This is a genomic window from Mesorhizobium sp. B264B1B, from assembly GCF_020165765.1.
GTDB lineage: Bacteria > Pseudomonadota > Alphaproteobacteria > Rhizobiales > Rhizobiaceae > Mesorhizobium.
This window is the reverse complement of record NZ_JAIUIS010000015.1, coordinates 1-115,343: the sequence shown is the minus strand read 5'-3', so window position 1 is coordinate 115,343 and position 115,343 is coordinate 1. Positions and strand designations below refer to the sequence as shown.

Sequence of the window (115,343 nt, the reverse complement as noted above, 5' to 3'; positions counted from 1 at the left end):
GCCGAGGCTATCGCGAGGCCGCAAATTAGCTCTGAAGATTCCGCCCCGACATTCTTCTGCGTCAGGATCACCTCGCCTGGCGGTGACGATCGCCTCGTCGGACAGCTGCTGCCCGCCGGAGAAATCCTCGACCGCACTCGTCGTACCGGCAACCAGGCCTTCGACTGCTGCGTCGCCGCCCCGGGCCGAGAATCTAACCGCCCTGCTCCGATAGCACGAACAGGATGCGCTGGCGTTCTTTGATGATACGGTCTGCTTCGGGCGGCGTTCAGCTTTGCATCCATCTCGCACGCTACCCTTGCGGACTTGGCATTGGACGCCGACGGGCCTTGCCGACCTTATGGATCATTCGAGCACGCCTTTGTGGACCCATCCCTCTGGAAACTGGACGAAGGGACCGATCGATTTCACCTCGACCACTTGATGCCACCCGGCGCCGTACAGGGCCGGGATGTTGGACGTTCGATCGACGTACAGCTGACGCATTAGACCAGGGGCAGCTTCCGGTTCTGGGACATCGCAACGGAACCATCGATGGCTGGCTCGCCACGGGTGTAGCGCCCTGGGGCTGGAGACTACGGTCAAGGCGATCCGCGACGGGTCGCAAAAGACAGCTGTGCTCTCGTTGGCCTCGGCAGGCGCAGAGGTGGTCAGCAGAATCCAGAGTAGCGGCGCGGACGCCGAGCGAAAACGGAAATCAATATGCGTCGGTCCTACCTCAAGCGGCGGTTGAATTGGGAAAGCGCGGCAGGTTCTCGGTCAGTAACCGCCAGTCGTCGCGCTCGGGTTCGCCTTCCCTGCGCGTCCCGAAAAACTGGATGATCATATTGCCGTCGGCGCCATAGGCTTCGAGTGACGTGACGTGGCCGTCCCTGGTCGGCTTGCGCACGGCCCAAACCTCGCGGATGTGCTGGGTCCTGAGATGCAGGTGGAAAGTGGCGTCGAGAACGTTGATGCAAGGCCCGATCTGCCTGACCAACTTGATCGGGCCGGAATGGATCTGGATGCAGCCAGGATTGCCGACAAAGCACATGATCGGCATCTCGTCCTCGGCGACACGATGGAACATGCCGCCAATGGCAGCATTGTCAAGCAGCCAGGCGTAGTCCTGGCCGACCATGCGGACCGCCCGGCGGCGCCTGAGGTTCAGCGTCTTCAGCATGCCGAAGAACTGGTGTACGTCGGTCAGCTGGCTCCAGTGCTCCCGCAGGTCGTCGATGGTAGCGGCTTGGTCCGGAATGTTTGCCTCGTTTTCGGCTGACCTCGTCTTAACCGATACAATCGGCTCCTGGTTCGAGGATTGGAGTTCGTCTGTCAGTCTTTGATAGGCATAGAGGTTTGAGGACGGCCTCAGATGCACCTTGTGCACTGCCTCGCCTGCGGCGTCGAAAAATTGCAGGCTGCGGCGGATCTCCCCGCCTTCGCGTGTCTCGACGGCAAAGCCATGCGCCCACACCTTCGGGAAGATGCGCAGATCAATGTCATTGCCGAGCACCATGGCGTGATGGCTGCCGGTGAGCACCTTGTCGTAGATGCCTATCTTCTCATGCACGGCACTATCATTGCTGGTCAGCGCCATTACCTCGCCGACCGCCTTGAGAGCGGTTAGAACAACATTGACGCGTGGCTCGATGCGCACCGTGCCAAAACCGCAATGTGCCGCGGAGAGCTCCGCTTCCGAGATGCCCAATTGGCCAGCGAGATCGCGGTCGCGGATTTTGGGGCTGTCTTCGCGTGCCCGCCGGATTCTCTCTGGCGAAGGTTTCTCGCGCTGGTGCATGTCTTACCTCTGCTTGCCCATACTGTCGGTCAGGAGCGTTAGTCCTCGCCAAAAGGGAGCCTCAAAACTCGTGCCAATTTGCCGAAGCATCTCGGAAACTGGCTTACGTGCCAGCTCAGCGGGAACTCGGGCCCAGCCCCTGTGGCGGACGCGACAAATCCGACAATACGTGTCGATTGCCGGACGCCTTCGCAGCAATTCCGAACCGGAATCGCGGCAGTGTTAGCGATGTCGCACTGTTCCAGCGCCGCTTTTCCCATTGGCACGGACCATGCATGGTGATCCGCAAAATCGTCACGCACGAGGATAAGCGAGCCATGATTACGCTCACCGACAAGGCCGTTGCCGCGGTCAAGACCGCTCTTTCCGCCGCTACTGACCCCGCGGAAGGCTTTCGCATCATGGTTCAGCCCGGCGGCTGCTCCGGCTTCAAATACTCAATCGGCTTGGAGAGCGTCCCGCGCGAGGGCGACGCGATCCTCGAGACAGATGGGATCAAGGTGTTCTTAGACGCCGGCTCCCAACCGCATGTCGCCGGCATGACCGTCGACTTCGTCACGGGGCTCGAATCCTCCGGCTTTGTCTTCGATAACCCAAACGCGCGAGCGAAGTGCTCATGCGGCAAGTCCTTCAGCTGATCGTCGAAGCAGGAGAGAGGGCCCGGGAGGTGAGCTCGTCGATCGCGACGGCGGCGCCTGTCTAAATCAATTTGTGGGTGCTGCACCGGCTCTGGATCGTCTCGGCTATCAACGGCGGGTGCAAGCGCGATGAATCCTTGCGCTTAACGTCATTCCGCTCGATTGGAGACCACACCCATGACAGTTCTCTATCTCGACAACAACGCAACGACACGGGTCGATCCCGAGGTCGTTCAAGCGATGTTGCCCTTCCTTACGGATCAATTCGGCAACCCTTCGTCGGCGCACGGTCTTGGCACCCTTGCCGGCGCCGCGTTGAGAAACGCGCGGCGGCAGCTGCAGGCGCTGATCGGCGCGGCGTTTGATGACGAGATCACCTTCACCTCGGGTGGGACGGAAAGCGACAACGCGGCCATTCTTTCGGCGCTCGAGGTGATGCCTGACCGGACAGAGATCGTGACGTCCGCCGTTGAACATCCCGCAGTGCTGGCGCTCTGCGCACATCTTGAGCAGACGCGCCGGGTCAAGGTGCACAGGATCCCGGTGGATCACCATGGCCGGCTCGACATTGACGCTTACCGGGCAGCCCTCAGCTCAAACGTGGCAATCGTCTCGATCATGTGGGCCAACAACGAAACTGGTACGATCTTCCCCGTCGCAAAGCTCGCCGAATTGGCGAAGGAAGTCGGCGCCCTTTTCCACACCGATGCCGTGCAGGCGGTCGGCAAGCTCCCCATGGACCTGAAATCGACCGCTATCGACATGCTATCGCTCTCCAGCCATAAATTGCATGGACCGAAAGGCGTCGGCGCACTTTTCCTCAAGCGCGGTGTGCGCTTCCACTCGCTGATCAAAGGCGGTCACCAAGAGAGAGACCGGCGTGCGGGAACCGAAAACACGCCCGGCATAGTTGGGCTCGGCATGGCAGCCGAACTCGCCCTGAAATTCATGGATGATGAGACCACACGGATAAAGTGGCTACGCGACCGGCTGGAGAACGGGATTCTTCAGCGTGTACCAAACACCTTCGTCAACGGCGATCCCTTCGAGCGCTTGCCGAACACCGCAAACATCGCCTTCGAACGTATCGAAGGTGATGGAATCCTGCATCTCCTCAACCGCGTGGGTATCGCCTGTTCCTCAGGCTCCGCCTGCACCTCTGGCTGTGCACAGCCGAGCCATGTGCTGAGGGCGATGAACATCCCACATGGGGCGGTCCGTTTCTCGTTCTCGCGTGACAACGACCAAGACGACGTGGACCGGGTGCTCGAGGTCTTGCCTGCCATCGTGGAGAAGCTGCGCGAGTCCCTCAGTTCTGCGCCGGAAGGGCGGAGTGCCGAAGACCTTCAATGCGGTCCCTGTCTCAGCGCCGGAAGCTCGGGCGACCATTCATGAGAAGTCAGGTCTTTCTCAAGGAGACGACTCTGCGCGAGGGCGAGCAGGCACCCGGCGTTGCCTTCACCGTGGCGGAAAAACTTGAGATCGCTGAGTCGCTTGCAGCAGCCGGCGTCGCTGAGATCAAGATCGGCACGCCGGCAATGGGCGCCGACGAGATCGACGCAATTCGCGCCGTGGTCGCGCGGAGCCTCTCGGTGCGGCTCACGGCCTGGTGCCGGATGACCTCACCGGATCTCGAAGCAGCGATCGAGGGCGCGGTCCGGGCCGTCAATCTGTCGTTTCCTGCATCGAACATCCAACTTGCCACCAAGCTCGGCCTCGATCAGGCGGGAGCGCTCCAGCTTATCGAGCATATGGTCGGGCGCGCAGCCGCCAGCGGCTCCTCCGTCGCCGTTGGCTGCGAGGATGCTTCACGGGCCGACCGGGATCATCTCGGGCGCGTTATCATGATGGCGGCGCGCGCCGGCGCAAGGCGCGTGAGGCTGGCTGGCACAGCCGGCGTTCTCGACCCCTTTTCGACCTTCGAGCTTGTCGCCCAGCTGGCGGCGATCCGCGCCGGCGCGCGCCATGCCTCGGCCACCGTCCTTGGACTCAGCGAGCGCGCGGGCAATGCCGCGCTGGAAGAGGTGGCCGCCGCGTTAGCTGTCCTCCAGCACGCAGATGCTGGCATCGACCTGACCGCATTGCCTGCCCTGGCAGCCAAGGTCGCGCAGGCGTCACGCCGACCGACAGCCGCCACCAAGCCGATCGTCGGGGCTGTGACCTCCAAAACCCTCCGGAGATCAAGGCGCATGATCCGGCCGCGTCTGGCCGATCTCCTCATAGATGCCAGCAACAAGACCTCGGTCCCATTCAGGTCGGAGCCCGGGCAGATCGAGAGCCAATGCGGCAATAATCGAGCCCATCTCGCACTGCTCGGCGCTGCGCATGGCGCCTGTTCGCCACGCCCGGGCACCGGGGTGCCCAGCCTTGCGACCAACCGATTGCCTCGCTGGCTCAGCCCACCTCGTGCATCAAACTGCGGATTTTCGCGGCTGTAGATCAGAGTTTTTCGTATTTGACCCAACAGTTTTCCGACAAGGGAGAATGTAATGACCTGTTCCGCTGACGGCCGTCCCATCGATGTCACCGATATCGTTACGCGACTGAAAGGAGTGTCGGCCGCGGAGGAGTTCTTCTCTGTCCTTGGCGTCTCCTATGATCCGAAGGTGCTCGACGTTTCACGGCTCCATATCATGAAGCGTGTGGGACAATATCTTGCTGAGGAAGATTTCTCCGGTCTGCCCGACCAGGTGATCGCCGCGCGCGTGCGCGCCCTGCTGGAACGGGCTTACGGGGACTTCGCGGTTTCCTCGCCGCTCACGCACCGGGTCTTCAAGGTGCTCAAAGATCACGATCCGGATAAAGCTTGCACGACACGCCGCGCCTTCGTTCCTTTCGATCCCGTCCTGAAGCCGTTCGGCAGGGAATGATCGCGACATAGACGCGACGCGACAATGTCAAGAAGTCGACAAGTTCGGGATCGCAACGGCGCCATCCGTAGTGAGCAGCCCGAAGGGGAACAGGGCCGCAAAGCACTTGGCACGAATGATGCAGCCAAGAACTCGCACCGCCAGCCCGCCGGATAACAGCGTAGAGAAACGCCAATGCACATCGTCGTCAGCATTAAGCAGGTGCCGGACTCGGCACAGATACGGGTCCATCCGGTGACGAACACCATCATGCGCCAGGGTGTGCCGACCATCATCAACCCCTATGACCTATTCGCCCTCGAAGAAGCTCTCAGGCTACGCGACGCTTATGGCGGCGAGGTCACCGTGCTCACCATGGGTCCGCCCATGGCAGAGGACTCCCTGCGCAAAGCGCTTGGCTACGGCGCCGATCGCGCGGTGCTTTTGACCGACCGCTATTTTGCCGGTTCCGACACACTGGCGACATCACTTGCTCTCTCCCAGGCAATCGCGAAGATCGGCGAAACCTTCGGCACGCCGGACGTGGTCTTCACGGGCAAGCAGACGATCGACGGCGACACCGCGCAAGTCGGGCCCGGCATCGCCAAGCGTCTCGATCTCAGCCAACTCACCTATGTCGCGAGAATCGCTACCATCGATCTTGCTGCGCGCGAGATCACGGTGGAGCGTCGTTGCGAGGGCGGGACGCAGACGCTGAAGAGCAAGCTGCCTTGCCTCATCACCATGCTGGAAGGCACCAACGAGATGCGTCGGGGCTCGATCGAAGACGCATTGAGCGCTGCGCGGAGGCAGGTTGTGAAATGGAGTGCGGCCGAGGCGGGCATTGAGGACCTCACCAAGTGCGGCTTGCGTGGCTCGCCGACGGTCGTCAGACGCGTTTTCGCCCCTACGGCGCGGTCGGAAAAGGCAGCGCAAATTGACACGGCCGAGAAGACGCTGCGCGACCTCGCCGACGAACTGATTGTTGCAATTTTCACCCGCCAGCCGGCACTGGAACCGGAACTCGCCTTCGACGGCGCCTGACGGCAAGGAGCAGACCATATGTCGAGCGCGAACCCAGACACTCCCCGCCCGCCCGCCGGCCGTGCCGGGATGACGAAGGAACTGCCCGAGCGTTTCAGGGCCTATCGGCACGTTTGGGTTTTCATCGAGCTTGAACGCGGCCAGGTCCACTCCGTGTCCTTCGAATTGCTTGGTGAGGGCCGCAAGCTGGCAGACAAACTTGGCGTCCAGCTCTGTGGCGTTGTGCTCGGACCGCCGGAAGAAGCCACCCAGAACGCGGTCGCCGAAGCCTTCGCCTATGGCGCCGACCTTGTCTACTTCGTCGAGTCGCCGCTGCTCGCCGACTATCGGAATGAGCCTTTCACCAAGGCGATGACCGATCTGGTTGATACTTACAAACCCGAGATTCTGCTTCTCGGAGCGACCACGCTCGGCAGGGATCTCGCCGGGTCCGTCGCGACGACCTTGCTAACAGGGCTCACGGCCGACTGCACCGAACTCGATGTGGATGCCGACGGTTCGCTTGCCGCGACCCGTCCGACTTTCGGGGGTTCGTTGCTATGCACGATATACACGCTGAACTACAGGCCGCAGATGGCGACGGTGCGACCGAGGGTCATGCCCATGCCGCAGCGGGCGGACAGAGCGATCGGGCGCGTCATCGCGCACAAGCTTTCACTGGCCGAGGATGAGATCGTCACCAAAATCCTCGGCTTCCTGCCGGATAGCCAGTCAGGCACAGCCAATCTCGCCTATGCCGATGTGGTGGTTGCGGGAGGGCTCGGCCTCGGCGGGGCGGAGAACCTGCAGCTTGTGAAGAGTCTCGCGCGAGCGATTGGCGCCGAATTTGGCTGTTCGCGGCCGCTGGTCCAAAAGGGCTGGATGCCGGCGGATCGGCAGATCGGCCAGACTGGCAAGACAATCCGGCCGAAGCTTTACATAGCGGCTGGTATTTCTGGCGCGATCCAGCACCGCGTTGGGGTTGAGGCAGCCGATCTCATCGTGGCCATCAACACCGACCCGAACGCTCCGATTTTCGATTTCGCTCACCTCGGGATCGTCACCGATGCGGTCCGCTTCCTCCCCGCGCTCACCGAGGCCTTCACCCGGCGGCTGTCACCGCACAGCCGCGACAAGCTTGCGAGCTAAGGGAGATCGAGATGATCAACGAAGAATTCGACGCGATTGTCATCGGAGCCGGCATGTCCGGGAACGCAGCTGCTTACACGATGGCAAGCGACGGCTTGAAGGTACTCCAGTTGGAGCGAGGTGAATATCCGGGCTCCAAGAATGTTCAGGGCGCCATCATGTACGCGAACATGCTGGAGAAGATCATCCCGGATTTCCGCGATGATGCACCTCTGGAGCGGCATCTGGTCGAACAGCGGCTATGGGTCATGGACGAGACCTCCCACACCGGGATTCACTATCGGTCGGAGGACTTCAACGAGGTGAGCCCCAATCGCTATACCATCATCCGTGCCCAGTTCGACAAGTGGTTTTCGCGCAGGGTGCGCCAGGCCGGCGCGACGCTTCTGTGCGAGACGACCGTGACGGAACTCGTGCGTGACAACAAGGGCAAGGTGATCGGGGTGCGGACAGATCGGGCTGGCGGAGCGATCTACGCGGACGTCGTTGTTCTTGCAGAAGGTGTCTGCGGGCTGCTTGGCACGCGAGGCGGCCTGCGCAAGATGCTGACGCCCGAAGCCGTGGCGCTGGCCGTCAAGGAAATGCATTTCTTGCCCGAAGAGGTCATTGAGCAGCGGTTCGGCGTCAAAGGGAGTGAAGGCTGCGTGATCGAGGCAGTCGGCACGATATCCCACGACATGGCCGGGCTCGGGTTCCTCTACACCAACAAGGAATCGATCTCACTGGGCATCGGCTGCCTCGTCTCGGATTTCACCGCGAAGATGGAGAGCCCTTACGCCCTCCTGGAGGCGCTAAAAAACCATCCTTCGATCCGGCCGCTGATCGCCGGCTCGGAGGTGAAGGAATACGCGGCGCATCTCATTCCTGAAGGTGGCTACAAGGCAATTCCGCAGCTCTTTGGCGACGGTTGGGTCGTTGTTGGCGATGCTGCGCAATTGAACAACGCCATTCACCGCGAGGGTTCGAACCTCGCCATGACCTCCGGTCGCATTGCGGCTGAAGCTATCATCCAAGTCAAGAGACGCAACGATCCTATGACCAAACGGAACCTCGCCCTTTACAAGACGATGCTGGACGAATCCTTCGTGGTGAAGGACCTGCGGAAATACAAAGACATGCCAGCCTTACTCCATAATAACGCCGCTAATTTCTTCACGACCTACCCGCGGCTAATGTCGAAAGCCGCGCAGAACTTCATGCGGGTCGACGGCACGCCAAAGATCGAGAAGGAAAGGGCTACTACCGCAGCCTTCATCAAGGCGCGATCGCGGTTGGGTCTGGTCAGGGACGCTATCCGCCTGGCATTGGCGTGGCGGTGAGGCACTGACCACATGACAAACCCAGTGACGAACTTGCGTGTAGAGGACAAGCTTTACCAGAACCGCTATCTGGTGGACTCCGGCCGTCCGCATATAAAGGTGCGACCGCACGAGCAACCAAGCGCGAATCTGGTCGCGCTGACCCACGTCTGTCCAGCGAAATGCTATGAGTCGAACGACAAAGGTCAGGTTGAAATCACCGCTGATGGCTGCATGGAGTGCGGCACCTGCCGCATCTTGTGCGAGGCCAGCGGCGAGATCGAATGGAACTATCCGCGCGGTGGCTTCGGTGTCCTCTTCAAGTTCGGATGATCCGCGTTTGCATAGGGCACGTGTGTACTCCTGAAGTTACCACAAGCGCCAACCGCTTCTGGCGCCATCCTCGCAAAGGGGGCGGGTGAACAGTGTGCTTCCAGAATTGAATGAATGCTACTTGGGAGGAGCATTGGACCACAACTCCTGAGTGTTTCCAGGGCTCACATACCGCCGGACCGGGTTAACGAACGCGGCAGGTCAGATACGCTTTGCGCCGACATGACATCGAGATGAAGAAATTCCAGCGTTCTCACGATGTCGAGAACAAGACCATACCCCTGCGCCAGGTGCGCGGGAACTGTCCGTGCCAAGGCCAAGCTGCTCGGGTCTCTGACGATGATCACGCTTTTGATCGCGATCATGAGGAGCCCAGGCGGGCGTCTGGACGAGAGTAAAGGGGAGGCACGCATCTCCCAGCTGGAACCATGCCGACACAGTATGCGGCGACACCTTCACCGCCGATGAGTTCACAGTCGCCGAGATCGACATCTTCGCCGGAGACCGGTCGAGAACGTTGTGCCGAGGCGCTCACGGGTGAAGGGATCGACACGCGATTTCTGTCTCTCAATGATGTCCGGCCGTAGTCGCCTTCCTCACCTTATGCGGCTGCCGCTGTCCGAGGTCCGACAAATTTATGTCGGAGCAGCCTCATGATATCCGACGCGAAAGCCAATTGCCGATCATAGTGCCGCCTTTTGAGTTGGCATTGCGCTTGCGCTTTGAACTGCGACGTTAACCCGCAACGGAGCCGTTCGATGTCCGCACCGGCAATTTCGGTTGAGAGCCTGACCGAGACGAAGCTCTCCGACCAGTTGCTGGCGAGCGCGAATTCGGGTGGCTGCGTATCTACCTCCTGCGGGTCGTCGACAAGACCGGACGATCTGGATCCGGCTGTCTGGGACAAGATCAAGGATCATCCGTGCTTTTCTGAAGAGGCGCATCACTATTTCGCGCGCATGCACGTCGCTGTCGCGCCTGCGTGCAATGTCCAATGCAACTATTGCAATCGCAAATATGACTGCTCCAACGAAAGCCGGCCTGGGGTTGTCTCGGAAAAGCTGACGCCCGACCAGGCGGTACGCAAGGTTATCGCGGTCGCCAACGAAGTGCCGCAGCTTTCCGTGCTGGGCATCGCCGGACCGGGCGATGCCTGCTACGACTGGGAGAAGACAAAGGCGACGTTCGAACGCGTCGTCAGGGAAATCCCCGACATCAAGCTTTGCATCTCTACCAATGGGCTCGCGCTGCCGGACCATGTCGCCGAGCTTGCCGACATGAATGTCGATCACGTGACGATCACCATCAACATGGTCGATCCGGAAGTCGGAGCAAAGATCTATCCCTGGATCTTTTACGACCACCGCCGCTACGTCGGCATCGAAGCCGCCAGGATCCTGCACGAGCGACAGATGCTGAGCTTGGAGATGCTGAGCGCGCGCGGCATCCTCACCAAAATCAATTCAGTGATGATCCCCGGGGTGAACGACCAGCACCTGGTTGAGGTGAACAAGCAGGTCAAGCAGCGCGGCGCGTTCCTGCACAACGTCATGCCCCTGATTTCAGACCCGGCTCACGGCACGTACTACGGACTGACCGGGCAGCGCGGCCCAAATGCAATGGAGATGACGGCTCTTCAGGATCTTCTTCAAGGCGGCGCCAAGCTGATGCGCCACTGCCGGCAGTGCCGGGCAGATGCCGTCGGCCTGCTCGGCGAGGATCGTGGCCAGGAATTCACGATCGACCAGATTCCTGGCGAGCTCACCTATGATGCCGGCAAGCGCGAAGCCTATCGGGAGCTGGTCGCGGACGAGCGCCGTGATCACCTGGCGGCCAGGAGCGAAGCGATTGGAATGGTCAAGGCAGCCGGCTCCGGCAAGTCCCTGGTCGTCGCGGTGGCGACTAGGGGCGGCGGCCGCGTCAACGAACACTTCGGCCATGCCAAGGAATTCCAGGTGTATGAAGCCTCGCCGATAGGTATCAACTTTGTCGGGCACCGCAAGGTTGAGCAGTATTGCCTCGGCGGGTGGGGCGAGAACGACACTCTCGAGTGCGTCATCGCCGCGCTGGAAGGCGTAGACATCGTGCTTTGCGCCAAGATTGGAAACTGCCCCAAGGATAAGTTGGCGGACGCCGGTATCCGAGCAACCGACGCTTATGGCCATGACTATATCGAAACGGCAATCGGCGCGATTTACGCCGCCGAGTCCGGCGTCCCGGCACTCGCGGCGAACGCCTGAGCCGTCTCATTCCACTCGAACAGGAGTCAAAATGGCTTTCAAGATCATCGCATCCCAATGCACGCAATGCGGCGCCTGCGAATTCGAATGCCCGTCCGGTGCGATCAAGTTCAAAGGCGAGAGCTACGTGGTCGAGCCGCAGAAGTGCACAGAATGCCAGGGAGAATTCGACACGCAACAATGTGCCTCGGTATGCCCGGTGCCGAAGACCTGCGTTCCCGCCTGACCCGGCATAGGGCTGCTTCCGGGAAAGCCTGCGCGCCCCATCAACAACTCTGGCCTCAAACAAACAAGGAACCGCCATGCGGCTCGCACGCGAACAGGAGGTCGAAATCCGCAGGCCTCCCCAATTCAGGCCGGGAGAGCGGGTCCGCGCCACTCGTCACATAAAGAATGACGGCACCTATCCTGGCAGGGAGATCGGCGAAAATCTCGTGCGCAAGGGTGAAGAGGGTTATGTGCGCGACATCGGCACCTTTCTACAGCAGTTCTTCATCTATGCCGTCGAATGGATCGACCGTGGCACGGTCGTTGGCATGCGAGCGCGCGAATTGATGAGCCTCGACAGGGCCGACCTTGCCGGTAGGGCCGAAGAAAACGCGAAGCAAGGGACGGCCTGATGAAAGTTATGATCCGCAGGACCGATGCCGGATTGTCCGCGTACGTCCCCAAAAAAGATCTCGAAGAGGCGATTATCAAGTTCGAGAACCAAGATTTGTGGGGTGGGGTCGTAACGCTCAGGAACGGCTGGCGCCTTCTCCTACCCGATCTTCCCCCGAATACGCGTCTGCCGATCACCGTCGAGGCAAGAAAGCTTTCGGACGACGACTGACGTTTCGCCTCAATCAGGAGGCGTGGAGAGGAAACGAGCATGAACACGATCCCGACCTCGGGCCACCTCTTCGTCGTCCGCGACAGTTTTGCCCGAAAGCTGCTTGAGCTGGCCAGACAAGCGCTCATTTCCGATCACGTGATCCCGTATCTCGGTCCGGGTCTGCTGCGGCTAAGCTCAGCGGAGCCGCCTGTACCGTGCACCCCGGAGGCCGTCGCCGCCGCACTCAACACCCGGGCCACAGCTCCCTCGAAGATCCGCACCAACATGTGGTCGGTCGCGCAATTCATCGAGCAGCGCCGGCATCGCCGCACACTTCAAGCCTGGATGGCAGATATATTCGCGGGGCCGACGGCGCCGACGCTCCTCCACAACTGGCTCGCAAAGCTCCCGCTCTCCCTCATCGTCGACAGCTGGTACGAAGGCGCCATGAGGGCGGCGCTGGCTGAGGCCGGCCGAACCGACGTCGCCGAGATACAAGGCGTCACCCGGGCGAACGAAACTCGCGACATTTGGACCAGAACCTACGACTTGTTCGGGACGGAGCTCGAGCCCGGAGCAGCGACAAGGACGGTTCTCTACGCGCCTCATGGCAGTATCAGGCCGGCCGCAAATTTCCTCATAGCCGATTCCGACTATGTCGAAGCCCTGACCGAGATCGACATCCAGACCCCTATCCCTGACGTGGTCAAGGAACGGCGCACCGACCGGGGCTTTTTATTCCTCGGCTGCCGCTTCAACGATCAGATGCTGCGCACTTACGCCAGGCAGATCATGAAGCGCTCAGAAGGCCCACGTTACGCGATAATGGACGGGAAAACGCTGACCAGAAACGAAGCGCGTTTCCTTGGGGCAAGCGGGATCACGGTGATTGACATGCCAGACAGCGATGCCGTGGCGCAACTCGCCGGGTCAACGACTTGAGCCAATGCCCTGGTCAACTTGAGGACTTCGTTGGTGTGAGTCGATGGCTTGTTTTTGAAGGCGCTAAGTTAAGTTAGGGACACACCGTGAGCAGTGATGCTGTTGGCACGACCTCTCTCAAATCGTCCGCGCATGTGAAAGCGGCCGGGTGGGGCCGGGGCTTGAGCACGCTGCTGCGCATCACGCGCATGAATCTGAGGCATCCGGGCCAAGCCGCGCTTGCGATCGGGTCGACTATCGCAGCCGTAATCCTGCAGGTGCTCATTCCCCAGCTTCTCGGCGACGCTATCGACCAGACCAAGGTAGTCCTCGGGGGCGGTGCCACGGGGGCGGCTGCAGAACAAGCGCTGTGGGTTCCGGCTCTCCTGCTGCTCGCCGCGAGTACGCTACGCGGCCTTTTCACGATGGCGCAAAACTATTTTGCCGAGGCCGTCGGACATCACGTCGCGTACGAACTGCGGCTGGCTTTTTACGACAAGGTCCAGCGCCTCAGCTTTTCCTTTCACGACCGGGTGCATTCAGGCGACCTGATCACCCTCGGCATCCTCGATCTCGATGGTGTGCGGATGTATTTTTCCACCGCCCTGGTTCGCTTGCTTCTGCTCACCATGCTGATCGGGATCGGCGGCTACAGGATGATCTCAACCGACACGCTGCTCGGTTTCATCGCGCTGAGCTTCGTGCCTTTCGTAGCCTGGCGATCGTCGATCACGCAGGTCAAGCTACGCGCCATCTGGCTCAACCTGCAGGAGCGGCTTTCCGTCCTCGGCCGTGTGATGGAGGAAAATCTGGCGGGTATCCGCGTTGTCCGGGCCTTTTCGGCACAGGCCTACGAGATGGCAAAGTTCGACCGCGCGTCGAAAAACGCGCTCGAAGTCGCTCACCAGCAGGTTGACGTGTACGTGCCAAATACGTCGGCGATGACCCTGGCCTTCTTTCTCGCCATGGGGTTGGTCCTCTGGATCGGTTGCAACAAGGTCATCGTCGGCCAGATCAGCGTTGGGACGCTCACCATGTTCCTGGCCTTCATGACGATCCTGCAAATGCCCGTCCGGCAGATTGGCCTGATGGTCAACGGCTTCGCCCGCGCTTATACTTGCGGTTCGCGCCTCTTCGGTCTGCTCGATCAGGACAATACGATCAGGGATGTTCCCACCGCCCGACCACTTGAGATCGGTGAAGGCACTCTGCGCTTCGACAATGTCTCGTTTGCATATCCCGGCACCGGAAACCGGGCCGTTCTTGAGAATGTCACTTTTTGTGCCCGTAGGGGCGAGACGATCGCGATCGTGGGTCCGCCGGGTTCGGGCAAATCGACAATCGCTCACCTGATCCCCCGCTTTTACGACGTCACTGGGGGCGCCATCATGCTTGACGGGCAGGACATCCGTGGGGTCACCCTCGCCACGCTTCGCAAGGCGGTCGCTGTCGTACAGCAGGATGCATTCCTGTTCACTACCACGATCGAGAACAACATCGCTTATGGCGACCCTTGGGCAAAGGAACAGCGGATCGAGCGCGCTAGCGAATCCGCCCAGTTGCACAACTACATCCTGGGCCTCCCCGCAGGTTACAAGACGGTCGTCGGCGAACGGGGCACTTCTCTGTCAGGGGGTCAGCGGCAGCGCCTCACCATAGCTCGCACCATGATGTTGCGTCCATCAGTCGTCATTTTCGACGACTCAACGGCCGCGATCGACGCCGCCACCGAACAGCGCATTCGCGTGGCGATACGGCGTTTCGCCAAGGATAGGGTGACGATCATCATCGCCCACCGGCTAAGTTCGCTCAAGCACGCCGACCGGATCCTGTTTGTCGACAACGGCAAGATCGTGGAACGTGGTACCCATCAAGAGCTTTTGGCCAAGCAAGGACGCTACAAGGCCCTTCATGATCTGCAGTTGCGCCCGGGAGATGACATTGTGACGAAGTATAGGGGCGCGCCCTGATGGCCCAGGAGCACGCCAGCGAAATCGAAATCGAACCCAATGACGGCGGCAGACGTCCCCCGCGCGCGGTCGTCGGTTCCCATCGCGCCGAGGAGGAGATGTTCGGCCGGGCCTTTGACCAAAAGATCGTTCGGCGCATCTGGGCCTTCGTTCGTCCCTACCAGGCCACGGCAGCCGTCTCCGTCGCCGCATTACTGATTTTCACTGGCACGCAGCTTCTCATCCCGCTGATCATCCGCTACGCGATCAACGAGGCCATAACCCCGGCAGGCGTTGATCGCTCCGCACTGCTTGAGGCCGCCGGCGCGTTTGCGCTCGCCATTCTGGTTAATTTCGGCGCCGCTTACGCACAGGAAGCCGTGATCGGGAAAATGGCCGGAAACGTCCTCTTCGACATCCGCCGCGCCATGTTTGCGCATCTGCAGATGGTATCGCTCTCCTTCATGGACAAGACCGAGATCGGACGCCTGATGTCCCGCCTCCAAGGCGACGTCAACTCTATCCAGGAATTCCTCGAAAGCTCAATCTACTCTGTAGGCGACATAACGCTTCTCTTCGGCATCATTGTCGTTATGCTGTGCGTCAACTTCAGGCTCGGCCTTCTGACGCTCTCTGTCTTGCCGGTCCTGTTGGTTATCCGCATCGTCTGGCTGCCGCGTGCTCGCGACGCCTTCACTGCTGCACAAGACACCAATTCAGTTGTTAACGGCGCGTTGGCCGAAGCCATTCACGGCGTGCGCACCGTTCAGTCCATGGACCGCCAGCAGGTAAACTTCGCATTGTATGACGACAAGGCACATGCTGACCTCACAACCCACCTGATCGCTGCCAGGTATACACAGATAATGGTGCCGATCGTGGATGGCCTCACAGGCCTCGCCATGGCTGTCGTAATTGTGGTCGGCGGCTCCATGAATGGTCCCATCGAAGTAGGAGCGTTGGTTGCCTACATATTCTATATCCAACGCTTCTTTGACCCAATTCGTTCACTTACCCTGCAATATTCGGTCATGCAGAGAGCGATGGCCTCCGGCAAGCGCCTGACCGAGGTGCTGGACGTCCAGATCGAGGTGCAGGACAAACGCGACGCGCGGGTACTTTCGGCGGAAATGGACTGCTCGGTTGAGTTCAGGAACGTTACGTTCGGCTACGATCCCAACCATCCGGTGCTGAGCAACGTATCTTTCGAGGTCAATCCCGGCGAGACCGTCGCCTTGGTCGGGCCGACCGGCTCTGGTAAATCGAGCGCAATGGCCCTCGTCCACCGCTTCTATGATGTTCAGCAAGGCCAGGTGCTGGTCGGCGGACGCGATGTGCGCGACCTCACCCAGGAATCCCTCGGCCTCCAGATCGCCATGGTACTGCAGGAACCGTTCCTGTTCACCGGGACAGTCTTCGAGAACATCCGCTATCACAAGACCGAGGCCACGCGCGACAGGGTGATCGAGGCCGCTAAGGTGGTCGGAGCCCACGACTTCATCACGAGCCTTCCCAACGGGTATGAAACCCAGCTCGGCGAACGCGGCGGCAACCTTTCTCTCGGCCAGCGTCAGCTTGTCAGTTTCGCCCGCGCTCTTGTTGCCGACGCCAAGATCCTGGTTCTTGACGAGGCCACCGCCAACATAGACAGCTACACGGAAATGTTGATCCAGAAGGCTCTGAGAAAACTCCTGGAAGGCCGCACTGGCCTCGTCATCGCTCACCGGCTCGCCACAATCCGCTATGCCGATCGGATCATCGTACTTCAGAACGGCCAGGTTATCGAGACCGGCAACCACGACAAACTGATGGCTATGGGCGGGCTCTATTCCAAACTGTACGATCTGAACTACTCATCCTTCGACGACATTCCCAAAGAGGAAGCTGATGCGACCGTAAAAGCCGCCTCTCGTACCTGATGCAAGCATCGCCGGCAGTATCCGCTTTAGGCGCGTCGGCGAACGCCGCGGATGAAGCGGGCAGAGAAAACCACTCGCACTCAAGGAAGCCAACCGCGTGACGGCCGTATGATGAGCGGGATAACCCTAATCCGTTTCCAATCAGACGAACGCTGCCTCGCCTCCAGCAAGCCCTGGACAAGAAGCCGTGCGAACGAGACCGATCCAGAAAACGGCGGCAACCATCTGCCTCCAAGCGTTGAAGAAACGCTGTAGACCTGACGCAGGGCCATAAGCCCCGACGGGTGGGCAACTGTCCAGCGGATGATGTTTGATCTGCGGTCACTTCAGGTTTTTCCTCGGTAGCATACTGTCCCGCAACAGCGTGTGGCTCTGGTCGAGGCAAACCGGCTGCCGCGCGCCGAGCGTGTGGCATCGACGGTCCACGCTTCCAAGATCCCACCTCTTCCTGCTCCACACCAAGGCTCGCAAAAATCGTATCAACTCACCCATCGACCCGACATTCGTTTCCAGCGGTTAGCCTAAGCCCTAGACAAGAAAGTGCCTGAACGAAGAGGTTTGTCGCGGACCCGACAATCCGACACTCCGTGTCGGATGGCGATCATAGACCGCTATCGTACTCGGATACCGGAAAAGTGGGGCAGCGAGTGGGACGCGATTGAGCACGAGACCGCTGGAGGCCATTCGGCCTAGAGTCGGTTCGGCAGCCATTGATCCCGCGGACCCGGCGCCCAGCCGTCTGGTGCAAGGCACCTCCCCGCTGTTTGTGGGAGCGTAATCGACGAACCCGCGACCAGTCTACGTTCGCCCCAGTCGCGTTCCAGTAGCCGCGTCGCTCAACCATCATTGCCGAAGCTGGCCGTCTTCGCCGTGTTCATCGCCAGTTTCTAGGTTCTGCCTGCTGGACACTCGACACAGCCGTCAGCCAATATCGAGGCCAGCCCGCCTTTTCCAAGTTCGGCGACGGCAGGCTACGTCTCACCGGGATGAGGCCGGCAAGTCTGCGGGCGTCAGCGTGAGAACTCATTTTCGGGCATAGTTCGAGCACTCCTTCGCAAGATCGCGTCAATCCAGCAGACGGCACGTGTTGTGCAGCATCGGCGAATGCGGTCCGACTACCGGCCTTTCGTTAAGGGCGGGGCGTTCCCGACCATGGCAGGAGCACCAATTGCGCTATCCGCTCGCCTTTTTCCTCTCGAGTGCCGCAGATGCGATCGCTCCGTCTCGCCGGCGTCTCCATCTAAATGCTGGGCGCGAGCTGACGATCTCGCGCAAGCAGGCGCTCGCTTTTCTGGCCGATCCCGACGCCTATCTCACCGGAAACCGCTGTGAGCTCGATGATACCTCAGCGCTACGAATACGAGACCTTCGGGGCACGGCACATCCCCTCGCGCAACGTGGCCACGGCGCTCTGGCCTCCGCCAGCAAGGGCCAACTCAGATAGCACCCCAGAGACGAAAACCACGTGAACCTGCACACGCGCCAGCCGGCGACGACTGCGCAATCGACAAGTGACCTGCACGCCCGGCATTTTGCTGTTGTCGGCGCTCTCCTTGGCACGAGGATTGCGTGACCGTTACCGAAATAGCAAGGAATTCGAAACCGTTAGCAGGAGTAAAGATGGATACCGCACAATTGGACCGGGAGATCCACAAGATCGCCAACCAATGCGTGACCGAGGCCAGGGCAGTCGTCAAGAATCGAGGGCTCCAGCCCCAGGAACTAACCGCGAAAACGGTCGCTGCCGGCGTCGACACTGTCGAGATCGTACGCTCGGCCGACGCGGCCATGAGCAAGGTTGACGAGGGGACGTGGCTGTGACGACGATCGCCTACAAACACGGCGTAATGGCCGCCGACAGCCGTGCCTACGGCGCCGGCCTGGGGTCAATCGGCTCCAAGCTCAAAATCCGCCGTCTTCCGGATGGACGCCTGATTGGCGCAACGACTCCCCAGGTTGGCGCCGGTGAGGCCATTCTGGACTGGTACGCCGCTGGCGCTGACGTTCACAACACGCCAGAGGGTGTAAAAGGCTCCAACGTCGGTCTGCTGGTCGTTCATCCCGACGGGCGCGCTCAAGTGGCGTCTGGCGCCTGGACACTGACCGGCATGCTCGAAAGCCCCTATTTTGTTGTCGGCAGCGGCTCCCATTACGCGGAGGCCATTCTCGAATCCGGCGGGACCTCACAGCAGGCTGTAGAGATCGCCTGCAAGTTCGATTCGCACTCCGGGCTCCCGGTCGTGTCCCTGATGCACGGAGCGCCCTGCCCTTCCCCGCGCCACCCCAGGCGGGCCAAGTGGCTGTCGTGGGTCGGCAGGAGGTTCAAGATTTCGGGCTAGTTATCGTCGCAGCTGCCGGCCGTGACAATAGGATGAAGGGAGTCTGATGGGGTACAAACCAACGCGGCACAAGCCGCGCGAGGCAGCCCTGATCCGCTTGATCATCAACGGGTTCGGCGGCCCAGCGCCGGCGCCGCTAGTAGCGATCGCGCTGCTGGCGACGTCGGCCATCCAGTTCGCCGGCGTACCGGTCTCAGTCGTGGCGCTATTGTTCTTGCGCCGCCAGCTGGAGGAATCTTTCAGTTAAGGCCCCGAGGCGTTGCTTCAATCACTCTGTAGACAGTGGTCGGGTCTTCGCCTGGATCAGGAGTTCGCGTGACTCGTCGGACATCGCAGCTGTGAGGGTCACCCTTCGTGCGTACCCTGTGTTTGGCATTGACGAGACCTTTCCCTTGCCGGCGCAAGCAACGTCGTCAGATGAATGACCAACATCAGGCGTGAATCAGCAAGAGCGGGCAAACCACACCAGCGGCTTCTGAGGACCGCGGACACCTTGCGCTTGTCGGACATGACCTGGACGAAAGCGGACACACACGGAGCATTGTCGATCCAGACATGGACGAATCCCGCCGATGCCGAGGAGGCGATTGACTACGCCCGTTTGCCGCCGGTGATGCGATGTCCGACGAGGCCAAGGCCGGCCCAGCTCTTGATGTCGAGATGAACTACTTCGCCGGGATGCTCCCGCTACCGGGCGCCTGGGACCCGGCTCCGACGCACCGAACCTGTTCAGGCCCAAACCGCCAGTCGGCCGCTGCAACGATCCATTGCTCTGCGATCACCGATCCATCGTACAAGTCCTCGTCAATAAGGTGTGCGGCCTGCCAAGGGTTCTCTTCGATCTTGGTCGGCACGCCCTTCCAGATTTTCCTTTCAAAAGACATCGTGGGCTCCTGCGAAAAGGCGGGCCCGCAATTTAAAGGCGGGCCCGCAATTTACAGGAGTCTTTAGCATGGACGTGTTCTACACCAAAAAGGATAGCGAGCGCACAGAGCTCATATCGGGTGGTAGCACCGGTCACCGGTTCCTCGTTCTATTTTGCTTTACATAACGGCCACCTGTCGTTGGGGCCAACCAGGTCGAAACAGCTTGAAATTGGCCTCCTGCCCGCCAATCTCATTGCTAGGTAGCAAAGCGTCATGGCCCCATGTTCTTGCCTGGGTCGATCGAATCGAAATGGCGACGCGGGGACCCCACATCGCTCGTCTCAAGGCGCCAAAGCACCAAGGCTTCATCTGGTTCGGTTGATTCTTCACAGACGTTTGATCTCAATGCCGTATTTCCTCAGCGTGTAGCCAATCTGGCGCGGCGTCAGTCCAAGCAGGCGTGCCGCCTTTGCCTGGACCCAGCCACATCTTTCCATGGCCGCGATGACAGCTTCAGCACCGGTCGTTCTCGTACCGTTCAAGTGAGCTATCCTGCTGAGTGGCGGCTCCCCTGTAGTCTCAGGCGGGACTGCGACGGAGGGAGACGTACCGGCAGCAGCCGGCGTTATGGCCGCACCCCCTGGCGCCGGCAACATCGGACGCGATTGCAGCGCCAGGCTGACGGATCTGACCTTATGCAGCGCCGCTGCGAAGCATTGGCCTTGGCAGCATGCAAAGTCGCCTCTCCCTATCGATGCCCCCATCGCCAGAACGGCTGTCCGATACACGCAGTTCTGGAGCTCGCGAATGTTGCCGGGAAAATCACAGTTCATCAGCACTTCAACCGCACCGGGATCGAGGGTCATCGTAACGCCGTTCTCATCATTGAAATTTTTGAGAAACTCGGCTGCGAGGAGCGGAATATCACTGCGCCTTTCGCGCAGCGCCGGCACCCGCACCGTAAACACATTGATGCGGTAATAGAGGTCCTCCCGGAACTCATTTCTGGCAACTGCCTCTTCCAGGTTCTTGTTCGTGGCAGCGATGATCCGAACATCGACTTTGACGGTCTGGTTGCCGCCGACGCGCTCGAACTCCTGCTCCTGCAGCACACGCAAGAGCTTTGCCTGGAACGATGGCGAGATCTCGCCGATCTCGTCCAGGAACAGCGTCCCTTTGTCGGCGAGCTCAAAGCGCCCCTTGCGCGAGTTGAACGCGCTTGTGAATGCGCCCTTCTCGTGACCGAACAATTCGGATTCCAGGACTGTCTCGGATAGCGCAGCGCAATTGACCTTGATGAAGGGGCGTTTGGCGCGCGGCGACAAATCATGGAGGGCCTTGGCGACCTTCTCCTTCCCGGTACCCGACTCGCCTCGCAACAGAACCGCAATCTTGAGCTTGGCTACGACCTGGATATTCTCAATCAGATCGCGAAACGGCAAACTGTCGCCAATCATCCCCTCGATGTGAATCTTGTTACGCTGCCGCGCCGGTTGGTTCTGCTTTGGCTGCAAGTCGTGCTGGGCCATGGGTTGCTGGCGACCGCCCCCTAGGGAGCGACGAAACTTGACTGTCTGACCTACCAAATTAGCGATTTGGTTGAGCAGATAGAGGTTGTGATCGAGCCAAGCTCTTGGGTCTTCGCCCAGTACGTGGTCGATGGTCAGTGTGCCCACGACATCCGCATCGACGCGAATGGGAACGCCGATGAAGGACACTGCTGCGTTGTTGGAGACCCCGAGCACGTCCGTGTCGGCGGCGGTGAAAGCCGAATGAAAGGCGATGTTCTCGGTGACCAGGGGCGTGCCCGCCCTCATAATGTGGTCGATCGCGTTCCGCGGCACACGGCGGCTCTCGCTCGAGCCGGCGCCGAAGATTTCCAGTTCGCCATGACTGTTTAAGAGAGAGATGATGCCGTGCCGCATCGGCAGAAACGATCGCAGAATATCTACGACCTTTGTCAACGTGACATCGAGCGCGGAGGGGGCGGCAAGTGCTGTAGTAAATATTTCCACTACGCCGGCAAGCTCGCTCTCACGTGACGGCAGAGTAGCGGATTCCATTTTGGCGTCGTGAAGCGATGGGCAGCATGACGGCGTCTGCTCAGCACTTTCTTCAGATTGGCGATTGTTGTCATGATTTAGCATGTCATCCTCCATTCCGGGCCGCGACAGCAACGCCGCGCCATGTGGGCCTGCGACGTCGCCGGGCGTAGAGGCCCTGGTCAAATGGCATCGGCGCCCCAGCCACCGTTGGCCGGGACCGGCATGAGTTTCTTCGCCCCGTAGGCCGCCGCAGATTGGCGCACTTGCTCGCGCGTCGGAGCCACGAGTGCTTGGGACGTCGATAGAAACAATCGTGACGCGGGGTTGGCGGCAGCACGCCGGAGTTCCGCAGGAGGCATAAGACGAAAAGTAGGTCTCGGTTTTTGGCTTCGGTCAGGGTCCGATGAAAGGCAGGCACGAAAAATGCGGGAGGCGATGCTCGATGCATAGCTGGACTATCCTTAGTGAATCGGGGCGCTCTACAGGCTCTTCCGGTGGCCACCACTGCTGCTCGGAACGAGATGGGCAGTCAACAGCTGCTCGGAACGATGTGGCCAATCAACCGAACTTCCTTGCATTTCTGAAAGGATGAGAGAGGCTATGATAGAATCCATCATTCAGATTCTAGGAGATCGATGGGAACGGCAAAGATGTTTGCCCCGGCGTCTCGAGGGTGCCTGGCGCGCTGAGCGAGCCGACGCATTTGCGCGCTTCTATCGCCGGCAATCGCTGCCGACGTCCTCCTGGTTCCGGCTCGCTGAGTGACCGCGACAATCGTTCATTCCTCGCTATTTGATGCCATTCCCACGAGAGCAGGCTGGCGCGTGCCATGGCGCGAAGTTGTCGTCGTGCGGGCTTCAGTGTTCGTGCTGCAAAGCATCTCCTCAATCACACGGTTGCGCCAGGACCCGCGGGATCAATCGGTCTGTCGACGGCCCCTTCGAGACGCTCTGCTTCGGCGGGAGCGCGGCCAGAGCACGCTCGTGTAGGTGATCCTCCACTCCGGTGGCGGTCGGTCGCAAATACGACAAGGAAGCGGGGACATCGGGGCGCCAGAGACACAACCGGCGGCCGCTCTGCCAGGCAAAGCAATTACTGCACGGCGCCCTGTCAATCCTCTTTCTTCTACCGGACCGTATTGCTTCGACGCGGCACAATGCCGAGCCTAAGTGCGGGATTTCGCCCAGGATCAGGCAGCCAGTGCGGAAACCCGCACAAACCTCGGGGACACCGGGTGACCGAGCGTCTGAACATGCACGATTGGGCGCGGGATTTCCACTTGGCACGACGCTTGCAGCCGAAACGACAGCAGCGCTCGACCGGAGCGCCGCGATGGAGAAGCGCGGGAAGGGAGGAGGCCCACCCCGATCCGGTCAGGGAGAGAAAAGCTGTTGGCTCCACCGATTCGAAGCGCCGGTCCCCCAGCCCGCAAGGCCTTCTACGCCCAACTGTACGTGCAGGTGCTTACCGCCATCGCCCTCGGTGTCGCAGTCGGCTATTTGTATCCGGGCACCGGAGAGGCTCTGAAGCCGCTGGGCGATGCTTTCATCAAGCTCGTGAAGATGATTATCGCACCTGTGATCTTTCTAACCGTAACGACCGGCATTGCGGGCATGAACGATCTCAAGAAGGTCGGCCGGGTCGCCGGCAAGGCGATGATCTATTTCCTCACCTTCTCGAGCCTCGCATTGATCGTCGGTCTCATTGTCGCCAATGTCGTTCAACCCGGCTCTGGCCTCGATATCGATCCGGCCTCGCTCGATGGCCAGGCCGTGCAGGGCTATGTGGCCAAGGTCCACGATCAGTCGGTGACCGGCTTCCTCATGAACATCATCCCGTCAACTATCGTTGGTGCCTTCGCCGAAGGCAACATCCTGCAGGTCCTGTTCTTCTCGATTCTGTTCGGCAGCGCTCTGGCGATGGCCGGAGACACCGGCAAGCCTGTGCTTTCCTTGCTTCAAGCGCTACTCGCGCCGGTGTTCAAGCTGGTCGGCATCCTGATGCAGGCCGCGCCCGTCGGCGCTTTCGGCGCCATGGCCTTCACAATCGGCAAATATGGCATCGGTTCAGTGGCCAACCTCGCCATGCTGGTCGCGACGTTCTATTTCACCGCATTCGTCTTCGTGTTCGGGATTCTTGGCGCGGTGTGCCGATACAACGGTTTCTCAATCTTTTCTCTCGTGCGATACATCAAGGAAGAGCTGCTGCTGGTCCTGGCAACGTCCTCCTCGGAGGCTGCGCTGCCCTCGCTCATGGAGAAAATGGAGAAGGCAGGCGCCAAGCGTTCCGTCGTGGGTCTCGTCATCCCGACGGGATATTCCTTCAATCTGGACGGTACCAATATCTATATGACGCTTGCCGCCCTCTTCATCGCCCAGGCAACGAACACGCATTTGTCGGTTGCCGATCAGATTCTCCTGTTGGTCGTCGCGATGCTTTCCTCGAAGGGTGCCGCAGGTATTACGGGGGCTGGCTTCGTCACGTTGGCCGCCACGCTTTCCGTAATACCAACTGTTCCCGTTGCTGGGATGGCTCTGATCCTTGGTGTGGACCGCTTCATGTCCGAATGCCGAGCGCTGACGAATGTAGTGGGTAACGCGGTGGCTGCGCTCGTCGTCGCCCGCTGGGAAGGCGAATTGGACGAAGCGCGCATGAAAGCCGCCTTCTGCGGGAGCTTGCCGAGAGACTAAACCGGCCACCCCGCCCCAGCAAGATTGCTGCAGCGCGACCAATCAAGTCGCCGCGCTGTCATCAGCACGAAACAATCGGCTCGCGGCTCTAAACAGCGCGTCGCGAGACACAAGATCAGAAGCGCCAATGCGGTGAATCAAGAAACATGGATGCCTTACGCAAACGAAACCGAGAGCGACGAATGCTCGGTTGCTCCTTGAGCGCTGTTCATTGGATAGGTTGCCGATCGTGGAGCATGTCGAAATCTTCACGTTGCCGCCCGGAACCGTCGCCGGGACCGGGCCGATGACACAGGGACAGCCGATCAGAATTGGCGCGACGGCCAAGCGCCCCACAATTGCCGATCTCGCCCGCGAAGCCGGAGTGAGCGTAGCAACGGTCGATCGCGTCCTGAACGATCGTCTTCCGGTGCGGGAGCGGACCGCGCGGCTGGTCAATGAAGCCGCCCACGCGATCGGCTATCATGCGGCGGGTCTCATCAAACAGCGCTTGCAACGGGACCTGCCGCAGTACCGGCTAGGCTTCATCCTGAGAAAGCCGGCCCAGCATTTCTACCAAGATTTCGCGCGCGAGGTCGAAGCAGCGGTTACTTCGGCCGAGACCTTCCATGGCACTCCGGTTATCGAATTCGCGCCTTCGCATTCGCCCGGGGAGCTGGCGGCTAGCCTCAGGAATCTTGGTAGGCGCTGTCACGCGATCGGCATGGTGGCGCCAGACCACCCTAAGATCACGGCGGCAGTCGAGGAGCTCAAGGCAAAAGGCATCCCGGTTTTCTCGCTGCTTTCTGACTTCGCCGCTGGCGCGCGCGAGGGCTACGTAGGTCTCAACAACCACAGGGTCGGGCGCACGGCAGCTTGGATGTTCTCCAAAGCCGCTAAACGGCCTGGCAAAGTGGCGGTGTTTGTCGGCAGCCACCGTTTCCAGAGTCATGAGCTGCGGGAAAGCGGCTTCCGCTCCTATTTCCGTGAGAACGAGCCAGCATTCGAGGTGCTCGATACGCTCTTGAACTTTGAGAAACGACAGATCACTTACGAGGCGCTACTGCATCTTATGCAGCGGGAACCTGAGCTCGTCGGGTTCTACGTGGCCGGCGGTGGCATGGAGGGTGCCATCTCCGCGCTCCGGGACGAGTGCAACGGTCAGGATCTCGTCGTGATCGTGAATGAAATCACGCCGGAGTCACGGGCGGCTCTCGCGGATGACATCGTCACGATGGCGCTCGCCACGCCACTGCGCCGACTTTGCCAGGAGCTGATGCTGCTGATGGACCGCGCCCTCAAGAACGGCACGGCGGAGACATCGGGCCAGACATTTCTGCCGTTCGATATCTATGTGCCGGAGAATATCTGAATGATGTGATTCTATCAGTGCGTGCCAATTTTCTATCATAAATGCAAGAATCGCTCGATTGACTAGCCTGCTCCAATCAGCTTTGTGCATCCGCCTGCGGTGGGGCGCGCGGAGAAGCCAGACAAGACTGGCGCCGCACTTTTTGAAGGAAAAGCCAAGCCCATGCGCCAGGTATCTCCCCGCTTTGCGCTGGAAGACATGGCGGCGCCTTCTGTCGACGTCAGTGCAATTTTCGCAATTGCGCGTGATCAGGGCCTGACCGATGTTCAAATCCGTGACCATCGTTTCAGCAATCCTGTTGCACGCGCCATTCCGGCTGCTGAGGTCCGCTCGGCCGCTACCGAAGCCGGCGTCACGATAATTTCGATGAACGCTTTGCAGCGCTTCGACGACTGGACTGCCATCCGCCGGGCGGAGGCGAGCAAGCTGGCCGACTACGCTGCGGCGTGCGGGGCCAAGACGGTCGTGCTGGTGCCAGTCAACCACGGCTCGCGCGCCAGCGCTGGCGAGCGCCATGACTGTCTCCGCCTCGCTCTAAACGCGCTCAAGCCGGTCCTCCAATCGCGCGGCCTTGTCGGCCTGATTGAGCCGCTGGGCTTTCGAACCTGCTCGCTCCGATCAAAGAAGGAAGCGGTCGAGGCGATTGCCGCGGTTGACGGCCAGACCGTGTTTCGCCTGATGCACGATACGTTCCACCACACGCTCGCCGGCGAGGCCTCCTTGTTTGGCGAGCTTACCGGACTGGCGCACATTTCAGGCGTGAACGACCCGATGTTCTGGATTTGCCCGGATCGCCTTCTTGGAGGTTCTGACAATGCCAGTCAGATCCAGGCGCTGCTTGACCATGGCTATGCGGGACCCTTCTCGTTCGAACTGGTAGAGGAAGTGTGCACGATTGACGAGCTCGCTGGCGCGCTTGCCGCCAGTATTGATTTCATCCAGCGCGTGCTGTCGACGCGAAAGCAGTTGGTCGAAGAGGTAGAAAGCGAAATGGACGTGTAAAGCCTCGCGTGTTGTCACAGCGGAACAGCCATGCGAGCTGCCTCCTGCATCATTACCTCGCGCATCCAGACGCTTGCCGGATCGGTATTATGGAGTGCTGGCCATTGGACCGCTTCGGTGAAAGCAGGAAGCGGCAGCGGAAGTTCCACAATCTGAAGGGGGAAGGTTTTTTCGAAGTGCTTAACCAGCCGGAAGGGCATGGTCGCAATACGAGCCGTGCCGGACACCATGGGTGGGATCATGCTGAAGCCCTGCACGGCCACCTCGACACGTCTTTTAAGACCATGCTCGAGTAAGAACCATTCCTCGACGGACGGCATCAGCGAACGTCCGAACCTGACCGAGACGTGCCTCATCGACAGGTATCTCTCGAATGTAAGTTGCCGTCTCAGCTGCCTGTTCGTGGGACAGCCGACGCATACGAGCCTCTCGTCGAACAAGGCCACGCTCGAATGCGCGCTCGACGTGAACAAATCTGGAAGAACTACAAAATCGACGTCGCCGCGCCCGAGGAGCTCATCGGGGCTATCGTTGACAGGCAGCAATTCGAAACTGACGGCGGGGGCTTCCCGGGCAACACGCTCCACGACTTTCTCAAAAAAAACGAGCGTGGCGAAATCGGAAATAGTGATCCTGAAGCGACGATCGGATCGAGCCGGGTCAAACGGATCGGAAGAAATAATCGTACGCTGGATGTGCAGCAGAGCGTCGCGAACTGCGGGGCCAAGTGCTGCCGCACGTGACGTCAGAATACGTTCGCGGCCGTTCATGCTGAACAGTTCATCGCCGAAAAAATCGCGCAGTCGGGCGACGGCCGCACTCATCGCCGGCTGACTGAGATTGATCCGGCGTGCCGCCGCCGAGAGATTGCGCTCGGCCAGCAATGCGTCCAGCACGACGAGAAGATTGAGATCAAGCCCCCTGAAACGCATTTCTGCGGCTATCCATAGAGTGGATACCTTCCATCGAAACAAAGGATTTTATCATTGTGCTGAAATCTCGCATGGACAAACACCTGACGCACCGATCACCGCTGCCTCTATGCCGTGATGAGCGTCTTAAGGACAACCCGAAAGGAGAAATTCTTCCATGCGCTCTGCCGTGCAGTGGAGGTTATGCTGGGAAAATAGCTTGCAAGTGGCCGACCATGTCGAGCTCTCCGATTTCTTCCGAAAGATCTATGGACGAAACGGGGTCTTCGGCGCAAAGCCATTCGAAGGTGGCCGCAGTTGGGCCGGCGCAAGACCCGAACTCCGCCTTATTGCCAGCGACCCTGAGGGCGTAGCGGCACACATCGGAATACTGCGCCGCTTCATCAAGGTTGGCGACGTCGATGTTCTTGTGGCTGAGTTGGGCCTGTATGGCGTTCGTCAGGATCTTGAGAAGCTCGGAATCAGCTTTTCTATGCGCGCCGTATATCCCGTCCTGCAGCAGATGGGGGTTCCCTTCGCTTTCGGCACGGTTCGGCACGCCATGCGTAACCATGTTGAGAGGTACTGCAGAGAGGGCATAGCCACCATTGTGCCAGGCGTCCGGGTCCGTTCGAGCCGCGCAAATGTGCATCACGACCTGCCGTCCACGCGCCTGGATGACGTACTCGTGTTGGTATCGCCAATTGGACGCTCCATGGACGAATGGCCCTCCGGCACGCTGATCGACCGCAACGGTCCGGAGCTGTGAAGCTTCGGGGCTGCATATCCGTCCCGAGTGGCTACGGCCTCCCAGCAAGATTCTTCGCCATCGCGGCCTGCGCCGCAGGCCAGCCGGACTTATCCGGCTCCATGGGCGTTAAGCTTCTTCAGTTGCAGAAGTTTGATGGCTGGTTCCCCGATGCGCGCGGCTCAAGGAGTTATGTCGCGCCACGTAAAAACAAGCTGAAATGGAAAGAGACAAATGTCTGATCAACTTATAACGGAAGTCATTGAGATAATCAGGAAGCGCATCGAATCGGAGAACGCCGAGGGAACGACTGCAGCATCCGTCGGCGAAATAACCACTGCGAACGAAGTGACTGCGCTCGGGATCGATTCACTGGGGTTGGCGGACGTGCTCTGGGATCTCGAGCAGGCGTACGGCATCAAGATCGAGATGAACTCGGCCGATGCGTGGTCTGATCTCCAAACTGTCGGGGACATGGTGGAAGCCATCCGCGGCTTGCTCAACAAGGCGGCTTGAATGGATCGCCGGGTCGTCATCACTGGACTGGGCGGGCTGTGCGGGCTGGGCACCGATGTCGGGTCCATCTGGAAAGGCATGCGCGAGGGCCGATCGGCCATCGGTCCCATTGTCAATGCACAGCTTCACGGACTGGAGGGCGCGATCGGCGCCGAGATCAAGACGCTGCCTGAGCACGACATTGAGCCTCGGCAGCTGCTCTCCATGGGACGTTTCAGCCTGCTTGCCGTGCTTGCAGCACGCGAAGCCATGCGACAGTCCGGACTCTCCTGCGATGAAGGCAATGCCCATCGCTTTGGCGCAATAGTGGGTGCCGGCTTCGGCGGCTTCGATGCGACCGAGAAAGGCTACCGCGACGTCCTTTTGGGGGGAGCGTCCCGCGTTGAACTGTTCTCGGGAGTAAAGGCGATGCCGAGCGCGGCTGCGTGCCAGGTCAGCATGAGCCTCGGCCTTCGCGGGCCGGTCTTCGCCGTCACCACCGCCTGTGCATCGGGCAATCATGCGATTGCCTCGGCCGTAGACCAGATCAAGTATGGCCGGGCCGACGTGATGCTTGCGGGAGGCAGCGACGCGGCGTTCGTGTACATGATGATGAAGGCATGGGAAGCCATGCGCGTGCTCGCTCCGGACACTTGCCGGCCCTTCTCCGCGGACCGGAAGGGAGTGGTGCTGGGCGAAGGTGCGGGCATGGCCGTACTGGAAAGCTATGAGCATGCTACCGCCCGGGGTGCAAAGATTCTTGCCGAGGTCGCGGGCATCGGTCTGTCTGCCGATGCCTCCCACATCGCCGCGCCGGCAGTTCACGGGCCGGAAGGCGCGATGCGCGCCTGCCTTGCCGATGCGAAACTGAATCCAGAGGACGTCGAGTACCTGAACGCGCACGGCACCGGCACCAAGGCCAACGATCAAATCGAAACGGCGGCGATCAAGCGAGTCTTCGGTGAGCATGCTCATTCGATGTCCGTCTCTTCCACCAAATCCACCCACGGTCACTGCCTAGGTGCAGCCAGCGCGATTGAAATGATCGCCTGTGTGATGGCGATTCAGGAGGGCGTGGTACCTCCGACCGCCAACTATCGCGAGCCAGACCCCGATTGCGATCTCGATGTCACGCCCAACGTGCCGCGCGAGCGTAAGGTGCGTGTGGCCATGAGCAACGCGTTTGCCATGGGGGGCACGAACGCAGTTCTAGCGTTCAAGCACGTATAGTGAGCGTCCATGTCGCCGCAAAGTCCTTCCGCGAGCCTTGCTAGACAGTCTGAACGCTCTCCCAGTGTCCACCAGTCAGCTCCAGGTGGTCAGATCGGTCGAGCCGCGTCTGGTCGTGCGGCCGATGCCGCCGCAACCCAATTGGTGCGTGAACTCACCAAGGCCGTTTGGCTGGATAAAATATTACGTCGCCGCGGATCGGGAGCGCCCAGGAAGCCATCCATCGAGCCGAGACTTCCGGCAGGCGAAACCGAATTCGCCGGCCTGAAGAGAAGAGGACAAGATATGTTCGAATTGAAGGGCCGCAAGGCGCTCGTCACCGGGGCATCGGGAGGCATCGGCGAGGCGATAGCCAGGATACTGCATGCGCAGGGCGCCATTGTCGGCCTGCATGGTACGCGCATCGAAAAGCTGGAGACGCTGGCCAACGAACTGGGCGACCGGGTCAAGCTGTTTCCGGCCAACCTGTCGAACCGCGACGAGGTCAAGGCGCTTGGCCAGAAGACGGAGGCCGATCTCGAAGGGGTTGACATCCTGGTCAACAATGCCGGCATCACCAAGGACGGCCTGTTCGTGCGCATGTCGGACGCCGATTGGGACTCAGTGCTCGAGGTCAACCTGACCGCCGTTTTCCGGCTGACCCGGGAACTGACCCACCCGATGATGCGCCGCCGCCACGGCCGCATCATCAACATCACTTCAGTTTCGGGTATCACCGGTAATTCGGGCCAGACCAACTACTCAGCTTCCAAGGCCGGCATGATCGGTTTCTCCAAGTCTCTGGCGCAGGAGATCGCCACCCGCAACATCACCGTCAACTGCGTCGCCCCGGGCTTCATCGAATCGGCCATGACCGACAAGCTCAACGACAAGCAGAAAGAGGCGATTATGGCGGCGATCCCGACCCGGCGGATGGGCACCAGCGCTGAAGTCGCGTCCGCGGTTGCCTACCTCGCCTCCGATGAAGCAGCCTACGTCAGCGGCCAGACCGTCCACGTCAATGGCGGCATGGCCATGATCTGAGCACGGGTAACCGGAGCCTACCTTGTCGTAGGCATCGCGCGACAGGTCTCACCGCCGGGGTTTGCAGGGCATGTGCTGCTGCATGCGGATCAAACGTCCGCGGCGCTTGTCGTAAACGGTTCATCCCGCAGCCCGGCCACGGCTGCACCCATGGCCGTGCGATGAGTTTGATACGCGTGCCGCGGAAGCGCAACAGGGGTCTCAAAGCCAGGCGCAGGCCTTTCCAGGGTCGTCATGGCGACCAAGATCCTTGCGCTCACCGATCCGCTCGGCACTTGTGTGCTTCGTCCCCCGTCAGGAGGCCGCTTCGATACGGGGTTTCGCCCGCGCATCGAGGGCGTCGCCTTCGGCGATCCGATCGCCGACACGGGGTTCAACATCAACACCATCATTGCCGATCTGAACGAGCGCGGCGCCAGGATCGCAATCCAGCACGATCCGAGGCGCGCCTTGCCGCCGCCTCTCGATCTGGAAGCGTCATCTGATCGAGAACTTCTTCTGCACCCAAGCGTATGGCAGGACAACTCCAACCAGAGCTTCGAAGCGAGCATCGACCGCAACCCTGGCATAACCCACGATGGGCCTCAGACCAAGGCCAGCCAAGATGCGAACCGGATGAGGTACCGACCAGAGACATGCACTTCGAGCTCCGCTCCTCGCTCCGGGCGTCTCACAGTCTGCAAGCGCAACACCTGCCGATCAGCTGACGATCTGTCGCCTCAGGCAACATGAGTGTGGGCGGTAACGGCCGACACAAATCCAGGAGCGCTGGGGGCCTCGCGTGGATTCGCAGGAGTAGCAAGTCGGGATGCTTCCTGCACCATTATCTCCCGCATCCAGATGCTGGCTGGATCACCGTTGTGGTTGGCCAGCCATTGGACGGCTTCGGTGAAAACGGGAAGCGGCAGTGGAAGTTCGACGACCTTAAGGGGGAACGTTCTTTCGAAGTGCTTAACCAGCCGGAAGGGCACGGACGAAATACGAGCTGTGCCGGACACCATTGGCGGCACCATGCTGAAGCCCTGCACCTCGACTTCGACACGTCTTTTTAGGCCGTGCTCGAGCAAGAACAGTTCCTCGATAGAGGGCTTGCGCCAACGTCCGAACCTGACGCAGACGTGCCTCATCGACAGGTATCTCTCAAATGTAAGCTGCCGTGGCAGCTGCTTGTTGGCGGCACAGCCCACGCATACCAGCTTCTCATCGAAAAGCGCCACGCTTGGAAACGCGCCCGACATGAACATATTCGGAAGAATTACAAAGTCGATGTCGCCGCGCCGGAGGAGCTCGTCTGGGTAGTCATCGAGTGGCAGCAATTCGAACGTGACGGCGGGGGCTTCACGAGCGACACGCTCCACGACTTTTTCAAAAAAAACGAGCGTGGCGAAATCGGAAATAATGATCCTAAAGCGTCGATCGGATCGAGCCGGGTCAAACGGATCCGAAGAAATAATCGAGGACTGGATACGCAGGAGAGCGTCGCGGACTGCGGGGGCAAGTGCAATCGCTCGTGCGGTCAGGATGCGCTCTCGACCGTTCATACTGAACAGTTCATCACCGAAAAAGTCGCGCAGCCGGGCGACAGCCGCACTCATGGCCGGCTGGCTTAGGTTTATGCGGCGTGCCGCCGCCGAGAGAGTGCGCTCGGCCAGCAATGCGTCCAGCACAACGAGAAGGTTGAGATCAAGCCCCTTGAAACGCATGCGTGCGGCTATCCATAGAGTGGATACCTTTCATCGAAACAAACGATTTTACCAGTTTTGCTGAACGTCGCATAGGGACCTCACAAGAGATGTAAGCAAGCCCTAAAGGAACTTGATGCTTGCGTGGGTGCCGGACAGCATTTCTGGCGTACGCCTTCCGGTGTCGACCGGATCGCATGTCCAGTGCGGCTAAAGTTCACCGGTGACCTGCGAAAGCCATATCGCGCCGGCTCGACGCGACAAGCTCCCCGTCATTAGGCGCTTACCTCAGGAAAACAGGAACGGACAGAGGTCTTTCCATGCGCTCTGAAGTGCAGTGGAGGTTGTGTTGGGAAAACGAGTTGCAACTGCATGAGCATGTCGAGCTGTCAGACTTCTTGCACAAAACCTATGGAGGGACTGGCACCTTCTCCGCAATGCGATTCGAAGGCGGCCGCAGTTGGTTCGGCGCGAGGCCAGAGTTCCGCGCAATTGGTAGGGACACGCACGGTGTAGCGGCACATCTCGGTCTACTGCGCCGGTTCATCAAAGTTGGCGAAATCGACGTGCTGGTGGCCGAACTCGGATTGTACGGGGTGCGTAGGGATCTTGAGGGCCTCGGCATCAGCTTGTCCCTGCGCAGTCTGTATCCGGCGCTGCAGCAGATGGGCGTTCCATTCGCTTTCGGCCAGGTTCGGCACGAAATGCGAAATCACATCCAGAGGCTCTGCAAGGTGGGGCTTGGGAAGATTGTGCCGGACGTTCGCATCCGCTCGACCCTGGCAGACATGCATCCCGACCTGCCGCCCACGCGCTTGGAGGACGATCTCCTCTTTGTCTCGCCGATTGGGCGGTCGATTGACGAGTGGCCGTCCGGCACCTTCATCGAGCGGAACGGTCCGGAGCTATGAAACATCTGGACCGCATATGTGAAATGTCCAGTCACTGCGCAGACGGCACCCAAGAGCGCAGCGTCTATCTCACGTTTGACGACGGTCCCGATCCCGTTTGGACACCGGAGGTCCTCGACGTGCTGGCGCAACACCGGACACCGGCGACATTCTTCCTGATCGGTGACGCGGCTGTAGACCGGCCGGAGCTTGTCCGGCGAATTATTGCGGATGGGCATGAAGTGGCCAATCACACGATGACTCATCGCGACCTGTCCAGATGCGAACCCGGCGAAGTTGAACGTGAAATAGTTGAGGCGAACAGCGCCATCAGGATGGCGTGCCCCCAAGCTGCGCTGCGGTACTTTCGTGCGCCCTATGGGAGCTGGACCGAAGAAGCTCTCAAAGTCTCGGCGAGCACTGGATTGGCACCCCTGCATTGGTCAGTCGATCCGCGAGACTGGTCTCGCCCCGGCGCGGACTTGATTGTCGATGCAGTTCTCGCCGGGGTCCGCCCGGGCGCGATTGTGCTCCTTCACGACGGGTGTGACTGCTCTCGAAGGAATCCACGCGACCAGACCGTTATGGCGCTGTCCCGCCTGATCCCAGCGCTGCACGACCGCGGATTCACAGTCCGACCCCTTCCTCAACATCATTGAACAAACGAGATCCTATGGACCCGCTTACCACAGCCAGTACCGTCGCCGTTTCGTGTTACGCGCTGCTCTCGACCGTTTATAAAGGCATGCAAGCGGTTTATGCGCAGCCGGGACACGTTGCCTCAAGCTCGGACGACTTGCTCGCCTTCGACCTTTGGCCGAGCGTGGATGTCATTATCCCCTGCTACAACGAGGAGCCGCGCACACTTTCGGCCTGTCTGGCTTCGGTTGCAAACCAGGAATACGCCGGAAAGCTGCACGTCTATGTGGTTGATGACGGTTCTGGAAATCGCAACGCCCTCATGCCGGTGCATCACGCCTACGTAGACGACCCCAGATTCACCTTTATTCAGCTCCCCCACAACGTCGGCAAACGTAAAGCACAGATCGCCGCGATCCGTGGTTCGTCTGGAGATTTCGTGCTCAGCGTCGACTCTGACACGACTCTCGAGCCCGACGTGATCGCGAAACTTACCGCAAGGATGCGGGATCCAGCGATCGGCGCCGCCATGGGCCAGCTGACGGCATCCAACCGGAGCGACACTTGGTTGACCCGGTTAATTGACATGGAGTACTGGCTCGCTTGCAACGAGGAACGGGCAGCGCAGGCCCGCTTTGGTGCGGTCATGTGCTGTTGCGGCCCCTGTGCAATGTACCGCCGCTCTTGTCTGATGTCGCTGCTGGATCAATACGAAACTCAGCTGTTTAGGGGCAAACCTAGCGACTTCGGCGAGGACCGCCATCTTACCATCCTGATGCTGAAAGCAGGCTTTCGGACCGAGTACGTTCCGGACGCCATCGCGGCGACAGTCGTTCCGGACAAGATGGGACCCTATCTGCGCCAACAACTACGCTGGGCACGAAGCACTTTCCGCGACACGCTGCTGGCACTGCGCCTGTTGCCGGGCCTCGATCGCTACCTCACGTTGGACGTGATTGGACAGAATCTCGGTCCATTGTTGCTCGCGGTCGCTGTACTCGCCGGGCTCGCAGAGCTCGCATTGGCAAATACGGTGCCTTGGCCAACGGCAATCATCATTGCCGGCATGACGATCATTCGATGCACCGTGATAGCTTTGCGTGCACGCCAAGTCCGGTTCTTCGGCTTTTCTCTGCACACGTTCATCAACATCTTTCTCCTACTTCCCTTGAAAGCTTATGCGTTGTGCACCTTGAGCAACAGTGATTGGCTGTCGCGCAAAAATGCCATCCAGCCCCATGGGAGCAAGAAGCCGATCATCGTCGCAAACCCGATCACCAGGGCAAATGGTACAGGCAGTCCGGGAATTGCCGGCTCGAATCGTACTGATCGTTCGCGCGATTCTGCACAGCTGGTTGAGCCTGGCGTTCTTCACAGCTCCGACTGAGCACTTGGGTAGAGAATACGTCGTGAGCTTAGGCATACATCAACGATCAGACCGAGAACCAGCCGAAAGCGACTGTAGCCTTCGACCCTTTTTTGCGCGGCTGCTACAATCGCTTTCTCTCATTCCTCAAGGACCAGCACAGGTACCAGCTGCTCTGGACCAGAACCTCGAAAGTAAGCTGCCGGCCGGCCGATTGGCCTGTTTTCAGCCTGAGATAGACGTATGTCCAATGTAGCAATCGACCTTGACCAGGTAACCAAGTCATTTGGCAGCAAACTCGTTGTGAAAGGGTTGTCCTTCACTGTGGGGACGGGAGAGTGCTTCGGCCTGCTGGGGCCGAACGGTGCAGGCAAGAGCACCATTGCCCGCATGCTCCTCGGCATGACCCGGCCTGACTCCGGTAAGATCACGGTGCTCGGGGTGCCGGTGCCGGCTCGAAGTCGCTTGGCCCGCAAGGGCATAGGTGTCGTTCCGCAGTTCGACAACCTGGACCTGGAATTCACGGTCCGCGAGAACCTGGTGGTGTTCGGGCGATACTTCGGCATGAGCACACGGAAGATTCAAGAGGTCGTTCCATCTCTCCTCGAGTTTGCCCGCCTTGAGAGCAAGGCGGACTCACGTGTCGGCCAGCTGTCAGGCGGCATGAAGCGGCGTCTAACGTTGGCACGCGCGCTGATCAACGACCCACAACTTCTTATAATGGACGAGCCAACTACCGGCCTCGACCCGCACGCCCGCCACCTGATCTGGGAGCGGCTCCGTTTTCTGCTGGCGAGCGGAAAGACAATCATTTTGACCACCCACTTCATGGAAGAGGCTGAGCGGCTATGCGATCGGCTGTGTGTACTGGAGCGGGGACGCAAGATTGCCGAGGGCAGCCCTCATGCGTTGATAGACGAACATATTGGATGCAATGTGATCGAGATCTTTGGCGGCAATCCGCAGGAGCTGACTTCGCTAATCAAGCCGTACGTTCAGCGCATTGAGGTAAGCGGCGAGACACTCTTTTGCTATGCGCCCGATCCAGAGCAGGTGCGTGGCCAGCTTCGCGGGCGCGCAGGTCTGCGGATTCTGGAGCGCCCACCAAGTCTGGAGGACGTCTTCTTGCGGCTAACCGGACGCGAGATGGAGAAGTGAATGATGCGTGAAGATCTTGCGGCGGCACTGCCCGCCAACGCGTGGAACTGGATTGCGGTGTGGCGCCGCAACTATCTGGCGTGGAAGAAGGTCGCATTTGCGTCTCTTCTCGGTACTCTCGCCGATCCTTTAATTTACCTTTTCGGGCTCGGTACTGGTCTTGGCCTAATGGTGGGTCAGGTTGAAGGCGCCTCGTATATTGCCTTCTTGGCAGCCGGGATGGTCGCGACAGGCGCGATGACCGCATCGACCTTCGAAACAATATACGCGGTTTTCAGTCGCATGCGCGACCTGGGCACCTGGGAAGCAATCCTGCATACACAACTCACGCTGGGCGACATCGTTCTCGGTGAATTGGCGTGGGCAGCCACCAAGGCCTTTCTCGCAGGCACGGCAATTACCATTGTTGCTGCTACGCTGGGCTATGCGGCGTGGACGTCCGTGCCCTATGTGCTGCCGGTGGTCGCTCTCACCGGCTTTGCCTTTGCCAGCCTCGCAATGGTCGTCATCGCGCTCGCGCCCAGCTACCACTATTTTATATTCTATCAGACGCTCGTCATCACACCCATGCTGTTCCTGTCTGGTGCGGTCTTTCCAGTCGGCCAACTGCCAGGCGCCTTTCAGCGCGTCGCGGCCTTCTCCCCGCTGGCGAACTCTATCGACCTGATCCGTCCGGTAATGCTCGGCCATTTGGCAGACAACGTCGGGCTGCATATCGGCGCACTTTGTATGTACGCCGTATTGCCGTTTTTCCTCTCTGCTGCGCTGTTTCGTCGACGTCTGATGCGTTGATGCTGCTGCGACCGGCACGAGAGGATTGAGTCCAGTTCAAGACATAGCAGCCGAGCTTGTTGTGCCCTGGTCTGCCCTAAACCCTCGCGACCGCTACTAGCTGGAAACACATAGCAATGACTCACCCCACGCCTACGCCTCAGCCTTTTGTGATCCTTGCGATGCCAAGGACTGGCACACACTATCTCGAGGAATTGCTAAACGAGCATCCGACGGTACTAAGCAACGGTGAGCTGCTCAATGAGTATGATGCCAATTGGCCCGGGAAGGATCGCCTGCTACGCACCGATCGTGAGCTCCTCGAACAAGCCTACTTGCGCTATCCCACGCCAGACTACAAGAAAGTGACGCATGTCGGCTGCAAGATCAATGAACCCCAATTTCGCGAACGCCCAGCTTTTTTTGCCGAACTGACTCGTTGGCCAGCCCTCAAAGTCATTCTCGTAACTCGAAATATATTAGAATCGCTACGGTCCTTTGCACAGGCAAGACAAAGCGGGCAATGGCTGAAATTCAGTTCGGACGCCGCTCGGCCACCGCGCGTCCGATTGTCAATCGCTGACTGTGAGGCTTACTTCAAAGCCGCGGACGATTTCCACGCGCGCATTGAGCACTCCTTCACGTCGAGCCAGCTGCTCGTAGTGGAATACGAGAGCCTCCTTCACGAGCCCGCTGCTTGCTTAGGAAAGGTTTGGGATTTCCTGGGCGCGCCGACCATCGAGCTATCTGATCCAGCCAACCTTCAGCGCCAGGAAACGCGAGCGCTAGACCAGACCGTGCAGAATTTTGATGAGTTGCAGCTCCACTTCGCGGATGGACCTTACGCCCGGTTCTTTGAAGCGGGGACTCTCTGACTGGCGCCGTTCTCGGTTCACGGTCGCAGCCTAGCTTCTGTGCCATCTGATCGTGGTCGCTTCCCTGGGTTGGCTTCTCCGGCATCAACGAGGACCGCTTGCCTCATACAGAGGTGAACCCGCGGTGGAAAAATGACGATGCCCAACATCAGGTTTCACAAGCTTGCAGCCATTGTTGTGCTCATTGGTTTCGCGGCGTGGATGGCGACAGGCGAGTTTTCGTCGGTCGGCAGCGTAGCCGCCAACAAAGCCAAGGCAGCCGAAGCCGAACAGGCCAAGGCGCCGGACGCGGCCAAGCCGAAGACGGCTGAAGCCGAGCCGAAGGCACCGCTGCGCACCGTTGCGGTGGTGACGCCGCCACGCAAGACCTATGCACGCGCCATCCGCATTTCCGGGCTGACCGAAGCCGACAAGCGGGCGGTGCTGGCGACGCGCGTCGCCGGTGTCATCGACAAGCTGCCTGTCAAGCAAGGCGATCACGTCAAGACGGGGGATCTGGTGCTGATGCTTGCGGCGGAAGAAAAGATCTCGATGGTCGACAATGCAAAGCAGTTGGTGGTGCAGCGCCAGGCCGAGTTGGACGCAGCCTTGCGGCTGATGAAGACCGGCAATCTGCCGAAGCTGCAGCTCGACACCGCGCGCTCGAACCTGACCTCGGCGCAGTCGCAACTGGAAACGGCACAGGCCGAACTTGACCGCAACGAGGTGAAGGCGCCCTTCGACGGCGTTATCGACCGGGTGCCGGTGGAACTTGGCAGTTCCATCATGCAGGGCGGCGAGGTGGCAACCATCCTCAAGCTCGATCCGGTGATTGCCCGCGGCGAAGTCAGCGAGCGCGATCTCGGCTACCTGAAACTCGGGGACAAGGCCACCATACGGCTGGTCAGCGGCCAGACCGTCGAAGGCACCGTGCGCTACATCAGCCGCGACGCCTCTTCGGCGACCCGCACCTTCCGCGTCGAGGTTGCCGTCCCCAATGCCGACGGCTCCGTGCCGGCCGGCATGACGGCGGAAATCGCACTCAGCGCGCTGCCGACCGATGCGGTGCTGCTGCCGCGCTCGGTGGTGACGCTCGGCGACAAGGGCGACCTCGGCATCCGTGCCGTCGGCAAGGACAACAAGGTTGCGTTCTTCCCCATCGACCTCGTCGACGACACGCCGACCGGCTTGGTGCTTGGCGGCATCCCTGCCGATGCGCGCATCATCGTTGCCGGCCAGGAACTGGTGAAGGAAGGCGATGAGGTCAAGCCGGTCGAAGCCGACCAGGCAACCATCCAGAAACTGCTGGGCGAAGCGACCGCCGGCACGCAGTAGCATGGGGTACGGCGGACAGACCCCGGGCGGGGACACTTGGCTGCGACGCAGCTCGTGAAATTCAAGAACAGGCGTTAGCCATGGATATCGTCAGACTCGCAATCAACAATGCCCGCCTGACCATTTCGGTCCTCGTCTTCCTTCTGCTCGCCGGCTGGGTCGCCTATCAGTCGACGCCGAAGGAAGCCGAGCCCGACGTTCCGATTCCGATGATGTATATCAGCCTGATCTATCAGGGCATTTCGCCGGAGGATTCGGAGCGCCTTCTGCTGCGGCCGATGGAAAGCAAGCTGAAGAGCCTGAAAGGCCTCAAGGAAATGCGCTCGGCCGCCTTCCAGGGCGGCGGCTATGTGCTGGTCGAGTTCCAGCCGCAGACAAATCTGGCGACGGCCTTGCAGGACACGCGCTCCAAGGTCCAGGACGGCAAGGCCGACCTGCCGCAGGCGGCCGAAGAGCCGGTCGTTACCGAAGTCAACATCTCCGAATTCCCCGTCCTCGTCGTCACCCTGTCGGGCGAATTGCCCGAACGCGTGCTAGCCGCCGCGGCGCGCGAGTTGCGCGACCGCATCGAGGAAGTGCCAGGCGTCCTGGAGGGCTCGTTGCAGGGTTCGCGCGACGATCTTGTCGAAGTCGTCATCGATCCGATGAAACTGTCGTCCTACGGGTTGCAACTCGATCAGCTGATCGGCGCTGTCGGTGCCTCCAACAGTCTGGTCGCCGCCGGCAATATCGAAGGCTCGGAAGGCAAATACGCCGTCAAGGTGCCGTCACTGATCGAGACGCCCGAGGACGTGGCGGCCTTGCCCGTGGTCGCCGGCCCCAATGCCGTGGTGCAGGCCAAGGACATCGCGACGATCCGCTCGACCTTCGCCGATGCCACGACGATCACGCGCCTCAATGGCAAGCCGGCCATCGCCATCGAAGTCAAGAAGCGCATCGGCGCCAATCTGATCGACACGCTCGCCAAGGTCAGGGAGGTGTCCGACGCCTACGTCAAGACGATGCCGCAAGGCATGAACGTCACCTACACGCAGGACAAGTCGGTCTTCGTCAACCAGTTGCTCGGCGATCTGCAGAACCACGTCATGATCGCCGTCATCCTGGTGTTCATCGTCATCCTCTACGCGCTGTCGGGTCGTGCCTCGCTGCTGATCGGATTGGCCATCCCCTCATCCTTCCTGATCGGCATCCTGTTGCTGGCGATGATGGGCTACACGATCAACATGATCGTGCTGTTCAGCCTCATCCTGGCTGTCGGCATGCTGGTCGACGATGCCATCATCGTCACCGAGTTCGCCGAGCGACGCATGAGCGAGGGCATGCCGAAGGAGCAAGCGTTCGCGCTTGCCGCCAAGCGCATGGCTGGCCCGGTCATCGCGGCGACGATGACGCGCATTGCCGCCTTCTCACCGCTGTTGTTCTGGCCGGGCATCATCGGCGACTTCATGAAATATATGCCGATCACGCTGATCGTGACGCTCTCGGCCTCGATGCTCTATGCGCTGGTCTTCGCACCGACGCTGGGCGCCATATTCGCCAAGGCGCCCGCCCATCACCCCGACGACAATCGCGACGGCTGGTACATGGCCGTGGTCAAGCAGGCGGTGCATTATCCCATCACCGTGCTTGTCCTCACCGTGGCGCTGTTGTTTGGCGTGGGCTACGCCTATTCGAAATTCGGCGCCGGCGTCGAATTCTTCCCGAATGTCGAGCCTGACTACGGCCTGCTCTATGTCCACGCCCGCGGCAATCTTTCGCTTGCCGAAATGGACGCGGCCACCAAGACGGCGGAAAACCGGCTGCTCGGCTGGCCGGGCGTGAAGTCTGTCTATACCCGTGTCGGCAAGACGCAGGGCGGCGGCCAGGATGTGTCCGAGGACGTCGTCGGCGTCATCCAGTATGAATTCATCGACTGGCGCGAGCGCAAATCGGCCAACGATATCCTGAACGATTTGCGTGGCGTCATGGCCGGCATTCCAGGCGTCGACGTCGAGGTTCGCGTTCCGGAAGCCGGCCCGCAGACGGGCAAGCCGATCCAGATCAGGCTTTCGGCCGTCGACCCCAAGGGGCTCGACGACAAAGCGCGCGCGGTTGCGGCACGCATCGGCAAGGTGCCTGGCGTCATCGACATTTCCGACGGCCTCCCGCCGCCCGGCGTCGACTGGGCGCTCGAGGTCGACCGTGCCAAGGCAGCGCAATATGGCATCAGCCCAACCGCTGTCGGCACAGTGGTGCAACTGGTGACCAACGGGCTGAAGCTTTCGGAATACCGGCCTGCCGGCGCCGACGACGCCGTCGACATCAGGCTGCGTCTGCCGGAAGACCGGCGCACGCTGTCGACGCTCGACGAGCTCAGGGTGCAGACCTCGCAAGGCTCGGTGCCGATCTCGAATTTCGTCGTGCGCAAGCCGGAGCCGACGGTCGGTATCCTCAACCGTATCGACGGCGCGCGCACGGTGGTCGTCCAGGCAAACGTTGCCGCAGGCGCCCAGGTCGCGGCCGTGCAGGCGGAGGTCACCAAGGCCGTCTCCGGGATGGATCTCGGCAGCGGCATACGTTGGAAGCTGGCCGGCTCGAACGAAGACAGCGCCGAGGCCAGCGCCTTCCTTGGCAAGGCCTTCGGGGCGGCGATCTTCCTGATCTTCCTGGTGCTGCTGATGCAGTTCAACAAATTCACCAGCGTCTGGCTGGTGCTGTCCTGCGTGGTCATGGCGACGATCGGCGTGTTCCTCGGACTGCTGATAACAGGCGAGACGTTCGGCATCGTCATGTCGGGCATCGGCGTCATCGCTCTGGCCGGCGTGGTGGTGAACAACAACATCGTGCTGATCGACACCTATGACCGGCTGCGCGAAGAGGGCTGGGACAAGATGGAGGCCGTGCTGCAGACCTGCCGCGAGCGCGCGCGCCCGGTGGTGCTGACGGCGGTATCGGCCATTCTCGGCGTGCTGCCGATCGCCTTTGGCCTTGGGCTGGAAATCTTCCACCACGAGACGACGATCAACGCGCCGTCGACGCAATGGTGGATTTCGCTGTCCTCGGCGATCGTCTTCGGCCTGTCCTTCGCGACGGTGCTGACGCTGGTGGTGACACCCTCGATGCTGATGGTGTTCACCCGCGCCAAGATCAAGCCGGGCGCACGGCGCGGCTTGTTCAGCCGGCTGTACCGGCGCGGCAAGGGTGAGATCTCGTCGGATGCGCAAAAAGCGGATGCCGGTCCGGAACCAGCGATCGCCTTCCCGAAAGCCGCCGAATAGGCACGCTGCATGATTTGAATGGCAAAGGCCGCCCGGAACAACGGGCGGCCTTTTGCTTGTTTGCCCCGCAATACGGTGGGCAGTGCCTGACGCAAATGCTCTTCGACTTGCGTTCAGGTCCTTGGGAAGCGCAGACGCGTAAACTACGACCTCTCGGATAGCGGGCGTCGGACAAGAATTCTGGCGCTCCGATCCGCGATTCAGGATTACTAAAGCCCGAGCTTCCTCTTCAGTTCCGCGTTCTCCTTGCGCAGGCGTTCCGCGAGCAGGCTCTTCAGTCGCTTGTTTTCTTCCTCAAGCGCGACGAGGTCCTTCAGATCGTCACCAACCGGCGCCGGCGGCGTAGCTTTCTTCCATTGATAGTAGGTCTGTTCCGAGATGCCGGCCTGCTTTACGGCGCTCTTGTGGGTGGCGCCGCCACTGATAGACTTTTGTATGAGGGCGAGCATCTCGGCGCGCTCCTTTTCAGAGTAGGTCTTACGTCCGGTCGTCGCTGCTGGTGCTTCCTCCGCCTTAGACGCCGCGCTGGCATTCTTCCGAGCAGCTGGCCTAGGCTCAGCCTTCGCCTTCGGCGACCGTTTGGCCTTCTTCTTTTCAGGCATCTCCACTTTGGCTGCCGGTTGGGTTGTAGTTGTTACTGGTTCAGCGTCCAGGGAATTTGCCATGAGATGCTCCGCTCGCGGTTTGTGCCTGTGTTCAGCATCAAGCGCTACGACGCTTGAGTCAACAAGTCGATGATTTGGCAGATCCATCTCCTCGAGTTCTCTTCTTGTCTCGGCCGTTGCTGCGGTAAGATCGACACCGCTCCAGATGGAACCACTTCGCTTTTGAGAACTGCGCTTCTGTCTTATCTCGACCGTGAATGCCGGGGGCTGCCGCCTCATAGGTAGTTCCTTGTTGAAAACGAATTGCGCTGGAAGTCGCGGCAGGCGACGGGTGAAGGTCCGGCCGATTCTTCTGCAGTCGAGCTATATGCATCCGACCGCCCGAGCAAGACCTGTTGGTGACGTACACCGCGGACCATAACGATTCCTGCGAGTACCTAGAAGCAAGTAGGCACTATGCCATCTCTCGATATCGACCAGGTGGCGGAGTCCGCAGCATGCAAAAACTATCTATCGTGTCTTTGATTGTGCATCGACGGCAGGGGTACGAACTGAAAGGAACTGCTCAAGAGCCGATCCAATCTGTCTGTCAGTTCTGCGGGTCACGTGCCGGGACGGTGTAACTCGACGGGAGAAGCCGCTCGCGAGCGCGCGCTCAACAGCGCGGCAGTGAGCGAGCGGCGTAGGGGGGGGTTGGCGTGAAAGGGATTGAAGCGTCGGGCTCGAGGCCTTTATCGAGCGGGGGTTACATTCGCTTCGGCAGCGTGGAACGACACACGATCGATGTCTTTGAGCTGAACCCCGGACGTTGCGAGGCAGTGCTGAAGAAACCCCAAATCGGCTGGGCGCAAGCTCGCTTGACTTAGATCGGGCTACGCTAATGTTCGCCCCTCAATCAGACATGGTCTAACACAAAAGTTTCGATAGCCCGCCCCCTCAGCACCAGATCCAAGGTTTCGCCTTGCCGACCCATCTACTTGGCAGGGCCGCCCAAGGCGGTCCATGGCCAGTCTTGAAACAATGGCGACCCGCAAAGCACCTGCATGATCAGGGCACAGGAGCGATCTCCAATGACTTCTCCGCTCAATTGCCTCCGCGCCTCAAACCGGAACTCGCCTGAGAAGCCCGCGTCGGATGAGATCGATGCTGGCGGCAAATGCGCCTGCAAAGTCATTTAACGCATGGACCTCCTCCACAAGCTCAAAGGAGAAGGGGCCCGAATAGCCGCCATCGAGTAGCGTCCGGATTTGGCTGCAATTGTCCGAGCCGCCCAGGATGCGATCCGGGCGAATCCAGAAGGTTGGATCGTTTATGCTCGAAATGTGCACGAGACCGGTCAAGTCGCAGAAGAAGGACGTCTCGCTGGCAAGCGTGTGGTGGAATGTATCGTGGACAAGCCGGAAGGCGGACTGGCCATCAACCGAGGCAATGGCGCTAGCCGCTTCTTTTTTCGACCGAAGTGAGGAGGTCTGGAACCCAAGCGGCTCGATATACCCAACGAGACCCCGCGACTGAAGTATTGGCTTTAGCGCCTTTAAGGCGACGCGGAGATTGCCTTGGCGCTCGGCATTGGCGGACCGCGAACCGTCGTTCACCGGCACCAGCATGAGCGCCTGGGCGCCGCAGGCGGCCGCATAATCGGCGAGCTTGCTGGCCTCGGCTTTGCGGGCGGGAGTCCACTCGTCGAATCGCTGCAAGGCGTTGACTGAGATAATCGTGACTCCCGCTTCGGCAGCGGCAGCCCGGATATCCGCCGACGGCTTGCCGCGCACAACAGCCTTGCTGCAAGGATTAGTCCGGACTTGCACGTCGGTCAGACCGAGATCGCGGGCGAGTGCGAGGAACGTCATGACGTCAAGCCCAGGTGTCGCCATATGGTCGAGCGCAAACCGAAGCGGCGCCAGGCGCACGGAGTGGCGTTCTTTCATCAAGGCGGCCGCCATTCGCGGCTCACTGGCCGTTTCTCGATTTTCAAGGCCGAAATGTTCGGCATAGGGAGGCGAGCCGGTCGAAGTCACCCGCTCTCTATTCATAGGATTGTCTATCATTGTGAGCCGACTTTCACGCAACGGGTACCACCGCGCCTCTTGAGACATTCATCTGCTAAGCGAAATGACCGAAGATGGATCCAGCCTACCCAGCCGCTTCTGCAGAGTGAGTACCAGGCCGCAAGGATGCTGAACCGCTCCGGAGCCAAACTGATGTGGCCGGCTGCTCCGCCGTAGCGAGGTGGACGGCCAGTGCAATCATAGGGCCTCCCCGACCTCTCCCTCAGGCTCTGATTCAATCCAGGACGCGCTGCTGTGCGGCCTTTAATGGCTCTGGGCACAAGGCCAACGCGTCGGCGAGCGTATTGAACGCAATCGGGGCGACCGCCGGCGAGACTGCGGGCGACAACATAGAGTCGCCGAGCACCAGGCGTTATCGCCAGCACAAAAGCCGCGGCAAGGCGTGGGGCGAGTTGCGTCAAATTTGTCATGGTGGTCGATACCAACGAAGTTTATGTTGCTAAGGGATGAAGGAGGCGACCTCACGGTCAGATGCCCGCTCGCTCGCTGCGAGGCCCGCAGCCACTCCGGCACGGTCGGCCGCGTTCCGATTCTGGCTCATCTTGCGCTTGCCCTCGATCCTCGTGATCGACATGCGCAGACCCACAATTCCGCGGAGTTGGGCCTGCACGAAATCCGACGGCGCATCCGACACCGCCCAGGGCGAGACGCGCTCACCCTCTTGGTGGTCGGTCAGGCGATTCACGGCCTCCAGCAGCCTCCCGGTGTCCTCGAAGAACTCGACCGGGCCATAGGCGTGGACGGTGACGTAATTCCAGGTAGGCACAACCTTCCCGGTTTCCTGTTTGGTCGCATACCACGCCGGGGTCACGTAAGCTTCCGGCCCCATGAAGATGGCCAGACCGTCGCCCAGCGGGGGAACACGGCACTGTGGATTGGCCTTGGCGAGATGGCCGTAGATCACGCCGTGCTCGCCCTCGCTTTCATCAAGCAAGAGGGGCAGCGGCGAGGCGAAGAGTCCCTCGGCCGTCGCGGTGACGAAGTTCGCCAGAGGAGATGCGCGGACGCTCGCCCGCAGGAAATCCATATCATCATCGCGGAAGGCGGGAGGGGTGTACATCGGGGGAACTCCGTGTGTGCGCTGCAGGTCGGGATACCGGCAATCTGACCCTCAGGAAACAGCCAGTTAATTACAAATGAAGTCGTCCAGTTGGTGAAGTGACCTGGCGAGCCCAGATCATCGGGCCAACTATCTTAGTGGCCCAACAGTCGTAGAGGGCCGTGTGTCCAGCTTGCGTAGCCCAGCAGGACCTGTGTGACGCCGAGCTGGCGCCGTCCTCCCGGGTTGGCAAAATTAATTAGGACACAGCATGTGCCGCCGAGCCGCTGGCGGTGTCGGCGGCAAGCTCGCGACCCGCAGATATGGCTGCGTACCGATCTGCTCGGGAAGTTAGCCTTCGAAGGAGGCGGAGAGCTCCCCCGACGGGTGAGCATACGCCTCTCGATCGACATCTCTGATAGGCTTCCGTGCTGCCGGCCTGCCTATCAGGCCGCGCATGCAGGCCAGCTCAGCCGCGATGACAGGGATGGCACGTTCCTCAACCGACCCGCCTGGCGGAACTGGCGACCGAGGCTTTTGCGGTGGTGATTTCCTGTTCGTAAACCTTACACCCTGGTGCAAGCTCTCTCAGACCGCTCACGAGCATCTTAGCTGCGTCCTCGAGCGCTCCCTCCGGCATCGCTGCTAAGCTTTCCAAAATAAACCACATGCGGCCGCCCACCGTCTCCAACCGGGTGCGCGTGCCCTGCCGCCAGTTCCAGCGGCGACATGTAACTGCCAGATCGTCGCGCCAGATGACCTCCCCCTTGGAAGGCTGTTCGACGACCGCTTCGCCATTCAAAACAGTGTGGAAGCACTCCGTTCCTTCCGCAATTGTCAGCCGTGGTTTACCGACGTATGCATCGAAATTTTCGCCGCCGACGGGTATTGCGAAACGCAGGCTCACTGCATTGTAGAGGTCAACGACAGGATTTATCGATGGGATGCGGCCGTCCCTCTCCACCCGTTTTTTCAATGCGTGCGCCGAGCACGGCGTCCGGTTTGGTTTTGCTCCGAATCGGACGTATGCCTCCGCCCAATTGGCTAAGTGCGCTTCTCCCCAGGCGGGTCCTCCCGCTCGGACGAAATCGCAAGCCTCTCCCAACACGTCTCGAGCCATGACGCCTCGCGCACTGTCCTGTGCATCAACAAGAATGCTGATAGCGCGAAAGTCAGGTGCGATCTCTGCCATTTCCTCGTCGATCAGCGGAAAATCCATCAACGCTTTCTCCTTTAAGCCGGCCGCACGGCGCCTTGCTTCCACTGGATGTAGGAGTCTCGTCGAGAACTCTCTTCGCCAGGTCGCAGGGTCAGAGTACTGCCCTGGACCCTGACTGGGCGACAGGGCCAGTCATGGCAAGTCTTGCTGATCCAGTCTGCGATCGCTGCCGGCGTGACTCTGGGGTCACGAGCCAGGCCTGTGCACCGTCAGGCCGGTTATTGAGGATGTTGCCGAGTGCTCGCAAGGCTTTTTACCCGTTGAACAGCGCCAGTAAGGAGCCGAACGCCATTCTCGATCTGCCGAATGGTCAGGGCGGAATAGCCCATCACCAGTCCAATCCGGTCAGCACGGCCTTCATCTCGAATGTATAGTGATGAAATCGGATGGATGCCCACCCCGACCCGCCGCGCCTCTTCAACCAGGATGTCCTCCAGCGAGCGAGAAAGATCCTTGAACCAGACGACGACATGCAGCCCTGCATCAGCACCCTCGATGACAATACTGTCTGCGAACGCGCGTTGAAGGACGGCAAGCAGCGCCTCTCGACGCTCGCCGTTGAGACGGCGGACGCGTCGCACATGGCTTTCATAACCACCGCTCTCGATAAGTGAGGCCAGGGCCTCCTGTTCGGCAACCGGAGAATGCCTGTCGAGAAGCTGCTTGGCCGTCGCAAAGACATCTTGCAACTCGGCCGGAACCACCAGGTAGCCGATGCGCAGCATCGGCGACAGTGTCTTGGAGATCGTCCCAACATAGATCACGGAACTGCGGTCTTCCAGCTTGTGCAACGGGGGCACCGGACGAATGTCGTACCGGTACTCGCCATCGTAATCGTCCTCGATGATATAGGCGTCGTTGCGCCGAGCCCATTCGAGAAGCTGATAGCGCCGCGAAATCGACAAGACGCCGCCGAGCGGGAACTGGTGCGACGGGGTGACATAGGCCAGCCGCGCCGGAATTTCCTGCAGCAGCTCCGTCTTCATGCCCTCGCTATCGACGGCGACGGCCACTGGAGTGGCTCCTGTGCTGGCAAAGACCAGGCGCGCCATTCTATAGCAGGGATCCTCGATCACGAAGCTGTCAGCAGGATCCAGCAGCAGACGCGCGCAAAGGTCCAGGCACTGTTGTGATCCACTCACGACGAGGATCTGCTCGACCCGGCAGCTAAGCGTTCGGGCGCGCCACAAATATCCCTGCAACGCCTGGCGCAAGCGATGCGAGCCGCGTGGATCGTGATAGGCCAGCCTTCCGGTACTTTGTGACATCGCCGCGTTCATCGCGCGCTTCCACGTCAGTGCAGGGAAATCAGATGGTGCGAGGTCGCCGTAGCGGAAATCGACCTTGAGACGGTTGGGGAGGTAGTCGGACCGTGGCGGACTGGCGCGCAGTCGCTCGCCGTAACTGGAAAGGTGAATCGGGCCAGTCCGTTTCGGCACCGCGCTGGTCGCTTTACTCCCGACTAGCGAAGCTGCAACGCGAGGTCTTGCGCCTTGGATGACCTCAATGAAACCCTCGGCGACCAGCTGGTCATATGCCACCGTCACCGTGGTTCGCGACACACCGAGTTCATTTGCGAGGCCCCGGGACGACGGCAGTTGGCTGCCCGTTTCATAGATGCCGCCCAGGATCTGCTCGCGAAGAGCTTCGCAGATCTGGCGCGCGCCCAGACCTTGAGGGCGAGCTGTCGAAGCGGCAGGAGAAGGCTGGACCATTTCTTTCATCGCCAACTGAACGTTCCATCTGAGTTAGTGTGACGGCATTGTCCCCGAAATCAAGAGGGCTAAAGCCGATGGCCAGCGCCGAAGATCCGCTTGAAAACGAGGCAATATCAATGCCATTCCGGAACGAGGTCGACCTCGCATTTGCCACCCGGGTCATCCATCACGGCTACGATCCGGCCGGCTTTTCCAATTCCGTTCAGACGCCTGTGTTTCTTACATCGACCTAGATTTGAAGGCGTGGCAGCAAACGAAGCCGCCGCAGCCCTTGGCGGAAGACTTCTACGCACGCGAATACAACCCGACGACTGGGGTCCTCGAAAAGCGGCTCGCCAATCTCGAAGGAGCCGATGCTGGGCTGGTACTCGCCTCGGGGATGGCGGCCTTCGGCACGCTGATCCTTTCGCTGCTTTCGCAAGGTGACGAACTCATCGTCCACAACACCGTTTATGCCAATGCACTCGCCATGGTCGAACAGGGCCTGCCGCATTTTGACTAAGGTCGTTGCCCTCGACCTGTCAAATCCCAGTAATCTCAAGGGGGCCATCACCGAAAAGGACTCGGCTCGTTTTCTTCGAGACGCCGATCAACCCGTTGAGCCGTATCCTCGACATCGCTGCCATTGCCAAACACGCCCACTCTCGCGGCGTGAAGGTCGCGGTCGACAGCACCTTCGCCTCGCCCGCCCTCCAGCGTCCGCTGGAACTCGGAGCTGACATCGTGATCCATTCGCTGACCAAGTACATCAACGGACATGGCGATGCGCGGGGCGGTGTCATACTCGGCGATGCGAAGACATTGCACCTGTTGCGCGAAACTGGCCTGCGCTATCCGACCCGGGCAGCGCTCTCGCCCATGTCCGCGTTCCTGATCTTGCGCGGGCTGAAGACACTCACGCTGCGTATGGAGCGTCACAGTGCCTCTGGGCTCGCGGTCGCCCAGGCGCTCGACGCACCGGGCTGTGGCTTGGGTTAGCTATCCGTTTCTCCGCTCTCATCCCGACCATGAGATCGCGCGCAGACAGATGTCGAACGGCTCAGGCATGTTGGCTCTCCAAACGGGGTTCGAGGGCGCGCGCCGTATGATGGACGGTCTCACGTTGATCACCAGGGCAGTCAGCCTTGGCGATGCTGACCGTCTCATTTATCATCCGGCAAGCCTGACCCGCTCGCGCAAGTTAATCTGCAAGGACGCGCATTTGCCTGAAGCAGTCGGCGACGACCTCATGCGCCTGTGGGTAGGACTTGAAGACGCCGTCGCTGCCGTCACTATCGCTTGGCGTAAACCGCGAGCGGGACTCGTCCACCCGTTTCGTCCAGCGCCTCGGAAAAGCCCGACGGCGTTCCTCGCGTGACAGATACATGTAAGTGCCGGTGCTGCCGAGCAGGCCGATGGAATCCACCTTTGCTGCACAGGGCGCCGATTTGATCACCGATCTCAAGCAGGCGAACGTGGGCGCTTTGCGCACCGATGAAGCGGTAAAATATGCAAGTGATGCGAAGGCCCTCGGCGCAGCCGCGGGATTTTCGCCGCTTTGTCCTACAGTCCGCTCACTGAGGACGAGGTTTTCGAGCATTTTTACGACAGTGGCGCGCGAAAGTGGCCTTCCGATCGTGATCTACGACGATCCTGCAAACACGCATTTTCGCTTCACGCCAGCACTCATCCGCGTCTGGGACAGCTGCCTGAGATCCTCGCTATGAAAAACTCAGCGGACCGGGGCGATGCTATCGAAGGCCAACTTGCGTACCAGAAAGAAATATTGCCGAAAGAATTCTCAATCGGCTACAGCGGCGACTGGAACGTCACGGCGGCCCTGATCGCGGGCGCCGATGCATGGTACAGCGTCCTCGGTGGCATCTTGCCGGAGCCCTGCCTGGGGATCGTCAGAGCGGCTCGGCACGGCGACCACACAGAAGTACACGGGTTAGACGCTACGCTGGCCCGGTGTGGGAGCTTTTTAAAACGTTCTCGAGCCTTCGCATTGTCTACGCTATCGCAGAGCTCCTCGAAATCTGTTCCGCCCAGCCCCCACGGCCAATCAAGCCGGTTTCCGCTGCCGCGAAGTACCAGGTCGCCGAAGTCCCGGCCCGTTTAGGATCAGGTGCCCCAATCGTAAGCCCCGCTTTCGAGTGGTGTGCTGACCACCGACGGATTACAGCTCTCGACCCCTACCCAGCGAGCTCACCGTGTGTGCCGAGGGAGCGCAGCACCTCCCGTCCCTCGGGACCACATCCTTGCTCAGCGGCTTGCGAGGCCAGCTCTCACTGCGGCACAGTTCTGGCAAAATGTCATCGTCCGAGCATGCTACTCCTCCTGATTGTGTCAAGTTTAAATCAAATTGTCCTATGTATGTTCACCGTTGCGCGACACTGACCTCGTAGAGGGCTGACGCGGCGGCTACTGAGAGGTTAAATGAAGAGCGATTTTTCCGCGGCCCGGGTGCATTTAGATCGGGCGTACCACTATCTTGGTGGTGATGACCCGATGAGCCAGACGGGGCGTGAAGCCTTGGACGCTATAATTGAGGCGGTCGCCTTCGAAGAATTCAAACAGCCCCGCCAACAGGCGGAGGTGCTACCATTTCCGGATGTGCGTCGCTTCTGAGACGATCGCCCTAGCTATTGACCTGTGGAGCAAATCCTCCCTGCTCCCCAGGCATAACCGGATGGGTAATAGCCATGAAGGCCTGGGGCGCGCATCCACGATGCCGGGCAGGTAGCGAACCCCATGGCCGGGGACCACGCGGTCGATTGGGCCAAGGTCCTGTCCGAAGCGCTGAGGAGAGTTTCCTTTCGGGCGAGACCGTGACGTCTGTCGCCAGACGAGGGGGCGTGCGCCGGCGAGCCTCGGCGTGGCGCGCCGAAGCGGTGCCGTACGCCGTTCGGCGGCCTTGTTTGTTGAGAATGCCGGCGATGACGGCGTCGGGTATGCGGTGCAAGCCCCCGCAGCAGCACCAGCGTGTGCTCGTCCGTACGACGAGGAGCGGGCCAGCGGGCCGACGCACATATCTACTTTGAACGCTCCGGCTGGCCCCCGTCTGGAAAAATTCCCGAAAATTGGCGCGATCGAAGCTTTTGAGCGGTGTTCGCTATAACCTTCACATCAATCACCGCGCCAATCCGTCAGGCGCGAGGCTCGCGCGGGCAAGTCGATGTTGCATTAGTTAATCCTCCGGGGAATCCGCAAAAGCGCCGGCAGCAACAGCAGCAAAAGTGAGCCAGAGCCACATCTCAGTGGAAACCGCCGGTCAGCTCTCGTCGAAATTCGACTGCAATGTCTTCAACCAGCTCTCTTTCGTATCCCCGGCACGAAGATTACCCTCCAGCACAAGCTCGGGGACGGTTTCAATTGTCGCACTGAATTGCCGACCAATATTTGCGATCGCCCCATTTTTGTCTTGCTTGTCAAGAAGCTCTACAAGCTGTCTCATATCAGTTATAATACATGATAGACGCTCCGGCCGTTGCAAATCCAAAAGACGTACATATCTCGTTCGGATGTTGAACTCATGAACGAGATCCAGCATTTTTCCATTGTTTCCACCCTCTGCGATCTTCTCATAAAATACCTCGAGGAACTCCCCAAACAAAATACAGTCGTTAGAGCTGGGGATCGTAGGAAGCGTCGACCACGGCTTGGAATGCTCATCTGGGCCTTCCCTGAAAACACCCTGAAGTATTGCGTTGGCAACACCATACTCATCTGATAATTGCTTTGTATCCAGCTTTCTTGTGTAGTAGCCATTGCGAGGAGATCCGACGATGTACTTTTCGGTTTCGATCTGAATCAATGCCTCGCGTAACGGGGTAACGCTCGTTTTCAGGGTAACGCTGATTAGACGTGGGTCGAGTCGCGTATCGGGGGGCACCTTAAAATCGACGATAAGTTTCTTCAATGCTTTATAGAGTCGATTGGCCTTGGACCGATCCCATCCTGGTGTATCTTCGTGCTGCCTATACATGCCTTCTCCTGGGAGAATGGTTTCTGCTATTCAAAGAAGCTTGGGCTGCAGCCCCACTCCTGGTGTCCCTCGCCCGCCCGATCTGCCCTTACAACCCGGGGGAGCCGGTTAGATGGGGCTGATCCTCGTGCGCGCAAGTGACATTTTTGCCCCACGGGGACATTTGAACCTCGCCGCCACATCAAACGGTGAGCCAAAGCGGCCGCTTTGAAGCTGGCCTCAGCGAGCTTCGCCATGCCATCGGTATCGTTCTTGTTTCGTTAAGTTTCGCTTAAGGCGCACCAGAACCTGGTCGTCGCCGGCCAGACCGGGATCGAAAGTCATGGCTGGCCTGCGCCTTCGACCGTCAGGCGGCACGGCTCGATCATTCCGTGCTCTACCTGCGCGTTTTACGGCTCTCCGAGGGATTTGCGTTCGCCCGCATTGATGGCCGCTGCCGCCGCCTCATCTACAAGCTCACGCGCGTGCGGCTCCTCATCCTCGACGACTTCGGAACGCACTCCCTCATTGAGGAGCAGCACTTCCATCTGTTCGAAATCGTCGAGAAACGCTATCGACGCAAACCACCCTGATCACCGCCTGTTGCCAGATGGCATCATCGCCGAGCTAAATATCAGGGGCCGCCGCCATTCTCGACAGGCTCGCTCACCGCAGCGCTCCAGTGCGAAAGCAAAGCCGCTGCGTCTCCTATGAAGTCAGTGCGTGTCGCAGCCTCACTTTGCCAGAGCGCCGCCTCTATTCACTTCCCATGGTATATTAGTGAACAAATGTCCGCGTACTTAGCATCACGTCGTTCGCTGCCTGCAGTGCCTGCCCCCGTCACCTTCCGCCCTTCCATTGTGGAGAATCTGATCCAAGTGGCCAGCCGAGGTGTTCATGGGGCGCGCGATTGCGGGTAATCCTCTACGCTCCACTCGTCATTATTGCACGTCCGATAGCCAAGGCAATTCTGGGCAGCGCTGACATTTCCGCAAACACGCGCCGCACGATTTCCTCGGCGATCCGCTCCGGGGTCGACGTGGGCTCGTCTTCGGCCGGGACGAACGATGCCATGCCGGCGAGGCATTCGCGCAGCATGCGCCACGACCTTCGCCGCAGCGGGAACTGGCTTCATGTACATGCGCAAATTAGTCCTAAAGAAGATCGAGTGCGCGATCAAAATCATCGTCGACACCAGACGCGGGCACCAAGCGCTAGATTCCTTCCACCGTCATGATTGCTGACAACGGCCTTTGGCGTAGAAATTGGCCCGCCACTCGATCGGCGATCGAGGCACTTGGACTGCGGATATCAGGTGCAAGAGGCGGACTTGACGCCCTGACGGGCCGCATTTTTGCCTGGACGCGCCGGCGCGTCTGGAACGACCCGATCGCGAACGACGTGTGGCAGCGCTTCGATCGGGTCGACCTTGCGCCGGCCGATGCGGTCTGATCCTGTAAGCTCAGGCGCCCTCGACCAGCGCGCGCCGGGCATGGGTGTTGCCGGCCGTTGCGATGCGGCCCGCGCCAGACGGTCTCGCCACTCGATTGCTCGCCGGGACCAGGCCGAAGTAGGCCATGAGCCGGCGTGGATTGAAGAAGCGGGTGAAGTCGCCGACTTCCGCAACCAGCACCACGGCATTGGCTGACGCGATACCGCGTATTGCCTGCAGGCATCACCCACCGAGCGCCGGTTCATTCCGGGATCGGCTGAGTATCTGTTACTGGACCTGCTGCAGGCGCCGTTCCGCATCATGACGGCATCGACGTAGTCCTGAATCCGACCTGCTGAGCGGGATGTTCGAAGGCCAATGTCAAAAGCAATCGGCAGCAAGCCATTCGCCAGGCCGCCCCACGCTCTTGCTTATGCCCGTGACGCAGCAGAAATCGCGAAGACGTTCATGCGCTCGCGTCAATATCTGTCGCACGACGGGGCTACACAGGCGATCAGGTCGCGAATGGCTTCGTGATCGTTATGGGCACCCAGACGGGGGTCAACTCTCCGGCCCGATTGCGGCGGGCGAGCATGGTGGCATCCCGACGGTTTATCTTCACCCGATCGCCGGCCGCCTCGGAATCAGCGATGACGCCACCACGTCGCAGCGATGACTCAGGCTTGTGAGTTGGCGATAACGGCCATAACCGCACGCGCCGGTCTCCTAGCCAAACGCTAGCGGCTTGCCGGAATGCCCAGACGGTTGCAGAGCTTTTTGATGGCATCAGTGTCATTGGGAATCTCGCCGAAATATTCCAGCGATCCGCCGCGTCAGCTCGCTGCCACCGCGATCGAAATCCGCTCCTTGTGAATATCCACATATGGCCCGCCTCTTGTGCATGAGGCACTGCGCCGGCCAGCTGGCTTAACCCTCGGCCGTTGCTTATCGGATGACGGGCCACCCTCAGGCCCAGCAGTCATAAGGGGTACGTGGAGTCGCCGCGGCTCCTGACGCTATCACATCAATCCAGAAGTTGAACAATAAGTCAGACTATCTTATCAATAGGCTCTTATGCCTCTTCAACTGTAGGCGACATGCCCGATTGCATCGTTTCGCGCAAAAATAGTCGGATATATTTAGAAATATACTTATATTCTCTTGCCTTCTAACTGGCACAAACCTATCTGCTGCAAATGCCGGTTCTACTGATCCAGGCATTCCACTCGACCAACATTCAAAGGAATATGTTCATGCCCCAAACTGAACCCTCTGCGTGGCAGAAACTTCGTCAACATTTCTCCCGCACTCCGAAGTCGAAGAACTGGGGCAAGCGCATCGCAATCGGCGGCATTGCGGTCGTCACGCTTGCCAGCGTCGGCGTCTCTGGCGCGCTCAGCCAGGGTTACGGAGGCGTGCAGCGCTTCGACGTCGGCGGCGGCCACGGCGGACCCGACATGCACATGCAGACCGGCCTCCGCCATGGGACGGGCTACTGCGCGCATGACTTAGGGTCCAAGCTCGTTGATCTTGACATCACGCCCGAGCAGGAAGAAGAGTTGGCGGCGATCACCGACCAGGTCCATAACCATATTCGCCTCATCAAGCAGGGCTTAATCCAGGCGCACAATGATCTCGCCGAGCTGCTCAGCGCGTCAACCCTCGATCCCGACGCAGTGGAGGAGGTGCGCGCCGAGATTGTCGAGTGGGCCGGCGAGGCTTTGCGCGCGCTGACGACCGATCTGCTGGATGCCACCGAGGTGTTGACGGCCGAGCAGCTTGAGCAGTTGCTCGACGATTTCGGGGATCTCGAAGATCGCGGATAAGCTCTGTACGAGCACAGGTTCGAACGGAGCGGACAAACGAGCATGGCGGACCAGGTCCTCATCGTCGATGAAGACAGGCGGCTGTCCGCCATGCTCGCGGAATATCTGACGGGTTACGGGTTTCGTGTGCTAACGGCGGACACGGGGGGGGGCATTGCCGACATCGCGCGGCAGTACCCCCCAAGCCGTAATTCTCGATGTCAGACTGGTCAGTCTACAGCGGGCCGAATGTGGGCCGTGGCAAGATTCCCCCCGGTTGGCAATCTGCTGCTTTCAGTCTGAAAGATCTTGCCCGTTTGCTCGCCGACAACAAGCCTGTGGTGTTCCTTGCAGGCCGCGCAGAGCTTGGTCCGCGTGCCTTGGGAGGCAGAAGCATTCTGGCGGCTGCGACTTCGCCGGAAATGAAGGACCATCTCAACAAGATCAAAGTGCGAGAGCACTTCCGGCCGGTAGCGCCAATATGCTTGGAGGATCGTGCACCTGACATGTTTGACCCCGGCACGCCGGATCCTTACATGCTGTTCGACCACCGAACCCGTTCAGAGTGGAAAGAAATAATCCCGGCGGTCGTCCATCTCGACGGAACTGCGCGACTTCAGACGGTTTCAAGAGCTTCCGAACACCCAATTTGCAGAACTTCTCATAGAGTACGAGAAACTCACGGGCATTTCGCTGCTCTGCAACACGAGTGCAAATCTCAATGGACGTGGTTTTTTTCCGGATGCTGCTGCCGCCTGTGAGTGGGGCTGCGTAGACCACGTTTGGTGCGATGGGTTGCTTTTGACCAAGACAAGTCAATTCGAGGGCTGACCGAGCCGCAGCCAAGGTTCCTGCATCGCCGGCGTTGAGCGCGGCTGCGACAATCATCGGGTCGCACATCCATGGAGCTGTTCCTTGGCTGGCGTCGATCACCACATAAGGTCACGTGGGCACACAGGCTAGCGTGCCGTCTCCTTCCTGAGCCGCCGGGGTGACATGCGACCGATCATTTCAACGTCGTAGTTGGCGTCATCGCAAGAGTATCCGGCGGCCTGAATGGTCTAGATCACAGCCTCATCGAGGAACGGTTCGTTGCACGAAATCGCTCGTAGGAAAATGGCGACAGGTCCAGTGTCTGAAACCCGCCGCGGATGCATCAATAACGTTCAATGGAAGAACTGACCGGTCAGGTTCGTTGCCCGCCATACCTCAGGGGTGAGCATCCGACGCCTCCCGATGCGCCGAAGGCCGACGTAAGCCACTTTAGCAACGTTGGACGGATGAACGAGGTTCGATATCCCGAAGCTTGCGCTTCCTCTTGGTTTCCGCAATCCTGACAGGATGCGACTTTCGCGTATTGCTTTGCGCTGGCAACAGTTCGGTTGGGCCAAAAGCCCGCCGCTGCGGTTGACTGAAAGCCGCCATTGACTGTCGCTGCGCCGCGACCGTCCTCGAGATGCGTGAGAACACTAGGCGCGCGATAGACACGCTACACCCTTCATCGCCGCTGAGTTGGAGAGAGCAAAACTGCGCAGAGAACGGCTCCAAACCCGACAGTGACGCGCAAATCCTTTGCTGAAGAGCTAGAAAGCGCCTCGCAACTGAGGATGCGCTCATCAGCATTGCTGCAGAGATGAAAGTGGGCGGTCGGAGGTCATTCAAATCGTGTTGCGCAAGTGGGAGCTCAAGCGGCTTGTAGAAGCGAACACCCGGCTAAGGACACTGCACGATAACAGGCGTTTCGTGCTCCGCGATGCCAAACAGTTTCAATTCGACAATCCCCAATTCGAATGCGACCGGGACGCCCTTTCCGGCACCAAGTGCTCGGTAGAAACCGGTGGCGAACGCGATCGCCGCCTCGTCACTGATTGTCGTGCGCATGCCGATGACGAAGGGGACATGCCGGGCAATCGCAAGAGCCTGGTTTTCAGAAAAGCAAGCGTTGAGCAGGACACACCGGACTTTCTCGCCCGCCGCCGCGAACAGCGCGGCCAACGCGTCGGGGTCGATTTCGTGGCTCGTGCCATCGGATGCTTCCACACAGATTGCACCATCAGCAGTACCGTGGCCGGAGAAGTGCACATAGGCCGGTTCGAGCTCAAGCAGTGCCCGCACCATGTCCTTGGCACGGACTGCTCCGCGTGCTTGGAGGTCAAACCGCTCGCGGTATCCTGCCGTTGCCAGCTCTTCTCGAATGTCCCGCAATTCCCTGTCGAGCCGCAACCGAGTTCTGTCCGAGGGATTGGCCGCTAGAAAGAGTATCCGGAGCTTCGTAGCCGTCTCGACAGCTAGTGCGCTCAGATAGGTCACATAGTCCATTGTACTGTCGGCCCAGAGCGCGATACCATCGAAGAAATCGGCTTCTGCGCGTTCGTAGCGACGCTGCGCTTCCTCCGTCCCGAAATGTTCACGCGAGACAGTTGGGTTGCGCGAATCTCTGATCGCCTGCGCGAACTCACGGCACCCCTTCCACTGCTGGCTGGAATCCCCTCCGGTCACCCGTCTGGCCTTCTCCCGCACAAGGCTTTCAATCAGCTCGACCTCCGCGTCCCTGGGCCATTCTTCGGGCGTGATACCCGTGTCTTCCTTACGGTAGTGTCCAGCGGTACGCTTCGCCCTGGCCTTGAGCGAGCCAATAAGGCTTTTTAGCCCACTTCCGTTCGCGTCGATTTCCGTCTTAGCCACGCTAATCCCCAATGCAGCGCATGCCGAGCAATGTACCCGTCGTGAGGCGCGAGCTTAACCTTAAAGCGAGCTGTGTTCGCCTGAACCGATTCGAGCCGACGTCTCTTGCGATCCGCTGCCGCCACCACCTGCCGATGGGATCGCTGGGATCTTCTCGGCGGAGCTGCGCTTCCTAGCGCCAATGCCGCGGCCCGCTCGAACGCTGTTCGGTCGCCACGAACTTTCAGCAGAATACCCCGTCGCCTTGATCGACCATACGTCGCCTCGTGGGTCGACAATTGGTAGGCAAGTTCATACGGTTTAGCTTCCAGTTCAAGAGCAGTGATGGAGAATTGCATGAACCAGCCAACTCTGCCGCCTTCTGAGCGGAATTACTTGAACTTTGTCCTCAGAAACGCGAGCCAGGGAAGCGAGGAGGCCTAGGTCCGATGTTTCAGGCGCCACGGTTTGATTGCCCCCGGCCAGCCCTTGCTCTTGGCTCGACCGCACCCATTCTGATTTCGGAGTAGACAATGTCGCGCATCGATAGCCTGCGCAGCGAACTCGCTCGGCTTAAGCAATCGGAAGGGCGGCTTCGGAAGGAACTCGCCGGGCACGAGGCAACAGTTGCTTTGGCGCGGAAAGATGCCGGTTCGAAGCGTCAGTCGGCGGCGCGGTCCCGCAATGCGTCGTCGATCAATTCCTATCTCCGCTCGGCTGTGTCACTCGACCACAAGGCCACCGAAACCGGTAAGAAGGCTGCCGCGGTCGCCGAGAAAATCGGTCGCAACGCCAAGGACCAAGCGAGGAAGCAGGCAGCGATCGCTAGCGCGGAAGAAGACCTGCGCAAGGAACGCGAGCGCGCCGACAAGAAGCGCCGACGTGAGGAACTCACTCACGCGCGTCAGGTTCACGGGCTCCTGCAGTCGGCCCCGCATCTCGCGCGTATCCCCGAGCCCAAACCCGAACGGCTCCGAGTCCTCTACGTCACAGCCAATCCCGAAGCGACCGAACGCATCTACCAGCGCGACGACGGGTCAGTCGTCGAGGAGGGCCGCTGGCTCCAGACCGACCGTGAGGTGCGGGACGTTCTCAAGGCACTCAAGAGTGCGCTGCATCGCGATCTCATCGATCTCGAGCATCTTCCGGCAGCGACGTTCGCCGATCTGATCGATGGGACAAACGAACGACGTCCGCATGTTATCCATTTTTCGGGTCATGCCGCCGAGGGCGCCTTGCTATTTGACGACGGGCTTGTCCACAGTACTCAAGCACGACCGATACCGCTGCAGTGGATTGCCGATCTGCTGGCGGCAACGACAACGCCACCGATTCTCGTTGTCCTCAATGCGTGCGACAGTCTCGTCGGCGCCGAAGCGCTGCTCGAAACGGTCCCTGTTATTATCGGAATGCGTGGTGAAGTCGGGGATATTGGCGCCAGGGTATTCGCAGTGCGTTTTTATGCAGCGATCGCTGAGGGACAGCCGGCGGGGATGGCTTTGCAGCAGGCCAGACTTGGCCTCAAGGACGCCTTGCTGCTGGACGACGCCTCCTTGCTCGAGTCGTTGTCACGATCGGGGATAGACCTTGATCAGGTTGTGTTGGTGAAGGGGCAAACGCCAGCCGCCTGAGACTGATAGTTCGTGCCGGCGCGTCCGGACCAAAATGGAACTGGGGGACTGATGAGTAGCGACGACAACGCTGAACGCGACAAGGGTCTCGTCTTTGTGGATACCGCTTTCGACCGACGGCCCGCGACCCATGTGATGATCATTGGCGTCGGCGCGTTTCAGAGCAAGAAGCTGAAGCCGGTTACTTCACCGCCGATCTCGGCACGCGCTATCGCCGACTGGTTTCTCGATCAGAAGGCCGGATTCACCAACCCGGAGCGGCCGCTCGGGAGCCTTGCACTGGCCCTCTCTGAAACGCCCCCTGGGCAGGCTGGCGCCCAATATGCAAGCGTAACCGTGCCACGAGCGACGTTTGCCGAGGTGAAGGCTGCAGTGAAGGACTGGGTCAAGCGGGCCAATACGCACAAGGACAACGTGATGGTGCTGTTCCTTTCAAGCCACGGCGAGAGCTTCGGTCGGAGGACAGCCTTCTTACTTGAAGACTACGACACAGACCCGCTTGAGCAGACCGCCGGAATGACCGAGATCGAGCAGTTCATTACAGCGCTCGAGAACGCTGTGCCGACGTCGCAGCTGTTATTGTTCGATTGCTGCCGTTTGAAGACCTCGTTGGGGCTGCCTGCCGAAGAGGAGTTCGGCACCAAGCTGATCTCGCTTTCACGAGCGCGGGACGACCACGGTGGAACGCGCCACCAATGGGCGCTCTGCTCAACTAGCCTCTATGAGGAGGCCGACGGTCGGCGCGATAAGACAACTGTCTTCACCGACAGTTTGCTCCGAGCGCTCAACGGTGCCGCGGCCGACGTGTCGGGGGCACGCTGGCCGGTTCGACCCGGCATTCTCGTTGACCGGCTCACTCAGTTTCTAAGGCTCTTTGCTCGACCAGACGGGTCGTTGCAGACGCCGGCGGGCCGAGCCGCTGGAAGCTTTGCGATCACCTATCCTGGCGGCCTTGATCGGGTGAAAACCTATGTCAGTCTTTCCGATCGAGCCCGATGGCCACGCTGTCGCACCGTCATCTCAGACCATCGGGAGGTCGTGTCTACGAAAACTGCGGGCGAGGCCGCGCCCTTCTTCGCGGAGTTTGACCTCGAAGAACTGAAGACAGTGACGATTTCAATTGATCGGGACGGCAAGGCTCTTGGGTCAGAGATACTTACCCCTCGCGCTCCCGTGGCATTCGTCGAAATCGGAGCGGTACCGACCGTCGAAACCGCCTCGCCAGTCCCGCGTCGCGGCCCCGGCGCCGAATTGGTTTTTGAGTTTACTGCCGCAGCGGAGGTAGGGGCCGGCTTCGTCGTCGCATTGTCGCGGCGCGACGGCAACAACCCCGGTCCACTGAAACCAGTAGTCGGCGGCACTCGCGAAAAGCTGCGCCTTGACGTCGAGCCGGGTGCCTACAGCGCCGTCATTACGCTTCCCGACGGGACGAGCGTCAGCAGGGAACTCCAAGCCGAGCAAGGCGCGAGTGTCCATAGCCTGATTGTCAGCGGCCCTTCCCTGCATGAATGGCTGGGGTATGCGACCTTAGCCGGCGCGCTTCTTGCCAGCACCTCAATATCCCAGGGGCCAGACGCGGTCAGCGCACCTCGATTTCCACAGCAGCCTCTCAACCCTAGGGGACCGACGGTCACCAGTGTCGCCCGTTCAATGCCGGCCCCCTCGTTCTCCGAACTCGTCGGGGTAATGGCCAAGCCGCGCGACGCAGCCCGCCTAGGTGCGGCAGGCCCGCGAACACCCGCCTTGCGGGAGGCAGCGGGCGATCGGGACTTTCTTCGCTTTGATGTGCCCGAGCACAATCCTCTGGTCTTCGAGGACGCCTACACGCAGCGCAGCGGGCCGCTCTGGGCCGTCCTTGGATTCGGTACCCGCATCGAAGCGGCCTTTCTGCCGCAGTTGGGCCGGCCGAGCGACCCAAACGAATGGTCCGCTCACCTAATCGTCGCCGCCGCTCCAGCAGAAGGGCGAGCCGCGACGTCGGGCATCGTCGAGTCATACCGATGGTCCGGCCTGCTGGCGTTCCTCGCTTCGCGCGACTTCGAGCGTGGCTCCGAGGTTCTCAAGGTCATGCAAGGAGAGGTCCGCGAGGCCGTCCGCAGCAAGATGACCAACCCGCTTGCGGCCGTGGCGGGTGCTCTAATCGCAGTGGGAGCCGGAGCATCGGAGCTTGTGCCACGGCAATGGCTCGAGAACATCACCAACCGGTTTCCGCAAATCCCCGACGGGCCTATTATCCTGGCGCGTCGCCTGATGACCGAGAGGTCGCCCGACTTCGATCGTATCTCCGAATTGCTCGAACAAGGGTTCAGCCGCGGCGTGCCATTTTTCTCGCTCACCTGCGACTGGCTGGCCCGCGGTCTTGAATCGGTTCCTGGGTCGCAGGAGGAGTCTTCAGAGGAGCGAGGGCTGGTCCGGCGGGTCGCGGCTCGCGTCGATCCGCAACAGGCCTTCACAGTGGTCAAGCTTACTCCATGAGGTAGCTCAATGTTCACACTCACCATGAATCCGGCGTCTGAGGGCGATGCGCTTGTCCTCGCCTGGGGCGATGAGGACCATTCGTATCACGCCCTGGTCGATCTCGGCCGCACAAAGGACTACGGCACTGCCCGGCCTGCGCTAAAGGAGATGAGCAACTGCGAACTCTTCGTAATCAGCCACATCGATGCCGATCACATCGAAGGAGCCATGCCTTTGGTGCGCGAGGCGGCGGCGCCGTTCAATCCCAAAGAGGTGTGGTTCAATGCCTACCATCAGCTTGTCGAAGCGCGTGACCGCATTACAGCGGGTCTCGAAACCGAGCCACTCAACGCCGAGCAGGGCGAAAAGCTTTCGTCCGGCATCGATAAGTTCAATTGGAAATGGAACTCCCGCTTCGCCAGCCGCATAGCCTCACGTGGGAGCCCGGAGGCAAGTGGCGAAATTAGCTTCGCCGGGCTCGCGATTCGCCTACTCTCGCCCAACGATGCAGATCTTGCCGCGCTGATCCCGCGTTGGATGGACGAACTTGAAGCCAATGGACTCCGCCCATTCGACCCTGACCACGGAATGGGCGAACCTGGCTCAGGCCGCGAGCCCTTGTCCGGGCTGGACGTCGAGCAACTCGCCTCCAAACGCTTCAAGGAAGACACCGCCGCGCCTAATCGCAGCAGCATCGCCTTCATTGCCGAGTTCGGCGGTCGCCGCGTCCTTTTGGGCGCCGATGCCCATCCGGGCATCATGGAGCGCGCTTTGCGGGAGCTCGGAGCGAGCGAGGCCGAACCCTATCCCCTCGCTTGCTTCAAAGTCTCCCATCACGGCAGCAAGGCCAATACCTCGCCAGAGATTCTTAGGATTCTCGATTGCACGGCATTCGCCTTTTCGACGGATGGCTCGCGCCACAACCACCCCGATCCCGAAACTATCGCAAGAATCCTTGTGAATGACCCGGTGCGTCAAAAGGTTCTCTATTTCAATTATGCGCAAGAGAACACCACGATCTGGAACGACCCCGAGACAATGCGCCGCTTCAATTACCACTGCGTGTTTCCTGCCCAAGGCGAGCAGGGCTTGGTCATTTCTATCTGAGGGGAGTGGTCGCGTTCTCTTCCTCAGGGCAAAATCTGGGCACGGTCATCGGTCTTGTGATGATCATTACATGCCATGTTGCCGCATCGCGATCTGTTGGCCAAATGAGGTTGGAGCGGGCGTGAAAAAGCCATCGCAACCCCTGCCTTCCTATCGACCGCAGCCATACGAAGGCTGTTCAGGACCCAGTGATAGCAAGTTCCTCGTGCAATGCGGCGTACAACATATTCCCTCTCGCGTTCAACAAGGATACGAGTTCGGCTTCGGTTGCATGTTCGACTTGCTCTCGACTTCCATATCCGTTTTTCCACAACTCGAGGATTTCGCCGCGCGCTAAGACGATAGGTAATTCAGTCAAGGAGAAGGCTGCGCCGGGTATTCCAAGGTCAAGGCGTTTAAGCAAAGTACTCACCTCATCGGGATCATCAGCTCGACCAAGAACGATCGCAGCTATTCGGAGCACCGAGTCCAACAGGAAGCGGGTACCGTCAGCAAAACCCCTTATGTCGCCATGACGAATGGGCGAAAACGGATTGGTGGTGTAGCCAGTCTCAATATCCGTGATTGTAACGCCTTCGATCCAGTCCGAAACGATGAGCGCACGTTTGCAGCGACCGTAATATTTCACATCGCTTTCCGCACGATGCCATAGGGCACGCGCCACATGTTGGCCAAAGCGTTGCGAAACTTGTTGCTGCCGTTGCGGCTCACCGCGTCTTGTTTGAGGCGTGTAGTCTTCATCGCGTTCGGGCAGCGCTTCCAATAAAACGAGAACCGTCTCTAGTCCTATCGAATCCGGCGGCAATTGGCGTAGCAGCTCAACAGCCTGCATACTGGATTCCAAGCTGAGGGGTGACTCGCCGCAGGCGCGCCCTAGAGGCGTTAGCCTCAGCCTTCCATCGCGCTCATCAATCAACCCATCGTGCTGCATCCTCGTCATCAAATTGAGGAGCCGGGTTGACATGCTGCCGCGCCAGGCGGGATCTCTCAGCGAGGCAAGAAATCCTCCATAGGTGTTTGCCACCAGATCGACAACTGCATTGCTTGGAATATCCTTTACCTGCGCCAGAAGTCTAACGACCCACGTGCCCGGGCTTCTTTCGTCGAAGGAAGACTGGATGCGTTCGGGACGTCCCTGAACGTAGCGCCGGAAGAGATTCTCTCGCTCCATGCCGGTGTCGGCGAGAACTATGGCTTTGCCTTCTGTCTCGTAGCCCAGGCGACCTGCACGGCCCGCCATGTTCTTATACTGAGCGACAGTGTAAGGCTGCGGCTCCACTCCGCGAAATTCCGTTTCCGCCACGATGACGGTCGAAGCCGGCGTGTTTACGCCGGCAGCTACGGTGCTTGTCGCCACCAAAACCTGAATCCCACCGTTTGGGTCGCGAAAGCCTCTCTCCACGATCATGCGTTCTTCGCGATTAAGATCACCGTTGTGAAAGGCAACGCCGCCGTTGAGCGCGCGGCGAAGGCGTTCGGACATATCCGAACGATCCATTCCCGGCAGCATGTCCGCGATTGTTTGTGCTGGCGGCAAACCCAACTCGGCCGCGAGATATTCCGCGCAACCGGCGGATGGTCCTCTCGCGTTACGAAAGACGATGACCTTTTCGCCCTGACCGGCGAGATGCCGAACCAGCGGTACGAGAACGTCTTGGGAAGATGGCTTATCCCGGCGCTGCCGTATCTCGCAGCGTGCGAACAACTGCGCGACCTCCACCTCACCATTAGGACGCTGCAACTTCCACACGCCGCTCCGATCAATGACACCTTCTGTCAAGGGAACCGGACGCTCGGTCGTAAGGAGAAGTTCACAATCAAGCCAGCGCTCAAAGTTGTTTGTGTCGCCGATTACCGCACTCAGGGTCACCAACTGAGGTGCAATCCCCCGCTCGCGTGCGCTCAAAAGATTGGTGAGGATTAGCTCCACAACCATCCCACGACCCGGCTCTGTGATAAACTGTCCTTCGTCAATCACCACCAGACCGATTTGGTGAAGGATGTGCGGAGAGGAAACTGACAGAGCCAAAAACTTCTCATAAGTGAAGAAGGCTATGTCGTACTTGCCCCTTAGAACGTCGCCAACCTGATCTTGCCAATCGCCGCTGCATCGGGCGATGCGCAGATTCAAAAGGTCGCCATAGAGCGCAGAGAAATCTTCGAATTTTTCATTGACCAGCGCTTTGTAAGGGAGGAGGAAAACCGCCTTCTTTCCCTCGCCGATTGCTTTCAGTGCTGCCATCTCGCCGACAAACGTTTTGCCGGCACTTGTCGGCGCTACGACGAGAAGAGATTTTCCATCGAGCACGCCATGGCTATTCACAGTGGCGATCTGCAATGAATTCAGACCGGCGGGGAAACGATCGCTCCAAGCGTTCAGCGCATTCTGAGGAATTCCGTAGGCCGAAAGCTCCCCAATTGGACCTGAAACAGTGACCGTGCCCCTTTCGGGATAGAGCGCGCGGTAGCATTTACCGCGCATACCTTTCGGCAGGGTTAGCTCTCCTTCGACATGACCGAACATCACCGGAGTCTGTTCGTAACCGAATCGGGCTGCGTTGGCGCGGACCATTTGCACAACGCGGTCCACCATCGCAACCACGCTCACCGGCCCATCACTCTCCAGTATGCAATCCAAAATCGCCTTCGTAAAAAGACCGTGGCGTGTTTGGGGGTCTTCGAGGGCCTCCTCGTTTGGATTGCATGCAGCGAAAAGAATACGGCCCTGTCCACCAACTTCGGCGAGCGGCATCCCCGCTGCGCGCGGAATGTATCCGACATCCAGAACGCGTGCCGGCGCGCCACCGCTAAAGCAGCAATCTAGCAAAAGCAGGACAGCGCGCGCTCGCGAAGTCCGAAACTTCGCGGCAATCTCCGTCATGTCTATTGTCGTTCCCGGAACGTCGTCAGAGCGCGTATCCGTTAAAACTAATCGGTGGTCTTGCGTGCCGTGGCCGGCAAAAAACAGGATGACGACGTCATCTTCTGATGCACCGTCGAGCACATCGTCAAAGATGGCCGAAACCCTCGCATAAGTCGCGTCGTGGTCAGTGATAAGCGTTGGCTGAAACCGGTCAATAGAATCCGACAGCACCGCGCACATAGTCGAAGCATCACCCACAGCGCCGCTCAGTTCCCGCGCAAGCGGATCAAGATGTTTGTTGATTCCGATAAACGCTGCGCGGATCATGGTTAGGCTCTGTGCACCGCAATCGATCCGGTGGCGGGGCGTTCGTATTTTTTCAGCGCCACGGGCGGAAAAGTTTCTCTTTGAACGACTTGCTTGTTTCCGATTTTTTCAAACCACACGCACCACACGCCGTCCTCGTCCGTCATGCTCGTCTTGCCTACTTGCTCAACAGTCATTTGAGGACCCCCGGATTTCAGTTGAACAACATCACCCGCTGCAAATTCAGACATTTTCATCTCCTTGTTCGTGATTTGTCCCATCGTAACATTTTTTTGCGGTAGGCACTCCAGCGACTCGTTTTTGGAGCAATTATCAACAGGTGATGCACCAAGGCTTTACGGATTGAGTGTATTCGGTCGCGAGGGCGAACTTGCATAGACAGCGGTGCCGCCCATCAAACAAGCGGCAATCATATGCGTCAGCGAGTGCAGTCCACAAATAGGTCTGCAACATAGACGTTTCCGCCGTTCCGTCGAGACGCCAACCAAATCAGTCAAACGAACGGAATATGCTTCCGCAAACCGATCAGCGCTTCGATCGCCGCCAGCCCGCTGTCATGGCCTCCGCTTCTGAACAGAACCATCTTTCGCCTTTGGCTTCGGTGATTTTGGTGACGTTGTAGTACTTCTGTCCAGGCACGTGATAGATGCGCCGCCGTTTGCTGATATGTTGCCTTTGATATTGCAGCCGGAGTTGCCGTTGCCAATCGCAAAAGCGGTGCCGGCGGCGCTTGCGCATCGTCGCCATGCTGCGCCCGCCAGTCCCATGGCGGCAGAAGCGTTCCGACCCAAAGACCGGTCTTCGACGCCTTCGCTTTGGTCTGTTGTTTTGCATAGGCGCCATCGCTGTATTTTGGCCAATCGAGCGCTTGGCCGTGCTCGAGCATCCAGGCGGCGACGCTCGACCGTCGGCGCGCCTGCAGTCACCAACAAACCGGCCGTAGCGACCAAGTCCCGAACGTACACTTGACCGGCCTCGAGGCTGCTAGGAAGCCGTCCAGCGCTTCGGCGGAACGGCGCCCGCATGGATATTCGAATCCCTTGGCGTCGTCGCAGTATTGCCGGCTCTCGGGCGCGTCGATGCCATTGAAGCGGACACGCTGCCCATGGATCTCGATCGTGTCGCCATCGATGATGGAGGCGACACCGGCAATCGGCGCTGGAGCCGGCTTGGTCAGATTCAGTAGGTGACCTCGGGCAATGAGCCGCTGTGTTGCATGAAGAACTGCGCCACCAAAGCCGAAGCCGCGGCTACCGTCACGTAGATCACTCGCAAAGGCATGCCAGCCCACCGGCGCGGGCGATATTGCTTGGCTCCGGTGCGTTTCAGCCACTTGTCGGACCGATTGTCGTAGCGAGATCGTTCCACCGTCCTGGCCGCTTTCACTCGCACCCGATGCCGTCGCGATCGCGATCTAGTCCGTTAGGATCACCGTTGGTGATTTTCACCCCATGGGGTGCGACCGGATTGTTTCCCTTGCCGCCTGCGCAGTCCAAATCAGCACCGCCAGATGGCACAGCTGCGGCAGTTGCGGCCACGCCTCGATACCTGTTGACGATTGCTGCGGCGCGTACGCCGTCGCCCTCGATATGGGTGTTGTTGCTGTTGGGATTGAATGGATCGACCGTCTGCAAAAGCATGTTGGCGTGGTACGCATCGCCAGCGGCGAGCGTCACCGAAATCGTAATTGTTCAAATAGTCGGCTGCGCAGCCCGAGATAAGTACCACGGACAACACGCACGAAAATTCGTGCACATGCATGAATGAATTCCCCAACCCAAGAAGGATCATGCGCTATTTGTCTCTTGCTGTCGAATCCAGAAGAGGTTTCGGCCTTCCGTGAAGGCACCATTGTCGTCATTGCCGTGTCGTCTCAGCGATGTTGGCTCTGGGGAGGAATACATGCGTGGCGCGCTCGTCTTTGGTTCCGTTCTTTCATTGATCCTATCATCGGCTCCCGCCTTGGCCTGGTGGGACGGCGGCCCCATGCAGATCGCCGCCGTGGCCTAATCAAAGCTGAGCGCACAGGCGAAGGCCAAGGCCGGTGCCCCGATCAAACTGAACCCCGACTATCAGAGCTGGGTCGCCGGCGTGCCGGACGACAAGAAGGCGCAGTATGCTTTCGTTCATGCGGCGGTTTGGGCTGATGACATCAAAGACCCTGCCCACGGCTACACCAAGGACGACGACACGCCAACGGGGCAGAACATCGGCTATGCCGACAAGAACATGCATCGCTACTGGCACTTCAAGGACATCAGCTTTTCGACCGACGGGACGCAATTCTCCGACGCCGATCCGATCAACGCGGTCTCGCAGATGAAACTCTTCGTCGCCGCGCTGCCGGCGTCAGCCGCTACCGACGACGTGCGCCCTTTTCTTTTGCTTTCAGCGCTTTAAGGGCGGCGTCCGTCAGCAGCCCAATGGTCTCCTGAAAAAGTACCGTCAGTACAATTTCAAGGCTCGGCAGCAGGAAATCCCTTTTTCCAGTGCCTTAAAGGGCAAAAAAGTACCGTCACGAGCCTCTTTGGTTGTGACTGTACTCAGAAAAATCCTGGCTCAGCCAATACGCCATCGGCGAGCCGACTACCGCGCCACCAATGATCACGATATCATAGGCATTGCGCGAAGGGGCTGTGTAAGGAGGGATTGCCACGACTGCTCTCCGTTTTCGAGGTTGAAGACGGCGATCAGACCGTCCGGGGCCCGCGCCAGCAGGCTGACATCAGGATCCATCCGAAGAAGGCGCACGAAGGCGCGTGACGCTCCGTCGGTGGCCACGCGTGTCCAGCGTTCGACTTCCTAGCAGCAGTCTGGCCGTCTACTTATCTGGGGTGGCGGTGGATCACCCTGCCCTGGATCAGTTCGCGACCCGCCTTGCCCGTCTATCGTTCGCCGCTTAAGCAGGGACGGTACTTTCTTCCACAGATAGCCAGTGACATGACAGTGGCTCAGGAAGAGAAATTCAAGGCCGCTCAGCTCCCGTCATTCGCTTCGAGGATGGGGAGCAGGTCGTGCGTCACGCCAAATTGCACGATTTACGGGGTTGCCGCCCAAGAACCGTATCTGTCCTGTGGCGGAAGCTTTGGAACAAGGGAAGTTGGGATCAACACCGAGCGAATGCTTCAAAGCAACTCCGTTGGTGGTATGAAGCAGGCGGTGTCGGGCGCGAGGGTGTCCACCATGCGTCCAGGTGATCCTCAAATGAACCCTCTGCACCGCTCGAGGCGCCCTTCGGGAGTTCCAGGCGGCATTTCTGTTCAATAGCTGAGCCAAGTCTGCGGGCGTTGGAAGCTGTTAAACCTAGATCACCGGAGGCATGCTCCGCGCCACCCTGCTTGGTCGCGCCATGATCACGCAGAGGGACTTCCCATTCTATGCTTCGATCGGGAGGAGGATTGAACCTGAATGGATATCCGGCCGACCTTCGCGCTGGTCTAATCGCCGCGTAGAATCTTCGCCTCGAGCGCGGCCGCAACGAATGCCCGCCTTGCAGTTGGCGGATGAGCCTCACCACGCAACACGTGCAGACAGGCATCCATCGCTGCATTCCGCTTCTTGGTCTGAGAACGAAGATCCCGCATCAAAATAGTTGCCGCGTCATTCACCTCAAGCACGATGCGTTCAGAGCTGTTACGGTTGACCTGAACGACGACTGGTCTCTCAAATCTGCTTAAGCCCATCGCCACGCTCCCCTCCACCCGGCGACGACAGGCCGCACTGTTTTCCTCAACCGAAATCCGCCTGAATCACCGCAGCTAATTTTCGGTCCCAGGCGACCCCCTGCCTGGCCGTAAAGTCTCGAGAATGGTCGGTTCGCGCTGAATAAAATAGAGTGGGATAACCAAGCCGAATGCAGCGACACTATTGAGAAACAGGTATATGGTCATATAGCCCCCCGGCCATTTTCATAAACCATACAGCCATGCAAGTTCGCTAAAAGCAAGCGACCCCGGCGCGCGCACCTGCGTATACACGGCAATGTCATGTCGCCTCGTTCACAGCCGGGCGCGGCATGCTAGCCAGTGCCTACAGCACTCGTGATCTCGGACCGTGCCCATGCGTCGCGGACGCCCGATAACCACGGAAGTGCGGTGCGGCACATTGAGGCCGAGCCTGCACAACAGTCTCGCGGCAGCGCGAATGTAGATTGGCCGGGAGAATTCGCCAAAGTACCTCATGCTCCGTCATCAGCGGAACCTGAGCTCGAACAAAGGCAAGTCCGAACGGCCGCCCATCCTGCAGGATGTGGTGACGGCCAGTCACCACAACATGATCATCGACGAGTTGGGAATCGGCGCTATCCGCGCGACATTGGACCAGACGGCCCCGGGCTGACATCAGTCGATCCTCAAACGTGTCCCCGTACAGAATAAATCCGACAGCCGCCACTAGGGCATTTCGATCGGACACGCTGAGTGTTGCTGACGTCCCGCCGACGCAACTTTCCGAGCAATCGTAGATCCGAGCGATCGGCGAAGGACAACAAAAATCCTCCGCCCCCCACCGCGGCCGACCGGACGCGCTGCGGCATTGGGGAGCGGTTACATCTAGCGGCATCCCCGAGCGCGAGGTGTCGTTCTCAGTGAACAGTTACGATTTGAAAGCGCGCCGGCTCTAAATCAGGAGTTCGTGCGATTCTCACGAAGCTCAAGGGAATCGGCGCGCTAGGACGACAGGTAACGGGAAAGAGCTGGGACCTCAGAATGTCGGTTTCGTACAAAGCTGAGTTTGGTACGTTTCCCACTCTGACATACTTTTCGCGTCTTTTGTAATCACGCGGCGGGGGCTCGCCGTGCATCGATTCGCATTCCGCTGTCATTGTCGTACCAAGGGGCGTATTGTCACGAGATCGTCTGCACGTTTTTACGGGCGCGGACGGCAAGGAGATTGGAATGCTCTTGCCCCAAGTGGGATTGAGCCATGACCAATCCAGTGAATGCTTCCTACAAAAATGAATTGCTGCGACGGCTTAGCGCGGATGACCTCGCGCGTTTGGAGCCGCATTTTGAGCGACGTGCCCTTGATCTGAGAATGCCGTTGGAGACTGCCGGTTCAAGGATAGAGGCCGTTTACTTCCTTGAGGAAGGCATCGGCTCTGTTGTCGCGATGACTCCGGACGGCAAGGATGCCGAAGTTGGCCTCATTGGCTTAGAGGGAATGACTGGTCCCGCGCTGGTGATGGGTGCCGACTATGCCGCGCACGATTGTTACGTGCAATTGGCAGGCAATGCAGTGCGAATCGGAGTTCAGCCATTCAAGGCGGCTCTAGTGGACAGCCCTACGTTGCATCCCTTCCTTTTGCGCTATGTCCACTATCTCCACATTCAGGCTACGTATACGGCCCTAATGAACGCACGAGCGAGCCTTGAAGAGCGTCTGGCGCGATGGCTGTTGATGTGTGACGACCGGATGCACGACAAACGCATTACGATCACTCACGAGTTTTTGTCTGTTATGCTCGGCGTAAGGCGGCCGGGGGTCACCGTTGGGCTCCAAGTGCTCGAGGGCCGTGGCCTCATCCGTTCGCGACGAGGTGAAATCGTCATTCGAGACCGCCAAGGCCTCGTTGCCCAAGCAGCTGGTATCTATGGGCAACCAGAAGGCGAATATGTTCGGCTGATTGGGGAAATCGCCCGACGCTGACCATGGGGTCTGTGGGGTCCGCAAGCTCGGTCCTCGCTAGCAGCTAAGCAGAATCTTGCTTCGCGCGCGGTCAGATGGTGTAGAGATCCCTGGCTTGGACGAGCGGGCGACGGTTTTTGCAAATCCCAAGAATGGCTTGCATACAGGAGAGCAGCCCTCCATCATAGCCGGATTCGCAGTTCCATTTTTTGCCAGCGCACCTTGCGATTGGCAGCACGAATCGGGACGCCGCCCCCTAGGAGGGGGAGAAACCATGCCTTCCGTATCTACTGGACGGGCCAACTTATTGGACGCAGAAACGGGCGCCCGTTTCATTCACGCGCTACTCGATGAACTCTCTGGCGGGAAAGCGCCCACGCCCGACTTCGTCAAACAAAGCGCGGCGACAGTGCTTGCCAACGAAATGAATGTGGCGAGCCGGCCGGCATAGTCGTACTGAATGAGTGCACGGCGATCTATGCAGGAGGCAAGTCCGGCCAGATTTCGGAGCTGTATGTTCGACCCGAGATGCGCTCCAATGATTGCCCCTTGTCTGCTCGAGGTCGCTGTGCGGGAAAGCCGCGCTCGTGGTTGGAAGCGACTTGAGGTTGGAGCACCCGCGCAACCAAAATGGAAACGCACGTCGATTTCTACTCGGACGGGTTCGAGGAAGTCGGCCCTCGGCCCCGCAGGACTATTTAGACAATCTGTCCCCAACCTATGCCAAGCTACACAGGTGTAATGCAGGGTCACTTCGCCAGCAACGGTTATTCTCGCTTCGACGAACTTCAAAGCCGGCATGTGGCAGATCAAGTTCGGCTGCGAGCATCTTCACCCTTGGAGGAGGCGCGCTGCCTCGCGTACGGATGTCACTCGCGACCCACTCCCAGACCTGTTCCTGGCGCCCCTGATTGGTTGGAGTTTAGAGGCGCCCCTGATTGGTTGGAGTTTAGAAAAGTCAGCCACCGTCTGGTCTGACCGACGGAGCCGATCCTACCGGGGCGGCTCTGGTGTGGATCAAACGCGCCATAGTCCATTGTGAGACGGGGGGTGCCGCGGCGGATTGAGCGCACCTGATGAGCTTGGCAGCAACAAAACCACTTGCCGACTACCAGCACTCCGAGTGGGTTTGTTCCCGAATGAACTTCCTCGCGAGGCGCACCCGTGTGCAGGTGCGGTGATGCGGCGACAGCCGTAGCGGGCTGGCCGACAAAATGTAAGTAAGCGGCAGCAACCCCTGCGTCCTGGGTTTGAGCAAACCACAAGCGAGATACGGCCTTCAATCCGAATGCCTCCTGGCACAAGAAGTTCGCAAGTCTCGCTGCCTGATCAGCACTCCCCGCAGCGCGCAGGCGTTGCAACGGATCTTCAAAGAAATTCACAGGCTCTTAGCACTCCAAAGCCGCTGGGAATGGTAGGCGAACATAAATTGTCGAAACGCGCTGCCGAGAATGCCAAATGACGAAGTCAGCAGGAGTGTTCAAAGTGGTCGCCTTGCCTGAGAGCTTTGGATCAAGATTTTGCTCATGCGCCTGCCCTTTCGTCTTGACTATCTCCGGCTTACCCCTTAATCCTCCCGTTGTTAGCACTCGCTCGCGGTGAGTGCTAACAACGGTCCGGCAAAGCCGGGCTTTGCAGTTTGTCCGGCGTGGCCGGACGGTGTTTCTCACCGCTCTCACCGAGGAAGAAAAAATGGCAAAGTCGAAGTTCCGCCCGCTTCATGACCGCGTGGTCGTTCGGCGGGTCGAATCCGAATCCAAGACCGCGGGCGGGATCATCATCCCGGATACGGCAAAGGAAAAGCCGCAGGAAGGCGAGATCATCGCTGTCGGCTCCGGTGCTCGTGACGAAACCGGCAAGCTGGTCCCGCTGGACGTCAAGGCTGGCGACCGCATCCTGTTCGGCAAGTGGTCGGGCACCGAAGTCAAGCTCAATGGCGAAGACCTTCTGATCATGAAGGAATCCGACGTGATGGGCATCATCGGCTGACCGCCGTCGCCTTTCATCACATCCAATCTGAATTTAGGCCGAATTGCCCAGGAGCAAAAAAATGGCTGTGAAGCTCGTCAAATTCTCCCGTGATGCCCGCGAACGCATGCTGCGCGGCGTCAACATCCTCGCCGACGCGGTGAAGGTCACGCTCGGCCCGAAGGGCCGCAACGTCGTCATCGACAAGTCGTTCGGCGCCCCGCGCATCACCAAGGACGGCGTCACCGTCGCCAAGGAAATCGAGCTTGAAGACAAGTTCGAGAACATGGGCGCGCAGATGGTCCGCGAAGTCGCTTCGAAGACCAACGACATCGCCGGCGACGGCACCACGACCGCGACGGTTCTGGCGCAGTCGATCGTCCAGGAAGGCCACAAGGCCGTTGCCGCCGGCATGAACCCGATGGACCTGAAGCGCGGCATCGATCTGGCTGTGACCGAAGTCGTCGCGACGCTGATCAAGAACGCCAAGAAGATCAAGACCTCCGAGGAAGTTGCTCAGGTCGGCACGATCGCCGGTAATGGCGACGAGTCGGTCGGCAAGATGATCGCGGAAGCGATGCAGAAGGTCGGCAACGAAGGCGTCATCACGGTTGAAGAAGCCAAGACCGCCGAGACCGAACTCGAAGTCGTCGAAGGCATGCAGTTCGACCGCGGCTATCTCTCGCCCTACTTCGTCACCAACGCCGACAAGATGGTTGCCGAGCTCGAGGACGTCTACATCCTGCTCCACGAGAAGAAGCTCTCCAACCTGCAGGCCATGCTGCCGGTTCTCGAAGCCGTCGTGCAGACCTCCAAGCCGCTGCTCATCATCTCGGAAGACGTCGAAGGCGAGGCCCTGGCCACGCTGGTCGTCAACAAGCTGCGTGGCGGCCTGAAGATCGCTGCCGTCAAGGCGCCGGGCTTTGGTGATCGCCGCAAGGCCATGCTGGAAGACATCGCCATCCTCACCGGTGGCCAGGTCATCTCGGAAGACCTCGGCATCAAGCTCGAGAACGTCGGCCTCAACATGCTCGGCCGCGCCAAGAAGGTGTCGATCTCCAAGGAGAACACCACCATCGTCGACGGCGCCGGCAAGAAGGCCGAGATCCAGGGCCGCGTTGCCCAGATCAAGCAGCAGATCGAAGAGACCACTTCGGACTACGACAAGGAGAAGCTGCAGGAACGTCTGGCGAAGCTCGCCGGCGGCGTTGCGGTGATCCGCGTCGGCGGTGCGACGGAAGTCGAAGTCAAGGAAAAGAAGGACCGCGTCGATGACGCCCTCAACGCGACCCGCGCGGCCGTCGAAGAAGGCATCGTTGCTGGTGGTGGCGTCGCGCTGCTGCGCGCTTCGCTGAGCATCAACGCTGTCGGCGTCAACTCCGACCAGGCCGCCGGCATCAACATCGTTCGTCGCGCGCTGCAGGCTCCGGCCCGCCAGATCGCGGCCAACGCCGGTGCGGAAGCCTCGATCGTTGCCGGCAAGATCCTTGAGAACAAGGGCGCGACCTTCGGCTACAACGCCCAGACGGGCGAATATGGCGACATGATCGCCATGGGTATCGTCGATCCGGTCAAGGTTGTCCGTACGGCTCTTCAGGACGCGGCCTCGGTCGCCGGCCTGCTGGTCACCACCGAAGCCATGATCGCGGAGGCTCCCAAGAAGGAGTCGGCTGGCGGCGGCATGCCTGGCGGCATGGGCGGCGGCGGCATGGGCGGCATGGGCGGCATGGGCGGCATGGATTTCTAATCCACGCTACCTGCGCAATACGGAAAGGGCGGCAGCGATGCCGCCCTTTTTTTGCACAACTTCGCGGAACCACAGCTACATCGTCGTACTGGCCGCTTGATACCGCCTATTACCTCATGTCCATTTCCAGCACCCATCTCGTCCTTTGACGCTCTTCTTGATGCAGTCAGCAACAGCTGGTACCGGTCACAACTCTTTCGCGTACTCTTTTACTGCAAATTCAAGTGATTGGGGCATAGGGACAGGAAGCCCTGAGCGGTTCTGCAGCCAAGCTGTGCAGAATTTGTCGGTCTGCCTCTGTCTCCACGCCCTCGGCCATGACCTCGATCCCAAGCACAAGCAGCCTGTCATCTCGAGACCTTGCCAGACCGCGAACGAAGCCCTGCTGCCGCATCACTGCTGTGAAGGGCGGGCCATTGGGCGGTCAACGAATCTCCTGTGTCATCTAGGACCAGATCGACTCGGCCAGAGGCTTCTGACGACTTTATGCATGCGATTCCCACTTTTGTTAGCATTCGGCGCGAACCCGCCCCCTGCACCAAACCTGCGAAAGGACCTGATCGTTGTCGCCTAAAGCTTGTTGTCATCGACTTGAGCGTTCTCTGCTTCTCATGGAAGATGCTAAATCCGCTCGTGCGTTATTGCCGGCCAGCAAAGGCTGCGGGTCGGCGGTGAGGGTGTCGAGAGGCGGCAGTTCACCTTGACTCATTGGTGCCGCCGGCGCCTGGATGGTTTCCACGACTGTGCCGGAAGCACCGGAGACATGTGACATCTCGGCAGCGGGCGTCAGGGCGGCTTCTCTCTCCCTGCTGCACAGAAAATCGTGGAGCGCCTCCACGCAAATGCCGGCGTTCTTCTTGTCTTTTCTAAAGGTCGGGACCACCTTGATATCGGCCTGTTGGTAGTCTGGCCCGCGCTTTTCTAACATGTTTTCGAGCTGCTGCTTGATGTCGGGGCCTTGCAGCAGCGGCCGGCCGGTGTCGCCCGTGGAGCGCTGCTGCAGGTGGAGGCGCCTGCCGATCTCATCCAGGTCGGTGTTGAGCCAGATTGACACCGCCTTCTCGCGGATCAGGTCTCGATTGGGCTGCTTGACAAAGCCGCCGCCGCCGGTTGCGATGACCATGGGGCCTTTCTTCAACTGCTCGGCGAGCTCTCTAGTCTCCAGCTCCCTGAAGTAGGGCTCGCCACGGCGCTCGAATATATCCTTAATATCGCCGTGCCCTTTGATGATAAGTTTATCGATGTCGACAAACTCCACCCCCAGCTCCCTGGCAAGGCGGGGGCCGATGCTCGACTTGCCGCTCGCCGGCATGCCGACGAGCACGACCGGCCTCGTACCGAGGGCCGCGACGATCTTGCCGGCATGCGGCGAGAGAATGACCGCACTCTGTTGTCTTGCGACGGTGGGCGACCTGGAGGTCCCTGCCGCCCTCGACCTGCTTTCTCCTGACGAGCCCCAGTGTAATATGTCCCAGGCACCACGGGGAATGGGGACCAGCTCGCATTCGCTCTGCGCGCGCTGCGCGAGCTCGGCCCGGTAACTGGCCGGCGTATGGAACTCGACCTCGAAGCGATAGTTCTGTGCGGTTCTGAACGCCGTGTGAACGCCGCGTAACCCCTGCGTGTCCATCCTGATGAACCAGTTGGTGGTCTCGACCTCGCTGCAGTCACGCTCCTCGAAGGCCAGTGCCGCCTTCCTGAAGGCGCGCGTAAAAGCCTCGTCCGGGATCTCAAAGACATGGCGCACTGCACTGGTGACCAGTTGGGCATCCGGCGCCGCGCTCACGCCCTGGCCGGTCAACTCGTTGGCTGTCCCGATCTGCCCACGCGACCGTTGATCAAGATGCGGCACCTGCACCTCGATGCCGTCCTGCCGCAAAAGCTCGGCAACCGCATGCACAGTTTCGGTAATCGCGCTTTCTTGCGCTTGGGCGAGGGCGGCTTCGAGCCTGGCGCGCTCCAGGGCCTGTTCGCTGTTCGGCGCTATCCTGCTGGCGGGGTCGTCGTAGGCCGGAATTGCTAAGGCGCTGGGCAGTATTCGGTTTTCGACGGCGAGTCTGATCGAGGCCTCCATGACCGACGCCGCCAGCGTGGGGTTGTCCTTCAGATCCGCCAGGCTGCCATCGACGTCGAACCGGCCCTGTTGGAGCTTTGCCGCCTGCGACTTGACATAGGGCGCCGACTTGAAGCCCGGCCTCTGCTCTATGAGCCGCTGCAATTCGGTGGTTTTTTGCATGAACACTCGCGCACCGGTTTCGGACTTGTAGGCGTCCGTGCCGACCTTGATGCCGACGCTCAACAGATTGATCGCGCTTTCATGCAGATCGACCGGGTTGTAGCCGTCGGGCCGCGGATCAATGCGCGCCTGATAGCGGTTGAGCAGGAAGTCGACGCGTTTCCTGGCATCAGCGGTTGCCGGATAGGATTCGCTGAGTTTCGGGAAGAGCGCGGCGGCCTCGGCGCTGACGGCAGGCTTCGCGCCGGTTGAGGCCACGGATCGCGCAAACTTCTGCTTGACGTCCGACTGCTCATGAGCCGGCTCGCTATTGAGCTGCAGGTTCCAGTCCTGGAGCTCGGCCACTAGCAACGCGGCCAGTTCGCAGGCCACCGGATGCCGGGCGGTCTTGCTGTCTTCCCCCGCCCTGGCGATCAGCTCATGGAGGGTCTGGCCATTCGGCCGATCTTCCTGCAACAATGCACGGATGTCGGCCTTGAGCTCTTGATGAATGCCCTCGTAGGTGCCGAAGATGGCACGCTCAGCAAACCAGCGTTGCGCCTCCAGCGGCTGCGCCAGCACGTTGCGCTGCAGGCAGCTGTAGGTCTCCAGCACCAGCCCGGTGGCCGACAGGATCTGCTTGGACCGGCTGAACTGGTAGCCGCCTTTCTCAATGGCCGGCGTGTGCGACTTCGGCGGCTTCATCGAGGCGATGCCGCGCGCCTGCAGCTGCGCGTCGAACTGGCGCACATGCTCGTAAAGGCGAGGCTGGTCGCCGATGATGATGACGGCATCGCCATCAAAATCGCCGTCGAGCATTTTTTGTTGGACGGTCGGAACCGCAACCAAAGAGCCGGGCGCGAACACCTCCGTCGCCTGCAGGATGCCGACGCACTCGAGCGCGGTGTCGGTCTTAACCCGGTCCTTTTCCTCCAGCCAGCGCGAATGGCACTTTACGTCCTCGGCAGACATCACCATCCCGCGGTCGGCGAAGTCCGCCGGCCACATTTCGTCGGGCACAACGATCAAGACGCCTTTGGCAAAGAAGGTCGGATCGTCGGCGGCAAGCCTAGCCCCCGATCTGTGCGCGACGTTGAAGCTGTATTGGAAGGCCACGCACCGATCCAGGAACGCCGCGGTGCGGTCGCCATCGCGCGCCGACCTGACCCGGTCGGCGGCGAACGGGCGCAGGTTGGGCTTGTCATAGGGGGAGCGTCCGACAAGTACGCCAGCGTCACGGGTCAAGGTCTTGCTCTTGCCCGTCGGCACATACAGGCATTCGTCACTGGACGGCACGGCGATAGCGTTCGAACCCTCGATATGCCCGCCCGTGACCGTCCGAAACAGCTCCTCGGTGGTGAGGCTTTGATGGGTTTCGAGCCACGCCAGAGCCTTCTCGCGGGTCTCCTGTGCCACCTCGACGCTGCGCGGATAATGTTGCAGCGCCGTGGGCGGTACCGCCGATTGCCTTTTATCGGCAAAGGCAGGCATCCGCTCGGGAGCGTCGTGGCGAGCCCGGGCAACGGACGGCATGCGCTCGGCCAGCGACGCCCTGATGAAGCCGCAGCCGTCATGCGGCCGCAAGGCGATCTCGCCGTCTCGCCCCTCGAACCGGAAGGGATGCACCGCGCCTGCGGGGCGGTCGGGCAGAAGGGACAGCTTGAAGCACCCTTCCAGCGCATAATCATGCGGGCCAACGTCGGGGATGCCCGGCGGCGCGGCAAATCCGCGGCGCTGGGTATAGTAATAGGCTTCCTTGAACGGCGCCCAGGCCCGCGACAGCTGCTCAAAGGCCGTACCCGGAGCCGTCTCGGCATAGGGGATCGCCAAAAGCTTGCCGCTTGGGGCCTCTGCGGCCGTGAAGGGCAGGTCAGAGGCAAGCTGGTTAAGGCTCCTTTGCGGCGGCTTCAGTTTGCTGCCGCCGAACAGGTCCATGCGGTAGGGCACGCCCTCCACGGCCACCGTGCGTGTCAACATGGCGCCAGTCGGAGTTCCCTTTAGCTGCACCGCCACCACGTTCACCGCGCCCGAGGTCAAGCGATGGAAAATGGAATAGCGCAACTCGGCTTCGCTGGCCAGCGGCTGGCCTTGCATGTCGACCACCGGCAGCCGCATTAGTCCGGCATCGCCTTGCGGCGGTCTCGGCTCTTGGTCCATGGCCTGAAGCACCCGATGAACATCGAAGCTGGCGGCTGCATGCTGGGCCTGGATCATCGATGCGTTCTGCGCCATGAAGGTGTCGAGCGCTTCGAGCGGTTCCTTCGCCTCGATAGAGGCGATCACGTTCCAGCTCTTGTAGGAAAGGTCGGCGTCGATGAGGGTGCGGGCGCTCTTCAGTATCTGCCTAGTCTTGCCATGCAGCTCTTCCTGCCTGGCCCGCAAGGCGAGCTCGTCGCCGTCGACATAGGGCCGCCGGTAGAGCGTCTCCAGCACCGCCCGGGTCTTGAGCACCTGATGGATCGAAAGCGCCGGGCGGCGGCTTGCATTGGCGCCGCTGGTACGCTCGGCCTGGCCTGCTGCGAGATAGGCATCTATCTTGTGTTCCACCACCGGCTGGATGGCGTTGAGCAGGTTCAGCGTCGACTTGCGGTGCCAGCGCAACGCCGGCTTCGGGCTGCGAGCTAGTGGCAGCAGGGAGCTGCAAAGATTGCCCATCGTCTCGAGGTTGTTGTCGAGCTTAAACCCGGGAGCGGCACGTAACACCTCGAGCCTGTCCAGCCCCGGCTGTGCCAGCATACCCAGATCATCCAACAACTGCGCCTTGCCCAACGCCTTGAATATACCCGCGACGGCATGGACATCGGCCTGCTGGAGCCGATCCTCGGCATATTGCAGGTAGTGCGCCAGCTGATGCAGCCGGTCCTTCAGCAAGGCCGGTTCGGCGACCTCGCCGGCGGTCTCTCCCGCCTCGATACCCCGCGACAGGCCATTGGCGATCCTGACTAGTGCGGGCGTGCCGAAAGCACTGAAGCGACGGCCCTTGGAACCGAGCTCGCTGGCGATGGCAACGATCGCCTTGCGTGCTTTTTCTTCTTCCGGCCACTTGCCGAAACCGTTCACCAGATTGGCCAATTCTGAATCAGAGAATCCGTCGAGATTGCCGTCGCGGGCAACCACCGCGCCGGCGATGGCAAGCGTCGCTTCGCGCGTCTCCTGCTGGTCCGGCCATCTGCTGAAGCCGTTCACCAGATTGGCCAACTCTGGATCAGAGAATCCGTCGAGATTGCCGTCGCGGGCAACCACCGCGCCTGCGATGGCAAGCGTCGCTTCGCGCGTCTCCTGCTGGTCCGGCCATCTGCTGAAGCCGTTCACCAAATTGGCCAACTCTGAATCCGAAAATCCGTCGAGATTGCCGTCGCGGGCAACCACCGCGCCGGCGCTGGCAAGCGTCTCTTCGCGCGTCTTCTGCTGGTCCGACATTGCGTCGGAGACGCGGTGCGGGCCTTCTTCGCTATCAGGACGCCCTGCTTGTCCGACCAACTCTCCGGTACTGCCCATATTCCCTCTCCGATCCAGCAAGACGCATCGCCTAAGCCTGTCAACAACAGGGCGTCATTGGTTGAGTGCGGTCACGCGAACCTGCAACGGCATGCGTGAAAGCTGCGGCATTCACGCAACGGCAACTGCCTCGACAACGCCCCAGTGAAAAGCTTCCTCGCCACTCGTTCGTTCCGGCATAAAGCGGAAGCACAAAGGGCTGAGCCCTGTACAAATGCCAATAAATCACTATGAACCCACGGGGCGGATCTACGGTTTCTTCATTTGAGCGACCTCGATCAGGCAGCGTTCGAAATCCAGTTCAAAAGAGCTGTCTTCGGTTTGGCGCCGACCGAGAAATCGGCCACTTCGCCGCCTTTGAAGATCGCAAGCGTCGGAATGGAGCGCACGCCCAATTGGGCGGCGAGTTCCGGGTTTTCATCGATGTTAAGCTTGGCGATCTTGATCTTGCCTTCCATCTCGACGGAGATTTCCTCGAGGCTCGGAGCAATCATCTTGCAGGGATCGCACCATTCGGCCCAGAAATCGACGACGACGGGTGCTGCGGATTCCAGAACTTCCGACTGGAAGTTATCGATATCGACTTTCACGGTAGCCATGGCTGCTCCTTTGACCGAAGAATTGTTGAATCAAATGTGACGGTTTCCGGCTTAGCCGAACGCTGTTTCCACTTTGACTGAGCCCGAGTTAGATGATGTAAGTTTTGCCAGCGGCAAATGGACCTTCGTTCAACATCGAATGCGCCGATTGGAGCGTGTCCTGCAATGAAGATCCAAAGTTCTGAAGGGTCAACGTCGAAACGGGTTACATTCGTAATGTGGATAGATCGGACATGCTGGACCGGCTCGCAAGCATGGGATCTCCGAAGCGACGATCTACAATTGGAAGCCCGCGGCAAGGCCTGGCAGATAGTCTGCCCCTGTCGCCGGACGGCATCGCGCACGATAACCATGACGTGACAGCGCAACGGACGGTGCGACCAGATGATCTGCGAGGGGAAACGCCACGCCGGCTTGGCTTGCCAATGACTTCAATGCCAACCCACGGCATAGAGGGGTCCGGTAAGCTTGGCGCCATTGTCATTGGCGAAGCCGTCGGCGAGCACCACGATTTCGTCGAGGACCGGCCGCGATAGCCCGCTTTATCGGAGTGGAACGCAGGGCAGTGGCGTTGCGACAAAAAAGCTCGCGGCCTGCGGCCCGCGCCCGTCATCCCGTTCTGCCAAGCGAAATGTCGTCGAGATCCTCTTCGATCACCCCAGCCGCGTATAGCTGATCGAGCAGGTCGGCGATGGCAAGGACGCTCGCTGCATCCGTGACCCCCATAATCAGCTCCGAGGCTGTACAGTTCCCGCTCGCGATTAGATGACAATGGAAATCGGAACCACCCCGTCGAGCACTCGATGCTGAATGTTCCGTGAGCGGAGATGGAAGCAGTGGTCCCCCGCCTCGTGTTGCAGGTCTCCGCGGAAGCGAATTGGCCGGTTGGGAGGCGGGTTTTCGAGCATATTCGTCGACGATGCCATCGAGACCCTCCCGGAACTCGTCGGGCGTGCTGAAGACACGTTGAGACATTATTCGGTACCCGAGAGGCCAGCGTTCGTTACCGGCGTCACCAGTTGTAAACGTCCCTGCCGCATATTTGCCAGAGAGCCAGAAACACAGGCGATAGTCGTGGGACAGCCCTCCGGCACGGCGATTGCGGCATCTTTGCCGGACGCCCTCCTCCGCGCGCGTGCGCGCCCGGTGAAAGCCTTTGCGATCGGCCCGTCCTTGCCCCGCAGGATGAATTCGACCCCATCAGGTCCTCGGGCGAAAACGCCGCGTGTATCTGATTATGATCGTCCGTGCTTAGCACCGAGAAACGATTGGTCACGCGACCGTGGCGTTCAAACAGTTCGAGCATGCGGTTGGCAGTTCGCCCGTGATTTGATGGTAGTCGAACAGAAAACGGTCATACTCCGAGTGTCGATCGGGTCTGTGGCCCAGCAACAGAGTCCAGTGCGGCACGCGACATGGGCCGAATTGCTGCCGATCACATCACCATCGCAATGCGAGTTGGCGATCAGGTTGACCGTCAGGGAAAGTACGGCTCGAGTGAGGCGTTAGGCACTTCGACATCCCAGGTAAGAGCCCTCCATTGCCGAATTTGGTCTAAGTGTCCGCGTCCAGGTGACCAAAACTCACTTTAATGGCTGCGATGAGGGCGAAGCAGTCGTTCAGGAATTTTGTCCGCAGGGGACACTCTGTCCAAGTTGCAAACATCGCATGGCAAATACATGTGACTTGATTGTCGATGGATAGGTGATAAGTCGCTGCGATGCTCGACTGCATCTAGGGTGCGGCGGCGTCGGACCGAAAGGCAATGTTCGGGAACCGAACCAATCCACAGAAATATTTTGTTGGTATTTTTGTTGGTCAGCGCTGCTGCTGCTTCATAACTATGCAATTGAGAAACCAAGTGCTATTTTCTCTGCTTGGATTCCGCCTCTGGGCACCATTTCCCCCTAAGCCGCTGATTTTCCTGAAGCGTTATTTTCCAAGGGTTTGACCCACCTCGACTGTCATACACGCTGTGATACAGTCGAGGAATGGACGACATGCGCAAGATTAGCCGCCCTGCTTGGGGCAAGAGTTGTCGAAGGTGACGATGGCCCAGCGGTTCTGGCGCAAGGCCAACTTGCGCATCCATCCGGTCCTCTCCCCGAACTTGGCGCGGCACCAGGCGCCGTCGGTCGCCGTCATGCACAGTTCGGTCGTGACGCAGGTTTGCGACGGAACCACGCCGACCACCTCAGCGTCGTCGCGCGCCTCGGCGCGGACGTTCAGGTTAACCAGGACCTGGACGCTGGCGCCTTCCGGCGCGGGAGGCGCGGCCTGTGCCGCATCCGCGCACTTGCTGGTGAAGCCCGAATAGAAGCAGCCCCCGGCCCGCTTGGCAGTCTTGAGCATGGCCGCCGTTCCGGCAACACCGACCTTCTCGAAGATCAGGGGAGCGCCCGATACGCTGGTGCCGCTGATCCGCCGCTGGTTGCCGCCAAGACGGGCGATCACCGCTCCGGCCGCATCGAACAGGGCCATCTGACCCTCGCTCACGCCCCAGGAACTGACCAGAGCGGCATCGCCGCGGCAGCCCAGCCCCTTAATGGCGAAGCGGCCGTTCGCATCGGCTGTCGACCCCAGCGCCATGTGGCAAGTTGAGGGAAGGTTGGAATAGCGCGCATCAACGAGCTGCCAAGTGCCGCTGAATGCCTGAACGAACTGGTCCACGGACTGCGCCCGTACCACCGTGGCCGGGAACGACATGCCCGCCACGGCCAGAACGACGGTCAAAAATCTCGCAACCTTCATGATGCCCTCTCCGCTACGCGAAAGTCGAAAATTAGGGAGCTAGCGACTTCCTCAGGGCTCGCCCGCCGAAACCTCGGCCTGGCCGACGACCCTGCCGTCCTGCCGGAGAACAACCCTGATGGAGATGTGGTCGCCCTTGGCGAGAGACAGCGCAGTCCTGGCTATGTCCTGGGATTGGCCGGCGGAGAGCCTCAGTGTGCGGTTCTGGCGCGTGGTCATCGTGCCCGAGCCGCCCGTCCGGTCGATCTCAACCGAGCCCTCGATCTCCACAACGCCAAGGCCGACGGCCGATGCAGTGATCTGGACCCCGGCGCCCGTGGGCACGATGGCGATGGAGGGGACCGCGACGGCGCCTCCGTGCTGCGCCACCGCGCCGCCTGCACCGCAGGCGGCGGCAAGACCCACGACGAGTGCAGCCGCGCCGCGCATCGCTAGAAACCGGTCTGGGTGATCGAAACTGTTCCCGGCGCCGTCGAGAACACCTGCATGCCTGTCACGCCTACCGGGCTAAGATTGTTGCCGTTCTGCGTGATGGTCACGGCGGTGTTGGCCGCCACGGACGTGGAGAAGGTGTTGCCGTTGCCGTTCTGAACTATCTCGCCGCTGCCACCAGAACCCACGGTGAGTGAGTTGGCATTGCCGCTGCCGTTCTGCACGATCAGACCGGTTGCGCCACCGCCTACGGTCAGCGATGCATCGTTGCCATCGCCGAGCTGCAGGACGGCGCCAAGGGAATCGGCCCCAAATGCGCTCAACTGAGCCGAATTGCCCAACGTCCCGCCAGCCGAATTGTCCTGGAGAAGAAACAACTGACCACCATCGCCTTCGATGGTCAGCGTTGCGGTGTTGCCCTGGCCTGTCTGAAGCGCGGACGGCGCAGTCGCCTGGTCCATCCGGTACAGGTCGCCGACAGCAAGCGTGCCGCCGAGCGCGTTATCGATCATCTGCTGCGTCGGGCCGGCGACAAGCGAACCGGTGGCGCGCGACTGGTCTGACGACAGGACGTTTCCCTCGAGCGCGCCAGGAGGGCTGGTCTGGATGATCTTCAGGACGTTATTGTCGCCAGCAAAGGCCGGAGAGGAACATAAGACGAGAGCGCTCGCCAGAACAGCCGTAGATTTGCGCATGATGCGAACAAGCTCCCTGTGTTGCGTCACCAGGATGTCTGCGAGACGCTGACCGTATTGCCGTTTCCGGACTGTGAAAATCCCACGACGTTATTTCTTCCGGATTGGGTGACGGCTGCCTGATTTGCCATGCTCGAGATCGAGGCTGTAAGCCGGTCGCCGCTGCCCTCCTGCGCGAAAGCGAAGAGATTGTAGCTGCCGGTTACGCTGGCGATGATGTGGTCGTCGAATCCGCTCTGTGTGATCGAACCGGGCGTGAGGCCAGCCGAGAGGATCGCTCCGATGAAGGACGGGCCAAGCGGGCCGCCGTTGAAATCGCTCTCGATGTTGACGTCGATCACGTTCGCCGCGCCGAGACCGTGGTGGGCCTGAAGAACGGACACCGCATTGAGGCTGCCGCTCACGCCGAGCATGAGCGAATTGGACAACCCGTGCTGGGCCAGGATAACCAGTTCGTTGCCGGCCTGGGCAGGCGCCGACGCCAAGACGACGCCCGCAACAAAGACAGAATGCAGATTCATTGTTACAGTCCCCTCGTAATGTGGGGAGATCATCGCAAGTGCTGCCTAATATTCGGGCCTCGGGATCGATCAAAGTTGAAGCAACGTCGCTTTCTCCGGTCCGACCGAAGACAAGGTCATTGCTGGAGCACGACGGCGCTCTGCCAGAACCAGCCTGAGGCGCCACGCCACCGAACTGGTTGCTGTCGCCGTGCACCGACGCCAGGAGGGTAAGCGCCGCGCCGCCCTTTGCGTTGGAGAACGGATTGAGAGGGTCCATGAGCATCGTCAACGCACCGGCGCTATCGAGGCCACATAGTCACGTTGCCGGGCCGCCTTCGGAGTCGCGGCAGGGTTTGGCGCCGTCGCCGCGCCGGCGACCGCAGGCGAAGCCTCGGGAACGGCCACGCCCGGCTCAAGCGAGCCGACGGTTTCGTCCGGCGCTGCGGGAGGCGGAGCCACGGGGACGGGCGCGCCCGGCGGCGGAGCCGCCAGGGCCGGAGTCGTGCGTCGCGGCGCAGCCGCCGCGCGCGGCCATGCGGCTGTCGTCTCGACGACGTCCGCGGCGTTGCGTGTCTTGGGCGGCGGCACGATTTCAGCGGCCGCGGTCAGCTTGGTGCCATACTTCTCGTTGCGGTAGTCGGCTATCAGCTCGCGTCCTGCATCCCGGTCCTCGAACGACCAGACACCGAGTTCGGCGCCCTCGATGATCATACCCATCACCGCCTTCTCGATGGCCTGCTGCACGGCGATCTGCTTGGGCTCGTTCTGGGTGACGCCCGCCTCAGCCTCGAGGATCTTGTCCAGGGCGACATAGCGGAATGCACCGCCCTGCAGCGCGTAGGAGGCGATCATCTTGTGAACCGCCACGCTGGACAGCACCTCTCCCGTGTTCGTCGAAACGGCCCGCAATGTGACGGTCACAGTGTCCTGCTGCCACTTCACATCGCCGCCGATGCCCAGGTAGCGCGCGCCGATGCCGCCCGTCATGGTGTTGGTGTCGTAACCGGTGATTCCGCCCTGGAGGATGATGCCCGCGTGATCGAGCGGCGGCAGGACCCGCGCGTCGATACGCTGCTCGTTGCGGTAGAGCCGCCGCATCTCGGTGACGATCTGCCGTTCCTTGAGCAGGTCGTCAAGGCGGGCACGGTCGAGCACGGTGAACCAGCGCTTCTCGCCAGCATCCTGCAAGGCCTTGATCAGCATGGGCGCACCGCCCTGGGTGACAGCCCGCGACAGGGTCTGGACGTTCTCGCGTTCCTTGTACTGGCCGGTGAGATCGGGGAAATCGTAGACGGCGACGGTAATTCGCTTCGAGGGGGCCGGGATGGTGCGCAGGCTGTGGCTCTGCTTCGTCACAGGCGTATAAACAGGCTGCAGAACGCCTTCGGTCGGCACCGCCTGGCATCCGCCAAGCACTGACACGAGTGCGCCTACGACGGCGACCCTTGCGATCTTTGTCCCAAAGCGCCGGCTTTTCGGCATGTCGCCCTCCCGTGAGGCCGCTGCCCGCACTCGCACTGATCCATCCCGCATCGAAATCAATTGAGCCCCGGGCTGAGCGACGTGCTCGACGTCAGGTCGCCGCTCAGGGCGCCGGTGTTCAATCCGCCGGACAGAGCGTTGCCCGACTCCAGGCCACCAGCGCCCTGCATGAGGGAATTCACGGTGTTGTTTGTCGCGACCAGCAGGGGCACCACGATCTCGGTGACGCCGGTCGGGTCAGTGATGATCAGCCGGATCGAATCGACGGTCCGCTCGAAGGTGACGGTCGTCTCACCGAAACGGACCGTACCCGAGTCCTGGGGATTGTCACCGAAGATCGCCTCGGTAACCTGACTCGCGAGCCCCGAAAGCAGGCGGCTCTGGAGCTGGCGGATGAAGAGGTCCGCGTCGGTGGAGCCCGGATCGCTCGGATCCGTCGAATCCGTGCCCGGGCCTGGCGTACGGGCCGTGGCCGTACGCTGGGCGTTGGCGAGGCCGAGCAGGTGAGACGAATTCAGCGGGCTGCCGCCGAAGGAGGGGTTGACCGGAGTGTAAACCATATCCTGAGCGACCGAACCGCCCGCGGCAGCCAGAACAACGCCAGCGGTCAGAAGCGCCGCACAAGCAGTCTTCATCATCTCATCTCCCCCAACACCTTGCGAATGAAAACCGCCATAACGGCGTTTCTTGCAAACACTTCCAGGCACCGTTTCCGCCACCCTGCCGCTTTTCCCCAACGTACATGACAGGATCGCTATTGCGCCTGCGCCCGGCCTCACTGCGCTTTTACGGGACGTGCTGGCGGGGCGGCCTGGCAACCCTACTGCGAGACGCCGATGCTGTTTGAGCTGCCGATCTGGCTGAACGATGCATAGTTGCTGTTCCCCGCCTGGACGATCGCGACCTCGTTGCCGGTTCCCATGACCGACCCGTCGATCGTGTTGCCGCCGCCGATCTGGGCGAAGGCGAACTCGTTCAGATTGCCGACGACGTCATAGGTCAGGCTGTTGCCCGACAGCGCCGAGGACGAGTCCTGAAGCGCCCTGCCCGCCACGAGTTGACCGCCAGACGTGCTGACCAGCAATCCCGCGGCGCCGGTCAGGCTGCCACTGCCGTTCGAGTCCCCCTGGAAGGTCATGCTGACCGTATTGAAGCTGCCGTTCTGGTCGATCGCTACATCGTTCTGGTCGCCGAAGATGTCGACAGAGCCGGTATTCACGTCTCCTGTCTGACTCAGCGTGACCTCGTTGGCATTGCCGTTCGCCAGCGCCACCGCGTCGTTGAAGGTGCCGTCCTGATCGACGTCGAACTGGTTGCCGTCCCCGTAGATCTCGATGAGCGCGCTGTTGATGGCGCCGTCCTGGGCGAGCGTTGCGCCGTTGAGGTTTCCGGTGACGACCATCCCGCCCGTATTGCTGCCCTCCTGGTCGACCGCCACGTCGTTCTGGTCGCCCTGGATGTCGACTGTCGCTTCGTTGGAGCCGGCCGCGCCGAGTTGATCGACGACAAGGTTGTTGCTGTTTCCATCGACGCGGATCCCGGCTTCATTACCGAAGGAGGAGATGGCTTCCTGGTCGAGCGAAACGACGTTGAGGTTTCCGGTGACGAACACCTCGCCCGTATTGCTGCCGTCCTGGTCCACCGCCACGGCGTTCTCGTCGCCGAGAATGTCGACGGTCCCGTAGTTGCTGCCGATCACGCCCAGCTGGTCGAGCGAAATCGTGTTGGCGTTCCCGTCGACGTCGATCTCGCCGACATTGCCGAACGAAGCGAGGCTGTCCTGGTTCAGGACCACCGCATTGTCGTCGCTGCTGCCGGCGGTCCGGGATCCGATCAGGACCTCGCCGAGATTGGCGATTCCGATCTGGCTCAGTGTAAGTTCGTTGGAGTTGCCGTTCGCAAACGCCAGCGCCTCGTTTGCCTCGCCAATCTGGGCAATGCCGAACTGGTTGCTGTCTCCGCGGATCTCGAGTTCGGCGCTGTTGACGTCGCCTTCCTGCGATACCGCGACCTGATTGGCATTTCCGTCCACAGTGCCGACGATCCGGTTACCCAGCCCGTCCTGGACGAAGCCGAACAGGTTGCCGTCGCCGGTCGCGACATAGCTCAGGTCGTTGCCTTCCCCGGTCTGGCGAATGCGCGACTGGGAGATCCCCACGCCCAGCGCCACCCCGGTGAAGACGCCGGACGTCACCCCGTTGCCGGCACCCGAGAAGGTCAGCCTCGCGGTGTTGTCCAGGGTGCCGGTGTTGGTCTGGCTCAGCTCGCGAATCTGGTTGCCATTGCCGCCGCCCTGGGTCACCGACGCGACGTTCGTGCCGCCGCTCGAGGCGCTGTTGATCTGCGTCGCCGTGTAGACGAGCTGGGAATTGCCAGTCTGGTTGACGGTCAGCTGGTTGCCGAAGCCGGTCTGGTGCGCGCCACTGCCGTCATTGCGCGGGCCGCTGCTGGTGTTGCCCACGCGCGAAGACTGGCCGGTCTGGGTGATGGTGACGTCGTTGGAACCGTCCGCGGCGCCGCCGGTGAAGGTCTGCCGCAAGTTGGAGACGCGTGCCGACCAGCCGCCGTTCTGGGTGATCGTTGCGTTGTTGGAAGAGGTCGTCGCAGACGTGCCGCCATTCTGCTGCACCTCGAAGACGGCCTGGTTGGCACCCGTCTGATCGATTCGCAGATAGTTGGAGTTTCCGATCTGGTCGATGCCAAGACCCGCCTGGTCGCCCGGCGCTCCTGCCCGGTTGATCTGGTTGCGCGGCGGGCTGTTCACGTTCGAGTCATGCGTCTGGTCGATGATCAGCTCGTTGTCGGTGCCGTCCTGCCGGATTCGCTGCGTCGTATGTCCGGCTCTGTTGCCGACGGCTGAACCGTTCGACTGGCCCTGGACGATGGAGGCCGAGTTACCGTCGCCGATCTGGTCGATATAGGCCTCGTTCTCGCCTGCGAGTGCCGCCCCCATGAGAAGTCCGACCGCCGTGGTGGTCGCAAGTGTCAGCTTGAATGTCATCGTGTAACCCCTGTCACGCGGTTGAATGTTGCTCGAAGACGTGGGCCGGGCGGCTTCCCGCCCGGCCGATAGTGCTTACTGCGAGACTGAGAGGCTGTTCGAGCCGCCACCGTTCTGGGTGAACGACGTCACGTTGTTCGACCCGTTCTGCAACACGGCAACCTGGTTTCCATCGGATGCGCCGGCGTTGCCGACGAGGCCGGTGATGGAGTTGCCGCCACCGATCTGAGCAAAGGCGAACTGGTTCAGATTGCCGATGACCTCATAGGTCAGGCTGTTCCCCGTCAGGGCCGAGGACGAGTCCTGAAGAGCCCTGCCCGCCATGAGGAGGCCGCCAGAGCTGCCGGCCAGAGCTCCCGCAGCGCCAGTCAAGCCGTTCGCGCCGTTCGTGTCACCCTGGAAGGTGATGAGGGCCGTGTTGAAGCTGCCAACCTGGCTGATCAGCGCTTCGTTGCCATTGCCGGTCGCCAGGCCCAGCGCATCGTTCAACGTGCCGGACTGGACCACCGCCAGCTCGTTGCTGTCTCCGAGGATCTCGATCTGCCCGTTGTTGGAGTCGCCGGTCTGGTCGAGCGATGCGGTGTTGAGGTTTCCGACCACCGACACCAAGCCCTCGTTCCTGCCGACCTGGTCGACCGCGACGTGGTTCGTGTCGCCGAAGACGTCGGCGAGCACGTTGTTGCCGTAATCGAGACTGGTCACGCCGAGCTGGTCGACGGAAATCGTGTTGGTGTTTCCATCGACGAGAATCTCGGCTTGATTGCCGAACGAGGCGCCGCTGTCCTGGTTCAGAGCCACGACATTGTCGTCGCTGCCGCCGTTCCGGTCGCCGACCAGGATCTGGCCGATATTGGTGCCTCCCGTCTGGCTCATCGTGACGTCGTTGGCGTTGCCGGTCGCCCGCGCCGTCGCCTCGTTGTAATCGCCGGACTGGTCAACGTCGAACTCGTTGTCGTCCCCGATGATCTCGAGCAGCGCGCTGTTGACGGCGCCGTCCTGGTCCAGCGTTGCGTCGTTGGCGTTTCCGACGACGTACACGTCGCTCTGATTGCTGCCGTTCTGGTCGACAGCCAGGTCGTTGTCGTCGCCCTGGACGTCGACGGCCGCCTCATTGTAGCCGATCGCGCCGAGCTGATCGACCGACACCGTATTGCCGTTTCCGTCGACCAGGATCTCGGCTTCATTGCCGAACGAGGAGCCGGTGTCCTGGTTCAGAACCACCAGGTTCTCGTTGCTGGCGCCATCCCGGTCTCCGATCGCGATCCGACCGATATTCGCGTCGCCCGTCTGGCCCACCGCGAACTCGTTGGCGTTGCCGGTCGCCCGAGCCACCGCGTCGTTCCCCGAGCCGGACTGGTCGATGCCGAACTGGTTGCCGTCACCGAGGATGTCGAGCAGCAGGCTGTTGCCGTTGCCTTCCTGCTTGATCAAGCCTTGCGTCACCGAGGACGAGGTGCTGACAAAGGTGCCGAAGCCGGTCGTGCCGTTCGAGTTGCCGACCTGCGACGCTTCCGCGGTGTTGCCATCGCCGACCTGCGACCCGTCGATCGCGTTGCCGTCGCCGTCCTGGCTCATGGCCGTCGCATTGCCCTGGCCGTTCTGGAGCGAGGCGCCGATGCGGTTGCCTGCCCCGGTCTGGCTCAGGTTGGCGTCGTTGCCGCCGCCGGTCTGCGTCACCCCGCCGCTGACGGAGTCAGCGTTGCCGGTGCCGATGATGTTGCCGCCGGCGCCTTCGCTGGTCTGGGTGATCGCCACAGTGTTGGCAGCACCCGAGACATGCGTCTGTGCGATGCCGGTGACGGTGGAGAGCCCATCCACAGGCTCGCCCGAAGCGGTCTGCTGGGTGACGGTCGCGCTGTTGAGCCTCCCCGAGCCGCTTGCGCTGCTCTGGTTGATCTGGTTGACGCGGTTGCCGTCGGAAAGCTGGTCGATGACCAGCACATTGCCGTCGCCTGTCTGGTCGAGGCCGGTGCCGCGGGTACCCACCTGGTTGCGGTTGCCGGCCTGCCCGACATCGAGGTTGTTACCCGAGCCGTTCTGGCTGGCCGCGTCCGTCGCGGTGCCGACTTCGTTCTCGTCGCCGGGACCCTGGACCACCATGCCAGTGTTGCCGCTGCCCGTCTGCGAGACGTTAGCGAAGTTGTCGTCGGCCCAGGCCGGCGCAGACACCAGCGCCATCGCCGTCGCGGCCAGAAGTGTCGAAGCGAAACGTTTGGATGAGAGTAGTGCCGTCTTCTTCATTTTGATTATCCCCAACTAGAGTGAGAGATGTCGATGCCGGTCGCGCCCGGATGCCGGAAGCCGGATTGGAGCGCGGGGGCATCGTCAATTTGTTGAACCTTGGCGTCTGCGACGTGTCGTAAGCCGCGCACACTGCTTGCGGCTTCAAACTGACTCGGACGCACGATGCTTCTGCAAATGGACGCCGGAGCAGGCGAACCTGGCTCCGGCGCCATAAGACCTCTATGGCTTGGCAACTGCCGCCATAGCGGCGCGCGCCTGCTCGACCAGATCGACGCCGATCTTTTCGCTGTACTCTTTCACGACAGGCGCAACGCGTTCGGTCATGGCTGCGAGCGCTTCAGGCGTGGGTTGGGAAATCTCGAAGCCCTTCGCCGCGAGCTCCGCCTCCAATTTCCCTGCCTCCTTGCGAGAAAGATCCCGTTGGAAGGCTGCCGATTCCTTCGCAGCTTCCATGACGGCTGCCTTGTCCTCCTCGGAGAGGCTTCCAAACCATTTCTGGCTCGCGAGAAGAACAAACGGCGTATAGACATGGCCCGTCTTGGTCAGATACTTCTGCACCTCATAGAACCTTGCGGTGTAGATAAGAGCGTACGGCGTCTCCTGGGCATCGACGGCGCCATTTTCGAGCGCGCTGTACAGCTCAGGCCAAGGAAGCGGCGTCGGATTGGTTCCCAAAGCCGTCCAGGTCGCAATGAACAACGGGTTGGGTATGACGCGGATGTTGATCCCTGCCATATCGTCCACCGTTTTGACGGGACGAACCTTGTTGGTCATGTGGCGGAAGCCGTTGTCCCACCACGCCAGACCGACGATGCCGGTCTTTTCCTTCAGCTGTGCAAACAGCTGCTCGCCGACCGCGCCGTCCATGACGGCATCGACCGCGGCGAAGTCCTTGTAGAAAAACGGAAGATCGTAGATCATGAATTGCGGAACGACGCCGACCAGGTTGGGCGTGGGGCCAACCATGATATCGATGAAGCCGGCCTGAACCGACGCCTGCATCTCGGGCTCGCTGCCGAGCACGCCATTTCCGAACGTGTCGATCTTGATGCGCCCGCCCGTCTTCTCTTCCACCAGCTTCGCAAAATAGCGCGAAGCCTGTCCGACCGGATGGTCTTCCGTAGGCACGTAGCCCAGGCGCGGGTTCTGAGCCATGGCCGGAGCGGCGGCCAAGAGCCCTCCCAGCAGCGCCGCAGTCAGAAACAATACTTTCTTCATAGTTCAACCTCCCAAGAATTGGTTCAAAGGAACCAGAATGCAGGAACTGCAACCACTAAGGAACAGGACCGGCGGTACGAGAATGGCCTATTCGGCCAAGACTAACGATATGGCGTCCCTGGCTGCTGAAGCGGACGGTACGCCGCTTCTGCTACGGCGCCGACGAGCCTCCGACGGGCGGTGTGATCAATTCTACGGCCACGATGAACGCGCCCCCGCGAATACACCCGGCCGATGCTCCCCCGCGCCAAAGTCAGGTCAGACCAACGGCCCGCCCTCACGATGAGGACGGGCCACCGGCAACATCAATCAAGCCATCCCTTGCCCGAGATCGGGGGCATCGGTGGGTTGGGCTGGCTGGCAGTCGGCGGCCAGTTATGCGTACCGGTCGGGAAGGGATTGATGGCAATCCGCGTGTCACTCCCCGGACAATAGTTCGCCGCCGAGTGCCACCGGCCGGCCGGGACATAGACAATGTCGCCGGCCTCCGAGACGAAGCCCGGCAGGCCTTCGAGGTTGTATTGGATCTGACCTTCCATGATGAACCAGAATTCACCATAGTTGATGTGCCTGTGTCCGAGCGCCGTGGGGGACTGCATATTGCAGTTGAACGCCTGGCCGCGGATGGCGTTAACGAACAAGCCAGGGGCGGTTACGAACGCGCCGCCCGAGGGCGAAGCAAGGAAATCCCTGAAAGTAGAATTGCCCGTCCCAAGGGCTTCTGCACCCGGATCCTGTCGCGTCAACGCCCAGGTCATCCCCGGCTGCGGCTTAGGCAAGGTTGCCGCCGCCTGCGGGTAAGTGATCTTGGCGTCCGCGGTGAAGACCTCGAAGTGCAAGGACGGCACCGCGCCGACGTTCTTCATCTGGAACTGCGTACGCGCGGGAACCTGGACCATAAAGCCTTTGGTGGCCGTAAACGGCGCCTCGCTCCCGATCGTGAACTCGACCGAACCTTCCCAGACAATGAAGGCCGCGCGGGTATCCGATATGAACATGGCCGGCGACTGATCACCGACCGCCAACTGAACCCATGAAGCCCGCAGGTGCGCGTCGCTGACGATCTCCTGGTGCCAAGTCTTGGACTGATTGGCGGGAGAAATCTTGGCGCGCACGTCGGCTATCGTCGTGTGTGGCTTGTTCGGGGCCTTGTATGGTGCCAGCGCCACCGGCTTTGGCGTCCAGGTGAACACCGTCTGTGCGAGCGCCGCGGTGGACGATACCGCCCCGATCGCCAGCGCGGCCACCACGGCCAATCCGCCTTTCCATAGGTTCATGAGAGTCACTCCTCCGTTTTCTGCTTGACCGATGGTGACACCGCGAATCTGACCGAAACCCCAAGCATCGACCGATCAGAAAAATCCACAATGTGGACGCGATGTCCAACAATGCATATTGGGCAGACTATTAATGGGTTGTCAACGCCTCACCGCGGCGCTTCAGGGCCTGTCGATCGGATGCTTGCCTGTTGGGTTAACGTGCATGGATCATAACGTCCGCTGACAGTGCAGGAGGCCTCGGCGGCTGATCGGAGGCTGTCTAGGGTACGGGTGTGATCGCCGCTCCACTCTGGAACCAGGCGATCACGTTCTGGGCCACGAGGTCCGCCATTGCGGTGCGCGTACTGACCGACGCGGACCCGATATGCGGCAGGATCGTCAGGTTATCGAGCGCCAGCAGGTCTTCGGAGACATTGGGTTCATCCGCGAGCACGTCGAGGCCGGCCGCCGCAATGGCTCCTGTGCGCAGGGCGCCGATCAGTGCATCCTCGTCCACGACGGTTCCGCGGCCTACATTGATGAACACGCCCTCGGGCCCGAGGGCGGACAGCACCTCGGCATTCACGCTGTTTGCGGTCGACGGGTCGCCCGGCACGATGGAGATGAGCACATCGACGGCACTGGCAAGTTCCAGCAGTGAAGGAAAGTAATCATACGCGACCCCCTCCGCCGGGCGCCGGCTGTGATAGGCAACAGGAAGCCCAAACGCTTCAACTCGTCGGGCGATGCAGCGACCGATCCGCCCCATTCCGTAGATGCCGACCCTGCGGTTCCGCAGTGTCAGACGGCTAAGCGGGTAGTCCGATGCTTTCCAGTGGCCCCCGCGAACGAAGGCTGCCGCCCTGGGTATCTCACGCACGACGCTGATAAGGAGCCCCAACGTGAGATCGGCGACCTCCTCGTTCAGGACATCAGGGGTGTTCGTGACGACGATATTCTTGCTTCGTGCGTAGGCAGCATCCACCGCGTCGTAGCCAACGCCGTAGCTGGCGATGATCTCAAGGTTGGGAAGGGCGTCTATGAACTGCCGATCGATTCTGGCGCGACAGGCCACGCCACGAATTGACGCCCGCACCTCCGGGGACAAACGGGCGTGAATGTCACAGTCAGGGGTTTCGACCAGGCTGAAATGCGTTCCGAGCATGCAGCGGGCATGCTCGTGCATCCAGCCTGGTATCAACACGGTGGCGGCGGGTTTCGACAAAGGCTTTCCTTCCGGTTCGGGGTGTCACTGCCGGCACGAATGGCCGCAGGTGAATCAGGGTTTTCGCACGGGAGGCCTTTGGATTGCGCAATGCGCCGATAGTGAGCCGCGGACTTGATTTTGGCTTCGAGTTCGCGGCGGCTGGCCAGTTTCTCCAGCGCAATCGGCATGTCAGCGGTTCCTGTACCACGTCCTCCAAGGTCGCCATCGATGTGACCATAATGTGGTCAACCTGCCCAAAACTTTGATAGGGGCCCGCGACCTCTTTGTCAAGGCGGCGGGAACGCCGCAACCAAAAGGGGGAGCTTGACAAGTGTGCAGTTCCACCCAATGCTTGGGCATATTGTCCATATTATGGACGAAGCGATTCCAAAAAGGTCGCGCGTTCGCATTCACCGGCTGCACGAATGTGCCGAATGCCAGGCGGTGGCTGCAGCGATGCATGTGCGGAATGTCAAGGAGAGTGGCAGCGTGAACAACATAAACTACCTTACAAATATCAATTTCGGGCTTGGAGCGGCCGAGTCACTGGCAGAAATTTTGGGCGAACTCGGCGTGTCCCGCCCTTTGGTGATCAGCGATCACGGCATCAAATCCGCTGGTTTGCTTGAGCGTCCGGTATTCGAGTTCCTGAGAACAGCGCCGATCTTCCTGGACGTTCCCTCCAACCCGACTGAGAGCGCAGTTGCTGCCGGTCTCGCGCTATACAGGCAAGGCGGCTGCGATGGGGTAGTGGCGATTGGCGGAGGCTCTCCGATCGACCTGGCCAAGGGCGTGGCGCTGCTTGCCACGCACGATGGTGAACTTGAGCGTTATGCAGCGATCCTGGGCGGGGTGGCACGCATCACTGGCGCGGTAGCGCCGCTTGTGGCCATCCCGACAACGGCGGGTACGGGGTCCGAAGTTGGACGCGCGGCACTGATTACACTGGATGACGGCCGGAAGCTCGGATTTATCAGCCCGTACCTCATCCCGCGCAGGGCGATCTGTGACCCGGGGTTGACGATGGGGCTCCCCCCGGCTCTGACGGCCTCGACAGGGCTCGACGCACTGTCGCATTGTATCGAGACATATCTTTCCCCCCGCTATAATCCGCCTGCCGAGGCAATTGCCACCGACGGCTTCCAACGGATATGGAAGGCTTTGCCTGTCGCCTACGCAGACGGCGCGAACGCGGAGGCGCGGACCGAACTCATGATGGGTGCCCTCGAAGGGGGCATGACGTTTCAGAAGGGGCTTGGCGCCGTCCATGCGCTTAGCCATGCATTGGGCGGTCTCAAGGAGGCTAAGCTCCATCATGGGACGCTCAACGCCATCCTGATGCCGACCGTCCTTCGGTGGAACGTGGAAGTTCAAGCCGTGGCTCAGAAGGTCGACTACCTCGAGCGCCTGGCGGGACTTGAACATACAACGCTCGCAGATGCACTGGACGGGTTGAACCGTAGTCTTGGCATTACGCCCAGATTGTCCGAACTGGGGGTTCCCCGGCACGTCATCGATTGGGTGTGTGAGCGAGCCATTGCAGACCACAGCCATCCCACAAATCCACGTTCGCTGACCAAGGAAGACTACGCCGCGATCCTTGAGACCGTTTTCTAGGCTGCGAATGCCCTCAAAGGAGGAGCGAGGAGGTAATTCCGTGAGACCGATCGTGATCGTAACGGGCGCAAGCCACGGCATCGGTGCCGCAACGGCGCGGCTGTTCGCCGTTGAAGGCTACGATGTTTGCATAAACTATCTTTCGGACGCTGCCGCTGCATCCGAAGTCGTTGAGCACTGCAAGGCCGCAGGCGCCCGCGCCATCGCGGTACAGGGAGACGTGGGCAAGAGGGAGGACATCGAGGCCCTGTTCAGTGCCTGCGACGATGCACTGGGGCGAGTGACCTGCCTGGTCAATAATGCCGGGATCATTGGGAAAGCCTGCAGAATCGATGAGTTGCAGCCCGCGGTGCTGGAAAACACCTTCAGGACCAACGTCTTCGCCGTCATGTACTGTATACAGGAAGCCGCGAAACGCATGTCCAACCGCAAGGGCGGCAGAGGCGGGACGATTATCAACATGTCTTCGCTCGCCGCCTTCCTCGGCAGCCCGAACGAATATGTGCATTATGCCGCAAGCAAGGGTGCAGTGGAATCCATCTCCATCGGCGCGGGGAAAGAACTGGCGCCGGAGGGCATCCGTGTGAATGCCATACGTGTCGGGACCACCAACACGCGGATACACACACAAGGCGGAAACCCCGAGCGACCAGCCAGGATTGCGGCGGCAACCCCCATGGGGCGCATCGCGGAGCCTGAAGACATCGCGCGCGCGGCCCTGATGCTTGCGTCTCCTGGCGCGGGGTTCATGACAGGCACCCTGATCACGGTGTCCGGGGGGCTCTGATGCTCCGCGGTCGGGATATTCCGCTGGGAGTGCCAGGCTGGCCTGGCACTCCTGCTGAGACCGGTCGCGCCCCATCCACGGGCATTCATTCCAGCTCAATTGCCGCGCGACGCCAGTCAAGCACTCTGTAAGGTGCCTCGTCCGCGTTCGATACAAGTATCAATGCCTCGAAAGATTCGCTGTAGCCGGACCGCAGGGTCGTCCTGAGATCGACGCGCCAGCTCGGTGCCGGCTTCAGTGTGTTGAAGGTCACCCCCGCCAGCGACTGATCGAGTTGCTCGCGCGACAGACGGCCGGCGTGGAAATCCTTGATCGCCTTTCGCACCGACGGCGGCAGGCCAGGAATATCGCCCAGCAGTCCATCATCGAGCGCTTCCAGGCGAACGCCGGCCAATCCGGAGGAGACGGTGACATAGGGTTCGATGGCGATGGCCATGTCGGGCGTTATTCCCGGGAAGGCGGCCAATTCGGAGACCGTCTGAAACAGCTTTGTGTCGTTTCCAGCCTGCTGCGGAGCGGAACCGGCCGGCTGTCCGTTCGCCGGAGTCGGCCGGGCGCGGTGGCCGATGATCTTTGTCGCCAGATCCTCCGCGGTTCCGGGAGCGGCGCCGGCGGCTCGCAACGCGCCAACGATCAGCGGCCGCTCGGCGGTGTTGAGATCGATCCGCAATGCTTCATTTCTCGCAGAGATGGAAGCGACCCCGGCCGGCAGGGTGATCGTGGACGAAATCTGATCGCTCAGCTTGCCCACACTGTCGGGCGGGCCGGCGCGGATCTCGGCCGCGGCCTGCGACAGCCCGGCTTCCGCCAGAATGCGCGCCGACGCCTTGTCTTCCGTGACGCGCACACTGGCCACGACCCCGGTCATCTGCACGCGAAGTATGACGGCAAGGAATCCCAGAAAAATCATGATCCACAGGACGCTGACGAGGATTGCACCTCGCCGGGTCGTTGCCGAGTTCATGCCCACTGCCGCAAGACCCATTTCGGCCCCATGCTTCGCCACGAAAGGTGACGCCACGATCGCGTCGAAATCAAGACTTCGCTCCCCGGCTCAAGCAATGTGATCACCATGCGGCGGGCAGCCACGCCCAGATGATGACCAGTGCCGGCGCGAGGAACGTTCCGAACGGAACGCGCGCCGCGGCACGGAGCGGGCGGCGCAAGCGAACCGCGCGGATGATGCTGAAGATGAAAGCCGCGACCGAAGCAAGCAGGATCTGGGCGCCGACGCCGGCCAGCCCGGCCAAGACGGTGGATACACCGATCAGCTTGATGTCGCCGAAGCCTATGCCGTCGCGGCCGCGCAGCCTCCCATACGCGACGTCGAACAGACACAGCAGGAGCATCAGGACGCCCCCCGGCCCGATGCGCCAGGCCAGCGCGGCGAAATCGCTCGCCTCGAACCACCAGTCGGCGAGCGCGACGACCAAGATGCCGGCCGTGTAGCGGTCAGGAATGAGCAAAGACGCAAGATCATGGACCGCGATTGCCGCGGCCAGAAGGCATAGCGCAAGCGCCGAAGCGACGACGAATGCGGGGCTTCCGATGACAGCCGGCACGGTAGCGGCGGCGAGCGCGACTGCGACGGCGGCGGTAGACCGACGCCGCGCCCTCAGAATCTTCATTCGATCATCGTCTTGGCCGGCCGCCGAAGCGGCACGTTTCTGGATGGCTCGTTCATCAGCCGCAATTGCGACCGCATCTCCTCCGCCACATGTTGCGCATCCATGCCGTCCTTCATGACCTGAGGCCGGATCAGGATGATCAGCTCCGTCCGCGTCGCGGAGTTCTGGTTGCTCCGGAAGGCGTCGCCGATGACGGGCAGATCGCCAAGCACCGGCACACCGTCGCGGCCGCGCTGCTGGCGTTCGCTGATCAGTCCGCCGAGCATCACGGTCTGGCCGCTGGTGACCGATACGGTCGAGCTGACCTTTCGTTGCGATATGGTCGGCGTCAGGGACTGGGCCTGGCTGCGCTGGACCGAGCTGATCTCCTGTTCGATGACGAGGCTGATCGTGCCGTTCCCGGTGATCCGGGGCAGAACCTTCAGGATCACGCCGGTATCGCGGAACTCGACGTTGTTGACGACCGGCGCTTCGGGATCGGTGACGGACTGCGCGGTGCGGGTGACGATCGGTATTTCATCACCGACCTGCAGCAAGGCGGGTTTGTTGTCGAGCACCACTACCGAGGGCGAGGAAAGCACCTTGACCTCGGTAACGCCGCGCAGCGCATCGATGACAACGCGCGGCTCGGTGTCGGGGCCAAGCAGCAGGTTGAAGCCCGGAAGCGTTCGCGACAGCACGGCCTTGCTGGCTTCCTGGAACAGACCGACCGATCCGTGGTTGCCGCCCACGCCGATATCATTGGATTTCAGGAAGAACTGCACGCCATAGCGCAGCTCGTTGGTCAGGGTGACCTCGGCTATCGTCGCTTCGATAGCGACCTGCTCTTGCGGCCGGTCGAGTGCGGTGATCGCCTGTTCGATCAGCCGTTGCTGGTCGGGCCGCCCGTAGATGAGAATGGTGTTGTTTTCGGGGTTCGCGGCGATGCGCACGCCGCTTTGCGACCCACCACCGCCCGGGATAGGCTGGTCGGTTTCGCCAGCGGGGGCCGGCAGGCTATCCGCCATGCGCTGATCCGGCGTCGCAGTGGCCGCCTGCGAACCGTTTGCGCCCTGATTCTGGCCGTCAGCCTGCGAGCCGGGCGGAAACTGCGAGGCCGGGTCTTCTGAAGCCGACGATGCCGGGGCGCCGTTGAATATTTCGTTGACCATCGATGCAAGGCGCCGTGGCTCCAGGTGCTGGACCTTGTACACCCGCAAATTGGAGGCAGACGCGTCGATCCGGTCGAGCCGCTCGATCCAGCTCGCCGCGCGCTGCAACTGGTTGCGCGTCTTCGCCACCACCAGAATCGCATTGCTGCGCTCGATCGGCTCGACCCTGATCGTGTTGCGTCCGCGACCGCCCTCCCCGATGTCGAGCACGCGGGTCAGCTCGGGCATCATGGTGGCCGCGCTGGAATTGTTGACAGGGAAAATGCCGACTGACTGGTCGGCCAGCCAGTCCTGGTCGAAAGAGCGCGCTGCTTCGATCGCCGCAGTCCGCTCCGCCGCCGTCCCCTGGAAGATCAGCGCGTTGCGGCTGGGATCCTCGCGCACCATGCCGGGACGGGCGACGAAGTTTTCGAGCAGCGGCAGGATCGTGCTGGCGGAAACGTTTTTCAGGGGAAACACCGTGACGGCGTAGCCAGGCTGGATGGTGGTGCCCGGATCGAGTTGGGCGGCTCCGAACGCTTCGTTCGCAGGTATCAGCCGCAGACGGTCGCTTTCGCGCATCATGGCCACGCCGCTGCTGTGCAGCGCGGACTCGAACATGGTGAGGATTTCCGCGGCCGGCGTAGGCTTCGACGTCGTGATCGATACCTTGCCCGCGATTCTGGGGTCGAGCGAGTAGCTGATCCCCAGCACCTCGCCCAGCACCGTGCGGGCCGCGACTTTGATCTCGGCCTCCTCGAGGTTGACCTCGAACTTTTCGCCGCTCAGCCGCTCGAGCGACTTGCGCTCGCCGGCAGTCAGCTGCTGTTGGTATCCGTAGTATACTTCACCCTGCCGGTTGTTCTGCGTGCGGCCGAAGCCGAGCCTCGACAGAAAACCGCCGCCGGAAGGTTTGCGCGCACTCAAATCTGCGTTCGCGACCTTGTCCAGGGCATCCGGCCGCGCGGCAACGTCTCCAAGATAATCACCAGTGGAGGTACACGCGGCCACTACCGCCAAGAGGCAGGCCGCCGCGCCTCTGCGAACCCACACGGAACAGGCATTTGGGGCACTGCCTTGCCGACCTACGCTCACCTACACACCCAACCCAAGCCTACGCCCGGCGCCTCGGGAAAGTACCGTTCTATGACGCTTGAAAACCACAAGGCACGCTTTCTGCTTCCCGCTTGGACACCGTACACCTCGTCGACCTCGGTCAGCCCGAGGTAGGTGAAGAACTCGAACTTATGCCGCGATTCGACATGGACCTGCGCCAGCGGCTGCAACTCCTCCCGCGTCAGGGCCCCGCCGACGTCGTCGTTGAGGCCCTGCTCGCATGGGCGGCAAAGCCATCGTCGAATGTTCAGCCTAACTCCTCCACGGTTGGGATTCTCAATGGAACCAGCCCGCTGGCACGGTCACCAATGCCGGGAACAGAACCAGCAGCACGATGAGGACCATCTCGGCCAGAAGGAAAGGCCACACACCTCTCAGGGCCGACCCCATTGAAACTTTGCTGATTCCGCACACCGTGTTGAGGACAGTTCCGACAGGGGGCGTAATCATGCCGACCGCGGCGGTCATGATGAACATGACCCCAAAATAGATCGGGTCGATCCCGGCCGCCGTTACGAGCGGCATGAGGATGGGTACCAGTATGGTGATCGAAGGTGCGAAATCGAGCACCATGCCGATGACAAAGATCGCCAGAACGATCATGGCCATCAGCAGGATCGGCATATCGATGAAAGGACTGAGGAGAGTAACGAGCTGGGCGGGCAGACTGGCGATCGTCATCATGAAGCCGGTGACCACGGAGGCTGCCACCAGCAGCATGATTACTGCCGTCATTCGACCGGCGTCGAGCAGCGCGTCAAAGAGCAGCCGCGGCGTCAGCTCCCGATAAACAACCAGCCCCACGAACAGTGCATAGAAGGCTGCAACGACGCCGGCCTCCGTGGGGGTGAAGATGCCGAACCGCAGTCCGACCAGGATAATCACCGGCAGCATCAACGCCCAACCGGCGGTCAGAATGGCTTTCGGGATGTCCCTGCGCGGGAGTTTGGGCTGGACCGCCGACGTTTCCTTTCTGGAGACGATCCACCAAGTCACCACTAGGCTCAGCCCCATCAGGATCCCTGGCACGATTCCGGCGAGGAATAAGCCGACGATGGAAATGTTTGCGGTGACGCCCAGGATGATGAATCCGACAGAGGGCGGGATCACGGGGGCAATGATGCCCGTCGCCGCCATCAAGCCCGAGGCGCGACTCATGCTGTAGCCCGCATCGCGCATAAGAGGGATCAGCATGACGGCAAGCGTCGCCGTATCCGCGATTGCCGATCCGGAGAGGCTGGCCATCAGCAAGCCCGTGCCGATGACCACGTAACCGAGGCCGCCACGTATGTGACCGAAGAGCGCCAGGGCCACGTTCACGATGCGGCGGGAGAGGCCGCCGGCGTTCATGAGCTCGCCGGCAATGAGAAAGAACGGGATCGCCATCAGCGGATAGCTGTCAGCGCCATTGACCAGCCTCTGCGCCAGAATCTGTGCATCCAGATTTCCCATCAGCATCATCATCGCGACGCCCGACAGCATCAGGGCGAAGGCGATTGGAATCCCGATGCCCATTGCACCGAGGAGTGAACCTATGAAGACCAAGCCGCTCACGGTGTTTTCTCCGAAACTAGCGCGGGGGACACGGCCGGTGGCGGCACATCGATCTCTGCTCCCGACCACGGGGCGGGCAGGATGCCGCGCAGCGAGCGCCACAGATCAAGAAGGAGGATCAGAGCCATCATGATGGCAGCGGTAATACCCGCGGCGTAGATGGCCCCGACGGGAATTCCCGACAGTGCTTGGACGTTGCCCCATTCGATCACGGTGAGTGACCAGCTGCCTTGTGCCAGGAGCCAGCAGCACCAAAGCATCAAGCCATACGAAACAAGAAAGCAGACGAAGCGCGCCCTGCGAGGCAACCGGACCACCAATGAGTCGACGCCGAGATGCGCGCCCTTGGCTAGGGCCACCACGGATCCCATAAAGATGATCCAGACGAGGACCACACGGGAGACTTCAACGGCAAACGGAATGCCTGAGCTGAAGCCGTAGCGTAGCACGACATTTGTAAAGATTAGGATGCTGATGACGGCCATGCCGACGACGACGAAGACGTCAAAAGCCTTGAAAAGCCACTGTAACGGCGTGGTCATAACTGCTCCCAAAAGGTTGTGCGCGCATGCATCGATCCTTGCGGCACTCTGACGAGAATCCGCAGACCGTGAGCAGGGAGCCTCCAGCATGCTGATGGGGTAGAAACACCCAATCGCGTGATGAAGGCCTGTCCTGCTCATCCGGTCGAACAGCGCAGGGGTAAAGCCAACGATCCCTCCAACCAGTAGGAGGTCCCGGGCGAGCTTCCGGTGTCAGACACCTTCCACCACGGCCAGATGTGCCTTGGCATGCTTCTCGCGGGCCTTGATCGCCGTCTGATACTCTGGAGAGTTGTAGCAGGCGAGAGCGGTCTCGTAGTCCCTGAACTCGATGACCGCCAGGCGGTTCGCGTGAGGGCCCTCCATGACCTGGCTCGTTCCCGCGCGAACGACGAAGGACGCCCCGTATTTGTCGAATGCTGCCTTGTTCAAGGCAATGTATTCTTTATAGCCCTCATGGTCCGCGATATCGACCATTGCAACCCAGTATCCTTTTTTGGTCATCTGCTTCCTCTCCCACAGAAATTCCCATACCCTCTCGCGGAAGATACGGACGTCCCGATGCATTCAAATTCGCCACAAGTGCGTTTGCCGTTGATCCTCCTCGATCACACGGCTAGAACCGAAACTACGACGCTGACTACAATATGGACAGCTTGTCCAAAAGCGTGTAGTACCACCATGTTTCGTTGTCAAGCTTGCAAGGAGATGCGCCATGGGCCTAAGTGAGCTCCAGGACGAAGCCGATGAGAGAGCTTCTACTCACGTGCAGGGAGCGGCCTCGTTCTCGAAGTTCATCACGGTGCTGCAGATCATCGCGGATGCCCCTGGAACCTTGGACATTGCCCAACTGACAAAGTGCGCGCCATTTCCCCGGGGGACGGTCTACCGTCTCGTTTCGGCGCTCACGGCGGAGGGACTCATCACACAGTCGGGAGAGGGTGGAACGTTCCGCTTGGGGCCGCGCCTCCTCCAGCTTGCTGCCAAGACCTGGGAGGACTCCGACTTGCGGACGATCGCCAGGGATTTTCTGGTTTCGCTCCGCGACGCAACCGATGAGGCGGTTCACCTTGCGGTGCCCAGCAACAACCGGATGGTCTACATAGACAAGTTGGTGGGCTCCAGCAGGGTTCAGATGAAAACCAGCATTGGCGGCCAGGTTGAACTTCACTCGACATCCGTGGGTAAGGCGTGGCTGTCTGGTCTGCCAGACCAGCGGCTGTTGGAAGTCATCAAGAGCCTGGATCTGAGACGCCATACCGCCAAGACGTTCACGACACCCGAAGCGCTGTTCGATGAGTTGAAGCGGACGCGCGAGCAAGGGTTCGCGTTCGATGACGAGGAGAACGAACCGGATATCCGCTGTCTCGGCAGCCCGATCTTCAATCGTTCGGGGGAACCGATCGGAGCGGTCAGCATCAGCATGCCGGTGTACCGGCACGACGCTCGGCGCCACGAGCTCTGCGCAAGGCTGGTGCGTCAAACGGCGAAACAGATCAGTGGCGAATTGTCCAGGATGGTGTAGCGCCGGGCGCGCCACCGCGTCCATCGCCACCATCGACGTGCCGCTTTAACGGCATCGCTATCATTCGACGCTGAGGAAGATGGCTGATCCAACAGCACCGAAACAGCCTTGGGGTCCGTTCAAGCCAGGTCAGTCCGGAAACCCGGCAGGCAGGCCCGAACGGGCCCACAACAAGCTCGTTGAAGCATGCCTCGAGGACATGCTCGCGGAGTGGGAGGCCAACGTGCCAGCAGCCATTGGCAAGAAGCGAGAGGAAAAGCCAGACGCACACCTCGAAGTCGTCGCTTCGATCCTGCCGCGAGACTTGCCGTACCAGATCGACAAGCGGCAGCCCTTCGTCGATGCCTTCGCCCACCGCTACAACCGTCACAGGCCACACGACGCTCTCGACGAATCAACTGAGCCGAGTATCTCAAGACCTTCAGCGGCGCGCCCCGCAGGCCTCCTCACATGTCTTGAACCAGGACATCCTCCAGGATGACACCAAGCGAACTCACTGTGCCGGAATGGCTGCGACGATCTCAGGCGATAGCCTGGGTGACATTGCTTGGCATGCTCTTCCATATCGCATTTGCTTTCGGACACATCGATGGCCCGACGCATAGAAACGGCTTGCTCTTATCCAGCTTCGAGCGGTCGCTCGCAGGATCCGGAGAAGGGCCCGCGTCGGGGCACCACGACGACAAGTCCCAGGGCCGTTGTGACATATGCATCATCGGCTCCATGGGAGCCGCACTGCCGGCGCCTGCGGCAGTTCATGTCCCTTCCGAGCTCACCTTCTACACGATCGACTGGGTCGCGACTGCGGCGCGCCCGGACACCATAGAACTCTCTTCACACTACGATATCCGCGGCCCTCCGCGAGCTTGAATGGATGGCTGAACTGCCGCTTCTCGCGGTCGCGCCACGCGCCGAAACTTGTGATGGCGGCTAATGACCATATCGATCTGGAGAGACAGAGATGGGATTGCATCACCACACCGGGACGTTGTTTGCCGCTGGCATGTTTATTGTTATTTCGACGGCGCACGCAGAAGAAGATCGTCGAGAGCTTGGACCACATGTTCATGGACACGGGACATTGGCGATCGCTTTCGAGGCCAACAATGTTCAGATGGAGCTCGCTGCCCCTGGCATGGATATTGTCGGGTTTGAGCACGAAGCTGAAACCGCGGAGCAGAAGAGCACCGTCGAGACCGGGCTCGCCGACCTTAAGGAACCCTTGAAGCTCTTCGCGATGCCCGACTCCGCAGGGTGCACCGTCACCTCCGCCGACGTCAAAGTCGTCGCGGAAGAACATGAGGACCACCCTGCTACCGCGGAGGCTGGTGAGGCCGCGGGTTCTGAAGAGCACGGGGCCCATCACACCGAGTTCCGAGCAACTTATGCTCTCGCCTGCGCGGATACTGCCCAGGCCGCGTGGCTCGACTTCCCCTTCTTCGATCGCTTCGCCGGATCCGGGAAACTCGGCGTGACGGTCGTCGATGCCAATGGACAGACCGCTTTCGAGGTGTCCCGCGAGGCGCGCTATCTGGAGAGATGAGATGAACGCGGACGCCGCGACGGACGCCGTGCGCTTGCACGGCGTCGAATACAGGTGGAACGCGCGAGACCCGTTTTGCCTCTCAATCGGCGAGTTCGAAGTTTCCCGCGGTGAGCGTCTTCTGCTGCTTGGCGCATCCGGTAGCGGAAAATCGACGCTCCTCAGCTTGCTGACAGGCATCGCGTTGGCGCAAGCTGGGCGCTTGGAAGTCCTCGGGCAACGGCTTGACGAATTGAGCGGCAGCGGGCGCGATCGGTTTCGGGCGGAACATTTTGGCATCATCTTTCAGATGTTCAATCTTCTTCCCTACGGCGCCGTCATCGACAATGTGCTGTTACCGCTCAGCTTCGCACCGGAACGTCGCGCCCGCGCAAATGCCGCGGGAGGCGCGGAGAGCGAAGCCCGGCGCCTCTTGTCGGCCCTGGGACTTCCGGCGGATATCGGGCAGCAGACGGCGGCCACCCTGAGCGTCGGTCAGCAGCAACGCGTCGCGACGGCGCGGGCGCTCATCGGCTCCCCCGATATTGTTGTCGCCGACGAGCCTACATCGGCTCTCGACGACGATCGGCAGCAGGATTTTCTCGACCTGCTGTTCGGCCAGATCGAGGCCACAAAGGCAACTCTGATCATGGTCAGTCACGACCGCCGCTTGGCGCAGCATTTCACGCGGGCGATCCATCTCAACGACATCCTTACAACGTCGAAAAGCCGAGCCCGGGCATGATTGTCGCACGTCTCGCTCTGCAATCGCTGCGCAACCGCTGGATCACGGTGTTGCTGACGATCCTTTCGATCTCCGTCAGCGTCATGCTTCTGCTCGGTGTCGAGAAAGTCCGCAGTGGCGCGCGAGACAGCTTTGCCGGGACCGTGTCTGGTGCGGATCTGGTCATTGGCGCCCGATCGGGTGCCATGCAGCTCCTTCTCTACTCGGTGTTCCGCATTGGCAACGCGACCAACAATGTCACCTGGCGCAGCTACGAAGACATCGTTTCGCGCCCGCAGGTAGCCTGGGCAATTCCGCTTTCACTTGGCGACAGCCATCGCGGCTTTCGCGTCATCGGGACGACTCCGGATTACTTCGAGCACTTCCAATATCGCGGCGGCCAGGCCTTGACGTTTGCTGCAGGCGCACCCTTTGACGACCTGTTCGATGTCGTCCTCGGCTCGGATGTTGCGAGCCGGCTTGGCTATTCCATCGGCGACAAGATCACTGTCGCGCACGGTGCGGGCTCCCTTGGGCCGCAGCATGACGACCTCCCGTTTCGCGTGTCCGGCATACTGTCACGTACCGGCACGCCGGTGGACAAATCCCTCCATGTCAGTCTTAAGGCTATCGAGGCCATTCATGTCGACTGGCGGTCCGGTTCACGGATCCCGGGACAAGTTACACCGGCCGACCGTCTGCGGCAGATGACCATTGCTCCGAAGGCGGTAACCGCCGCGATCATCGGCTTGAAGTCGCGCCTGCAAGTCATCGGGTTCCAGCGCGGCGTGAACGAGTACAGGGCCGAGCCTCTTTCGGCTGTGCTGCCGGGGGTCGCCTTGCAGGAGATGTGGGGACTGGTCGCCACCGCCGAGACCGCATTGCTTGGCGTCTCCGCGATGGTCGTGGTGACCTCGATGCTCGGCTTGTCGGCAATGATCCTGTCGACGCTCAACGAACGACGGCGTGAGATCGCGATATTGCGCTCGCTGGGGGCAAGACCCGGCACGGTTGCAGGCCTTCTTGTCGGAGAGGCTACCTTGCTGACGGTGGCGGGAATCGCAATCGGTACGGCGGCACTTTATGCGGTCCTGGTGGTGGCCCGCCCGCTTGTTGACAGACAGTTCGGCGTCGACATCGGCATTCAGCCTCCGTCCACGACCGATGCCCTGTTGTTGTTGGCAATATTGATCGGCGGGATGGCCGCCGGGTTCCTGCCGGCCTGTCGCGCCTACAGGATGTCACTCGCAGATGGCATGATGGTGAGAACATGAAGACTTCCGGATTCCTCGGCAACGCGAGGTCGATGTTGCGCTGCATCGCTCTCATCCTGGCCGTTTTGGGCGCGGGCTGCGGCGCGGCATTCAGCGAGGCCGCAACCCAGCTGAAATGGGAGATGCTGATCCCGCCGACAGAACCGCTGGCAAATTTCCCGGACGCACTTCCTTTTGAGCAGCAGGAGGCCCTGAGAAATGTCCTATACTGGAAAGGTCACCCGTCGGGCGAGTTGAGCGAAGAGTTTGCCCTTCAGCGCGACGAAGCCAAAAAAAGGGTCGACGCCGACAGGGAGAAACTTGCAAAGCAAGGCGTCGATCTTGATGCGCTTTACGAACGATACGTCGCCTGGGCTACAGAGATCGAGAGGCGTGGAACCCTCACCGAGAAGAAGTTGGACGGCGCGCAGGTAGCCATCGCCGGCTATCTGCTGCCCCTGGATTTTGATCCGAACGGTACGACGGAGTTCCTACTTGTCCCCTATTTTGGTGCGTGCATCCATGAGCCGCCACCGCCGCCGAACCAGGTGATCTACTTGAAATCCACCGCTCCGTACGCACCTGCGGCCCTGTTCGAGGGCGTGATGATAACCGGTACGATGCGCGTGCAGTCCGAAAGGAAAGACCTCTCCTTTGTGGACGGTTCAAGCGAAGTTGCTTCGGGCTACGTCCTGGAGGGCGACAGCATCGAGCCCTATCAAGGCGAGGGTGGCGGGCAATAGTCCCGCGGAGGCAATGCCAACCGCCAGTCCGCTGGTCGGAGGCAGGCGCGTCCGTGGATGGATGCGCTCAGCGAAACCCGGTGACCCTGAGCACCTCCGCCGGCGAGGTGAGACCTTGCCCTGCCTTCCTGGCACCGTCATGCGCCATCGTGCTCATGCCCCGCTCCAGCGCGAGCGCTTCGATCCTGGAGTGGTCTGCTCCTTGTGAAGCGAGCTCGATGATAGCTTCCTCTAGGACCAGGATCTCGAACACGGCGATGCGGCCTCGATACCCCGTGCCGTTGCAACGGCCGCAGCCCACTGCGTTGAACACTTTCTGGCCTTGGGAGAACCCGACGGCCTGGTAGCGCGAGTCGGAGGAGAAAGTCTCGGCCGAAAGAATTCCTTCCTGCTTGCAGTGATCGCAGAGCCGCCGCAACAGGCGCTGGGAGATGATGCCGCGGACGGCGCCGACCAGCAGATAGGTCTCGACACCCAGGTCGCGCATACGCGTGAAGGCCGCCGCCGCGGTGTTCGCGTGGACGGTGGTGAGAACGAGGTGTCCGGTGAGCGCTGCCTGGACGGCGGCCCGTGCCGTCTCGCCGTCGCGTATCTCGCCGACCAGGATCACGTCGGGGTCCTGTCGCACAAACGTCCGGATCGCGGATGAGAAGGTGATGCCGATCGCCGAGTTGATCTGCGACTGCACGATGCCGGGGATCTGGTACTCGACGGGATCCTCGATGGTCACGATCTTGCGGCCCGGATCGTTTAGCTTCGAGAGCGCGGCGGCGAGCGTCGTCGTCTTGCCGCTGCCGGTCGGGCCGGCGACGGCGATCATTCCATGGGTGTGCTCAAGGAGCCGGTCCAGCGTCTGCCGTTCTTGGTCATCCAGGCCCACGCCCGCGAAATCGAGCAGGACGCTGTCGCGGTGCAGGATGCGCATGACGACGGTCTCGCCATGGATGGAGGAGAGGGTGGCAACGCGCAGTTCGACTTCGCGGTCGCCGATGGGAAGGCGCATCGCACCATCCTGAGGCTTGCGGCGCTCGGTGATGTCGAGGCCGGCGAGAACCTTGATTCGCGACACGATCGCATCGCCCATTTCGTGCGGCGGCGGAGGCATGATCCGCAAGACGCCGTCGATACGGAAACGCATCACGAGCCGTCCGCGCATCGGTTCGAGGTGGATGTCGGTTGCCCTCAGGTCGAGCGCGCGCCGGAAGATGTCGTCGACGACAACCACAACCGGCGCGCCGCTCGCGAGATCCCGCAGGCTTGCGATAGCCGCTTCGGAGGTTGCTCCTTCGCCGGTGGCCTGGGCAACATCCTGGGTGCCGGAAAGGCGTTCCAGGCAGGATTCCAGGTCGGGTGCGGGAACCACGCAGACCTCGACGTCACCGTCGAGAACGGATCGCAGCGCCTCTATCGGGTCTGCGTCTCCGGGGTGGAGAACCCCTATGACGGCGCTCCCGTCAGGCGCCGTGAGCGGCGCGATCCAGTTCTCCACAAGAAATCGGTTTGAGAGATTCTGCGCGACGGGCCTGTAGTCGGCGAGTTGGTGCCGGTCGAGAAGCCGCACGCCATAATAGGACGATAGGAAGCCTGCGAGGGCATCGGCGTCGACGATCTGCGCTTCGATCAGGCGGTGCAGGTCGGAGGCTCGCGAGGCCGTGCTCTCACCGAAAAGGCCCCGCGTAGCCTCTCGGCTCGCCAGTCCGGCATCGGCCATGGACGACAAGAGCGAGTGTAAGTCTGTAAGCCTTGGGTTCATTGAACGTACCTGTCGCACTTGACCCTTGAGCACAATGGACGCCGGCTTGCGCATGCCGAATCCAGCTGTCGGCTTAGTCCGCAGAGCGGTCTGCCTGACGTACGATTCCGGATCCGGCGGTTCCCGGAAAGCTGCGCCAGACCAGAAGGCTGTGCGGTATAGGTGTCAAGAGCCCGTGCCCGTCTACTCCCACCAGACGGTGGACCGGGTGCCACACGAGGTAGCGATTGAGAATCTTTCGCTACACCCACATATCGCCGCCAATATTGCGGAACCCCACTCGACCAAGGCAAGCGTCACGCCCGCCAGCAGCTGGTGGGAAATCGTCATGACCCATGCGACCGTGATGATCGTAGCCGAGGGCCGCTTCGGCCGAGGAAGGATATCTTGGCCGCAAAGGCAGACTGCGCCGCGTTGAAATGAGCAGGCTTGGAGTGGCTGGAGCCCTTCCCGCTTCATCGCCTTGCCGGGCGTATCAATCTCAGTGATCCATGGCCTTGACGATTTCCTCGGTCATCTTCTTGGCGTCGCCGAGCAGCATCATGGTGCCGTCCTTGT

93 protein-coding genes and 4 pseudogenes (1 of these 97 running past the window's edge) are annotated in these 115,343 nt (G+C 60.6%); 56 read left to right on the top strand and 41 right to left on the bottom strand.

Annotation, left to right across the window (positions count from 1 at the left end):
• Nucleotides 1-29, top strand: the 3' end of a protein-coding gene (locus LB547_RS25950; protein WP_086081371.1) for a hypothetical protein. Its footprint begins 163 nt before the window's first position; only the last 29 of its 192 coding nucleotides appear in the window; its start codon lies off the left edge, out of view; it ends in the stop codon at nucleotides 27-29.
• 689 nt (nucleotides 30-718) lie between these two features.
• Here the strand turns inward: LB547_RS25950 and LB547_RS25945 are convergent.
• Complete coding sequence (locus LB547_RS25945; RefSeq protein ID WP_064993535.1) at nucleotides 719-1,780, bottom strand: hemin-degrading factor; 1,062 nt, start codon at nucleotides 1,778-1,780, stop codon at nucleotides 719-721.
• Nucleotides 1,781-2,097: 317 nt separating this feature from the next.
• On the opposite strand from LB547_RS25945, the gene LB547_RS25940 reads away from it, so the two are divergent.
• The 8 genes from LB547_RS25940 (at nucleotide 2,098) to LB547_RS25905 (ending at nucleotide 9,070) form a co-directional block, all read left to right on the top strand.
• Nucleotides 2,098-2,418: a HesB/IscA family protein gene (locus LB547_RS25940; protein WP_064993574.1), complete on the top strand. Its 321-nt coding sequence runs from the start codon at nucleotides 2,098-2,100 to the stop codon at nucleotides 2,416-2,418.
• Nucleotides 2,419-2,595: 177 nt separating this feature from the next.
• A complete protein-coding gene (gene nifS, locus LB547_RS25935; protein ID WP_064993536.1) occupies nucleotides 2,596-3,813 on the top strand; it encodes a cysteine desulfurase NifS in 1,218 nt (405 codons plus the stop codon).
• Nucleotides 3,810-4,856, top strand: coding sequence for a pyruvate carboxyltransferase (locus tag LB547_RS25930; RefSeq protein ID WP_224655971.1), 1,047 nt, complete (start codon nucleotides 3,810-3,812; stop codon nucleotides 4,854-4,856). The genes nifS and LB547_RS25930 overlap by 4 nt, the downstream gene beginning before the upstream one ends.
• A gap of 51 nt (nucleotides 4,857-4,907) precedes the next feature.
• Nucleotides 4,908-5,288, top strand: a complete 381-nt coding sequence (gene nifW / locus LB547_RS25925; RefSeq protein ID WP_064993537.1) for a nitrogenase stabilizing/protective protein NifW — start codon at nucleotides 4,908-4,910, stop codon at nucleotides 5,286-5,288.
• 174 nt (nucleotides 5,289-5,462) lie between these two features.
• Nucleotides 5,463-6,311, top strand: a complete 849-nt coding sequence (locus tag LB547_RS25920) for an electron transfer flavoprotein subunit beta/FixA family protein (RefSeq protein WP_013533507.1) — start codon at nucleotides 5,463-5,465, stop codon at nucleotides 6,309-6,311.
• Nucleotides 6,312-6,329: 18 nt separating this feature from the next.
• On the top strand, nucleotides 6,330-7,439 hold the full coding sequence (locus LB547_RS25915; protein WP_064993538.1) for an electron transfer flavoprotein subunit alpha/FixB family protein: 1,110 nt from the start codon (nucleotides 6,330-6,332) through the stop codon (nucleotides 7,437-7,439).
• Nucleotides 7,440-7,450: 11 nt separating this feature from the next.
• Nucleotides 7,451-8,758: an FAD-dependent oxidoreductase gene (locus tag LB547_RS25910; protein ID WP_064993539.1), complete on the top strand. Its 1,308-nt coding sequence runs from the start codon at nucleotides 7,451-7,453 to the stop codon at nucleotides 8,756-8,758.
• Nucleotides 8,759-8,770: 12 nt separating this feature from the next.
• Entirely contained in the window at nucleotides 8,771-9,070 is a 300-nt protein-coding gene (locus tag LB547_RS25905; protein WP_064993540.1) for a ferredoxin family protein, read from the top strand.
• Between the two features lie 164 nt (nucleotides 9,071-9,234).
• Here the strand turns inward: LB547_RS25905 and LB547_RS25900 are convergent, their stop codons facing one another.
• A complete protein-coding gene (locus LB547_RS25900) occupies nucleotides 9,235-9,435 on the bottom strand; it encodes a hypothetical protein (RefSeq protein ID WP_064993541.1) in 201 nt (66 codons plus the stop codon).
• A 393-nt stretch (nucleotides 9,436-9,828) separates the two neighbouring features.
• Here LB547_RS25900 and nifB point away from each other — a divergent pair, with 393 nt between their 5' ends.
• From nifB to LB547_RS25850, 10 genes are all read left to right on the top strand, one after another.
• Nucleotides 9,829-11,310: a nitrogenase cofactor biosynthesis protein NifB gene (gene nifB, locus LB547_RS25895; protein WP_064993542.1), complete on the top strand. Its 1,482-nt coding sequence runs from the start codon at nucleotides 9,829-9,831 to the stop codon at nucleotides 11,308-11,310.
• 31 nt (nucleotides 11,311-11,341) lie between these two features.
• Nucleotides 11,342-11,536 carry a 4Fe-4S dicluster domain-containing protein gene (locus LB547_RS25890; protein ID WP_013533512.1) on the top strand — a complete coding sequence of 65 codons (195 nt, stop codon included), beginning with the start codon at nucleotides 11,342-11,344 and terminating at the stop codon, nucleotides 11,534-11,536.
• Nucleotides 11,537-11,612: 76 nt separating this feature from the next.
• Nucleotides 11,613-11,930 (top strand): nitrogen fixation protein NifZ, encoded by a 318-nt coding sequence (locus LB547_RS25885; RefSeq protein ID WP_064993543.1) that lies wholly within the window; start codon nucleotides 11,613-11,615, stop codon nucleotides 11,928-11,930.
• Complete coding sequence (gene nifT / locus LB547_RS25880; protein WP_064993544.1) at nucleotides 11,930-12,142, top strand: putative nitrogen fixation protein NifT; 213 nt, start codon at nucleotides 11,930-11,932, stop codon at nucleotides 12,140-12,142. The genes LB547_RS25885 and nifT overlap by 1 nt, the downstream gene beginning before the upstream one ends.
• A gap of 39 nt (nucleotides 12,143-12,181) precedes the next feature.
• Nucleotides 12,182-13,066: an SIR2 family NAD-dependent protein deacylase gene (locus tag LB547_RS25875; protein WP_064993545.1), complete on the top strand. Its 885-nt coding sequence runs from the start codon at nucleotides 12,182-12,184 to the stop codon at nucleotides 13,064-13,066.
• Nucleotides 13,067-13,152: 86 nt separating this feature from the next.
• The gene (locus LB547_RS25870) at nucleotides 13,153-15,015 is read left to right on the top strand and encodes an ABC transporter ATP-binding protein (protein ID WP_064993546.1); all 1,863 of its coding nucleotides are present in this window, start codon (nucleotides 13,153-13,155) and stop codon (nucleotides 15,013-15,015) included.
• On the top strand, nucleotides 15,015-16,913 hold the full coding sequence (locus LB547_RS25865; RefSeq protein WP_064993547.1) for an ABC transporter ATP-binding protein: 1,899 nt from the start codon (nucleotides 15,015-15,017) through the stop codon (nucleotides 16,911-16,913). Before LB547_RS25870 ends, LB547_RS25865 begins: the two co-directional genes overlap by 1 nt.
• Before the next feature lie 1,620 nt (nucleotides 16,914-18,533).
• The gene (locus tag LB547_RS25860) at nucleotides 18,534-18,734 is read left to right on the top strand and encodes a hypothetical protein (protein WP_064993548.1); all 201 of its coding nucleotides are present in this window, start codon (nucleotides 18,534-18,536) and stop codon (nucleotides 18,732-18,734) included.
• Complete coding sequence (locus tag LB547_RS25855; protein WP_064993549.1) at nucleotides 18,731-19,252, top strand: hypothetical protein; 522 nt, start codon at nucleotides 18,731-18,733, stop codon at nucleotides 19,250-19,252. The genes LB547_RS25860 and LB547_RS25855 overlap by 4 nt, the downstream gene beginning before the upstream one ends.
• Before the next feature lie 46 nt (nucleotides 19,253-19,298).
• The gene (locus tag LB547_RS25850; RefSeq protein ID WP_176479567.1) at nucleotides 19,299-19,499 is read left to right on the top strand and encodes a hypothetical protein; all 201 of its coding nucleotides are present in this window, start codon (nucleotides 19,299-19,301) and stop codon (nucleotides 19,497-19,499) included.
• A 418-nt stretch (nucleotides 19,500-19,917) separates the two neighbouring features.
• Here LB547_RS25850 and LB547_RS25845 read toward each other — a convergent pair whose 3' ends face one another.
• Both LB547_RS25845 and nifA read right to left on the bottom strand, forming a co-directional pair.
• Nucleotides 19,918-20,136, bottom strand: coding sequence for a hypothetical protein (locus LB547_RS25845; protein ID WP_064993551.1), 219 nt, complete (start codon nucleotides 20,134-20,136; stop codon nucleotides 19,918-19,920).
• A 368-nt stretch (nucleotides 20,137-20,504) separates the two neighbouring features.
• Entirely contained in the window at nucleotides 20,505-22,265 is a 1,761-nt protein-coding gene (nifA, locus tag LB547_RS25840; RefSeq protein ID WP_064993575.1) for a nif-specific transcriptional activator NifA, read from the bottom strand.
• Between the two features lie 1,286 nt (nucleotides 22,266-23,551).
• Between nifA and LB547_RS25835 the strand changes: the two are divergent.
• The 3 genes and pseudogenes from LB547_RS25835 to LB547_RS25825 all read left to right on the top strand — a co-directional run.
• Nucleotides 23,552-24,958, top strand: a pseudogene (locus LB547_RS25835) (dicarboxylate/amino acid:cation symporter); the annotation flags it as partial.
• Between the two features lie 181 nt (nucleotides 24,959-25,139).
• Nucleotides 25,140-26,204, top strand: coding sequence for a LacI family DNA-binding transcriptional regulator (locus LB547_RS25830; protein WP_064993576.1), 1,065 nt, complete (start codon nucleotides 25,140-25,142; stop codon nucleotides 26,202-26,204).
• A gap of 162 nt (nucleotides 26,205-26,366) precedes the next feature.
• Nucleotides 26,367-27,206: a TIM barrel protein gene (locus LB547_RS25825; protein ID WP_064993577.1), complete on the top strand. Its 840-nt coding sequence runs from the start codon at nucleotides 26,367-26,369 to the stop codon at nucleotides 27,204-27,206.
• 14 nt (nucleotides 27,207-27,220) lie between these two features.
• Here LB547_RS25825 and LB547_RS25820 read toward each other — a convergent pair whose 3' ends face one another.
• The gene (locus LB547_RS25820) at nucleotides 27,221-28,138 is read right to left on the bottom strand and encodes a LysR family transcriptional regulator (protein ID WP_064993553.1); all 918 of its coding nucleotides are present in this window, start codon (nucleotides 28,136-28,138) and stop codon (nucleotides 27,221-27,223) included.
• A gap of 157 nt (nucleotides 28,139-28,295) precedes the next feature.
• On the opposite strand from LB547_RS25820, the gene LB547_RS25815 reads away from it, so the two are divergent.
• The 5 genes from LB547_RS25815 (at nucleotide 28,296) to LB547_RS25795 (ending at nucleotide 32,345) form a co-directional block, all read left to right on the top strand.
• The gene (locus LB547_RS25815) at nucleotides 28,296-28,886 is read left to right on the top strand and encodes a NodA family N-acyltransferase (protein ID WP_064993554.1); all 591 of its coding nucleotides are present in this window, start codon (nucleotides 28,296-28,298) and stop codon (nucleotides 28,884-28,886) included.
• 213 nt (nucleotides 28,887-29,099) lie between these two features.
• Nucleotides 29,100-29,381, top strand: coding sequence for an acyl carrier protein (locus tag LB547_RS25810; RefSeq protein WP_064993555.1), 282 nt, complete (start codon nucleotides 29,100-29,102; stop codon nucleotides 29,379-29,381).
• Nucleotides 29,382-30,590, top strand: coding sequence for a beta-ketoacyl-[acyl-carrier-protein] synthase family protein (locus LB547_RS25805; protein ID WP_064993556.1), 1,209 nt, complete (start codon nucleotides 29,382-29,384; stop codon nucleotides 30,588-30,590).
• A gap of 285 nt (nucleotides 30,591-30,875) precedes the next feature.
• Nucleotides 30,876-31,613: a 3-oxoacyl-[acyl-carrier-protein] reductase gene (gene fabG / locus LB547_RS25800; RefSeq protein ID WP_064993557.1), complete on the top strand. Its 738-nt coding sequence runs from the start codon at nucleotides 30,876-30,878 to the stop codon at nucleotides 31,611-31,613.
• Between the two features lie 234 nt (nucleotides 31,614-31,847).
• Entirely contained in the window at nucleotides 31,848-32,345 is a 498-nt protein-coding gene (locus LB547_RS25795) for a hypothetical protein (RefSeq protein WP_064993558.1), read from the top strand.
• Here the strand turns inward: LB547_RS25795 and LB547_RS25790 are convergent.
• Complete coding sequence (locus LB547_RS25790; RefSeq protein ID WP_064993559.1) at nucleotides 32,333-33,316, bottom strand: LysR family transcriptional regulator; 984 nt, start codon at nucleotides 33,314-33,316, stop codon at nucleotides 32,333-32,335. The two genes, LB547_RS25795 and LB547_RS25790, sit on opposite strands and share 13 nt — an antisense overlap.
• A gap of 299 nt (nucleotides 33,317-33,615) precedes the next feature.
• Here LB547_RS25790 and LB547_RS25785 point away from each other — a divergent pair, with 299 nt between their 5' ends.
• From LB547_RS25785 to LB547_RS25750, 8 genes are all read left to right on the top strand, one after another.
• A complete protein-coding gene (locus LB547_RS25785) occupies nucleotides 33,616-34,206 on the top strand; it encodes a NodA family N-acyltransferase (RefSeq protein ID WP_064993560.1) in 591 nt (196 codons plus the stop codon).
• Entirely contained in the window at nucleotides 34,203-34,844 is a 642-nt protein-coding gene (nodB, locus tag LB547_RS25780) for a chitooligosaccharide deacetylase NodB (protein WP_064993561.1), read from the top strand. The genes LB547_RS25785 and nodB overlap by 4 nt, the downstream gene beginning before the upstream one ends.
• A gap of 14 nt (nucleotides 34,845-34,858) precedes the next feature.
• On the top strand, nucleotides 34,859-36,211 hold the full coding sequence (nodC, locus tag LB547_RS25775; protein ID WP_064993562.1) for a chitooligosaccharide synthase NodC: 1,353 nt from the start codon (nucleotides 34,859-34,861) through the stop codon (nucleotides 36,209-36,211).
• Nucleotides 36,212-36,433: 222 nt separating this feature from the next.
• A complete protein-coding gene (gene nodI / locus LB547_RS25770; protein WP_064993563.1) occupies nucleotides 36,434-37,348 on the top strand; it encodes a nodulation factor ABC transporter ATP-binding protein NodI in 915 nt (304 codons plus the stop codon).
• Nucleotides 37,349-37,351: 3 nt separating this feature from the next.
• Nucleotides 37,352-38,140: an ABC transporter permease gene (locus LB547_RS25765; protein ID WP_064993578.1), complete on the top strand. Its 789-nt coding sequence runs from the start codon at nucleotides 37,352-37,354 to the stop codon at nucleotides 38,138-38,140.
• 116 nt (nucleotides 38,141-38,256) lie between these two features.
• Nucleotides 38,257-38,994: a sulfotransferase gene (locus LB547_RS25760; protein ID WP_064993564.1), complete on the top strand. Its 738-nt coding sequence runs from the start codon at nucleotides 38,257-38,259 to the stop codon at nucleotides 38,992-38,994.
• Nucleotides 38,995-39,132: 138 nt separating this feature from the next.
• Nucleotides 39,133-40,308, top strand: coding sequence for an efflux RND transporter periplasmic adaptor subunit (locus LB547_RS25755; RefSeq protein ID WP_086081372.1), 1,176 nt, complete (start codon nucleotides 39,133-39,135; stop codon nucleotides 40,306-40,308).
• 80 nt (nucleotides 40,309-40,388) lie between these two features.
• Nucleotides 40,389-43,565 carry an efflux RND transporter permease subunit gene (locus tag LB547_RS25750; RefSeq protein ID WP_095790674.1) on the top strand — a complete coding sequence of 1,059 codons (3,177 nt, stop codon included), beginning with the start codon at nucleotides 40,389-40,391 and terminating at the stop codon, nucleotides 43,563-43,565.
• A 209-nt stretch (nucleotides 43,566-43,774) separates the two neighbouring features.
• Here the strand turns inward: LB547_RS25750 and LB547_RS25745 are convergent, their stop codons facing one another.
• The 5 genes from LB547_RS25745 to LB547_RS25725 form a co-directional block, all read right to left on the bottom strand.
• Nucleotides 43,775-44,449 (bottom strand): transposase, encoded by a 675-nt coding sequence (locus LB547_RS25745; RefSeq protein ID WP_224655970.1) that lies wholly within the window; start codon nucleotides 44,447-44,449, stop codon nucleotides 43,775-43,777.
• An 821-nt stretch (nucleotides 44,450-45,270) separates the two neighbouring features.
• Nucleotides 45,271-46,113 (bottom strand): TIM barrel protein, encoded by an 843-nt coding sequence (locus tag LB547_RS25740; RefSeq protein WP_064994854.1) that lies wholly within the window; start codon nucleotides 46,111-46,113, stop codon nucleotides 45,271-45,273.
• A gap of 565 nt (nucleotides 46,114-46,678) precedes the next feature.
• Nucleotides 46,679-47,299: an FMN-binding negative transcriptional regulator gene (locus LB547_RS25735; RefSeq protein ID WP_064994855.1), complete on the bottom strand. Its 621-nt coding sequence runs from the start codon at nucleotides 47,297-47,299 to the stop codon at nucleotides 46,679-46,681.
• A gap of 478 nt (nucleotides 47,300-47,777) precedes the next feature.
• A complete protein-coding gene (locus tag LB547_RS25730) occupies nucleotides 47,778-48,500 on the bottom strand; it encodes a B3/4 domain-containing protein (protein ID WP_176479568.1) in 723 nt (240 codons plus the stop codon).
• A gap of 215 nt (nucleotides 48,501-48,715) precedes the next feature.
• Nucleotides 48,716-50,221, bottom strand: a complete 1,506-nt coding sequence (locus LB547_RS25725) for a PLP-dependent aminotransferase family protein (protein ID WP_064994856.1) — start codon at nucleotides 50,219-50,221, stop codon at nucleotides 48,716-48,718.
• A 110-nt stretch (nucleotides 50,222-50,331) separates the two neighbouring features.
• Here LB547_RS25725 and LB547_RS25720 point away from each other — a divergent pair.
• Nucleotides 50,332-51,470 (top strand): annotated as a pseudogene (locus LB547_RS25720) (trans-sulfuration enzyme family protein); the annotation flags it as partial.
• Between the two features lie 31 nt (nucleotides 51,471-51,501).
• Here LB547_RS25720 and LB547_RS32755 read toward each other — a convergent pair.
• A pseudogene (locus LB547_RS32755) lies at nucleotides 51,502-51,686 on the bottom strand (hypothetical protein); the annotation flags it as partial.
• Between LB547_RS32755 and LB547_RS25715 the strand changes: the two are divergent.
• On the top strand, nucleotides 51,610-51,921 hold the full coding sequence (locus LB547_RS25715; protein WP_140688030.1) for a dihydrodipicolinate synthase family protein: 312 nt from the start codon (nucleotides 51,610-51,612) through the stop codon (nucleotides 51,919-51,921). The pseudogene LB547_RS32755 and the gene LB547_RS25715 sit on opposite strands and share 77 nt — an antisense overlap.
• A gap of 712 nt (nucleotides 51,922-52,633) precedes the next feature.
• Nucleotides 52,634-52,825 carry a hypothetical protein gene (locus tag LB547_RS25710; protein WP_013533545.1) on the top strand — a complete coding sequence of 64 codons (192 nt, stop codon included), beginning with the start codon at nucleotides 52,634-52,636 and terminating at the stop codon, nucleotides 52,823-52,825.
• A 643-nt stretch (nucleotides 52,826-53,468) separates the two neighbouring features.
• Here the strand turns inward: LB547_RS25710 and LB547_RS25705 are convergent.
• Nucleotides 53,469-54,182, bottom strand: a complete 714-nt coding sequence (locus LB547_RS25705; protein ID WP_064994861.1) for a GntR family transcriptional regulator — start codon at nucleotides 54,180-54,182, stop codon at nucleotides 53,469-53,471.
• Between the two features lie 371 nt (nucleotides 54,183-54,553).
• On the opposite strand from LB547_RS25705, the gene LB547_RS25700 reads away from it, so the two are divergent.
• Complete coding sequence (locus tag LB547_RS25700; protein WP_064994862.1) at nucleotides 54,554-54,754, top strand: ATP-binding protein; 201 nt, start codon at nucleotides 54,554-54,556, stop codon at nucleotides 54,752-54,754.
• 869 nt (nucleotides 54,755-55,623) lie between these two features.
• On the opposite strand, the gene LB547_RS25695 is transcribed toward LB547_RS25700, so the two are convergent.
• Entirely contained in the window at nucleotides 55,624-55,824 is a 201-nt protein-coding gene (locus LB547_RS25695; protein ID WP_224655973.1) for an IS110 family transposase, read from the bottom strand.
• A 1,022-nt stretch (nucleotides 55,825-56,846) separates the two neighbouring features.
• Between LB547_RS25695 and LB547_RS25690 the strand changes: the two genes are divergently transcribed.
• A complete protein-coding gene (locus LB547_RS25690; RefSeq protein ID WP_064994874.1) occupies nucleotides 56,847-57,419 on the top strand; it encodes a periplasmic heavy metal sensor in 573 nt (190 codons plus the stop codon).
• 203 nt (nucleotides 57,420-57,622) lie between these two features.
• Nucleotides 57,623-58,229 (top strand): annotated as a pseudogene (locus LB547_RS25685) (carbamoyltransferase C-terminal domain-containing protein); the annotation flags it as partial.
• An 882-nt stretch (nucleotides 58,230-59,111) separates the two neighbouring features.
• On the opposite strand, the gene LB547_RS32555 reads toward LB547_RS25685, so the two are convergent.
• Entirely contained in the window at nucleotides 59,112-60,083 is a 972-nt protein-coding gene (locus LB547_RS32555) for a CHAT domain-containing protein (protein WP_064994875.1), read from the bottom strand.
• Between the two features lie 512 nt (nucleotides 60,084-60,595).
• On the opposite strand from LB547_RS32555, the gene LB547_RS25675 reads away from it, so the two are divergent.
• Genes LB547_RS25675 through LB547_RS25665 form a run of 3 tightly spaced genes read left to right on the top strand, consistent with a single transcriptional unit; the run spans nucleotide 60,596 to nucleotide 65,257 of the window.
• The gene (locus LB547_RS25675) at nucleotides 60,596-61,693 is read left to right on the top strand and encodes a CHAT domain-containing protein (RefSeq protein ID WP_064994865.1); all 1,098 of its coding nucleotides are present in this window, start codon (nucleotides 60,596-60,598) and stop codon (nucleotides 61,691-61,693) included.
• 51 nt (nucleotides 61,694-61,744) lie between these two features.
• Nucleotides 61,745-64,168 (top strand): caspase family protein, encoded by a 2,424-nt coding sequence (locus LB547_RS25670; protein ID WP_064994866.1) that lies wholly within the window; start codon nucleotides 61,745-61,747, stop codon nucleotides 64,166-64,168.
• Between the two features lie 9 nt (nucleotides 64,169-64,177).
• Entirely contained in the window at nucleotides 64,178-65,257 is a 1,080-nt protein-coding gene (locus LB547_RS25665) for a hypothetical protein (protein WP_064994867.1), read from the top strand.
• Nucleotides 65,258-65,435: 178 nt separating this feature from the next.
• On the opposite strand, the gene LB547_RS25660 is transcribed toward LB547_RS25665, so the two are convergent.
• The 4 genes from LB547_RS25660 to LB547_RS25645 form a co-directional block, all read right to left on the bottom strand.
• The gene (locus tag LB547_RS25660; RefSeq protein ID WP_064994868.1) at nucleotides 65,436-68,447 is read right to left on the bottom strand and encodes a DEAD/DEAH box helicase; all 3,012 of its coding nucleotides are present in this window, start codon (nucleotides 68,445-68,447) and stop codon (nucleotides 65,436-65,438) included.
• Nucleotides 68,448-68,449: 2 nt separating this feature from the next.
• Complete coding sequence (locus LB547_RS25655; RefSeq protein WP_084016088.1) at nucleotides 68,450-68,677, bottom strand: YodC family protein; 228 nt, start codon at nucleotides 68,675-68,677, stop codon at nucleotides 68,450-68,452.
• 263 nt (nucleotides 68,678-68,940) lie between these two features.
• The gene (locus LB547_RS32550) at nucleotides 68,941-69,333 is read right to left on the bottom strand and encodes a hypothetical protein (protein ID WP_318013159.1); all 393 of its coding nucleotides are present in this window, start codon (nucleotides 69,331-69,333) and stop codon (nucleotides 68,941-68,943) included.
• Nucleotides 69,334-69,829: 496 nt separating this feature from the next.
• A complete protein-coding gene (locus LB547_RS25645; protein WP_224655969.1) occupies nucleotides 69,830-70,123 on the bottom strand; it encodes a calcium-binding protein in 294 nt (97 codons plus the stop codon).
• Nucleotides 70,124-70,538: 415 nt separating this feature from the next.
• Between LB547_RS25645 and LB547_RS25640 the strand changes: the two genes are divergently transcribed.
• Nucleotides 70,539-70,847 (top strand): hypothetical protein, encoded by a 309-nt coding sequence (locus LB547_RS25640; protein WP_064994870.1) that lies wholly within the window; start codon nucleotides 70,539-70,541, stop codon nucleotides 70,845-70,847.
• Between the two features lie 1,037 nt (nucleotides 70,848-71,884).
• Here LB547_RS25640 and LB547_RS25635 read toward each other — a convergent pair.
• Nucleotides 71,885-72,130 (bottom strand): DUF982 domain-containing protein, encoded by a 246-nt coding sequence (locus LB547_RS25635; protein ID WP_041163934.1) that lies wholly within the window; start codon nucleotides 72,128-72,130, stop codon nucleotides 71,885-71,887.
• A gap of 1,240 nt (nucleotides 72,131-73,370) precedes the next feature.
• Between LB547_RS25635 and LB547_RS25630 the strand changes: the two genes are divergently transcribed.
• The 3 genes from LB547_RS25630 (at nucleotide 73,371) to groL (ending at nucleotide 77,787) form a co-directional block, all read left to right on the top strand.
• Nucleotides 73,371-74,093, top strand: coding sequence for a Crp/Fnr family transcriptional regulator (locus LB547_RS25630; RefSeq protein WP_064994871.1), 723 nt, complete (start codon nucleotides 73,371-73,373; stop codon nucleotides 74,091-74,093).
• Between the two features lie 1,671 nt (nucleotides 74,094-75,764).
• On the top strand, nucleotides 75,765-76,061 hold the full coding sequence (groES, locus tag LB547_RS25625; protein WP_064994876.1) for a co-chaperone GroES: 297 nt from the start codon (nucleotides 75,765-75,767) through the stop codon (nucleotides 76,059-76,061).
• A gap of 61 nt (nucleotides 76,062-76,122) precedes the next feature.
• Complete coding sequence (groL, locus tag LB547_RS25620; protein ID WP_086081374.1) at nucleotides 76,123-77,787, top strand: chaperonin GroEL; 1,665 nt, start codon at nucleotides 76,123-76,125, stop codon at nucleotides 77,785-77,787.
• 583 nt (nucleotides 77,788-78,370) lie between these two features.
• On the opposite strand, the gene LB547_RS25615 is transcribed toward groL, so the two are convergent.
• From LB547_RS25615 to LB547_RS25550, 14 genes are all read right to left on the bottom strand, one after another.
• Complete coding sequence (locus LB547_RS25615; RefSeq protein ID WP_064995676.1) at nucleotides 78,371-83,500, bottom strand: shikimate kinase; 5,130 nt, start codon at nucleotides 83,498-83,500, stop codon at nucleotides 78,371-78,373.
• A gap of 278 nt (nucleotides 83,501-83,778) precedes the next feature.
• Nucleotides 83,779-84,099, bottom strand: a complete 321-nt coding sequence (trxA, locus tag LB547_RS25610) for a thioredoxin (RefSeq protein ID WP_064995677.1) — start codon at nucleotides 84,097-84,099, stop codon at nucleotides 83,779-83,781.
• A gap of 2,010 nt (nucleotides 84,100-86,109) precedes the next feature.
• A complete protein-coding gene (locus LB547_RS25605) occupies nucleotides 86,110-86,850 on the bottom strand; it encodes an AprI/Inh family metalloprotease inhibitor (RefSeq protein ID WP_140501010.1) in 741 nt (246 codons plus the stop codon).
• Nucleotides 86,851-86,901: 51 nt separating this feature from the next.
• Nucleotides 86,902-87,279: a curli-like amyloid fiber formation chaperone CsgH gene (gene csgH, locus LB547_RS25600; protein WP_140501008.1), complete on the bottom strand. Its 378-nt coding sequence runs from the start codon at nucleotides 87,277-87,279 to the stop codon at nucleotides 86,902-86,904.
• A gap of 2 nt (nucleotides 87,280-87,281) precedes the next feature.
• Nucleotides 87,282-87,977 (bottom strand): hypothetical protein, encoded by a 696-nt coding sequence (locus LB547_RS25595; protein WP_140525781.1) that lies wholly within the window; start codon nucleotides 87,975-87,977, stop codon nucleotides 87,282-87,284.
• A gap of 26 nt (nucleotides 87,978-88,003) precedes the next feature.
• Nucleotides 88,004-88,498, bottom strand: a complete 495-nt coding sequence (locus LB547_RS25590; RefSeq protein WP_181178021.1) for a hypothetical protein — start codon at nucleotides 88,496-88,498, stop codon at nucleotides 88,004-88,006.
• Between the two features lie 267 nt (nucleotides 88,499-88,765).
• On the bottom strand, nucleotides 88,766-89,962 hold the full coding sequence (locus tag LB547_RS25585) for a CsgG/HfaB family protein (RefSeq protein ID WP_181165454.1): 1,197 nt from the start codon (nucleotides 89,960-89,962) through the stop codon (nucleotides 88,766-88,768).
• A 56-nt stretch (nucleotides 89,963-90,018) separates the two neighbouring features.
• On the bottom strand, nucleotides 90,019-90,600 hold the full coding sequence (locus LB547_RS25580; protein ID WP_210239494.1) for a curli assembly protein CsgF: 582 nt from the start codon (nucleotides 90,598-90,600) through the stop codon (nucleotides 90,019-90,021).
• 182 nt (nucleotides 90,601-90,782) lie between these two features.
• On the bottom strand, nucleotides 90,783-92,963 hold the full coding sequence (locus LB547_RS25575) for a beta strand repeat-containing protein (RefSeq protein WP_140762944.1): 2,181 nt from the start codon (nucleotides 92,961-92,963) through the stop codon (nucleotides 90,783-90,785).
• A 75-nt stretch (nucleotides 92,964-93,038) separates the two neighbouring features.
• Nucleotides 93,039-95,204 (bottom strand): beta strand repeat-containing protein, encoded by a 2,166-nt coding sequence (locus LB547_RS25570; protein ID WP_140762948.1) that lies wholly within the window; start codon nucleotides 95,202-95,204, stop codon nucleotides 93,039-93,041.
• A gap of 222 nt (nucleotides 95,205-95,426) precedes the next feature.
• Nucleotides 95,427-96,425, bottom strand: a complete 999-nt coding sequence (locus LB547_RS25565; protein WP_140525785.1) for a TRAP transporter substrate-binding protein — start codon at nucleotides 96,423-96,425, stop codon at nucleotides 95,427-95,429.
• Nucleotides 96,426-96,730: 305 nt separating this feature from the next.
• Complete coding sequence (locus tag LB547_RS25560) at nucleotides 96,731-97,702, bottom strand: cupin domain-containing protein (RefSeq protein WP_140500993.1); 972 nt, start codon at nucleotides 97,700-97,702, stop codon at nucleotides 96,731-96,733.
• Between the two features lie 262 nt (nucleotides 97,703-97,964).
• Complete coding sequence (locus tag LB547_RS25555; RefSeq protein WP_224519200.1) at nucleotides 97,965-98,909, bottom strand: 2-hydroxyacid dehydrogenase; 945 nt, start codon at nucleotides 98,907-98,909, stop codon at nucleotides 97,965-97,967.
• Nucleotides 98,882-99,079 (bottom strand): hypothetical protein, encoded by a 198-nt coding sequence (locus LB547_RS25550; protein ID WP_140646492.1) that lies wholly within the window; start codon nucleotides 99,077-99,079, stop codon nucleotides 98,882-98,884. The genes LB547_RS25555 and LB547_RS25550 overlap by 28 nt, the downstream gene beginning before the upstream one ends.
• Nucleotides 99,080-99,380: 301 nt before the next feature.
• On the opposite strand from LB547_RS25550, the gene LB547_RS25545 reads away from it, so the two are divergent.
• Both LB547_RS25545 and LB547_RS25540 read left to right on the top strand, forming a co-directional pair.
• Nucleotides 99,381-100,508, top strand: coding sequence for an iron-containing alcohol dehydrogenase (locus LB547_RS25545; protein ID WP_181178022.1), 1,128 nt, complete (start codon nucleotides 99,381-99,383; stop codon nucleotides 100,506-100,508).
• 40 nt (nucleotides 100,509-100,548) lie between these two features.
• Complete coding sequence (locus LB547_RS25540; RefSeq protein ID WP_140500991.1) at nucleotides 100,549-101,295, top strand: SDR family oxidoreductase; 747 nt, start codon at nucleotides 100,549-100,551, stop codon at nucleotides 101,293-101,295.
• Between the two features lie 85 nt (nucleotides 101,296-101,380).
• Here the strand turns inward: LB547_RS25540 and LB547_RS25535 are convergent, their stop codons facing one another.
• The 6 genes from LB547_RS25535 to LB547_RS25510 form a co-directional block, all read right to left on the bottom strand.
• A complete protein-coding gene (locus LB547_RS25535) occupies nucleotides 101,381-102,259 on the bottom strand; it encodes a type II secretion system protein GspK (protein WP_181167615.1) in 879 nt (292 codons plus the stop codon).
• Between the two features lie 103 nt (nucleotides 102,260-102,362).
• Complete coding sequence (locus LB547_RS25530; RefSeq protein ID WP_140500987.1) at nucleotides 102,363-102,923, bottom strand: prepilin peptidase; 561 nt, start codon at nucleotides 102,921-102,923, stop codon at nucleotides 102,363-102,365.
• Entirely contained in the window at nucleotides 102,920-105,064 is a 2,145-nt protein-coding gene (gene gspD, locus LB547_RS25525; protein WP_224519202.1) for a type II secretion system secretin GspD, read from the bottom strand. Before gspD ends, LB547_RS25530 begins: the two co-directional genes overlap by 4 nt.
• A 381-nt stretch (nucleotides 105,065-105,445) precedes the next feature.
• Nucleotides 105,446-106,723, bottom strand: coding sequence for a TRAP transporter large permease (locus LB547_RS25520; RefSeq protein WP_140500983.1), 1,278 nt, complete (start codon nucleotides 106,721-106,723; stop codon nucleotides 105,446-105,448).
• On the bottom strand, nucleotides 106,720-107,265 hold the full coding sequence (locus LB547_RS25515; protein ID WP_181165438.1) for a TRAP transporter small permease: 546 nt from the start codon (nucleotides 107,263-107,265) through the stop codon (nucleotides 106,720-106,722). The genes LB547_RS25520 and LB547_RS25515 overlap by 4 nt, the downstream gene beginning before the upstream one ends.
• A gap of 213 nt (nucleotides 107,266-107,478) precedes the next feature.
• A complete protein-coding gene (locus LB547_RS25510) occupies nucleotides 107,479-107,769 on the bottom strand; it encodes a DUF1330 domain-containing protein (RefSeq protein ID WP_140500979.1) in 291 nt (96 codons plus the stop codon).
• Between the two features lie 211 nt (nucleotides 107,770-107,980).
• On the opposite strand from LB547_RS25510, the gene LB547_RS25505 reads away from it, so the two are divergent.
• The 6 genes from LB547_RS25505 to LB547_RS25480 all read left to right on the top strand — a co-directional run bounded on the left by LB547_RS25505 (nucleotide 107,981) and on the right by LB547_RS25480 (nucleotide 113,032).
• Complete coding sequence (locus tag LB547_RS25505) at nucleotides 107,981-108,790, top strand: IclR family transcriptional regulator (protein ID WP_140500977.1); 810 nt, start codon at nucleotides 107,981-107,983, stop codon at nucleotides 108,788-108,790.
• Between the two features lie 79 nt (nucleotides 108,791-108,869).
• Complete coding sequence (locus LB547_RS25500) at nucleotides 108,870-109,271, top strand: DUF5681 domain-containing protein (protein ID WP_224655968.1); 402 nt, start codon at nucleotides 108,870-108,872, stop codon at nucleotides 109,269-109,271.
• Between the two features lie 480 nt (nucleotides 109,272-109,751).
• Nucleotides 109,752-110,333 carry a DUF2796 domain-containing protein gene (locus LB547_RS25495; RefSeq protein ID WP_140762951.1) on the top strand — a complete coding sequence of 194 codons (582 nt, stop codon included), beginning with the start codon at nucleotides 109,752-109,754 and terminating at the stop codon, nucleotides 110,331-110,333.
• 1 nt (nucleotide 110,334) lies between these two features.
• Complete coding sequence (locus tag LB547_RS25490; protein ID WP_140560832.1) at nucleotides 110,335-111,057, top strand: ABC transporter ATP-binding protein; 723 nt, start codon at nucleotides 110,335-110,337, stop codon at nucleotides 111,055-111,057.
• A 47-nt stretch (nucleotides 111,058-111,104) separates the two neighbouring features.
• The gene (locus LB547_RS25485) at nucleotides 111,105-112,310 is read left to right on the top strand and encodes an ABC transporter permease (RefSeq protein WP_224656325.1); all 1,206 of its coding nucleotides are present in this window, start codon (nucleotides 111,105-111,107) and stop codon (nucleotides 112,308-112,310) included.
• Nucleotides 112,307-113,032 (top strand): DUF3299 domain-containing protein, encoded by a 726-nt coding sequence (locus LB547_RS25480; protein WP_140525790.1) that lies wholly within the window; start codon nucleotides 112,307-112,309, stop codon nucleotides 113,030-113,032. Before LB547_RS25485 ends, LB547_RS25480 begins: the two co-directional genes overlap by 4 nt.
• Before the next feature lie 67 nt (nucleotides 113,033-113,099).
• Here LB547_RS25480 and LB547_RS25475 read toward each other — a convergent pair whose 3' ends face one another.
• On the bottom strand, nucleotides 113,100-114,839 hold the full coding sequence (locus tag LB547_RS25475) for a GspE/PulE family protein (RefSeq protein ID WP_140762954.1): 1,740 nt from the start codon (nucleotides 114,837-114,839) through the stop codon (nucleotides 113,100-113,102).
• Between the last annotated feature and the right edge of the window lie 504 nt (nucleotides 114,840-115,343).

What these genes read in the sequence shown, in the direction of transcription:
- LB547_RS25945 (WP_064993535.1), bottom strand. Translation starts at nt 1,780, where the DNA reads ATGCACCAGCGCGAGAAACCTTCGCCAGAGAGAATCCGGCGGGCACGC.
- LB547_RS25940 (WP_064993574.1), top strand. Translation starts at nt 2,098, where the DNA reads ATGATTACGCTCACCGACAAGGCCGTTGCCGCGGTCAAGACCGCTCTT.
- nifS (WP_064993536.1), top strand. Translation starts at nt 2,596, where the DNA reads ATGACAGTTCTCTATCTCGACAACAACGCAACGACACGGGTCGATCCC.
- LB547_RS25930 (WP_224655971.1), top strand. Translation starts at nt 3,810, where the DNA reads ATGAGAAGTCAGGTCTTTCTCAAGGAGACGACTCTGCGCGAGGGCGAG.
- nifW (WP_064993537.1), top strand. Translation starts at nt 4,908, where the DNA reads ATGACCTGTTCCGCTGACGGCCGTCCCATCGATGTCACCGATATCGTT.
- LB547_RS25920 (WP_013533507.1), top strand. Translation starts at nt 5,463, where the DNA reads ATGCACATCGTCGTCAGCATTAAGCAGGTGCCGGACTCGGCACAGATA.
- LB547_RS25915 (WP_064993538.1), top strand. Translation starts at nt 6,330, where the DNA reads ATGTCGAGCGCGAACCCAGACACTCCCCGCCCGCCCGCCGGCCGTGCC.
- LB547_RS25910 (WP_064993539.1), top strand. Translation starts at nt 7,451, where the DNA reads ATGATCAACGAAGAATTCGACGCGATTGTCATCGGAGCCGGCATGTCC.
- LB547_RS25905 (WP_064993540.1), top strand. Translation starts at nt 8,771, where the DNA reads ATGACAAACCCAGTGACGAACTTGCGTGTAGAGGACAAGCTTTACCAG.
- LB547_RS25900 (WP_064993541.1), bottom strand. Translation starts at nt 9,435, where the DNA reads ATGATCGCGATCAAAAGCGTGATCATCGTCAGAGACCCGAGCAGCTTG.
- nifB (WP_064993542.1), top strand. Translation starts at nt 9,829, where the DNA reads ATGTCCGCACCGGCAATTTCGGTTGAGAGCCTGACCGAGACGAAGCTC.
- LB547_RS25890 (WP_013533512.1), top strand. Translation starts at nt 11,342, where the DNA reads ATGGCTTTCAAGATCATCGCATCCCAATGCACGCAATGCGGCGCCTGC.
- LB547_RS25885 (WP_064993543.1), top strand. Translation starts at nt 11,613, where the DNA reads ATGCGGCTCGCACGCGAACAGGAGGTCGAAATCCGCAGGCCTCCCCAA.
- nifT (WP_064993544.1), top strand. Translation starts at nt 11,930, where the DNA reads ATGAAAGTTATGATCCGCAGGACCGATGCCGGATTGTCCGCGTACGTC.
- LB547_RS25875 (WP_064993545.1), top strand. Translation starts at nt 12,182, where the DNA reads ATGAACACGATCCCGACCTCGGGCCACCTCTTCGTCGTCCGCGACAGT.
- LB547_RS25865 (WP_064993547.1), top strand. Translation starts at nt 15,015, where the DNA reads ATGGCCCAGGAGCACGCCAGCGAAATCGAAATCGAACCCAATGACGGC.
- LB547_RS25860 (WP_064993548.1), top strand. Translation starts at nt 18,534, where the DNA reads ATGGATACCGCACAATTGGACCGGGAGATCCACAAGATCGCCAACCAA.
- LB547_RS25850 (WP_176479567.1), top strand. Translation starts at nt 19,299, where the DNA reads ATGGGGTACAAACCAACGCGGCACAAGCCGCGCGAGGCAGCCCTGATC.
- LB547_RS25845 (WP_064993551.1), bottom strand. Translation starts at nt 20,136, where the DNA reads ATGTCTTTTGAAAGGAAAATCTGGAAGGGCGTGCCGACCAAGATCGAA.
- nifA (WP_064993575.1), bottom strand. Translation starts at nt 22,265, where the DNA reads ATGCTAAATCATGACAACAATCGCCAATCTGAAGAAAGTGCTGAGCAG.
- LB547_RS25830 (WP_064993576.1), top strand. Translation starts at nt 25,140, where the DNA reads ATGACACAGGGACAGCCGATCAGAATTGGCGCGACGGCCAAGCGCCCC.
- LB547_RS25825 (WP_064993577.1), top strand. Translation starts at nt 26,367, where the DNA reads ATGCGCCAGGTATCTCCCCGCTTTGCGCTGGAAGACATGGCGGCGCCT.
- LB547_RS25820 (WP_064993553.1), bottom strand. Translation starts at nt 28,138, where the DNA reads ATGCGTTTCAGGGGGCTTGATCTCAATCTTCTCGTCGTGCTGGACGCA.
- LB547_RS25815 (WP_064993554.1), top strand. Translation starts at nt 28,296, where the DNA reads ATGCGCTCTGCCGTGCAGTGGAGGTTATGCTGGGAAAATAGCTTGCAA.
- LB547_RS25810 (WP_064993555.1), top strand. Translation starts at nt 29,100, where the DNA reads ATGTCTGATCAACTTATAACGGAAGTCATTGAGATAATCAGGAAGCGC.
- LB547_RS25805 (WP_064993556.1), top strand. Translation starts at nt 29,382, where the DNA reads ATGGATCGCCGGGTCGTCATCACTGGACTGGGCGGGCTGTGCGGGCTG.
- fabG (WP_064993557.1), top strand. Translation starts at nt 30,876, where the DNA reads ATGTTCGAATTGAAGGGCCGCAAGGCGCTCGTCACCGGGGCATCGGGA.
- LB547_RS25795 (WP_064993558.1), top strand. Translation starts at nt 31,848, where the DNA reads ATGGCGACCAAGATCCTTGCGCTCACCGATCCGCTCGGCACTTGTGTG.
- LB547_RS25790 (WP_064993559.1), bottom strand. Translation starts at nt 33,316, where the DNA reads ATGCGTTTCAAGGGGCTTGATCTCAACCTTCTCGTTGTGCTGGACGCA.
- LB547_RS25785 (WP_064993560.1), top strand. Translation starts at nt 33,616, where the DNA reads ATGCGCTCTGAAGTGCAGTGGAGGTTGTGTTGGGAAAACGAGTTGCAA.
- nodB (WP_064993561.1), top strand. Translation starts at nt 34,203, where the DNA reads ATGAAACATCTGGACCGCATATGTGAAATGTCCAGTCACTGCGCAGAC.
- nodC (WP_064993562.1), top strand. Translation starts at nt 34,859, where the DNA reads ATGGACCCGCTTACCACAGCCAGTACCGTCGCCGTTTCGTGTTACGCG.
- nodI (WP_064993563.1), top strand. Translation starts at nt 36,434, where the DNA reads ATGTCCAATGTAGCAATCGACCTTGACCAGGTAACCAAGTCATTTGGC.
- LB547_RS25765 (WP_064993578.1), top strand. Translation starts at nt 37,352, where the DNA reads ATGCGTGAAGATCTTGCGGCGGCACTGCCCGCCAACGCGTGGAACTGG.
- LB547_RS25760 (WP_064993564.1), top strand. Translation starts at nt 38,257, where the DNA reads ATGACTCACCCCACGCCTACGCCTCAGCCTTTTGTGATCCTTGCGATG.
- LB547_RS25755 (WP_086081372.1), top strand. Translation starts at nt 39,133, where the DNA reads ATGCCCAACATCAGGTTTCACAAGCTTGCAGCCATTGTTGTGCTCATT.
- LB547_RS25750 (WP_095790674.1), top strand. Translation starts at nt 40,389, where the DNA reads ATGGATATCGTCAGACTCGCAATCAACAATGCCCGCCTGACCATTTCG.
- LB547_RS25745 (WP_224655970.1), bottom strand. Translation starts at nt 44,449, where the DNA reads ATGAGGCGGCAGCCCCCGGCATTCACGGTCGAGATAAGACAGAAGCGC.
- LB547_RS25740 (WP_064994854.1), bottom strand. Translation starts at nt 46,113, where the DNA reads ATGGCGGCCGCCTTGATGAAAGAACGCCACTCCGTGCGCCTGGCGCCG.
- LB547_RS25735 (WP_064994855.1), bottom strand. Translation starts at nt 47,299, where the DNA reads ATGTACACCCCTCCCGCCTTCCGCGATGATGATATGGATTTCCTGCGG.
- LB547_RS25725 (WP_064994856.1), bottom strand. Translation starts at nt 50,221, where the DNA reads ATGAAAGAAATGGTCCAGCCTTCTCCTGCCGCTTCGACAGCTCGCCCT.
- LB547_RS25715 (WP_140688030.1), top strand. Translation starts at nt 51,610, where the DNA reads ATGGAATCCACCTTTGCTGCACAGGGCGCCGATTTGATCACCGATCTC.
- LB547_RS25710 (WP_013533545.1), top strand. Translation starts at nt 52,634, where the DNA reads ATGAAGAGCGATTTTTCCGCGGCCCGGGTGCATTTAGATCGGGCGTAC.
- LB547_RS25705 (WP_064994861.1), bottom strand. Translation starts at nt 54,182, where the DNA reads ATGTATAGGCAGCACGAAGATACACCAGGATGGGATCGGTCCAAGGCC.
- LB547_RS25690 (WP_064994874.1), top strand. Translation starts at nt 56,847, where the DNA reads ATGCCCCAAACTGAACCCTCTGCGTGGCAGAAACTTCGTCAACATTTC.
- LB547_RS25675 (WP_064994865.1), top strand. Translation starts at nt 60,596, where the DNA reads ATGTCGCGCATCGATAGCCTGCGCAGCGAACTCGCTCGGCTTAAGCAA.
- LB547_RS25670 (WP_064994866.1), top strand. Translation starts at nt 61,745, where the DNA reads ATGAGTAGCGACGACAACGCTGAACGCGACAAGGGTCTCGTCTTTGTG.
- LB547_RS25665 (WP_064994867.1), top strand. Translation starts at nt 64,178, where the DNA reads ATGTTCACACTCACCATGAATCCGGCGTCTGAGGGCGATGCGCTTGTC.
- LB547_RS25660 (WP_064994868.1), bottom strand. Translation starts at nt 68,447, where the DNA reads ATGATCCGCGCAGCGTTTATCGGAATCAACAAACATCTTGATCCGCTT.
- LB547_RS25655 (WP_084016088.1), bottom strand. Translation starts at nt 68,677, where the DNA reads ATGTCTGAATTTGCAGCGGGTGATGTTGTTCAACTGAAATCCGGGGGT.
- LB547_RS32550 (WP_318013159.1), bottom strand. Translation starts at nt 69,333, where the DNA reads ATGCTCGAGCACGGCCAAGCGCTCGATTGGCCAAAATACAGCGATGGC.
- LB547_RS25635 (WP_041163934.1), bottom strand. Translation starts at nt 72,130, where the DNA reads ATGGGCTTAAGCAGATTTGAGAGACCAGTCGTCGTTCAGGTCAACCGT.
- LB547_RS25630 (WP_064994871.1), top strand. Translation starts at nt 73,371, where the DNA reads ATGACCAATCCAGTGAATGCTTCCTACAAAAATGAATTGCTGCGACGG.
- groES (WP_064994876.1), top strand. Translation starts at nt 75,765, where the DNA reads ATGGCAAAGTCGAAGTTCCGCCCGCTTCATGACCGCGTGGTCGTTCGG.
- groL (WP_086081374.1), top strand. Translation starts at nt 76,123, where the DNA reads ATGGCTGTGAAGCTCGTCAAATTCTCCCGTGATGCCCGCGAACGCATG.
- LB547_RS25615 (WP_064995676.1), bottom strand. Translation starts at nt 83,500, where the DNA reads ATGGGCAGTACCGGAGAGTTGGTCGGACAAGCAGGGCGTCCTGATAGC.
- trxA (WP_064995677.1), bottom strand. Translation starts at nt 84,099, where the DNA reads ATGGCTACCGTGAAAGTCGATATCGATAACTTCCAGTCGGAAGTTCTG.
- LB547_RS25605 (WP_140501010.1), bottom strand. Translation starts at nt 86,850, where the DNA reads ATGAAGGTTGCGAGATTTTTGACCGTCGTTCTGGCCGTGGCGGGCATG.
- csgH (WP_140501008.1), bottom strand. Translation starts at nt 87,279, where the DNA reads ATGCGCGGCGCGGCTGCACTCGTCGTGGGTCTTGCCGCCGCCTGCGGT.
- LB547_RS25595 (WP_140525781.1), bottom strand. Translation starts at nt 87,977, where the DNA reads ATGCGCAAATCTACGGCTGTTCTGGCGAGCGCTCTCGTCTTATGTTCC.
- LB547_RS25590 (WP_181178021.1), bottom strand. Translation starts at nt 88,498, where the DNA reads ATGAATCTGCATTCTGTCTTTGTTGCGGGCGTCGTCTTGGCGTCGGCG.
- LB547_RS25585 (WP_181165454.1), bottom strand. Translation starts at nt 89,962, where the DNA reads ATGCCGAAAAGCCGGCGCTTTGGGACAAAGATCGCAAGGGTCGCCGTC.
- LB547_RS25580 (WP_210239494.1), bottom strand. Translation starts at nt 90,600, where the DNA reads ATGATGAAGACTGCTTGTGCGGCGCTTCTGACCGCTGGCGTTGTTCTG.
- LB547_RS25575 (WP_140762944.1), bottom strand. Translation starts at nt 92,963, where the DNA reads ATGACATTCAAGCTGACACTTGCGACCACCACGGCGGTCGGACTTCTC.
- LB547_RS25570 (WP_140762948.1), bottom strand. Translation starts at nt 95,204, where the DNA reads ATGAAGAAGACGGCACTACTCTCATCCAAACGTTTCGCTTCGACACTT.
- LB547_RS25565 (WP_140525785.1), bottom strand. Translation starts at nt 96,425, where the DNA reads ATGAAGAAAGTATTGTTTCTGACTGCGGCGCTGCTGGGAGGGCTCTTG.
- LB547_RS25560 (WP_140500993.1), bottom strand. Translation starts at nt 97,702, where the DNA reads ATGAACCTATGGAAAGGCGGATTGGCCGTGGTGGCCGCGCTGGCGATC.
- LB547_RS25550 (WP_140646492.1), bottom strand. Translation starts at nt 99,079, where the DNA reads ATGCCGATTGCGCTGGAGAAACTGGCCAGCCGCCGCGAACTCGAAGCC.
- LB547_RS25535 (WP_181167615.1), bottom strand. Translation starts at nt 102,259, where the DNA reads ATGAACTCGGCAACGACCCGGCGAGGTGCAATCCTCGTCAGCGTCCTG.
- LB547_RS25530 (WP_140500987.1), bottom strand. Translation starts at nt 102,923, where the DNA reads ATGAAGATTCTGAGGGCGCGGCGTCGGTCTACCGCCGCCGTCGCAGTC.
- LB547_RS25515 (WP_181165438.1), bottom strand. Translation starts at nt 107,265, where the DNA reads ATGACCACGCCGTTACAGTGGCTTTTCAAGGCTTTTGACGTCTTCGTC.
- LB547_RS25510 (WP_140500979.1), bottom strand. Translation starts at nt 107,769, where the DNA reads ATGACCAAAAAAGGATACTGGGTTGCAATGGTCGATATCGCGGACCAT.
- LB547_RS25505 (WP_140500977.1), top strand. Translation starts at nt 107,981, where the DNA reads ATGGGCCTAAGTGAGCTCCAGGACGAAGCCGATGAGAGAGCTTCTACT.
- LB547_RS25500 (WP_224655968.1), top strand. Translation starts at nt 108,870, where the DNA reads ATGGCTGATCCAACAGCACCGAAACAGCCTTGGGGTCCGTTCAAGCCA.
- LB547_RS25495 (WP_140762951.1), top strand. Translation starts at nt 109,752, where the DNA reads ATGGGATTGCATCACCACACCGGGACGTTGTTTGCCGCTGGCATGTTT.
- LB547_RS25490 (WP_140560832.1), top strand. Translation starts at nt 110,335, where the DNA reads ATGAACGCGGACGCCGCGACGGACGCCGTGCGCTTGCACGGCGTCGAA.
- LB547_RS25480 (WP_140525790.1), top strand. Translation starts at nt 112,307, where the DNA reads ATGAAGACTTCCGGATTCCTCGGCAACGCGAGGTCGATGTTGCGCTGC.
- LB547_RS25475 (WP_140762954.1), bottom strand. Translation starts at nt 114,839, where the DNA reads ATGCGCAAGCCGGCGTCCATTGTGCTCAAGGGTCAAGTGCGACAGGTA.